This is a genomic window from uncultured Marivirga sp. (genome assembly GCF_963974845.1).
GTDB classification, from domain to species: domain Bacteria; phylum Bacteroidota; class Bacteroidia; order Cytophagales; family Cyclobacteriaceae; genus Marivirga; species Marivirga harenae.
In genome coordinates this window covers 805,526-920,868 of sequence record NZ_CAXBEQ010000001.1, presented here as the reverse complement: position 1 = coordinate 920,868, position 115,343 = coordinate 805,526, and the positions used below count along the sequence as shown (strand labels likewise).

96 protein-coding genes (2 of these 96 running past the window's edge) are annotated in these 115,343 nt (G+C 35.5%); 39 read left to right on the top strand and 57 right to left on the bottom strand.

The genetic code is table 11. The features are described 5' to 3' along the window. Nucleotides 1–596 carry the 3' portion of a glycine C-acetyltransferase gene (gene kbl / locus AAC601_RS04105; RefSeq protein WP_303268374.1) on the top strand. It extends 592 nt beyond the left edge of the window, so only the last 596 of its 1,188 coding nucleotides appear in the window; its start codon lies beyond the left edge, outside the window; it ends in the stop codon at nucleotides 594–596. A 50-nt stretch (nucleotides 597–646) separates the two neighbouring features. Here the strand turns inward: kbl and AAC601_RS04100 are convergent, their stop codons facing one another. Next, nucleotides 647–1,720, bottom strand: coding sequence for a hypothetical protein (locus AAC601_RS04100; RefSeq protein WP_303268373.1), 1,074 nt, complete (start codon nucleotides 1,718–1,720; stop codon nucleotides 647–649). 645 nt (nucleotides 1,721–2,365) lie between these two features. Here AAC601_RS04100 and AAC601_RS04095 point away from each other — a divergent pair. The 3 genes from AAC601_RS04095 to fmt all read left to right on the top strand — a co-directional run bounded on the left by AAC601_RS04095 (nucleotide 2,366) and on the right by fmt (nucleotide 5,409). Next, nucleotides 2,366–2,512, top strand: a complete 147-nt coding sequence (locus AAC601_RS04095; protein WP_303268372.1) for a hypothetical protein — start codon at nucleotides 2,366–2,368, stop codon at nucleotides 2,510–2,512. 43 nt (nucleotides 2,513–2,555) lie between these two features. Next, complete coding sequence (locus tag AAC601_RS04090; protein WP_303268370.1) at nucleotides 2,556–4,385, top strand: tetratricopeptide repeat protein; 1,830 nt, start codon at nucleotides 2,556–2,558, stop codon at nucleotides 4,383–4,385. Between the two features lie 106 nt (nucleotides 4,386–4,491). Then, the gene (gene fmt, locus AAC601_RS04085) at nucleotides 4,492–5,409 is read left to right on the top strand and encodes a methionyl-tRNA formyltransferase (protein ID WP_303268369.1); all 918 of its coding nucleotides are present in this window, start codon (nucleotides 4,492–4,494) and stop codon (nucleotides 5,407–5,409) included. On the opposite strand, the gene lpxB is transcribed toward fmt, so the two are convergent. From lpxB to AAC601_RS04055, 6 genes are all read right to left on the bottom strand, one after another. Further along, entirely contained in the window at nucleotides 5,404–6,510 is a 1,107-nt protein-coding gene (gene lpxB / locus AAC601_RS04080) for a lipid-A-disaccharide synthase (RefSeq protein ID WP_340152542.1), read from the bottom strand. The genes fmt and lpxB overlap by 6 nt on opposite strands. Before the next feature lie 16 nt (nucleotides 6,511–6,526). Continuing rightward, nucleotides 6,527–7,177: a response regulator transcription factor gene (locus AAC601_RS04075; protein WP_303268366.1), complete on the bottom strand. Its 651-nt coding sequence runs from the start codon at nucleotides 7,175–7,177 to the stop codon at nucleotides 6,527–6,529. 166 nt (nucleotides 7,178–7,343) lie between these two features. After that, nucleotides 7,344–8,063: an ABC transporter ATP-binding protein gene (locus AAC601_RS04070; RefSeq protein WP_303268365.1), complete on the bottom strand. Its 720-nt coding sequence runs from the start codon at nucleotides 8,061–8,063 to the stop codon at nucleotides 7,344–7,346. A gap of 84 nt (nucleotides 8,064–8,147) precedes the next feature. Beyond that, on the bottom strand, nucleotides 8,148–11,150 hold the full coding sequence (locus AAC601_RS04065; protein ID WP_340152541.1) for a hypothetical protein: 3,003 nt from the start codon (nucleotides 11,148–11,150) through the stop codon (nucleotides 8,148–8,150). Nucleotides 11,151–11,157: 7 nt separating this feature from the next. Further along, entirely contained in the window at nucleotides 11,158–11,445 is a 288-nt protein-coding gene (gene gatC, locus AAC601_RS04060; protein ID WP_303268363.1) for an Asp-tRNA(Asn)/Glu-tRNA(Gln) amidotransferase subunit GatC, read from the bottom strand. Then, a complete protein-coding gene (locus tag AAC601_RS04055; RefSeq protein WP_340152540.1) occupies nucleotides 11,432–12,175 on the bottom strand; it encodes a lysophospholipid acyltransferase family protein in 744 nt (247 codons plus the stop codon). The genes gatC and AAC601_RS04055 overlap by 14 nt, the downstream gene beginning before the upstream one ends. 23 nt (nucleotides 12,176–12,198) lie before the next feature. On the opposite strand from AAC601_RS04055, the gene AAC601_RS04050 reads away from it, so the two are divergent. Beyond that, entirely contained in the window at nucleotides 12,199–12,981 is a 783-nt protein-coding gene (locus tag AAC601_RS04050) for a hypothetical protein (RefSeq protein ID WP_340152539.1), read from the top strand. Here AAC601_RS04050 and AAC601_RS04045 read toward each other — a convergent pair. Next, the gene (locus tag AAC601_RS04045; RefSeq protein ID WP_340152538.1) at nucleotides 12,963–14,327 is read right to left on the bottom strand and encodes an MATE family efflux transporter; all 1,365 of its coding nucleotides are present in this window, start codon (nucleotides 14,325–14,327) and stop codon (nucleotides 12,963–12,965) included. The two genes, AAC601_RS04050 and AAC601_RS04045, sit on opposite strands and share 19 nt — an antisense overlap. Nucleotides 14,328–14,580: 253 nt before the next feature. Between AAC601_RS04045 and AAC601_RS04040 the strand changes: the two genes are divergently transcribed. After that, on the top strand, nucleotides 14,581–18,807 hold the full coding sequence (locus AAC601_RS04040) for a CHAT domain-containing protein (protein WP_340152537.1): 4,227 nt from the start codon (nucleotides 14,581–14,583) through the stop codon (nucleotides 18,805–18,807). Nucleotides 18,808–19,159: 352 nt separating this feature from the next. On the opposite strand, the gene AAC601_RS04035 is transcribed toward AAC601_RS04040, so the two are convergent. The 6 genes from AAC601_RS04035 to AAC601_RS04010 all read right to left on the bottom strand — a co-directional run bounded on the left by AAC601_RS04035 (nucleotide 19,160) and on the right by AAC601_RS04010 (nucleotide 23,773). Further along, nucleotides 19,160–19,627 carry a hypothetical protein gene (locus tag AAC601_RS04035; protein WP_303268358.1) on the bottom strand — a complete coding sequence of 156 codons (468 nt, stop codon included), beginning with the start codon at nucleotides 19,625–19,627 and terminating at the stop codon, nucleotides 19,160–19,162. Nucleotides 19,628–19,842: 215 nt separating this feature from the next. Further along, nucleotides 19,843–20,235: a hypothetical protein gene (locus AAC601_RS04030; protein WP_340152536.1), complete on the bottom strand. Its 393-nt coding sequence runs from the start codon at nucleotides 20,233–20,235 to the stop codon at nucleotides 19,843–19,845. A 265-nt stretch (nucleotides 20,236–20,500) separates the two neighbouring features. Further along, entirely contained in the window at nucleotides 20,501–20,878 is a 378-nt protein-coding gene (locus AAC601_RS04025; protein ID WP_303268356.1) for a hypothetical protein, read from the bottom strand. Nucleotides 20,879–21,454: 576 nt separating this feature from the next. Then, nucleotides 21,455–22,060, bottom strand: coding sequence for a carboxypeptidase-like regulatory domain-containing protein (locus tag AAC601_RS04020; protein ID WP_303268355.1), 606 nt, complete (start codon nucleotides 22,058–22,060; stop codon nucleotides 21,455–21,457). Nucleotides 22,061–22,071: 11 nt separating this feature from the next. Continuing rightward, entirely contained in the window at nucleotides 22,072–23,127 is a 1,056-nt protein-coding gene (locus AAC601_RS04015) for a M42 family metallopeptidase (RefSeq protein WP_340152534.1), read from the bottom strand. Between the two features lie 454 nt (nucleotides 23,128–23,581). After that, entirely contained in the window at nucleotides 23,582–23,773 is a 192-nt protein-coding gene (locus AAC601_RS04010) for a cold shock domain-containing protein (protein WP_013453300.1), read from the bottom strand. Between the two features lie 95 nt (nucleotides 23,774–23,868). Between AAC601_RS04010 and AAC601_RS04005 the strand changes: the two genes are divergently transcribed. Continuing rightward, nucleotides 23,869–24,351, top strand: a complete 483-nt coding sequence (locus AAC601_RS04005; protein WP_340152533.1) for a histidine phosphatase family protein — start codon at nucleotides 23,869–23,871, stop codon at nucleotides 24,349–24,351. On the opposite strand, the gene AAC601_RS04000 is transcribed toward AAC601_RS04005, so the two are convergent. From AAC601_RS04000 to AAC601_RS03985, 4 genes are all read right to left on the bottom strand, one after another. Further along, on the bottom strand, nucleotides 24,352–27,114 hold the full coding sequence (locus AAC601_RS04000) for a glycosyl hydrolase (protein ID WP_340152532.1): 2,763 nt from the start codon (nucleotides 27,112–27,114) through the stop codon (nucleotides 24,352–24,354). Nucleotides 27,115–27,209: 95 nt separating this feature from the next. Further along, nucleotides 27,210–27,932, bottom strand: a complete 723-nt coding sequence (locus AAC601_RS03995) for a hypothetical protein (RefSeq protein ID WP_340152531.1) — start codon at nucleotides 27,930–27,932, stop codon at nucleotides 27,210–27,212. A gap of 264 nt (nucleotides 27,933–28,196) precedes the next feature. Continuing rightward, nucleotides 28,197–30,269 (bottom strand): helix-hairpin-helix domain-containing protein, encoded by a 2,073-nt coding sequence (locus tag AAC601_RS03990; RefSeq protein ID WP_340152530.1) that lies wholly within the window; start codon nucleotides 30,267–30,269, stop codon nucleotides 28,197–28,199. Then, a complete protein-coding gene (locus AAC601_RS03985) occupies nucleotides 30,266–31,081 on the bottom strand; it encodes a hypothetical protein (protein ID WP_303268345.1) in 816 nt (271 codons plus the stop codon). The genes AAC601_RS03990 and AAC601_RS03985 overlap by 4 nt, the downstream gene beginning before the upstream one ends. A 64-nt stretch (nucleotides 31,082–31,145) precedes the next feature. Between AAC601_RS03985 and AAC601_RS03980 the strand changes: the two genes are divergently transcribed. Beyond that, nucleotides 31,146–31,784: a toxin-antitoxin system YwqK family antitoxin gene (locus tag AAC601_RS03980; RefSeq protein WP_303268344.1), complete on the top strand. Its 639-nt coding sequence runs from the start codon at nucleotides 31,146–31,148 to the stop codon at nucleotides 31,782–31,784. Between the two features lie 91 nt (nucleotides 31,785–31,875). Here the strand turns inward: AAC601_RS03980 and AAC601_RS03975 are convergent, their stop codons facing one another. Next, the gene (locus AAC601_RS03975; RefSeq protein ID WP_303268343.1) at nucleotides 31,876–33,390 is read right to left on the bottom strand and encodes a BamA/TamA family outer membrane protein; all 1,515 of its coding nucleotides are present in this window, start codon (nucleotides 33,388–33,390) and stop codon (nucleotides 31,876–31,878) included. Between the two features lie 77 nt (nucleotides 33,391–33,467). Here AAC601_RS03975 and yidD point away from each other — a divergent pair, with 77 nt between their 5' ends. Next, a complete protein-coding gene (gene yidD, locus AAC601_RS03970) occupies nucleotides 33,468–33,713 on the top strand; it encodes a membrane protein insertion efficiency factor YidD (RefSeq protein WP_303268342.1) in 246 nt (81 codons plus the stop codon). Here the strand turns inward: yidD and lgt are convergent. From lgt to AAC601_RS03945, 5 genes are read right to left on the bottom strand one after another with little or no spacing between them, the layout of a single operon-like run. Then, entirely contained in the window at nucleotides 33,710–34,792 is a 1,083-nt protein-coding gene (lgt, locus tag AAC601_RS03965; protein WP_303268340.1) for a prolipoprotein diacylglyceryl transferase, read from the bottom strand. The two genes, yidD and lgt, sit on opposite strands and share 4 nt — an antisense overlap. 52 nt (nucleotides 34,793–34,844) lie before the next feature. Next, on the bottom strand, nucleotides 34,845–36,695 hold the full coding sequence (nadE, locus tag AAC601_RS03960) for an NAD(+) synthase (RefSeq protein ID WP_340152529.1): 1,851 nt from the start codon (nucleotides 36,693–36,695) through the stop codon (nucleotides 34,845–34,847). Nucleotides 36,696–36,733: 38 nt separating this feature from the next. Further along, nucleotides 36,734–37,465 carry a ribonuclease III gene (rnc, locus tag AAC601_RS03955; RefSeq protein WP_303268337.1) on the bottom strand — a complete coding sequence of 244 codons (732 nt, stop codon included), beginning with the start codon at nucleotides 37,463–37,465 and terminating at the stop codon, nucleotides 36,734–36,736. A gap of 9 nt (nucleotides 37,466–37,474) precedes the next feature. Further along, nucleotides 37,475–38,725 (bottom strand): beta-ketoacyl-ACP synthase II, encoded by a 1,251-nt coding sequence (gene fabF / locus AAC601_RS03950; protein WP_340152528.1) that lies wholly within the window; start codon nucleotides 38,723–38,725, stop codon nucleotides 37,475–37,477. Between the two features lie 22 nt (nucleotides 38,726–38,747). Beyond that, entirely contained in the window at nucleotides 38,748–38,984 is a 237-nt protein-coding gene (locus AAC601_RS03945; RefSeq protein ID WP_013453317.1) for an acyl carrier protein, read from the bottom strand. Nucleotides 38,985–39,139: 155 nt separating this feature from the next. Here AAC601_RS03945 and AAC601_RS03940 point away from each other — a divergent pair, with 155 nt between their 5' ends. Continuing rightward, nucleotides 39,140–39,565 carry an IPExxxVDY family protein gene (locus AAC601_RS03940; RefSeq protein ID WP_303268330.1) on the top strand — a complete coding sequence of 142 codons (426 nt, stop codon included), beginning with the start codon at nucleotides 39,140–39,142 and terminating at the stop codon, nucleotides 39,563–39,565. 11 nt (nucleotides 39,566–39,576) lie between these two features. Continuing rightward, complete coding sequence (gene pyk, locus AAC601_RS03935) at nucleotides 39,577–41,013, top strand: pyruvate kinase (protein WP_303268329.1); 1,437 nt, start codon at nucleotides 39,577–39,579, stop codon at nucleotides 41,011–41,013. Nucleotides 41,014–41,081: 68 nt separating this feature from the next. On the opposite strand, the gene AAC601_RS03930 is transcribed toward pyk, so the two are convergent. Further along, on the bottom strand, nucleotides 41,082–41,378 hold the full coding sequence (locus AAC601_RS03930) for a hypothetical protein (RefSeq protein WP_303268327.1): 297 nt from the start codon (nucleotides 41,376–41,378) through the stop codon (nucleotides 41,082–41,084). A 67-nt stretch (nucleotides 41,379–41,445) separates the two neighbouring features. Further along, nucleotides 41,446–42,894, bottom strand: a complete 1,449-nt coding sequence (locus AAC601_RS03925) for a response regulator (protein ID WP_303268325.1) — start codon at nucleotides 42,892–42,894, stop codon at nucleotides 41,446–41,448. A gap of 44 nt (nucleotides 42,895–42,938) precedes the next feature. Here AAC601_RS03925 and AAC601_RS03920 point away from each other — a divergent pair, with 44 nt between their 5' ends. Together AAC601_RS03920 and AAC601_RS03915 are read left to right on the top strand one after the other, a co-directional pair. Next, nucleotides 42,939–43,586 (top strand): response regulator transcription factor, encoded by a 648-nt coding sequence (locus AAC601_RS03920; protein WP_303268323.1) that lies wholly within the window; start codon nucleotides 42,939–42,941, stop codon nucleotides 43,584–43,586. Between the two features lie 31 nt (nucleotides 43,587–43,617). Further along, nucleotides 43,618–45,882 carry a patatin-like phospholipase family protein gene (locus AAC601_RS03915; protein ID WP_340152527.1) on the top strand — a complete coding sequence of 755 codons (2,265 nt, stop codon included), beginning with the start codon at nucleotides 43,618–43,620 and terminating at the stop codon, nucleotides 45,880–45,882. A gap of 2 nt (nucleotides 45,883–45,884) precedes the next feature. Here AAC601_RS03915 and AAC601_RS03910 read toward each other — a convergent pair whose 3' ends face one another. The 4 genes from AAC601_RS03910 to AAC601_RS03895 form a co-directional block, all read right to left on the bottom strand. Beyond that, complete coding sequence (locus tag AAC601_RS03910) at nucleotides 45,885–46,943, bottom strand: mechanosensitive ion channel family protein (RefSeq protein WP_303268320.1); 1,059 nt, start codon at nucleotides 46,941–46,943, stop codon at nucleotides 45,885–45,887. Continuing rightward, entirely contained in the window at nucleotides 46,936–48,273 is a 1,338-nt protein-coding gene (locus tag AAC601_RS03905) for a serine hydrolase domain-containing protein (RefSeq protein ID WP_340152526.1), read from the bottom strand. The genes AAC601_RS03910 and AAC601_RS03905 overlap by 8 nt, the downstream gene beginning before the upstream one ends. Nucleotides 48,274–48,372: 99 nt before the next feature. Further along, nucleotides 48,373–48,660, bottom strand: a complete 288-nt coding sequence (locus tag AAC601_RS03900) for a hypothetical protein (protein WP_340152525.1) — start codon at nucleotides 48,658–48,660, stop codon at nucleotides 48,373–48,375. 26 nt (nucleotides 48,661–48,686) lie between these two features. Continuing rightward, the gene (locus tag AAC601_RS03895) at nucleotides 48,687–49,874 is read right to left on the bottom strand and encodes an acyl-CoA dehydrogenase family protein (RefSeq protein WP_340152524.1); all 1,188 of its coding nucleotides are present in this window, start codon (nucleotides 49,872–49,874) and stop codon (nucleotides 48,687–48,689) included. Nucleotides 49,875–49,996: 122 nt separating this feature from the next. Between AAC601_RS03895 and AAC601_RS03890 the strand changes: the two genes are divergently transcribed. Genes AAC601_RS03890 through AAC601_RS03875 form a run of 4 tightly spaced genes read left to right on the top strand, consistent with a single transcriptional unit; the run spans nucleotide 49,997 to nucleotide 54,791 of the window. Next, nucleotides 49,997–50,989: a tryptophan 2,3-dioxygenase family protein gene (locus tag AAC601_RS03890; protein ID WP_303268312.1), complete on the top strand. Its 993-nt coding sequence runs from the start codon at nucleotides 49,997–49,999 to the stop codon at nucleotides 50,987–50,989. Between the two features lie 7 nt (nucleotides 50,990–50,996). Next, nucleotides 50,997–52,832 (top strand): toxin-antitoxin system YwqK family antitoxin, encoded by a 1,836-nt coding sequence (locus tag AAC601_RS03885; protein WP_303268310.1) that lies wholly within the window; start codon nucleotides 50,997–50,999, stop codon nucleotides 52,830–52,832. Between the two features lie 19 nt (nucleotides 52,833–52,851). Further along, nucleotides 52,852–54,426 carry an FAD-dependent oxidoreductase gene (locus AAC601_RS03880; RefSeq protein ID WP_303268309.1) on the top strand — a complete coding sequence of 525 codons (1,575 nt, stop codon included), beginning with the start codon at nucleotides 52,852–52,854 and terminating at the stop codon, nucleotides 54,424–54,426. Further along, a complete protein-coding gene (locus tag AAC601_RS03875) occupies nucleotides 54,423–54,791 on the top strand; it encodes a CoA-binding protein (RefSeq protein WP_303268308.1) in 369 nt (122 codons plus the stop codon). Before AAC601_RS03880 ends, AAC601_RS03875 begins: the two co-directional genes overlap by 4 nt. 151 nt (nucleotides 54,792–54,942) lie before the next feature. Here AAC601_RS03875 and hisB read toward each other — a convergent pair whose 3' ends face one another. The 3 genes from hisB to AAC601_RS03860 all read right to left on the bottom strand — a co-directional run bounded on the left by hisB (nucleotide 54,943) and on the right by AAC601_RS03860 (nucleotide 59,093). Continuing rightward, entirely contained in the window at nucleotides 54,943–56,040 is a 1,098-nt protein-coding gene (hisB, locus tag AAC601_RS03870; protein ID WP_340152523.1) for a bifunctional histidinol-phosphatase/imidazoleglycerol-phosphate dehydratase HisB, read from the bottom strand. A 119-nt stretch (nucleotides 56,041–56,159) separates the two neighbouring features. After that, nucleotides 56,160–58,331 (bottom strand): ribonuclease R, encoded by a 2,172-nt coding sequence (rnr, locus tag AAC601_RS03865; protein WP_340152522.1) that lies wholly within the window; start codon nucleotides 58,329–58,331, stop codon nucleotides 56,160–56,162. A 60-nt stretch (nucleotides 58,332–58,391) separates the two neighbouring features. Beyond that, nucleotides 58,392–59,093, bottom strand: coding sequence for a 3'-5' exonuclease (locus AAC601_RS03860; protein WP_340152521.1), 702 nt, complete (start codon nucleotides 59,091–59,093; stop codon nucleotides 58,392–58,394). Nucleotides 59,094–59,300: 207 nt separating this feature from the next. Here AAC601_RS03860 and pgi point away from each other — a divergent pair, with 207 nt between their 5' ends. Continuing rightward, complete coding sequence (gene pgi, locus AAC601_RS03855) at nucleotides 59,301–60,959, top strand: glucose-6-phosphate isomerase (RefSeq protein ID WP_340152520.1); 1,659 nt, start codon at nucleotides 59,301–59,303, stop codon at nucleotides 60,957–60,959. Beyond that, a complete protein-coding gene (locus tag AAC601_RS03850; RefSeq protein ID WP_340152519.1) occupies nucleotides 60,956–62,194 on the top strand; it encodes an NAD(P)/FAD-dependent oxidoreductase in 1,239 nt (412 codons plus the stop codon). Before pgi ends, AAC601_RS03850 begins: the two co-directional genes overlap by 4 nt. A 41-nt stretch (nucleotides 62,195–62,235) precedes the next feature. On the opposite strand, the gene AAC601_RS03845 is transcribed toward AAC601_RS03850, so the two are convergent. Then, on the bottom strand, nucleotides 62,236–63,741 hold the full coding sequence (locus tag AAC601_RS03845; RefSeq protein ID WP_340152518.1) for a DUF4301 family protein: 1,506 nt from the start codon (nucleotides 63,739–63,741) through the stop codon (nucleotides 62,236–62,238). An 18-nt stretch (nucleotides 63,742–63,759) separates the two neighbouring features. Beyond that, nucleotides 63,760–65,583 carry a glycosyltransferase gene (locus AAC601_RS03840; protein WP_340152517.1) on the bottom strand — a complete coding sequence of 608 codons (1,824 nt, stop codon included), beginning with the start codon at nucleotides 65,581–65,583 and terminating at the stop codon, nucleotides 63,760–63,762. A 226-nt stretch (nucleotides 65,584–65,809) separates the two neighbouring features. Here AAC601_RS03840 and AAC601_RS03835 point away from each other — a divergent pair, with 226 nt between their 5' ends. The 3 genes from AAC601_RS03835 to AAC601_RS03825 are packed head-to-tail and all read left to right on the top strand — an operon-like array spanning nucleotide 65,810 to nucleotide 70,456. Further along, nucleotides 65,810–68,230: a glycoside hydrolase family 31 protein gene (locus tag AAC601_RS03835; protein WP_340152516.1), complete on the top strand. Its 2,421-nt coding sequence runs from the start codon at nucleotides 65,810–65,812 to the stop codon at nucleotides 68,228–68,230. Nucleotides 68,231–68,251: 21 nt separating this feature from the next. Then, nucleotides 68,252–69,457 (top strand): glycosyltransferase family 4 protein, encoded by a 1,206-nt coding sequence (locus tag AAC601_RS03830; protein WP_340152515.1) that lies wholly within the window; start codon nucleotides 68,252–68,254, stop codon nucleotides 69,455–69,457. A gap of 3 nt (nucleotides 69,458–69,460) precedes the next feature. Continuing rightward, a complete protein-coding gene (locus AAC601_RS03825; RefSeq protein ID WP_340152514.1) occupies nucleotides 69,461–70,456 on the top strand; it encodes a hypothetical protein in 996 nt (331 codons plus the stop codon). A gap of 249 nt (nucleotides 70,457–70,705) precedes the next feature. On the opposite strand, the gene AAC601_RS03820 is transcribed toward AAC601_RS03825, so the two are convergent. Then, nucleotides 70,706–71,842: a glycosyltransferase family 1 protein gene (locus AAC601_RS03820; protein ID WP_340152513.1), complete on the bottom strand. Its 1,137-nt coding sequence runs from the start codon at nucleotides 71,840–71,842 to the stop codon at nucleotides 70,706–70,708. A 120-nt stretch (nucleotides 71,843–71,962) separates the two neighbouring features. Here AAC601_RS03820 and AAC601_RS03815 point away from each other — a divergent pair, with 120 nt between their 5' ends. From AAC601_RS03815 to AAC601_RS03795, 5 genes are all read left to right on the top strand, one after another. Further along, nucleotides 71,963–73,201 (top strand): pitrilysin family protein, encoded by a 1,239-nt coding sequence (locus AAC601_RS03815; RefSeq protein ID WP_303268296.1) that lies wholly within the window; start codon nucleotides 71,963–71,965, stop codon nucleotides 73,199–73,201. 2 nt (nucleotides 73,202–73,203) lie between these two features. Next, nucleotides 73,204–73,848, top strand: a complete 645-nt coding sequence (locus tag AAC601_RS03810) for an O-methyltransferase (protein WP_340152512.1) — start codon at nucleotides 73,204–73,206, stop codon at nucleotides 73,846–73,848. Next, entirely contained in the window at nucleotides 73,845–75,881 is a 2,037-nt protein-coding gene (locus tag AAC601_RS03805) for a LysM peptidoglycan-binding domain-containing protein (RefSeq protein WP_340152511.1), read from the top strand. The genes AAC601_RS03810 and AAC601_RS03805 overlap by 4 nt, the downstream gene beginning before the upstream one ends. A gap of 168 nt (nucleotides 75,882–76,049) precedes the next feature. Continuing rightward, complete coding sequence (locus tag AAC601_RS03800) at nucleotides 76,050–76,466, top strand: response regulator (protein WP_303268291.1); 417 nt, start codon at nucleotides 76,050–76,052, stop codon at nucleotides 76,464–76,466. Between the two features lie 33 nt (nucleotides 76,467–76,499). Then, nucleotides 76,500–77,396: a DUF3078 domain-containing protein gene (locus AAC601_RS03795; protein ID WP_340152510.1), complete on the top strand. Its 897-nt coding sequence runs from the start codon at nucleotides 76,500–76,502 to the stop codon at nucleotides 77,394–77,396. Nucleotides 77,397–77,444: 48 nt separating this feature from the next. Here the strand turns inward: AAC601_RS03795 and AAC601_RS03790 are convergent, their stop codons facing one another. The 3 genes from AAC601_RS03790 to AAC601_RS03780 form a co-directional block, all read right to left on the bottom strand. Then, on the bottom strand, nucleotides 77,445–77,732 hold the full coding sequence (locus tag AAC601_RS03790; protein WP_340152509.1) for a hypothetical protein: 288 nt from the start codon (nucleotides 77,730–77,732) through the stop codon (nucleotides 77,445–77,447). A 296-nt stretch (nucleotides 77,733–78,028) separates the two neighbouring features. Then, complete coding sequence (gene dnaX, locus AAC601_RS03785) at nucleotides 78,029–79,138, bottom strand: DNA polymerase III subunit gamma/tau (protein ID WP_303268286.1); 1,110 nt, start codon at nucleotides 79,136–79,138, stop codon at nucleotides 78,029–78,031. 90 nt (nucleotides 79,139–79,228) lie between these two features. Continuing rightward, a complete protein-coding gene (locus tag AAC601_RS03780) occupies nucleotides 79,229–79,645 on the bottom strand; it encodes a 6-carboxytetrahydropterin synthase (RefSeq protein WP_340152508.1) in 417 nt (138 codons plus the stop codon). Nucleotides 79,646–79,736: 91 nt separating this feature from the next. On the opposite strand from AAC601_RS03780, the gene rfaD reads away from it, so the two are divergent. The 3 genes from rfaD (at nucleotide 79,737) to AAC601_RS03765 (ending at nucleotide 82,885) form a co-directional block, all read left to right on the top strand. Then, nucleotides 79,737–80,690: an ADP-glyceromanno-heptose 6-epimerase gene (rfaD, locus tag AAC601_RS03775; protein ID WP_340152507.1), complete on the top strand. Its 954-nt coding sequence runs from the start codon at nucleotides 79,737–79,739 to the stop codon at nucleotides 80,688–80,690. Between the two features lie 78 nt (nucleotides 80,691–80,768). Then, a complete protein-coding gene (locus tag AAC601_RS03770; RefSeq protein ID WP_303268283.1) occupies nucleotides 80,769–81,590 on the top strand; it encodes a mechanosensitive ion channel domain-containing protein in 822 nt (273 codons plus the stop codon). 143 nt (nucleotides 81,591–81,733) lie between these two features. Next, nucleotides 81,734–82,885, top strand: coding sequence for a BamA/TamA family outer membrane protein (locus AAC601_RS03765; protein WP_340152506.1), 1,152 nt, complete (start codon nucleotides 81,734–81,736; stop codon nucleotides 82,883–82,885). Here AAC601_RS03765 and AAC601_RS03760 read toward each other — a convergent pair. The 10 genes from AAC601_RS03760 to AAC601_RS03715 all read right to left on the bottom strand — a co-directional run bounded on the left by AAC601_RS03760 (nucleotide 82,866) and on the right by AAC601_RS03715 (nucleotide 96,556). Continuing rightward, nucleotides 82,866–84,470 carry a DNA mismatch repair protein MutS gene (locus AAC601_RS03760; RefSeq protein WP_340152505.1) on the bottom strand — a complete coding sequence of 535 codons (1,605 nt, stop codon included), beginning with the start codon at nucleotides 84,468–84,470 and terminating at the stop codon, nucleotides 82,866–82,868. The two genes, AAC601_RS03765 and AAC601_RS03760, sit on opposite strands and share 20 nt — an antisense overlap. A 54-nt stretch (nucleotides 84,471–84,524) precedes the next feature. After that, nucleotides 84,525–85,712: a hypothetical protein gene (locus AAC601_RS03755; protein ID WP_303268281.1), complete on the bottom strand. Its 1,188-nt coding sequence runs from the start codon at nucleotides 85,710–85,712 to the stop codon at nucleotides 84,525–84,527. Beyond that, the gene (locus tag AAC601_RS03750; RefSeq protein ID WP_340152504.1) at nucleotides 85,709–86,578 is read right to left on the bottom strand and encodes a hypothetical protein; all 870 of its coding nucleotides are present in this window, start codon (nucleotides 86,576–86,578) and stop codon (nucleotides 85,709–85,711) included. Before AAC601_RS03750 ends, AAC601_RS03755 begins: the two co-directional genes overlap by 4 nt. Before the next feature lie 4 nt (nucleotides 86,579–86,582). After that, nucleotides 86,583–88,283 (bottom strand): DUF1501 domain-containing protein, encoded by a 1,701-nt coding sequence (locus AAC601_RS03745; protein WP_340152503.1) that lies wholly within the window; start codon nucleotides 88,281–88,283, stop codon nucleotides 86,583–86,585. Nucleotides 88,284–88,285: 2 nt separating this feature from the next. Beyond that, nucleotides 88,286–90,049: a DUF1800 domain-containing protein gene (locus tag AAC601_RS03740; RefSeq protein WP_303268278.1), complete on the bottom strand. Its 1,764-nt coding sequence runs from the start codon at nucleotides 90,047–90,049 to the stop codon at nucleotides 88,286–88,288. Between the two features lie 201 nt (nucleotides 90,050–90,250). Further along, nucleotides 90,251–92,482 carry an NADP-dependent isocitrate dehydrogenase gene (locus AAC601_RS03735; protein WP_303268277.1) on the bottom strand — a complete coding sequence of 744 codons (2,232 nt, stop codon included), beginning with the start codon at nucleotides 92,480–92,482 and terminating at the stop codon, nucleotides 90,251–90,253. A 325-nt stretch (nucleotides 92,483–92,807) separates the two neighbouring features. Next, a complete protein-coding gene (gene panB / locus AAC601_RS03730; RefSeq protein WP_303268276.1) occupies nucleotides 92,808–93,626 on the bottom strand; it encodes a 3-methyl-2-oxobutanoate hydroxymethyltransferase in 819 nt (272 codons plus the stop codon). A 13-nt stretch (nucleotides 93,627–93,639) separates the two neighbouring features. Continuing rightward, nucleotides 93,640–95,133 carry an ATP-binding protein gene (locus AAC601_RS03725; RefSeq protein ID WP_340152502.1) on the bottom strand — a complete coding sequence of 498 codons (1,494 nt, stop codon included), beginning with the start codon at nucleotides 95,131–95,133 and terminating at the stop codon, nucleotides 93,640–93,642. Nucleotides 95,134–95,317: 184 nt separating this feature from the next. Then, nucleotides 95,318–96,172: a DMT family transporter gene (locus tag AAC601_RS03720; protein WP_340152501.1), complete on the bottom strand. Its 855-nt coding sequence runs from the start codon at nucleotides 96,170–96,172 to the stop codon at nucleotides 95,318–95,320. Nucleotides 96,173–96,256: 84 nt separating this feature from the next. After that, nucleotides 96,257–96,556, bottom strand: coding sequence for a hypothetical protein (locus tag AAC601_RS03715; protein ID WP_340152500.1), 300 nt, complete (start codon nucleotides 96,554–96,556; stop codon nucleotides 96,257–96,259). Nucleotides 96,557–96,694: 138 nt separating this feature from the next. On the opposite strand from AAC601_RS03715, the gene AAC601_RS03710 reads away from it, so the two are divergent. Further along, on the top strand, nucleotides 96,695–96,982 hold the full coding sequence (locus AAC601_RS03710; RefSeq protein ID WP_303268272.1) for a GNAT family N-acetyltransferase: 288 nt from the start codon (nucleotides 96,695–96,697) through the stop codon (nucleotides 96,980–96,982). Nucleotides 96,983–97,009: 27 nt separating this feature from the next. Here the strand turns inward: AAC601_RS03710 and topA are convergent, their stop codons facing one another. Further along, a complete protein-coding gene (gene topA / locus AAC601_RS03705) occupies nucleotides 97,010–99,367 on the bottom strand; it encodes a type I DNA topoisomerase (RefSeq protein ID WP_340152499.1) in 2,358 nt (785 codons plus the stop codon). A 94-nt stretch (nucleotides 99,368–99,461) separates the two neighbouring features. Between topA and AAC601_RS03700 the strand changes: the two genes are divergently transcribed. Both AAC601_RS03700 and AAC601_RS03695 read left to right on the top strand, forming a co-directional pair. Continuing rightward, complete coding sequence (locus AAC601_RS03700; RefSeq protein WP_303268270.1) at nucleotides 99,462–100,001, top strand: histidine phosphatase family protein; 540 nt, start codon at nucleotides 99,462–99,464, stop codon at nucleotides 99,999–100,001. A 6-nt stretch (nucleotides 100,002–100,007) separates the two neighbouring features. Continuing rightward, the gene (locus AAC601_RS03695) at nucleotides 100,008–101,081 is read left to right on the top strand and encodes an agmatinase family protein (protein ID WP_303268269.1); all 1,074 of its coding nucleotides are present in this window, start codon (nucleotides 100,008–100,010) and stop codon (nucleotides 101,079–101,081) included. A 19-nt stretch (nucleotides 101,082–101,100) separates the two neighbouring features. On the opposite strand, the gene AAC601_RS03690 is transcribed toward AAC601_RS03695, so the two are convergent. Then, complete coding sequence (locus AAC601_RS03690) at nucleotides 101,101–103,080, bottom strand: tetratricopeptide repeat protein (protein ID WP_340152498.1); 1,980 nt, start codon at nucleotides 103,078–103,080, stop codon at nucleotides 101,101–101,103. 179 nt (nucleotides 103,081–103,259) lie between these two features. Here AAC601_RS03690 and AAC601_RS03685 point away from each other — a divergent pair, with 179 nt between their 5' ends. From AAC601_RS03685 to AAC601_RS03675, 3 genes are read left to right on the top strand one after another with little or no spacing between them, the layout of a single operon-like run. Next, nucleotides 103,260–103,802 (top strand): hypothetical protein, encoded by a 543-nt coding sequence (locus AAC601_RS03685; RefSeq protein ID WP_303268267.1) that lies wholly within the window; start codon nucleotides 103,260–103,262, stop codon nucleotides 103,800–103,802. A 23-nt stretch (nucleotides 103,803–103,825) separates the two neighbouring features. Further along, nucleotides 103,826–104,599 (top strand): hypothetical protein, encoded by a 774-nt coding sequence (locus tag AAC601_RS03680; RefSeq protein WP_340152497.1) that lies wholly within the window; start codon nucleotides 103,826–103,828, stop codon nucleotides 104,597–104,599. Next, nucleotides 104,592–105,296, top strand: a complete 705-nt coding sequence (locus AAC601_RS03675) for a hypothetical protein (protein WP_340152496.1) — start codon at nucleotides 104,592–104,594, stop codon at nucleotides 105,294–105,296. Before AAC601_RS03680 ends, AAC601_RS03675 begins: the two co-directional genes overlap by 8 nt. 67 nt (nucleotides 105,297–105,363) lie before the next feature. Here AAC601_RS03675 and AAC601_RS03670 read toward each other — a convergent pair whose 3' ends face one another. The 6 genes from AAC601_RS03670 to AAC601_RS03645 form a co-directional block, all read right to left on the bottom strand. Further along, nucleotides 105,364–106,563 (bottom strand): glutamate-5-semialdehyde dehydrogenase, encoded by a 1,200-nt coding sequence (locus tag AAC601_RS03670; RefSeq protein WP_340152495.1) that lies wholly within the window; start codon nucleotides 106,561–106,563, stop codon nucleotides 105,364–105,366. 50 nt (nucleotides 106,564–106,613) lie between these two features. Next, a complete protein-coding gene (gene proB, locus AAC601_RS03665; RefSeq protein ID WP_303268261.1) occupies nucleotides 106,614–107,405 on the bottom strand; it encodes a glutamate 5-kinase in 792 nt (263 codons plus the stop codon). A gap of 11 nt (nucleotides 107,406–107,416) precedes the next feature. Beyond that, nucleotides 107,417–108,223, bottom strand: coding sequence for a pyrroline-5-carboxylate reductase (gene proC, locus AAC601_RS03660; RefSeq protein ID WP_303268259.1), 807 nt, complete (start codon nucleotides 108,221–108,223; stop codon nucleotides 107,417–107,419). Nucleotides 108,224–108,640: 417 nt separating this feature from the next. Further along, entirely contained in the window at nucleotides 108,641–109,870 is a 1,230-nt protein-coding gene (locus AAC601_RS03655; RefSeq protein ID WP_303268258.1) for an alanine dehydrogenase, read from the bottom strand. Next, nucleotides 109,863–110,312 carry a tRNA (adenosine(37)-N6)-threonylcarbamoyltransferase complex ATPase subunit type 1 TsaE gene (tsaE, locus tag AAC601_RS03650; protein ID WP_303268256.1) on the bottom strand — a complete coding sequence of 150 codons (450 nt, stop codon included), beginning with the start codon at nucleotides 110,310–110,312 and terminating at the stop codon, nucleotides 109,863–109,865. The genes AAC601_RS03655 and tsaE overlap by 8 nt, the downstream gene beginning before the upstream one ends. Next, entirely contained in the window at nucleotides 110,302–111,864 is a 1,563-nt protein-coding gene (locus tag AAC601_RS03645; RefSeq protein ID WP_340152494.1) for a bifunctional response regulator/alkaline phosphatase family protein, read from the bottom strand. The genes tsaE and AAC601_RS03645 overlap by 11 nt, the downstream gene beginning before the upstream one ends. Before the next feature lie 31 nt (nucleotides 111,865–111,895). On the opposite strand from AAC601_RS03645, the gene AAC601_RS03640 reads away from it, so the two are divergent. The 3 genes in view from AAC601_RS03640 to AAC601_RS03630 are tightly spaced (at most 25 nt apart) and all read left to right on the top strand, a layout consistent with a single transcriptional unit that may run on beyond the window. After that, complete coding sequence (locus tag AAC601_RS03640) at nucleotides 111,896–113,116, top strand: HD domain-containing protein (protein WP_303268254.1); 1,221 nt, start codon at nucleotides 111,896–111,898, stop codon at nucleotides 113,114–113,116. A gap of 25 nt (nucleotides 113,117–113,141) precedes the next feature. After that, entirely contained in the window at nucleotides 113,142–114,191 is a 1,050-nt protein-coding gene (gene lpxD, locus AAC601_RS03635; RefSeq protein ID WP_303268252.1) for a UDP-3-O-(3-hydroxymyristoyl)glucosamine N-acyltransferase, read from the top strand. Then, a protein-coding gene (locus tag AAC601_RS03630) for a bifunctional UDP-3-O-[3-hydroxymyristoyl] N-acetylglucosamine deacetylase/3-hydroxyacyl-ACP dehydratase (RefSeq protein WP_303268250.1) crosses the window boundary here: on the top strand, nucleotides 114,192–115,343 show its 5' portion. 243 nt of this gene lie beyond the right edge of the window; the window shows 1,152 of its 1,395 coding nt (coding positions 1–1,152); the start codon lies at nucleotides 114,192–114,194; its stop codon lies off the right edge, out of view.

Sequence of the window (115,343 nt, the reverse complement as noted above, 5' to 3'; positions counted from 1 at the left end):
CCGAGCAATATGATGCCTTAGTCATGGTAGATGATTGTCATGCAACAGGTTTCATAGGAAAGACTGGAAGAGGAACACATGAGCTCAATAATGTGATGGGAAGAGTGGATATTATTACAGGCACACTTGGAAAAGCTTTAGGTGGTGCCATGGGTGGATTTACTTCCGGCAGAAAGGAAATTATTGATATGCTGCGACAAAAATCAAGGCCTTATTTGTTTTCCAACTCATTGGCTCCATCGATTGTTGGAGCATCAATAGCTGTTTTTGACTTGTTGAGCAGTTCGACTGAGTTGAGGGATAAACTTGAAAATAATATCAATTACTTTAAAGAAAACATTAAGAAAGCAGGCTTTGATATAAAAGATGGTGATTCTGCTATAGTACCTATTATGGTTTACGATGCATCTCTTTCTCAAAAATTTGCAGACAGACTATTAGAAGAGGGGATTTATGTAATCGGATTCTTTTATCCTGTGGTACCTAAAGAACAAGCAAGAATAAGGGTGCAGTTATCTGCGGCTCATGATACAGAGCATTTGGATAAAGCTATTCAAGCTTTCACGAAAGTGGGGAAAGAACTAAATATTATCTAAAAAACAAAAAACCGAGGCTTTTTAAGGCCTCGGTTTAATTAATTCACAAATCACAAATGATATATAGCATCCTGTTTAGCTTCATATATCTTAAACATTGCCCCAATATATTCTTCCATTTCCTCTGAAACAGTTTTTATTTTTCTAGTGATTTCAGTCAGTTCTTGTTTATCAAAAATATCCATATCAATTAAGTTAGTCAGCCCCTTCATGGTCACAACAGGTCTTCTCATAACGTGAGAAATATCAAAAATCATTTGATCAAGTACACTACTATATGCTTTCTGAACCGTAAAATCTTCTAAAACGCCTAAAAATCGATACCCCTTTGAACTAATCTCAGAAATATGCAATTTGATCAAAAAGTATTTCTTTACTCCTTCCTGGTTAGAGCAGGAATACACATATTCCATATTCTGTTTATCCTTGATTTTATTAATAAGCGCATAAAAGTCAGCCAAAGTCATGCTTAACAGCTCGCTCATCCTTTTTTCAGCAGAGCATTCGATTGCAAATGTCGGATGCTTTCGCATCAATGTTTTGCTGAAATTGCTAAAAACCAATTCCTGCTTCTGATTAATTTCTGCTTCAAAAAATGATGATGGCAGATCTTCTAAATTTATATGATTAAGTAAACTACTTTTTTGGTGATCAAGATAATCTTGAAATAATTGATTTATATAGGAACCGACTGATTCCATTTGTTTGAAAAGGAAATCGAAAGCTAGATTTTCAGATTTTGGTAAAATTACACCCACTATACCCTTAGCATGTTGATGACCATCCACAAGGGGATAAATCAATAGCTGTTCTTCATCAACAAATGATTTAAAGAAATCAATATTTTGGAAAAGAGTATGGTATCTAACATTTGGGACATAAATCACTTCAGGGTTGAGCTTTGAAAATCTGGATTTAAAAAGTTTGAAATCAATATTTAACTGGACATAAGTTTCAGTTTCTAAATTATATTGCTGCTGATAATCCTCATCCCATAAAGCTAAAAAAGATTGAGGCGCTTGCGTAAGGCCAGACAGCATTTTTAGAACCGGACTTAATTTCTGATGAAGTAGTTGATGCTGCGGATGAAAATAAGGATTGCTGAAATATTTTGGTAAGCTCATAGTCCAAAGATTTTAAATTAATCCCTATATTTTTACACCATTTATAAACTTCTTTTTATTAGCACCTATTGCAACTAAAAAAACCCTCAAAGACGGGACAAATGACATCTTAACAACAATAGGGGAGAAGTTAACCATCATCTTGTATGCCCCGTCTCTTCGGGTGATGCCGCTCTATATAAAAGATCTTGGTTGAATGCACAATGCATTAATTCATAAGCGACAATTCAAAGGTAGAACAATCAGACTTTCTAGAAAACACCAGAAAAGGGGTATTTAAAAATAAAAAAGGGGTATTTTTCATACCCTTTTGGGGGTAAATATTATACATTTTGGGTAGTTTCAGGTGGTATTTTCGATTTTGTCACTTCGTCAATAAAAACAAGAAAATAACCAATTAACCTCTGTTTATCAATACTTTATATGATTTATAATAGCAGATTAATACACTTTCGAAAATGGGGCAGAAAAACCCCTTTTCTTGTACTCAAACACCTTACTTCTAGGATAGCCCCACCCCTTCTGTCATATCATAAACACCTCGAAAATAGTTTAACAAACCCCTAATTAGGTGTTTTACAGAATGTTAAATAAGCCTAATATTGTGATATAATTAAATAGTAGGGAACACTTAACAACAACAACATGAAAACTTTAAAAACAATTAAGTACGCATTAGTAATAGTAGCCATGTTTACCTTTTCAGCTTGTGAATTAATTGACGAGCCTAATATGGATACAGAAACTTGTACTGGATGTAGTGAAGGTTCTGCAGGAGAAATTGAAGAATAGAATAATATTTTTATTTAAGGCCTCATTATTGTAATTTTATACAATGATGAGGTTTCTTTTTGTTTTCACAGTCTTAAACTTACTCACTTTTTCCATTCATTTCTCACAAGAAATAGAAAATCAGTATTTTATTAAAGCTAAGGAATTAAGATATGAAAATAAATTAGACTCTTCCTTTCAATATTTCCAAAAAGCCATAGAGCAATATGGCCAGCATGACGACTCTGTTGGGATTGCACTATCATATAACTACTTAGGCCTAATTTCAAGTAGTTTTAATAATAGAAAAGATGCATTAAATTATTTTTACAAAGCAATTAAAATAAACAATAAGGTCAGTAACTACGAGGCTTTAGTAGGAAACTATAATAATCTTGCTAATTATTATCTTAAAGAAGACGTAAAACTAGCACTCAAATATTACAAGGAGGCCCAAAGACTACTGCCAAAAAATCAAAGTGATAGAAAGTCCGCTATTATTAATATGAATATTGGATTGATCTTTTCATCCACGGATCCGGAATTTTTCAATTATGATTCCGCGGTCCATTACTATCTAAACTCATTAGAATCATTTAAGGCAATTAATGATTCAATTAATCTTTCTAATTTGTATAATAATTTAGGTGTTCTGTATGAAACCAAAGATAACATGGAGGCTGCTCTCGATAATTATCAAAATTCCATAAGCCTTAGTACTGCTTTAGATGATAAACATGATATCGCTAAAACAAAAATGAACATCGGCAACGTTCTCCTCAAACAAAAGAAATACAAAGAAAGCTTAGAGTACTACGAAAAAAGTCTAGAATTAGCAGAGTATTTAGGAGATCCCAATCGAAAAATGAATCTCTATTCCAATATGGTAAAGGCCAAAATGGGAATCGGACAAGTGGAAGAAGCTTCTGTTCTATTTCAAGAATTCAACCATTTAAGAGATTCTCTATATGACAGAGAAAAAATGCAGGAAGTAAAAAACCTCGAAACAAAATATGAGACCGAGCTAAAGGAAGCCGAAATAAAGGAACAACAGTTGGCCATAGCTGAAAAAAACTTTCAGAAAAATCTATTTCTAGGGCTCAGTATTACTTTGGTGGTGTTAATCATATCTACCATCTGGTTCTTTATTCAAAAGCAAGAGTATTTAAAAAGGCTCAAGAATGAAGAAATCTCCAATATGAAAACTGAGCAGGAGTTGAAAGAACTCAATGCCATGATGCACGGACAGGAAGAAGAGAGAAATCGAATAGCCAGCGATTTGCATGATCGACTGGGGGCAAGATTATCTTCTATCAAACTATTATTTCAGTCTGAGCAAAATGAGACTACCTCCAACCTTAAAAATAAGCTACTGAACAATATTAATGAGGCTATTAAGGAAACAAGGGAAATATCGCACAATCTATCCACTGATATGCTGACTCGATTTGGATTGGAAACGGCCTTAAAAGATATGGTCAGAACCATTAATGAGGCCGAAAAAATTCGGGCGGAAATTGCTATTTACGGACTGCAAAAAAGACTACCCTTGGAGGTAGAACGTAATATTTATCACATCACACTGGAATTGATCAACAATACCATAAAACACGCTGAAGCTGAAAATATCACCCTACAAATAAGTCAGTCGGATGGAGAAATCAATGTTTTCTACGAAGATGATGGAAAGGGTTTTGATGTCCAGAATGTAGTGGATTCAGGCATGGGTATGCGTAGTATTTATGCTAGAGTTAATACTATTAGTGGGGCGGTTTACTTTAATTCCAAACCCGGAAAAGGCATTAACGTGGTCATGACAATTCCTGTTGAAGAAAGTAAACTAGAGGAAGATTCGGAAGCAGACGATAACGCCTACAAATCGAAAATGGCTTAATTCCTTGCGGTTTGAAGGTTAAAACCGTCCGACCGAATGCTAGCCAAAAACTATTTGCTTAGCATTTTGCCCTGAAATTCATCCTATATTTTTATCTTTGCTGCCTATGAATAAATTACGAATCGTCTATATGGGCACTCCTGATTTTGCAGTGCCTTCACTGAAAATATTAGTAGAAAATAATTATGATATTGCAGCCGTCATTACTGCCCCCGATAAACCCAAAGGACGAGGCCAAAAACTATCTCAATCTCCCGTAAAGGAATATGCAGAGTCTGTAGGTCTTAACGTCATGCAACCTACTAATTTAAAAGATCCAGAATTTCAAACAGAATTAGCTTCTTTGAAAGCCCACTTACAAATTGTGGTGGCTTTTAGAATGTTGCCGGAAGCTGTATGGTCTATGCCTGAAATAGGGACTTTCAACTTACATGCCTCCCTCCTTCCGCAATACCGAGGGGCCGCTCCGATCCATTGGGCGGTAATGAACGGAGAAACCGAAACAGGGCTGACCACTTTCTTTCTAAAACATGAAATAGATACAGGCAGTATTATCATGCAGGAAAAAGAGTCCATTTCTATCACTGATACAACCGGTGAAGTCTATAACAGGCTCATGGAAAAAGGAGCTGCCTTGGTTTTAAAAACAGTAAAATCCATAGAAAATGAAAATTACGAGCTAAGGCCACAAGATGAAAATCAAACTTTAAAACATGCGCCAAAGCTTTTCAAAGAAAATACAGAATTGCAATGGACAGAACCAGTGGAAAAGCTTTACAATTATGTGCGAGGCTTAAATCCATTCCCCACCGCTTGGGCAGTTATTAACGGTAAAAAATACAAAATCCATGAATCTTCTATTATTGACTATGATTCAAAAGGAGACGCTGGTAAACTCATTACAGACCATAAAAACTACCTTCATATACAATGCAATCCAGGAATTCTCTCATTAGAAATCATCCAGCCAGAGGGTAAAAAAAGAATGGAAATTGCTGATTTTTTTAGAGGTAATCAGTTATAAATCGACTAAAATAGTACGTTCCAAGATCATTCCAGCTGTTTTTTGGGACGTATTCTCATCTCCCATCAAGGCTTTTAAATTCTTGTAATCGTTTAAAATTTGAGCTCTTTTTTGACCCTTAGGGAGTATGTGCTTCAATTCATCCGCAATATTTTTTACAGTGAATTTCTCTTGAATCAATTCTTTTACCGCTTCTTTTTGAAGAATTAAATTGACCAATGATATAAATTCTACTTTCACCACTTTCTTAGCTATGGCATAGGATATTGTACCCGTTTTATAGACTACCACTTCTGGGACATTGAATAAGGCAGTTTCTAAAGTTGCAGTTCCTGAGGTAACTAGAGCGGCTTTGGAATTTGATAATAAATCGTAGGTTTGATCAAATATCAAGCTGACATTCGACTGATTCTCGATTTTCGAATATAGCGTCTTATCCAAACTTTTAACACCTGCTACCACAAAATGCTCCTGTGAAAACTCTACAGTCACTTTTTGGAGATTTTCCATCATCTGCTCTACTTCCTGTTGTCGACTACCTGGCAGTACCGCTATTACGTTTTTATCTTTAAAAGCAAAATTTTGACTTGGTTTAAAATCTCTGATGGCATCCAATAAGGGATTACCTACATAATCTACTTCAAAGTCATAACGCTTATAAAACTCCTTTTCAAATGGCAGGATCACATACATATAATCCACATTTTTCTTGATTTTAAAGGCCCTTTTCTGGTTCCAAGCCCAAATCTTCGGAGAAATATAATAATGAACGGGGATATTATTAGCTTTAGCAAATTTGGCAATTCTCATATTGAAACCGGCATAATCTATTAAGATGATGGCATCCGGTTTATAGCTTAGAATATCTTCTTTACAAAAGTTGATTTTTTTACGAATCGTCCCAAGGTGTTTTACTACCTCAAAAAAACCCATAAAAGCCATTTCTCGGTAATGCGTAACCAACTCTCCTCCTGCTTCTTCCATTGCGTCACCTCCCCAACAGCGGATTTCAGCATTGGGCCGTTGCTGCTTCAGTGCCTTAATTAAATTGCTACCATGTAGATCTCCGGAGCGCTCACCTGCAATGATGTAAAATTTCATTATTAGAATTGGGATTTTATCCTAAATAGCCTTTCTCATAAGCCATTTTCACCATATGAGAAACATTTTTAGCTTCAAATTTTTGTAATAAAAGTTTACGATATGAAGAAATAGTATTTGATGCTAAGTCCAATTTTTCCGATATTTCACCAGAAGTGTCTCCCTCACTTAAATATTGTAATATTTTACGTTCTGTGTCGGTTAATTTTATTCCACCTTCAGATTCGCCATAGACTCTCATTTTCATAGCCATTTTAGCCATAACATCCTGCGAGAAATAGGTTTTTCCTTCCATAATTCTTCGCACGGCAGATACAATTTCTTCCTCACTTACATTCTTCAAAACATATCCGTCCACTCCAACGTCTAAGGCATTTTGAATATAGCCTTCTCTATCAAACATGGAAAGGATCAAAACCTTCGTTTTTGGAAAGTTCTTTTTTATAATTTCTGTAGCCTCAATGCCATTCAAAACAGGCATATTCAAATCCATTATCACTACATCGACCTCATTTTTGGCTAAGTAATCAAGCACTTCTTGACCGTTTGAAACAGTTCCCAATATTTCTAATTCTTCTTTTTTGGAAAGAATAGATGACATCCCACTGGCCAAAATTTCATGGTCATCAGCAATCAACAACTTTATTGGGTAGGAAATTTCGTTCATATTCAAATCTAAAATTATTCAATCTGACTTACAACAGATAGTTGGAATAAAATTGAATAATTTTAAGAATTTTAAGCGGTAATATAAAAGCCGAACTATATAATTAGATTTTAAAAGATTTTAACCGTTGATAATTCCACTAAAATATGACAAATCTAAGAACCCCTTAAACGGTCTCAGCTCCAGCTCTGGTAATATCTTTATTTATATTATCGCTTTCCACCAATCCATCGCGCATCCTGATAATCCTGTGGGCATATTGCGCGATATCATCCTCATGCGTTACCATTACAATTGTATTTCCCTGATCATGTAGATATTGAAATAATTCCATGATTTCATAAGAGGTCTTACTATCCAAATTACCTGTTGGCTCATCAGCTAAAATAATACTAGGATTATTTACTAAAGCCCTGGCAATTGCTACCCTTTGGCGCTGACCACCTGAAAGCTCATTTGGCTTATGATAGGCTCTTTCTCCTAATCCTACACTAGTCAAAACTTCGAGTGCTCGTTCTTCTCTTTCTGATTTACTAAAACCAGCATAAACCAATGGAAGCGCCACATTTTCAAGAGATGATTGCCGCGGCAATAGATTAAATGTCTGGAATACGAAGCCAATTTCTTTATTTCTTATCTCGGCCAGGTCATTTTCAGAAGTTTCACTTACGTCTTGTCCTGCTAATTGATATCTGCCGCGAGTAGGCGTATCTAAACATCCAATGATATTCATTAAAGTCGATTTACCGGATCCTGAAGGCCCCATAAAAGCAACATATTCTCCTTTATCTATATTGATAGAAACTGATTTCAGTGCCTCCACCGTTTCGGTTCCCATTCTATATATTTTAGCTATATCCTCTGTTTGAATAACTGATTGTCCCATTTATTATAATTAATTATTGATAGTTTCAACGCAAAATTTAATTCAGAAGTATGGTATCTACAATTGATTTGTGATAAACGGAAATTACCATGGTGATTGTTCCACTTCCTCTTTAATAGTTTCATATTTTTGTGCAAATTCCTCCCACTCTTTTTCTGTCAATTGCTGAGCCAAATCATTGTATGCCTTTTCAGCATAAGAACTTAAATTCATACTCACAGCTTGCCATGCATAAGCCTTTAGTAGGTCTGTACTGTTTGAATTTAGTCGGCTAGACTCAACTAATATTTCATAAGCCTTATCAGGATTATCCTGTGTATTAAAGTACTCTGCACTTAGTAAAACTGCTGATTCAAAATAAGGATTTTCAGTTCCCAGTCTTTCCATAAGAGCACTTAAAGCTGCTGAATCTTGTTTTTCTTGAGATGATTCCCATACCAATTGGTAATTATAAGGATATTCAGACAAGATTGATTTGTTCACTTCCTTAGCCACTTCCTGATCCCCCGTAATGGTTGCCAATAATGCCAAAAGATTGTTTTTATATATAATCAAACCTGTTTCTTCATCAGGCAGATCAATATTCATCAATAGCCCTTTTGCCTTAACCTCACTCCCCTTCTTGATCCAACGCTCCGCCCGATTCAATTTCAACAAAGAAAGGAAGGGTGATTTTTCTAAATCCATTTCCAGAGAATCTTTTTCAGCTTCCTGCAAGGAGGAATTGGTTTTCACCCAAAGATACTTAAAGCTATCTGGTAATTGAGCAGGATTAGCTTGAAGAAATTGATATAATGGATCATTTTTCAATAAATCTGGAGAAATTGATTGAGTTTCTAATTGTTTATTGTACACCTGTGCTGCTTCAAATAATCTTTCATCCAAAATTAAGGCAATAGTTCGATACGTACTCGCTTTGCTCATTTTTAAATCTGCTGCCTTTGCAAAATGTTCAGCTGCCTCTGCATATGCTTTTTGTTCCATTAACCACATCCCATGCAACAAATAATAATAGCCTGCATCAGAAATATTATCGTTCTCTAATTCATAGACATAACTATACGAATCCTTAATTTTTCCCGAATAGTTTAATCGATAAGCGGAGGCATATTTAAGCGATTTCTCAAAAGCCTCGTTTTCGGAAAACCTGGCTAACCAACCAATGGTATCGGAATTGAAGGCTTGGTGGTCCAATGACCTATTCATATTGTAATTAAAGATAAACGAAAAGTCATTATAAGTTAATAATTCCGGAATCTTTTTTGCTTCTAGTTGAATGCTGTCAATAAAATCACGCTTTCTATTGGCCAAGGCCAAGTAATTAGCTTGATATGCCACTGATCCTTCACTCAATGTTGCTTGCGTAGGCAAATCCTCATCTATCCCTTTTTTGGCAAACAAAGCAAGTCTATTGACTTTAGCCACATCTGCCGCCAATCCCCTTTTAGCGGCTCGGTTTGCTGCATCAAAATAAATAAAAGAAGAGTCTGATTTATTTAACTTTTCATAAACCAAGCCTTTCAAATTGAGGACATAAGGATTATCTGGAAAATCCTGTTGCGCATCTTCCAAGGTAAAGAGTGCCTCAAATACGAGATTTGCATTTAATTGTGCTTGCACTTTGTTGAGGTAGGCCTGAACACTTGGACGCTTGAAATTGGCTTGAGAAAAATAGGTAGAAGCTTCCGCCCAGTTTTTAGCCTCGTACTCACGCTTTCCAATTTCAAAATTATGCTTATGGGAAGTGACTGCATATTGTCGTGCAATTTTATAGGTGGTAGTGGCCTTTTCTTCCTCACCGATATATTGATAATAATCAGCTAGACTCACATAGTAACCTGATACTGCTTGATAATAAGGTAGGTAAGAAACCCTTAATACTAATACCACCACAATACCAAAACCGACAGCCCTAACTAAATTGTAAGGAATATTAACAGGCCTAAATACCACTGGGTAAATTCCGTGGCCTGCCTTAAGTAGAGCTACAAAATTATAGAGGACGTAAAAGAAGAAAAGAACACCAAAACCAAGATGAGAAAATACAATCATGTCCTCAAATGTATCCATCAATGGGTCATTTCCATTTCTGAAAACCCAGGTCAAAACGGAAAAAGCCATGATCCCCATTACCAAATATACATATCCGCCTAAAGGTCTAAATATCAACTGTTTATTTATCAATTCGCTTCTTTTTCTAAAGCCCCAAATGCCCAAGACTGCTGAGACACCAAATAGCAAAAATTCATCTAGGTAAATAATCTCAATATTGATCAGGTTATCATTTTTAGCAAATGTCAACCCAACATAGATTAAATAAAGCAAGGAAATGATCAAAAAGTGCATGAGGTTTGAGCTGCCATCATTATTTTTCCTAGCTGCCAGCAAATAGAGAATATGAAGAATGATATCGTAGGCAACATTAAAAATAAAAATAATCGCTAAAATAACAGGAATTATAATTCCATGATGAGCCATAAACACAACAGGTGCCTCTACTTTTGATCCAATGATAACTAATGACAGCAAGGCAATCAGAATCAATGCAAAAATTAGCCATCTTTGGAAAAGTCCTGCATCGTCTTTAAAGGCATGGAAATAATAACCTGCTACTAAGACTAGTCCGACAAAAACAAAAGTAAATAACTGGTTATCAATACCGAAAATATTCAAAAACTGAAGTTTCAGTGTAATAATCCAAATCACAAATACGGATTGAAAAATGATAAACCACCATCTGCTTAAATAAGTAGATGCGGTCATTAAGAAGCTAAAACAACAAAAAATTATGGCTAGTAACAGGTAAGTATTTCCTAATTCAAATCCGGAATCAAGGGAAAGAAAAGACTGAAATACAATATAACTACGCGCAGGAACCTGTAAATCAAAAACAAAATCTTGAACATTATGCAGACTGAGCTCCACGCTTTGAGTTTTTCTGACCGTGTCTTTGGGGAAGGCTAAATCATAACTATTATATTGCGAGTAAAAACTATAAAGAATTGAGATAAAGAAAACAAAAAGGAGCACTTGATAAATGCCCCTATATTTCCTACGCCAATCTTTCCAAAAAATCAAATTATTCATCCTTCCTTTATTCAATTACTTTGGGTACCCGAAAAAAGTCCTTGTCATTATTTGGAGCATTTTTCAAACCATCTTGATGATCCAATTGGTCTTGGACCTTATCTTCACGAAATTGATTCATTTCAAATGTCATAGACTGCAAGGGCTCAACATGGTCCGTATCCAGTTCCTTCAATTTCTCCACAAAAGAAAGCATATTATTCATATCTTTCAGCATTTTTTCCTCGGATTTTTCATCAAACTCCAAGCGAGCCAAATGTGCAATTTTTTCTAATGTCTGTTTATCTATGCTCATTTTTCAGTCGCGTTTTTAATTCATTTTCTATTACCTGATAAATCTTTTCCTTTAACGCAGATACGTCCTCCATATTGAGTCCTTCTGTAGGTATAGGCTTATGATAAATCATACGCATTTTGCGTCTTGTAATTAGTGGGATTTTTTCGTCTGGCAAAATTATCCAATTATCCGGAAGGGACACAGGGACCAGCGGAATTTGTTTGGTGATAGCAGCACGAAAAGCGCCATCTTTAAATCTGGCCATGTGAGGTATATTTTTGGAAACTATGCCGCCTTCAGGGTACATTACCAATGAGCGCTCCTCACCCATTTTTTCAATTGCAGACTGTAGAGCTTCATAACGATTTTTTAAACTTGACCTATTCACTGTCACATGTAATTTCTTGAACATATAGCCAAACAAAGGAATTTTAGCTAACGAACTTTTACCAATATAAACCACCGGATTGGGCGCAAAACCAAAACATACAATATCTAGTAAGGAAAAGTGATTGGAGCAATAAACATATTGTTTTTTTGAATCCAAATATTGAAGTCCTTCAATTTGTGTTTTAATTCCGACTAAAAACAAAGCAACATTTGCCCAAATTTTATTGAGGTAAAAACAGTGTTTATGCCATGAATTATTAGATATTATTATCAAGTAAAAAGGAAATAACAGCAAAAAAAGGCCAATGAAAACAATTGCGCACCAAGCTGTGTATATCTGTTTGAAAAAATATTGCATACCTTAAGACCTAAAAATAGCGAATGAAAAAAGAACTAAAAAATAAAGAAATTTCCATCGGATGGGATGTTGGAGGGTGGAGCGGGAAAAATCATGGTTTGTGCATTTTGGAAATTATTGATGATGAAATTAAGCTTTTAATGGCGACAAATGTAAATATATACCATTTAAAAGAAAAAATTGAAACTACAATACATGATTATCAAGATAGCCACAGCATTACTTTAGGTATAGATGCACCATTGCAATTCCCTCAGCTTTTCAAAGAAATAATCAATCATAATCCCATCAATATATTTTCTTCCATTAAAAGTAAACATAAGGAGAATCCAATAGCATGGCGAGCAACAGATTTGTATATCAAGAATTATTTTGGAAAAGCTCCTCTAAGTGCTTCATTTAGTTTTTTAACTAGCAATGCAACTGTGGCTATATCATTAATAGGTGAATTGAGATCAAAATTTGAAAACTTTTCTGTACTACCTTTTGACGAACATAATCATATCAATGCTGTAGAAGTATATCCTGGTTTGCTGAAAAGCATCAATTTACGAAAGCATTCTATTTTTCACGATTTCAAAAAAATCCTAGATCGTAAAATCTTTCAGGGCATTAAAGGATTTGATTACTACTTTCGTGACTCGAAAGAAAAAACAGATGTTGCTGATGCTGTAATATGTTCCATTTTTGTACTAGGACTTAACAGAAAAATAAAATCAATACCTGGGATTATGTCTGAAATTCCACAGCGGTTTATTGAGATTTCTCAGGAAGAGGGGTGGATTTATCATCCTGACTTAGCATGATTCATATTGACAGCCAATTTTTTGGTCTTGTTATTGAACCTTATAAATAAAATAGCAGCTGTAACACTTAAACCAATTAGCAATCCATACCAAACCCCTTGTTCTTGGAATCCTAGAACAAATGCCAACAAATACCCTGACGGTAAACCAATCACCCAATATGCTATAAAAGTTACTGCTGTTGGTAGTTTTACATCTCCCATTCCTCTTAATGCACCTAAGCCAACTACTTGAATTCCATCGGAAAGCTGAAAAAGTGCTGCTATGATCAACAATGAAGAAGCAATTGGAATTACTTGCTGGTCAGAAGTATACAGCATAGGCAAATAATCATTTAAACCCATGAAAATTAAGCCTGTAAAGCTCATGAAAATTATAGCCATTAAGAAACAAGTGAATGCTGCTATTCGCATCGTTGGGATATCTCTCTGCCCTAGTTGATTCCCTACCCTCACCGTGGCTGCTGCTGAAATCCCAGTGGCCATCATATAACTAATGGAAGCCAAATTCATGGCAACCTGATGAGATGCTAGTGGAACCGCACCCATCCATCCGATCATAATAGCAGCCGAGGCAAAAGCACCTACTTCAAAAATATACTGAAAACCTGTAGGGACACCTAAATTTAGCAATTGTTTGAATGAGACGGCATTCCAAACAGTAACTTTGAAGTACTTCCAGTAGACTTGAAATTTTTTGTAATGCCTGACGAAGTACACCATTCCTACGGCCATGATAATCCTAGAAATCAAAGTGGCCCAACCAGCTCCCAACAAGCCCATTGGTTCAAAGCCCAATTTCCCAAAAATCAACACATAATTTAAGGCGATATTAATAACATTGGCACCCAAGGTGATATACATAGCCTGTTTTGTAAGTGATAAACCCTCAGCAAATTGCTTGAAAGTCTGAAATATCATAAAAGGCAATAAAGAAAAACCTATTACGGCCAAATAGGGCTTAGCCAGGACTACCACTTCTTTTGGTTGGTCTAGAACATCAAGGATATAGCCTCCAAACAATAAGAATGAAAAGAGAATGATCCCAAATATGACATTAATTACAAAGCTATGCTTCATAAAACGCATTGAAGACCTATGATTTCCTTCCCCATCAGACTGCGCTACTAGAGGCGTTAATCCAAATGAAACCCCAATTCCAAACATCATGGTAACACTGAAAACTGCATTCGCTACCGATACAGCAGCCAATTCTACCGTGCCTACCCTACCTACCATGACAGAATCTGCTGTTCCTACCAACACATGTCCCAACTGACTTAGGACCACCGGATAAGCAAGAAGATAATTCCGCTTGAAATGTTCTTTAAAATCTTGTGACTTCATTGATATTAATTCAGTTTGCAAAACTAACAATATTATAAGTGGAATTCCTCAAAGTGGGGATTTAGAATATTTGATTAAAACCAAATACGTGAAGTCAATCATTGGGAATCGATTTTTATATAAGCATGAGATCTATTATTGCTGAATACGAACTATTTATAATTTAAATGATTAACAAATGATATTCATAAGATAAAATTCAATATATTTTTATTATCTTTATCTTATAATAAATTGCAATAATCTAATCGTTATGAAAGCTGCAAAAAAACTTTTCCAAATATCAATTCTTGGGGTATTTTTAGTGACATTAAACCCAGGTCATTCTTATTCTCAAAGCGTAAAAAAATATAATAAATACATTGAAAAAGCAGATAAAAATTTTGACAAGGGAAAATATGAAAAGGCGGTAAAGTTTGCCAATAAATTAGAAAGCAAGAGTGTAGATAAATTCGGTCTTGAAAACCAATTTGTTGCAGTTGCGAAGCTCAAAAAGGCAAAATTTAACTGGGCAATGGGTGAGTTTAATGATTATTACACTCTTAATGAAAATGCGATTCAAATAAGCCAAAAGGTAAATGGAGAAAACTCTATTAGCCATGGAATAAACCTGACCGATGCCACCCAAAACATGATTAATTATGGCAATTATGTTAGAGCTTATGAATATTTAGAAAAAGCCCTTGATATATTTGGAAATTCTTCAGTGGCCGATGACGTTTATTTGAGTGAACTAAAACTAAAAAAAGCAGAAATATTAATAGCGTTAGGTGATTACAATCAAGCCTTAAGCTTAATAAATTCCGAAGAATCATTGTTCTTACAAAGGACTTTAAACAAAGACAAAAAACTTAAAAGCAACGAACTAGACAAGAGATATGAGGACGCTGCCCGCATGATTACATTAAAAAGTAATGCATTGCGACATAAAGGAGAAATCCGAAGAGCAGATTCAGCTTTTTCGACTGGTGAGAATTGGATCAAAGACAAGCTCAATAAAAGAAATAAATATTTTGTTGATCATTTATTCCATTTTGCTCAATTTTTGGAGGAGAACGGAACCAGAGATTTACCATACAGCTATTATACCGATGCTTACATCTATTCCATTTCCGCTAACGGGACTAGTCATCCGACTACGCTTAAGTATCTAGAAAGTTTAATACTTAATACCGTAAAGGAAAACAACATAAGTCGTGCAATGGCATTTTACAAAGACTTGGAAAAGATCCTTAAATCCAATTTTGATAAAACTAGTTCTCATTTTGTCAAACTTGCCAATGTGTCTTTTGAATCAAACCTGAAAAAAGGTGAAATTAAAAAAGTGGAAAAAGCGGCAGCAAAGCTAGAAGCGGACAAAAACCTCCTCCCAACAGATCACCCCATCAGAATAGATTTACTAAATACGTTAGTAGAGGTGGCATCCGCTAAAAATCAATACCAAGATGCTGAAAAGTATCTTACTGAAATTATCAATATAAAATCAAAACTATATGGAGATACAAGTATAACAACCGCCTACAGCAGATTAGATCTAGCTCATCACTGGGTAGATTATACTGATAAATTTGAAGAAGCAGTTAAAATCTACGATAGGGAATTTTCTGCTAAGATCGAACCACAGATCACTGATAAGCATTATAAGTATGTAAATCTGCTCAACCACCTAGCCTCTACCTATCAAAGTGATGATGAATATGGAAAAGCTTCTGCTTTGCTGGATGAAGCATTGCTGGTTACTAGACAAAAGTATGACAACCAAGATATTGACTTTGGAAAAGAGTTGAATTTAATTGCCGATTTGCAAATTAAGATAGGAGAATACGAAAAAGCGCAGGTTAATATTACCGAGTCACTTCGGATTTTAGAAAATTTTAACAGTGATTTTAATGTGGTCTATTACATTATGGCGTTGGAGACTTATGCCAAGCTGATGTCAATCAAGGGTTTCTTTGATGAAGCTGAGGATGCCTTGGAGTTATCACAAAAGCTCTATGCCAATACGGTACCAAGTCCTGAATATAACCCTTTAATCGCTTCTCAGGAATTGGCTTCTGTTTACATGAAGGTCGGTAAATACCAAGAAACTGACGAAATCCTTTCAAAAGCATTGGACAGGAATGTAAATCTTTATGGTAGTGATAGTAGGAAGTTAATTCTGCCGATGGTTGATTTTGGAAGGCTTCAGCTTATTAAAGGAGATTATACCAAAACAGAAGAATTGGGCAGACGTGCTCTGGAAATCTCCGAAAGCGTATTTGGTGAAAGCTCCACAAAAAATGCTCCCGCCATTTTACTCCTAGGTGAATTGTATGAGACTTTAGGAGACTATAATAAATCGGAAGAATTTTATAAAAGAGCTATTACTATTTTGGAAAAACAATTTGGCAGGGAACATGTAGATGTTGCGACCTCTATTTCCAAGTTGGCAATAGTTATGTTCTATGAAGGAGAAGAAGATAATCAAAAAATAGAAAGTCTATTGTTTGAAGCAAAAGATATTATCGGTAAAAGATTTTCGTATAAAAGCCCTCTATATGCAGATCTTCTGAAAGATATGGCGCGATTCTTTATTTCCGAAAACAAACTGCAAGATGCTTTAAGCTTCCTAGAACAATCAGAAGACATATGGAAAGAAAAAGCTGGAAGAAGAAACAATATTAAAGCAGCAGATATACATATCTTACGAGGTGATATCTTCTACAAACAAAGAAAATGGAACGAAGCAGAAAACGAATATAAAGAAAGCCAAAAGCTAAATGAGAAGTTTTTTAATGATCAACATCCAGAATATGTAAAAGCCACCTCTCGCATGAGTAAGGTTTATTATATGGATGGAAACCAAAGAAAAGCTAAAAGCTACATTGAGGAAGTAATGTCCAATTATAATCGCTTCATAAAAGATTATTTTCCTGCCTTAAGTGAGCGTGAGAAAACCAAATACTGGAATACGATCAAAACTGACTACGATTACTTTAATACCATGGCATTAACCATGAATGATCGATTTCCCGAAATGATCGAGACCGTTTATAACAATGCCCTAAAAACCAAAGGTTTGTTACTTAGCAGTTCTATCAAAATGAGGGAAAGAATTTTGAGTAGCAATGACTCCACCCTGAAGGCACAATATTTTAATTGGCTTGATAAAAAAGAAGTGCTATCCAAAGCAATCTCAATGAGTCAGGAGCAGCTCGAAAATGAAGAAATAGATCTTGGCGACTTGGCGAGAGAAGTAGAACTGATAGAAAAATCCTTAAGCCAGCAATCAGAACTGTTCAGCGAAGGTATTATTCAACAAGAATTCAATTGGGAACAGATTAAAGAGACATTGCAACCTAATGAAGTTGCTATTGAAATGGTCAGGTTTAGATACTTTGATCATTACATTACTGATTCAGTAGTCTATTTAATGCTCATTTTAAAAAATGAGAAAAAGAGTAAACCAGAATTTGTCGTTATGGAAAATGGCAAAGATATGGAATCCAAATTCTTTAATAATTACCGAAACGCCATCAAATTTAGGGTTGCAGATAATTTTTCATTTAAAAATTTTTGGGAGCCAATTGAAAATAATATTGGTGAAAATAAAACTATATACCTTTCACCAGATGGCGTATACAACCAGATCAACTTAGAAGCTATTCCGGTAGGTAATGGACAGTACCTTCTCGATAAATCAAATATAATCCTAGTTAGCAATACTAAAGACCTATACTTAAAGAAGAATAATAGCATGGCTTCGCAGGGGGATAAAACTGCACTTCTGTTTGGAGATCCGAAGTTCTATTTGGCATCTAGAGACGAGTACACGAGTGAATTTAGGTCAGGTGCCACCCAAATTAGTGACTTACCTGGGACTCAAAAAGAAATAAATGCACTTACCAAACTATTTAACGAGCACGGCTGGTCCACTTCAAACTATATGGATGTGCAAGCGGCCGAAGGTACAGTAAAGGAAATGAAAAGTCCTAAAGTATTTCATATTGCTACCCATGGATTCTTTACAGAAAAAGAGGATAGGAATACAAGCAATACATTTGAAAATAAACAGATGAGCGAAAATCCTTTACTAAACACAGGCTTGATGTTAAAAGGATCTGGGGATCTATTAGCCAAAACACGCTATAATTATAATATAGAACCCGGTATTTTAACAGCTTATGAGGCTATGAACCTTAATTTAGATCAAACTGACTTAGTAGTGCTTTCTGCTTGTGAAACCGGCTTGGGAGAGGTGCATGAAGGAGAGGGAGTATTTGGTTTGCAAAGGTCTTTCCTAGTGGCAGGAGCGAAAACATTGGTAATGAGCCTTTTCAAAGTTTCAGATGAAGCCACTGAAAAGCTAATGGTTACCTTTTATGAAAAATGGCTGGAAACCGGAGACAAAAGACAAGCTTTTATAGATGCTAAAAAAGAAATCCGGAACGAATATAAAGACCCCATTTATTGGGGTGCTTTTGTGATGATAGGGATTTAGTTGTTGAAGTGAGTAAGTTTTGAAGTTTTTATGTTTCGATTTAGGTCAGTACCGAAGGTCAAACCGGAAATAGCTTTATATTATAGCGGGCAACTAGAAGACAGAAGTGGCAAGTAATGGTATGGGAAATTGTAAAAGACCTTCCAGGTTTTAAAAACATAGGAGGTCTTATTGAAAGTAGAGAATTTTACTTCTTGTTGTCCTTCTTCCAATCCCTAATAGAATTAGGTAAAAGGTGGATTATCGGACTTAGGCAATTTTATTTTCCAAAGCTTATTGCTTTAAAATCTTAGCAATTTGTTGTTTGTCTTCAATTAATTTGAATAGTTGGGTTTCTTGAGCATTTGTAATTTTACATACCAAAAGCAGTCGTGTTTACCACTACCCCATCAGTATTGGGTCGAACTTCAAACATATCTGGAAACTGAGCATATCCAAGTAAACCAGCCTGAAGATTACAAACCCATATATTTAAATACCTGTCAGTCGGCCAGGCAGGAATGCCTGTTGGGGCAAATTTAATACCGGTAGCTACCTCATTTGTTGACCCGTCAGAATTTCTAATACGGGTATAATCACTTTCACTAGTCTGAGCCCTTACAATACCATTGGTAGGATTACCATTTGGGTCTGTACAAGCAAGCACAAATTCAAATTCTGTATCGATCGCTACTCCTTCGAATATTGAAGGTGTATTGGATGCATCTGCATTAAGCCTTCTGAAATCTTTATTCAAAACATCAATTTGTGATTGAATTTGAGTGTTGCTTATTTTAAGGCCGGAGCCTACTGCCTCTCCATTATGCAAAACGTGTATCACTACTGGAATAGTAATTAGTGGGTGATTGGAAGATCTCCCAAGTAACTTTTGATTTACATAATCAGATGTTTGCCTTTCAATTTGAGTAATTCTTTTGTATCGATCAGGATTATATTTTTAAATTGCTTCGAGGTTCAATTCCGAGCCACAAATATTTTGTGCTGATGTATTAGTAATAATCAAAAAAGTTAACGGTAAGGCTGATAATATTCGTTTCATTTTTTATTATTTAAATCTTCAATGGAAGTGATTTCGAATTTACAGCCGAAACCACCCCATACATATGGATCTATTATTAGATTGCAACAACTCTTTTTATTACCACTTATCAAAACAATTGTATTATGTTTATAGGTAAAATCCCAATTGCAAGGAACTAAAATATATTCATTACTTGCAGCAAATGGTTCTCTGGTAAAATCCGATGGATTAGTGCTAAGAATAAAACCAAATTCATCCTCTTCAATTACATGAGCTTTTTGACCTGAAATATGTTCTATAACTGATTCATTGTCACAACTAGATTCACATAATGAATCATTCTCTTGAGCGCAGCTATTATTTAATAGGTAAAAAATCAGAATAAAAATATAGGTTGATTTTTTCATGATTTCTTATAATTACCTAAGAACATAATAAATGTAGGACGAAAAAATAATATATACAAAAGTTTAAATAAACCAACGGCATTTGTTGTTTATGAATAATTGTGAATGAATTACTTAATTATGCTATCAGGTTTTGATTTCATGATTTAAACTAACCTTTTGATCATACTATTTAAAGACAGGGTTCTCCCCTTGTCTTATCAAAAATCAAAATCCGTCAGCTACATGTCAACGGTTTGGTATTCTACAAGCATATCATATCTCACTATTGCTTTTCGATTTCTAATATTTCAATTTCCCTGTAGCCGGAGTCTCTCCAGCCACAAAATCTATTTGATTCCAAAAAACTATAGGTCAATACAACCTTAAGACTATCTATCATAAAAACCGAATCCAAATTAACAGTTGCGTGAAAATTTTGGTCATGAAGAATTAACCAACCACAGCCATCTACACCAGGATTCCCATCATAGAAAACCAAAGCTTCCACATCTCTTTGCCCCTCAGGGATTTTGTCAATTTGCTCTTCAGGAACTTTGTCAACTGGAGATTGACTTTCGCAACCAAAAGCATAAAGGCCAAATAAAGAAAGGGCCAAAATATGACATATAGTTTTATGTTTTGTAACAACTAGATTATTCATATTTTTTAATATTTTAGTTAAAACTACATTAAAGGCACAAAATAAACTCTATATATACAAATGTTTGTATTATAACTTTTAGATTATACTAATTCATTTCAATTCAACCCACACTATTCATAAAAAGGCTATGAAAAATGAAAACAGTAAGTTTAAACTAATTGATTATCCATATAGAAAACTAGATAAGCCCGATAATTTATAAAACCTAATAGTCCAAATTTTGGTGTTTGAAAATTCATGTTTTAACATGAAACTCGTAGTTTACCTATCTAATTATTGGGTTTTCATAAATTGCCTGTCCTTCGGAACAAAAATTTATATGAATTTCTCGGGTTAAGATTCTTCTAATTTTTTTCAATCAATTTCAACTATAGAATTCTTATCCGAAGAAAGGGTAAAGCCTTTAATCAAGTTATAAAAGATAACTTGCTTCCTCATATCTGGGAAAAAGAAGAAATAAAAACGCGTCAATAATCATCACTTCAGAGGAAAGTTAAAGAAGTCAATTGTAATATTTTTACTACTAAAATATATTTTAGCCTACCCGAACTGATGATTTAGCAAGAAATAATCTTACCTCTTATTCTCCTTTTTCCAATCCCTAATAAAATTACTCCAGGTCATAGGGTTTAGGAAGTTATTAGGTGGGACTATGCCAGTCATTTCATATAACCTTGCATACCTCCACTGATCGTAATAGGGGCTATTTTGATTATATTGTTCTTCTAAAAGTCTATTTAAATCCCTTTTAAAATCGTCTAACTGTCTCTTCTGAATCTCTGTCAATTCGGTTTTAACGATGGTATTGGTAAAATAATCCGCATCAGGCAATGGATACACTGTCACCTCGTCTAAAAGTACATTTTCCCGTACCATTAATTCGATTAAAGAATAGGTCTTCCCTTCTAATAACTTTGGAATAATGAATGTGGAAGTTTGATAACCAACACTCCTAAAAGTTATAGTATCACCTGGATACGCTAAAAATGAGAAGTATCCCGAATTATCCGCTACTGTACCACTTTTTCCTTCTCCAATTAATACTGTAGTGAAAGGAACTGGCTCCATATTCTCTGCATCTAATATTACCCCGGTAATATTGATAGGGTCTTCTTCTTGCGAAAAAGCAGAAAAACTGAATAAAAACACAGACAAGAATACTAATAGGCTATTTCTCATAATATATTTTTTTAGTGGTCCCAATTATATTTATCCAAGGTCTCAAGACAAGCATTTAATAGATTAACGGAATCCAATATATCTTGTTTATGAGCCATTTCAATTACTTGATGTAAATTTCTTGTCGGGATAGAAATCGCTCCTGCTATCGCCCCATTTTTTCCCATTCGCTGCAAGCCAGCAGTATCTGTTCCGCCCGCTGTTAAAATTTCAGGTTGCCATTTAATATTGTTTCGGTCAGCGGTTTGCTTCATGAATTCTACCATTCGGTAATCACAAATGGTCATGGCATCCAAAACCTTAATGGCCGTCCCTGCTCCTAAGGAAGTCACTTTTTCATGTGCTTGAGCTCCTGGTAAATCAAAAGCAATAGTCGTATCCAAAGCAATTCCGAAATCAGGATTGATTTTGTGCGAAGCTACATTGGCACCTCTGAGCCCAACTTCCTCTTGGACTGTAAATACCGCATAAACATCATAAGGATGATTCTTTAAAGTCTTTAAAGCCTCTATCAATACGAAAACCGAAACTCTGTTATCTATTGACTTACAGTTCACACAATCTCCCATTTCAATCAGGCCTCTTTCTCGGGTCACTGCATCACCCACTGAAACGATCTTCTCAACCTCCTCTTTATTCATCCCCAGATCAATAAAATAATCAGTTGTCTTGGATACTTTATTTCTTTCTTCAGTAGTCATGACGTGTATTGGCTTAGATCCCATTACCCCAATCACATCCTTTTTTCCATGAACAATCACACGCTGAGCAGTAAGCGTTTTAGGATCAAATCCACCTAATGTGGTAAATCTTAAAAACCCATTTTCATCAATGTGGGTCACCATAAAACCGATCTCATCCATATGGGCCGCCACCATTACCTTTTTTCCTTCCGGATTGCTATTGGCTCTTTTTATGGCGTGAACATTGCCCAAGTTATCGACTTCCACTTCATCAACCAGTGATTTCACTTCATTGATCACTAAATCTCGAATTCTCTTTTCATGCCCCGGTGCTCCAGGCGTCTCACAAATTTTTGAAAGTAGTTCTATGTTAAAGTTTTTCATTTTAGCTTATTTAATTTTTCCAAAATTAATCGAATTCGGTAGTTATCAATAATTGTGAAGGAAAAGAATTGTTTTGAAAGCTGTAAAAATGATTTCAGCAAAGCTGAAAAACACTTTACCACAAAAGAATAGCTTTTACTCTTGTAGATATAAATTAGACTCCTTCTACCAAACCGTAAGGCCGTTCCTATGGAACTGATACTGGTTTTAGCGTCTCTCTAAGAATCCTAGTTCAAACAATAACAAAGCCGTTAATTTTAGATGCCTAAGCGAGATGATTTGACTTCGGTGGTGTTCCTTGAACAGGAATGAGAAATTTGTAATTATTTTTTCGCTTTAGCGAAAAGCCTTTTGTTATCTTTTGGCTCTTTTGTGGTTAAAATCAATACTGTGTAGGCACAAAAAAAGCCGATTGGCGACCAATCAGCTTTACATTCAGAATCTATAAATAGAATTATACTCTTCTGACACCAATGGCATTTAAGCCTTTTTTACCATCTGTAGTTTCGAAAGTAACTTTATCGTTTTTCTCGATATCGTCTTCTAAACCACTTACGTGAACGAAAATTTCGTTCTCTGTTTCGTCTTCAATGATAAATCCAAATCCTTTGTCTTCATTGAAGAACTTTACTGTTCCAGTACTCATAAAATAAATTGTTATTAATTATAAATTTGAGGCAATATACATTTTTTGATTTATTCTGTTACTATTGTGGCTAATTATTTTTAAGCGAAGCTAATATGAAAAAATTAATACTAATCCGTCATGCCAAGTCAAGTTGGGATTTCCCTCACCTCAAAGATTATGATCGCCCTTTAAATGATAGAGGAAAAAGAGATGCACCTAAAATGGCTCAGTGGCTATCTTCACAAGAAATCAAGGCAGATTTGATTATCAGTAGTGGTGCTGAAAGAACTAAAAATACAGCTATTGCATTTCAAGCCGTATTAAATATCCTTATGGAAATTGATGACCAATTGTATCATGCGAGCAGATCAAAATTATTGAATATCATAAAGCAAGCTAATGATGAAATCAATTGCTTGCTATTGGTCAGTCATAATCCGGGATTGAATGATTTGGCCGATTATCTGCTCTCTGGTTTCACGGATAATATTCCTACGACCGGGATTGTAAGTTTGAAATTGAATATACAAAAATGGAGCGAAGCTTCTCCTCAAAGTGCCTCACTCCATTTTTTTCAGTTCCCTAAAAATTTGTGATTACTTCACTTCAAATCCTTCCTTATGCTCTTCATTTCCTAAGGTGAATTTCAATTCATATTTTCCTTTGGAAATGAAATCATCTACTATTTTACAATTCCAGTCGAAGCTTTGGTAGCCATTGAATAATTCTTCTTCCCAAGAGCTTAGGCTTTCACCTTCTTCATTCAACACTTCAATCTTAACTTTTCCATTTTTATCGGAATCATAAAACAATGCTATTTCCATTTTTGGTAAATACGCTTTTGAATAGGGATGTGATTTTTCGCCCCAGTTTTTGCTAAAGCGAATATTATTTAAAGCGAAAGTTACTAATTTATTAACCTCATTTTGGGCTATCTTATGCAAAGGCTTCACATCCATCACATATATACTTCTGCCATGGGTACCTACAATCAAATCCAAATCCCTCGGATGAACAATTAAATCATAAGTAGCCACATTAGGAATAGCCCCCATATGCTGCCAATTTTCTCCATCATTGAAGCTGGTGTATAACCCATGATCAGTTCCTATGTAAAGCAAGCCAACCACTTTAGGATCTTCATAAATTACATTAACAGACTCTAGCGGTAAATCTCCTGCAATAGACTTCCAGTTTTTACCAAAATCAGAGCTTTTAAAAACATAATTATCAAAATTATCATTTCTATAGCCTGTCATCGAAAGATAAACGGTAGCTTCATCATGTTCTGAAGCATGAATACTACTCACCCATAAATCTGCCGGAAGGTTGTTATTGATTCTTTTAATGTTCTGGCCTTCTTTCATTAACCAAACATTTCCGTCATCAGTGCCTATGTAAACAATCCCGAACTTCAGTGGTGATTCTGCAATTTCAGTAATGGTAGCAAATGGAACATTACCTTCTTTGGCACCATTGGTCAAATCACCAGTCAATGCAGTCCATCTATCACCTTGATTTAAACTTCTGTAAACTTTTTGAGCTCCCATATAAATGATATCAGGATTATGCTTACTCATGACTACAGGTGTTCTCCAGTTGAACCTCAACCGATCTTCGCCAATGTTATGTTTAGGTGTGATATAATTTCTTTCTCCACTTTCTCTATTGATTCTGAAATAATTCCCGAATTGATAGCCAACATAAACAATGTCAGAATTTCGAGGATCAGCGCTTACAAACATTCCATCACCACCGAATATGCTTTCCCATCTACCTCTTACATTGGGAACAGTGCGAGAACTGCCAACCATGGTTCCGTTATCCTGCAATCCGCCATAAATATTGTATGGCTTTTCCATATCCACATTTACTGTATAAAATTGCCCAACTGACATGCTATTTTTATGATCCCAAGTGGCTCCTCCATCATAAGTAATGTAAAGTCCGCCATCATTCCCCAACATGATATGCTCTTCATCTTTTGGATTAATCCACATAGCATGATGATCTACATGCACATCCCCCACTGAATCTGTTCGGTTAAAAGTTTTTCCGCCATCTCTTGAAACCACTATTGGTACTCCCATGGCATAAATGATATCAGGATTTTGAGTGGCTACTCTGATCTCCCCAAAGTAGTAACCATAAGTGTAATAAACTCCAGACAAATCATAATCATGTGTTTTTTGCCATGTAGCTCCCCTGTCAGTAGATTTATAAATCACTGCCCCTTTCAAATCCGTTTCAAATAAAGCTTGATTAGCATCTCCCAAATATTCGCTCAAAGCTTTGGGCTTATAGCTTCCTGATTCTATGTCTTTTTTGACATTTACCGCATTATATCTTTCAGGAAAATTATTGTCTTTTAGATATTCATCTAGGTCCTCGTTACTCAATCTAAGGAAATCCTTAACGGGCATCTCCAAGAAATCGGCTGGACTCAAACTTTCTGAATCTTCCTTTTCTTTTTTGGTCTCTTTCTGATAATCCACTAAGGCGTATAAAATATCAGGATTGGACAGTGAAATATCCAAACCAATTCTTCCAGTAAACTCATCATCTTCCATTCCCTGCATAGAAAGATTCCAGTTTTCGCCACCATCGGCTGAGCTATAAATCCCAGAACCTTCACCATTCCCTACGAAGTCCCAGGCATATCTTTTGCGTTCCCACATACTAGCCCAGAGCAAATCTGGGTTCTCAGGATGGATTATTAAATCAATGGCACCAGTTTTATCATCTATAAACAAGACCTTTTTCCAGTTATCTCCGCCATCAGTGGTTTTATAAATACCTCTTTCTTCATTATCAGAATATAAACCGCCCATAGAAGCTACCCAAACCGTATTCGGATCTTTAGGGTGAACCACAATTCTACCTATGTGCTGACTGCCTGGTAAGCCAATGTGCTTCCAGTTTTTGCCTTTATCAATAGATTTATAGACACCAGAACCGGCATAACTACTTCTACTGGAATTGTTTTCTCCAGTCCCCACATATAGAATATTTTCATCACTTGGAGCTAATGCAATATCCCCTATGGTCAATGCACCAACATTGTCGAAAATAGGATCAAAACTCACTCCATTATTTTTCGTCTGAAACAGTCCGCCAGAGGCGTAGGCAATGTAAAATTCTTTTATATTTTTTTGATTAACGGCTATATCCACTATCCTAGCACCTTGAATTACAGGGCCAACATTTCGTGCTGGAAAGGATTTCAAACTTGATGATTCTGCTAATTTTTTTCTACCTTCAATGCCTTGTAATATTGAATTGGCATCGGTTGGTTGAACCTGAGCAATCAGAAAGGAAGGCACAAGTAAAACAAGAAGAACGGCTAATATTCGCTTCATAGTAATTGAATTTTGTATTTGACGAATATCGAAAATTCCTATCAATTATCAGGTTTAAAGTTTATGATCGGAGATTATCTTGGATGATTTGAATTTTAGTCATTTTTTTTAAAATACACTCTTACCTGCGGCTGGTCGTAATTATCAGTTTCCTTTTCATACCAAAGCGTATTATTAGCTATATTAAACGAAATAAAAGATTCATCTTGATCCTTTTGTGCAAAAAAGTCAACCTTTGTCAATGAACTATTCGCTTCCCAATAACCAACATTTTGATCACCTTTTTCACTACCATTATAGAATTTACCATTATCAGAAAGAAGAATCCAACGGTTTGGAAAGGCATACTTATCAGTATTATTATAACCATTTACGGTTACTTTGTCAAGAACCCATTTCCCCACTAACGCATTTGGGTCAGCTATTTCAATTTTGGGTAATTTGGCTTTTCTATTTAAAGTAATACGGAAATGATTGCGCTTGTCAGTCAAATAAACCAATTCATCTGATGCCTTAACACTCCAGGTCTTTATATCATCAAAAGGGCTTCCATTCATCATTACTAGTTCATTTTTATCTGGCTTTATCATCCAGCTTTTTTCCCTTGTGGTATCTAATAGCCCTACTTGATAAGAGCCTTCTTCTTTAAAAATCAGATAGCGCGTATTGGCATCCAAGTAATCATTGATCATTTCGTGCCCATTTGCTTTTACCGAAGCCACGTACCAATTACCCATCAGCATTTCCGGAGGCGTGCTGTATTTGCAGGCTGAAAGCATGAAAATCATAAAGACTACAATTAATAAGGATTTTTTCATTCACCTAAGAGTTCAAAAACATATAATAGAGTACAATTTATTCAAGAAAAAAGTTTTGCGGAAATTAAATGGGATTTTATTTGACCAATCGCTAATCAGATGCTTAAGAAGTAAATGACATTTTTATCAATAAATTTCATAGCATCTAAGTTCCAAAAGAATGAACTTTTGGTAACAGCTACAGAAATACAACACAAAAATTCCAAAGGAATGCGGATTATATTTAGGTTTAGAAATCCATTTTTAACTGATTTTAACTAACCTCTAAAACCTCATCATCATCTGCACTTTTACCTCCGACCTGGTATCCCCCTCTATTTCTTCATTACCAGTTCCTACAGTAAACTGATCCACAAATCGAAACTGGGCATATCGAGCCCACATTTGCAGTTTCTTTGAAAATTTATACTGCAAAAGAGCATAAGATCGACTTCCCACATTTTGATAGGCCGGGATTGAGAACGCATATAAAACATCCTTCTCATAAACATATTGCCTATTTTCGAAATCGTCAGTGTCAAAAATAGAATATCGTGTACTTAACCGAAACCTTCCGAAGTCAAAATTAACATCCTGAATTAAGGCCATCCCAGTTGAATATTCCCCTTGAAGCAAAAATTCACTAAACTGTGCTCTGGTTTTTAGTGAAATAATACCTTTTGGTCTGACATCTAAATTTAAGATGTAATTTCTTTTCTCAGCTGTAGACAATCCATATAGGTTGGGATTATCCTCTAGATCTACATTCCGCTCTTTATTTTCAACTCTCGCTTGAGCATATAATTTTATTTCTCTACTAAACCGATAAGTAACTCGACCTAAGAACTCATTTCCTATGGATGGTCCATCAGCACGAAATCTAAGCCATGGGAAATTAAAACGATCATAATATCCGGAAAAAGTCAGTCGTTTGAAGGGTTGAAATTTTATTCCCCAGTAAACGCCTTGCTCATTTATATTCCTAGTACTTTCGCCAAAAGCGGTCCCATAAAATGTATGAAAATCTCTATCATAATTCCTTACGATAAAGCTGGTCTGCAGACTTGGAGTGATCGAAGCGATAAAACCACCTATGGCCCCAATTCCTCCAGAACTACTGATGGCGCTTTCCCCAAATAAATGAAAATTACGCCAATAATAATTAGCAAAAAGGCCATAATTCTGATTTTCAGTTCCACCAAATTCAAATTGATTATATTTATTAGGCTGGCGAAAAAATGGTCGATCATAAATAGTATGTATATAATTTAAACCAATATTCAAGTTTTCCCTTTCGGTATTAAATAGTAGATTACCTCCAAAATTCTGCGTGTTGATAGCATTTTTTCCGGCTAACTCATCTTCAGTCCGATGAAAACCAGTCAATCTGATGGAGGTGAAAAACTCTTCAGCACTTCTTGCTGAATCTGAATCTAAATTTCCATTGATCGGATTATAGCTATAGAAGGTGGTCAAATCCAAGAAATCATTCAACTCAATTGTGGTGGCAATCCCTCTAAAGAAATTAGTCTCCAGCACGGAGGTGTAAGGTAAAACACCAAGATTACTTCTACGTGCTGTTGCTACCGTTTGACTCCCCTTGCCTATTGCGAAGCCAGCACCAAACAATAAAGACTGCCCAAATTGCAACTGATAGTCACCAACAACGATATTCTTTAACCTTCCCTGATTTTCCAACTGTGCATGAAAAGACCAATAATCCATCCCGTATTGACTATGACTGGGATCCCATTTAAATTGTTCTCCTGCATCTTTTTCAGTTGTAAACCCTAGACTAAAATCATCTGTGTGCTTTACTCTGAAGCGGGTGTAAACTCTATATGGATCACCTAAATATTCTCTATCCCGTTCTTTTGTAGAAATATATCCTCGCCTCTTTTCTAGCGTTCTGTCAGATCTAATAATTAAATAATTATTCTCTTCATTTAATATTCTTTGTAATAATGGTCTATTATCAGCTTGTAAGCCAGTTTCTCGTACGCTTACAAAAGGAAGAATTTCGTCTATAGTTTCCAGATCAAATTCAGGAATGGACTGAAGTTCATAAATACTTAGCAATTTTCCGTTTTTTGCTCTGTGCGTCAAAAACTCATTTATTTGAATATTGGAAAGCAATAATATTGATTGTAAATCTTGACGCGAGGCAATATTTAGGTTGATTGGCGATTGGTAAAGTTGAAACAAAGCTTCATAAATATCTTCATAATTGGTATTCTCGTCTTGCACTGAAAAATTACGCTCAATAAAATCTTCTAAGTCAAACTCTTGGGCTTGCGAATTAAAAGGATTGGCTAGTGCTGAAATGAAAAGTATTATAGTAAAAAATGAAATCTTCATTTCGCATTCAATTTATAGTGCATAGAAACACTATGTGAAAATCCCATTTCCGCATGATTACTAAGGGCATAATCCCACTGAAAACTCAGATACTGAAAGCCTAGCCCATAGAAGGACTGAAATGAATTACTATTTAGTCCTGTCCGTAAATAGAATTTGTCTAAGAAATTATATTCTGCACCAAGCTTTAGTAAAGTTGTTTTTAAAATATCCTTTTCAGCTTCCGCATTTATCATGAAATAATCTCTTGGTCTGTAGGATATTCCCAATTTCAATAAAGTGGGAACTCGTTCTTCAGTTTTGGCATTTAAGCTAGACTGAGTAATATTCAAGGCTTGAGCACCAATTGCCAACTGTGGAGTTAACATAGCGATTCCACCAAAATCAACAGAATAGCTGCTTCTAGTACCTAAATCCTGTACCACATACTGAAGATAATTGGTCCTTCCTCCAATTCTAATTATTCCAATTTCAGTAGCATATCCTAGCGAGACTTTATGCTCATTATAAATATCATCCCCAAAGCGGAAAACATTGAGAGATGCATGACCGAAAGGCAGTTTGCTGGTGATACCGACTGCCATAAAATCCATGCCCGGCATGCTAAATCTGTTTGCATAAGTGGCTCCAACTTCAAAACTATTAGTAGAAGTAATTCCTGCAGTATTTTGAAAAGAGGCCCAGTAACCGTCTACAGTGACAGAGGCATCCCCCATGCCAATCCCTCGACTTGATACTGGGGCGTATATAGATTGCGCATGAGTTTTAAGAGATATAATCAATAAAATGGGTATGAGGTTGAAAATTTTCATGCACTTAATACAAATTATAAGCTCAAAGTGATTAAATTAGCTAGGAGCCTAAATGAAAAATAAGTTGAAAAATTATAAAAAATATTGTGCATACGCAATTTTTGTTCTAAGCTTTCCGACTGAAATCTTCGCTCAGCTTGATTCAATATATTACGATTCTGGAGAGCTAAAAGCCTTTGGTGAACTTCAAAACAACGCAAAACATGGACATTGGAAGTACTTCTATCCCAATGGCGAAATAAATGCAATAGAAAAATATCAAGATGGCAAACTAAATGGCGAGATTATCAATTACTATCCGAACGGACAGATTTCCTCCGAAGAAAATTGGCTGCATGGAGAATTGGAAGGTAGATCAGTTTATTTTTTTGAAAATGGTCAGGTTGAAAAACAGGGGGAATATTTAGATAGTAACTATCACGGACAGTGGGATTTTTTCTATGAAAACGGCAGATTACGACAAATTGGAAATTATCAGAAAGGACTACCAGATGGTCCGTGGCAATTCTTCAATAAATCAGGTCAAATTATTCAAACAGGCGACTATCAAAATGGGAAAGAAGATGGGCTATGGCAATACTTTGATGATAAGGGAAGAAAAACCTACGAAGGATATTATAGTAAAGGTGAAAAAATAGGGAATTGGTATTATTTCAACAGGTTTGGGAAAAAGAAAAAGGTTGATAAATCAGATATTAAATAGAGTCTACGCTTTAAATAGGATTCTGATTTGTATTTCTTCGTTTTACTTTTTTAGTAACCAGTGCTTTTGAGTAAATAAAATTTTCTTAAACTTAAATACCAGATTTCACATTAATGAAAAATCCTCCTTCATTTAAAGCATTGATAGAATATTCAAACCTCACAACTGCATCATAATAAGTTACAATATCTAATCCGGCACCATAACTATATATATACCTATTGGATAAGAGTGGGCTCACAGTAGTTTTGCTGCTTTGGGGCAAATTATTTTGAACGTAAGCATGATCATAAAATACTTTAAAATAAGCTGCAATCGGAACTTTTCTAAATTGTTTTAATGGCATCAATCTTCCTAAATTAGCTTCAATTGAAAATAGCCTTTTCTTAAACTCAGTTTTATTCATTGCGTAATGCTGACCTTGAATAACATATAGCTCATAGCCTTTCAAGAGATTATTAGCAAAACCCAATCCCTGCATAGAATTATAAGGTTGAAAGCGCGGGAAACTAGTATAGCCAGTGAATGAAGAAGCTATATTAAAGTTATATTTTAGGGGCTTAAAATAAGCCAAGTGTGCTTGTATATTGCCTTGGTTGATATCATTAAAAATTCCTAAGCCCATTTTGGTAAATCTCCCGTCAATCAAAAAGCCTTTAAGGGGGTAATTATTACGATCCCTAAAATCTCTCCTAAAAATATAGGATAAACCAATATAGTTTTGCTCTACCTCACCATTTCTCCCCAAATAGTCCTCATTGAATTGAAGAACTTCCTCGAGGATCGTAGTTCGCGAGTAGGTTAACCGCATGGTGTGCGTATTGTAGTACGATTCTCTGTAGTTGAAAACCAAATTGCTAGTAAGTGTATTTGAGATGATTTGCCTTTCACCATCGTCTCCGAATATACTGTCCGCATCAATAAACAGGCGTTTATTAGCAATATTTGTATAATCAATTTGATCTAATTCACTGAATGAAAAGCTTAAACCCATACCAAAAGTTTGATCTTTATTTAAGTAGGGAATGTTATAACCAAAATAAAAACGCCTTTTAAAACCGAACTGTGCCATTGCTGACAAACGCTCATTTAACCCCCGAACATTGAACTGATCAAACTTAAAACCATATTCAAATCGATCAGTGGCTGCATTCTGATTGAATAGCCAGTCACTAAAGTTCCTATCCGCTAGTTTAAAGATGACGCTCGGCCATATATACCACCTCTCCTCTACGAAGAATACAACTTTAATATTATTTTCGCTTCCTTCTACAAATTCCAGCTCAGCTCTGACACTATTGAACAAACCAGTATTGAAAATCTTATTTTCATCAAGCTTAATCAAGTCTTTCAACTCCCTAAAAGGATAGCTGACGTTAGCTTGGATATCTATTTCTCGGGTAATAATCCTTCGTTTTGTTTTCTTATTCCCCCTAATTTCGATTTTTTCTAAAAAAAGAATTTGATTTTGGAGGCTATCTTTGGTTCTGTTAACTACTTCAAGTCTTCCTAAATCAGTTTCAACCGTCACTTGACTTTTTGCGTTATGAGAACTTAGTACTGGGAAAATGACACATAGCAGACTAAGCTTGAATATAAATTTCAAGGAAAGCTTAAGATTTGACTCGATATTTAAAGATATTATTTTAATTTCTTACTAATTTTAATTCATAAAATTTGAACTTGGGACAAAACAAAAAGTATCAATTAACAAAAATCGTACGAAAAATTGCTGTGTGGCCAGTATTGTTTTATCAGTATGGTATATCACCTTTATTTCCTTCTTCCTGTCGTTTTACACCCACCTGTTCAGAATATACTAAACAGGCTATATTAAAACATGGTTTATTTAAAGGTTCGAAATTATCAGCAAAACGGATTTCGAAGTGCCATCCATGGGGTGGATCTGGTTTTGACCCTGTTCCCTAAATTCCTTTCTCAGCTTTAAAAGATTGAAAAATAAAATAAAATCCAGCCAATACCAATGGAATACTTAACCACTGCCCCATGTTAAGGACTAGTCCATCCTCAAAAGCTACCTGGTTTTCCTTAATAAATTCATAAAGAAATCTCAAACCAAAACAAGCAATCAGGAAGATACCAAAAAGTCGGCCGTCTGCCAATCCACTTCTGTTTTTATTCCATAAATAAAACAATAACAAGAAAATCAGTAAACATGAAATGGCTTCATACAATTGGGATGCATGTCTAGGGACTCCATCTCCGTAGGTTGTCACGTAAATAAAACCACCTTTTTGATTATAGTCAAATTCAGTATTTTTTGAAAATTTTACATGCTGCCGAATATTATCTTCTTGAAGTTTATTTAACAATTGGGTCTCAGAAAATCTTTTCACATCCTCCAATTTATTTTTATCATTATAGGCCACAATCAACTTCACAGGATGTTCAAACTCGCTTTCAAGAGAACCTTCAATCAATTTCGATTTACTAACACTTTCAATTTCAACATCCTCTATGGCAGAAGCAAGATAACTTAATCTTAATTCAACTTCTCGCCCAAAAACAACTCCAAACGATTTGTCAGTAGGACTACCTATGATTTCAGAATTCATGAAGTTGCCTGTTCTAATTAAGGCACCCGTAATTGCTACTACTATCACGATTCTATCCAGAATCCATAAATAGCTTATGTCTTGATATTTTCTTGAGAATAAATAGAGTGCTATTAAAATGCCTGCGGCACCACCATGACTTGCTAAACCACCTTCCCATATCTTCAAAATGTCTAGGGGATTACTTAAATATCTCACTGGTTCATAGAAAAGGACATGTCCTAATCTAGCTCCAATTATAGTAGCCACAACCATATAAAGGGTTAAAACTTCAACTTGCCTCTCTTTTTTCCCTTCTTTTTTAAAGATGTAAAACATTATTTGTTGAGATATAATGAATCCCAGGGCAAAAAGTAAACCATACCATCTTAATTCAGTAAATCCCAAATCAAGAATGTAAGGCTTCGGTGACCATACTATGTAGCTAAGCATATTCTATTTTCGTTTAACACAAAATTAGGGTAAAATGAGAAATCTCAATGATTTATTCTGCTTTTTCCAGATCTTCAAGTTCCTCTTTGAATGAAGATGACAAAATAGGAAATCTACACCAAGTTTTAGGATCTACATTATAGTCGTCCAAATGAAAGGAAACAGCAATTCTTTCTCTCTTCCATTGATTTTTTGTCCATAACTTAAAAAACTTTTGAACGGAAGATTTTAGACTACTCAGGTCTCCGCTCCAAGACGATTTGATTTCTTTATAGACACCTAATGGTGACAACCTCTCCCGTATCGCCAATTCTTCTATCCTTTGCAATAATGGATATGGCATTAAATCTGTTTCATCGGATTGAGATTGATCCTCAGGTCTTAGTTCAGCAGTAGGCTGTAAGCTGTTAACATAGCTTAAACTTTTATAAGATAAAGTCTTCTCAGCCCACTTTAGCCATTGAATAATAAAAGGCTTATCAATAGCCGCGATAGGCGCTATACTTCCACTAGTATCTCCATCCATCGTGGTATAACCAACACTTCCTTCACTCCTGTTTGAAGTAGTTAGTAAAAGCGCATTGTTAATATTTGCTAAAATCCATATAATGGGTGATCTAGCTCTGGCTTGAATATTTTGAAGTGCAATATCATCTTCGCTCCAGTTCAATTTTCTTCCAATTTTCTCGGATATTTTCTCGGTATAACTTTTTACTTCTTCATCGATTCCCCAATGATAGAAAACTGCACCAATTTCTTCTGCAAGTTTTTGAGCAGACTCCAATGTAGCGCTACCTGAATTTTCTGTGCTTTGATAGGCAGTGGCGAATATCCGATTAGCGATTTCCTTTCTAGCATTCTGTTTGTTTTCCAATTCCGAAAACCACACTGCCTTATGAATCTTCTGTAGAAATAGTTCTAATCCCAATTCCTCTATCCCTGAACGGATCATTTCTGCAACCAAAACTGCTGAAGTGGATGAGTCAGCTCCCCCACTCAAAGATAAGACAAAACCATTACTATGACTTTTTCTTAAATAATCGAATAATGCCAAACTCACCGCCTTTGTGAATTCTTGATTTGGATTTGATTCAAAGTTTGCAGCAATCTTTGAGTGCTCTTTTTCTGTATCCCAAATTCCTAGCTGATAATTTTTAAAAGACAGTAATTCATTTCTGAACTTTAGCTCTCCATCCTTAGCAATCATTAGTTCACCATCATAGATCATCCTGCCGGCTTCATTTCCTAATAAGTTTGCATAGATATAAGTACAATTATAATCTTTAGAACTGCTCACAACCAATTCCTGTCTACTTAAAGATTTATCAATAGCAAAATGACTTGCAGAGGGATTTAAAATTAAATTAACTCCTCTTTTTCTTAGCCTATTGGCAGGTCTATCAACTCTCCAAGCATCTTCACAAATCTCAAATCCAATAGTATAATGTTCAAAATCAATCGTATAATCACCGATTGGGATTTCTTCTCCATTTAAGTTTAAAGTATCCTTCCTGTTGACCTCCCATTCGGTAAACCACCTGGGTTCATAATGAACACCATCCTTCGCTAAATTTTGTTTTGGAATGATGGATTGTATAGTTCCATCTTTGCAAAAAGCAATGCAATTATATAATTTACCCTCATGTTTTATTGGTAATCCCGCAGTAAAAGCCAAAGCCGGAGCAAGTGGCAGGATTTTTTCAGTTAAGGTTCTTAAAGCTTTCTCCCACATCCAATCACTCAGAAAAACATCCTCGCAACCATAGCCACAAATACTTAATTCAGGAAAGCACAATAACTTTACCCCCTGTTTTTCAGCATCCATCAATGCCTCTAAGATGTTTTGAGTATTACCTTTCCAATCTAATGGGATTTGATTAAGAGTTGCGCCTGCAATTTTCATAATTATGGTTTTATAACAACAAATTAAACTATCTGTTCCTAAGACAGTTTTAATTTCTGACAAGCTTTAAAAGCAGCATTCTGCTCCGCTTTCTTCTTATTGAGTCCAGCCCCTTTAGCAAACTTATCACCATTGATTATAATAACAGCTCTAAATTCCTTTTTCATCCCTTCTTGTTTATAATCTTCAATATCGAATCTTATAGATTTATTTTCCTTTTGTGACCATTCAATTAGAATACTTTTATAATTGGTATTATTTTCAATTATTTCATCTAAATCAAAATGCGGGATCAGTAATTTATTGATTATAAACGTCTTGCAGAACTGGTATCCTCTATCGATATATACTGCACCAATAAAGGCCTCCATCATATCGCCATAGATTGACTTAAAATGGTATCGGTTTTTGGAAAAATCAGATTCCAACATTTGGCTGATACCAATTTTTTTAGCCAATAAGCTCAATGATTCTCGGTTTACTAATCTAGAACGTATCTCGGTAAGAAAGCCTTCATCCTTAAAGGGATATTTTTTGAAAAGATAGTCCGCCACTACAGCTCCTAATATTGCATCCCCTAGATATTCAAGTCTTTCGTTTGAAGCCCTAAAGCCATTGGGAAGAGTTTTAGCTACACTGGAATGCTGTGTCACCAACTGAAATAACTCTAAACGAAAAGGCTTGTAGCCAACAATTGATTTAACTGTAGCGACAAGCCTTTTGTCTTTTTTTGATAATTTTTTGAATGAAGTTAAAAATCGCCTAATCAAGGTCGGAAATTAATCTAACTTCTTAAGTAAGATAGAAGTATTATGCCCACCAAAACCAAAGGTATTGCTTAATACTGTTTTTACTTTTCGTTCTTGCGCTTTATTAAATGTGAAATTCAATTTTGGATCGAATTCCTCATCATCTGTAAAATGGTTTATAGTAGGTGGAACCATTTGCTTCTCTAAAGCAAAGATACAAGCTAATGCTTCAACTGCCCCAGCAGCACCTAATAAATGCCCAGTCATGGACTTGGTCGAGCTAATATTTAAATTATAAGCATGATCCCCAAACACATTTTTTATAGCACTGGACTCACTTAAATCTCCTAATGGAGTAGAGGTTCCATGCACATTTATATAGTCCACCTCAGAAGCATCAATTTGAGCATCATCCAAGGCATATTTCATTACGTTTGTAGCTCCTAATCCTTCTGGGTGTGGTGCAGTCATATGGTGGGCATCAGCAGACATTCCACCTCCAATAACTTCTGCATAAATTTTAGCTCCTCTGGCCACAGCATGCTCATATTCTTCAAGAATCAAAGCCGCACTACCTTCGCCTAAAACAAATCCGTCTCTGTCTTTGTCAAATGGACGAGATGCCGTACTCGGATCATCATTTCTTTCTGACAATGCTTTCATGGCATTAAAGCCACCGATCCCTGCTTCGGTTACAGAAGCCTCAGAGCCACCAGATATGAATATATCAGCTTTTCCAAGACGGATATAATTGTAGGCATCAATTAAGGCATTCGTTGCCGATGCACATGCAGATACTGTCACAAAATTTGGACCTCTAAATCCATATTTTATGGAGATAAGTCCTGCACAGATATCAGAAATCATTTTGGGAATAAAAAATGGATTGAAGCGCGGATTTCTATCGTTTGATACAAAGTTATCTACTTCATCTTGAAACGTTTTTAACCCCCCGATTCCTGAGCCCCAAATCACTCCTGCCCTGTCTAAATCTATTTTTGATAAGTCGAGTTTAGAATCTTGAATTGCTTGCTCTGCCGTAATCATTCCGTACTGAGTGAATGGATCCATCTTTCTAGCCTCTTTTCGGTCTAGATAATCCTCAGCTTGGAAATTTTTTACCTCGCAGGCAAATTGCGTTTTAAATTTGGACGCATCAAATTTAGTAATGGGACCGGCTCCACTTTTTCCCAAAGCAAGATTCTCCCAGTATTCTTCGACAGAATTACCAATAGGTGTTAATGCACCCAGTCCCGTTACAACTACCCTTTTTAAATTCATAAAAGAATTTTGAGCTATTAAATTATTTTACGTTTTCTTCTAAGTAAGAAATGGCCTGTCCAACAGTACCAATGTTTTCGGCTTGATCATCAGGAATAGAAATATTAAATTCCTTTTCAAACTCCATGATCAACTCCACTGTATCCAGTGAATCTGCTCCCAAATCATTGGTGAAACTTGCTTCTGCAGTCACTTCTGACTCTTCTACTCCTAGTTTGTCAATGATAATTGCCTTTACTTTCTGTGCTATTTCAGACATTATTTTAGAATTTTAGTTTTAAATACTCCGCAAAGAAATGTATTTCCCCCATTAATGTCAAACAATTTTTTTCCTTTCGTCCAAGTATTTTGCTTTTTGTTGCAACTTTATTAATCAAGTTTTAGATTAAATTGAAATATTCATAACTTGATCACATGAACAATAAATTGTTACAAGATACCTTCAAGGTTGATTTTCAACTTCTGGCCATCTCCTCTGCATTGACCGATTTTCAAATGGCCTGGCATATAAATCAACATACTCATTTTACTCTAAAAAGAACAAAGGACCATTTTATTGAACTTAAAAAAGGGCTTCACCTCAACACTTCTTGTTTTCGACATCAAACAGAGAACATTTCCATAAAATTACTGAAAAATAAATTAAATGAAAGTGAGGCTCAGCAAGCTTTCCTAATTCCAGAAATGAAAAATATTGATTATTTCCTCATTATACAAGATGATACTGAAGAATTGGAAATACTTAATGTAAAAAGTACACTAAGTAAAATAAAAAATGTAATTTTGATTCAAATATTGGATGCCAACCGGCTGAAATCGGTTGTGAACCTAATGACATAAATCTATTTACAATGAAAAAAGAAAGCATCAAATTTAACAAATCAAAAATAGTAGCAACAGTTGGCCCAGCTTCCAACACTAAAGAAATGTTACAAAAGTTAGTAAAAGCAGGTGCGGATGTTTTTAGACTCAACTTCTCACATGGCGACCATAAAGTCCATCAGCAAACTTTGCAATATATTGAAGAAATCAATAGAGAATGGGGCACTAACGTCAGCATACTTCAAGATTTACAAGGCCCAAAAATTAGACTTGGGGAGATTAAAGGTGGCTGTGTCAACATTAAGGCTGGAGACGAATTTATCATAACAACTCAAGAAATGGAAGGAGATGCTAAGAAAGCATCTACTACTTATCAAGGCCTCCCCTCTGATGTCAAAAAAGGCGATCTTATTCTAATTGATGACGGTAACATTCAGTTGGAAGTTCTGTCATCTGATAAAACGGAAGTAAAAACTAAAATTATTTATGGAAATGAATTGAAATCAAAAAAAGGTATCAATCTCCCTTTTACAAAAGTTTCAGCCCCTAGTTTAACAGACAAAGATTTAGAAGATCTAAAATTTGGCCTTAAAAATGAAGTAGACTGGATTGCTTTATCATTCGTACGTTCTGCTGCAGATGTTCTTGATTTAAAAAACAGAATTAAATACAACGGAAAAGATTGCAAAGTAGTAGCGAAAATAGAAAAACCGGAGGCATTGAAAGATATTGACAATATTATTGAAGCCACAGATGCAGTTATGGTGGCTCGTGGAGATTTAGGAGTAGAAATCCCGATGGAAGATGTTCCTTTAGCTCAAAAAATGATCATCAAAAAATGTAATGATGCATGTAAACCTGTGATTGTAGCTACACAGATGATGGAAAGTATGATCGAAAACCCTAGGCCTACTAGGGCAGAAACAAATGATGTGGCCAATGCAATTTTAGATGGTGGGGATGCAGTTATGCTATCTGCCGAATCAGCAGCGGGACAATATCCTGTTGAGTCTGTCTTGAGCATGTCTAATACTATTGCAAGCATTGAAAAACATGATTCTATCTACCACAAATACGGCCATGTATCGCGAAATTCCGCGACTTTTAACAGCGATAATTTAGTGCAAACAGCTTGTAAGCTAGCTGAGGAAACCAATGCAAAAGCTATTGTTGGAATGACCAAATCTGGATATACTGCTTACAGATTAGCAAGTCACCGTCCAAAAGCGGGAATCTTCATTTTCACTGGAAATCATGATTTGCTAGAAACCATTAATCTGGTATGGGGTGTAAGGGGCTACATTTATGAAAATTATGAAAGTACCGATAAGACCTTTGCTGACATTGAGAAAACTTTGAAAAGAGATAATCATGTTCAAAGCGGTGATATCATCATTTTAATGGCGAGTATGCCAATCAAAGAAAAGAATAGAACTAATATGTTGAAAGTAACTGAGGTAAAATAGTAAGGGATTATGCAAAATATAAGCTATCTAAATAGATCGATAGCTTATATTTTTTAAAATTTAAAAATTTATCTAGTCGTATTAAATTTATCCTTTAAGTTCTGCCAGGCACTTTTTAGTCCGTCTAATTGACCATCTGCTTTAGATTTTAATTCTTGAACGTCTTCTTCATTGGCATTTTCCAGCTTATCAATAAAAGCTTCTATTTTATCCATATTAGATTCCAATTCTTTTGCTTCCTTACTGCCTTCTAACTGGCCTTCAGCATAAGCTCCTTTGGTTTCTGCCTTCAACTTATTAAAATCGGCTTTCCATTCCTCGTATTGTGAAACAAGTTTTTGCTTTAAAGCATCTTTCGTATCCATAATTTGATTATTTACATTAAAAAGTACTTTAATATTAACCCTTTAGAATAAATATTGTTACATCAAGCTAATTTTCAATCTCCTTAGAATTGTTATTTATTTTCTTTCTTAGAGGTATTTCTACAAAAACTAAGGTGCCGTCTTTTGATTCAATGGTCATTTTTCCAGACAAACTTTCCGCTCTTTTATTCATATTAAACAACCCAAAACTGAAGTCTGAATTGAGCTTTTTCTCTACGTCAAATCCTTTCCCATTATCTTCGATGGTCAATTGTAAAATATTGTCATATCGTGTTAATTGTACAAAAACTTCAGTTGCATTAGCATATTTAATTATATTATTCAATGATTCTTGAGTTATTCTGAAAAGATTATATTCAATGTTCAAATCTTCAATTCTTTTATCAAGATTGGTGTAGAAATTGAATTCAGTATCATCTAAAGTGTTATTAAATTCTCCAATAAGCTCTTTTATAGTATCAACAAATCCGAAATCCTCTACGGACTTAGGAATCAACTCGTACGCAATACTTCTCGTCTCCTGCAATCCTTTTCTTAAGAATTTAACACCCTGTTTGAATTTTTCAAGTTCATTTTCTGAAATCTGAATTGATTGTTCATCCAAAGATTCAAAATTCAAAAGTGCTATAGTCAGGGTCTGTTGAAGTCCGTCATGAATATCTCTAGCTATTTTACTTTTTTGTCGATCCTCAGCCTCAATTACGGCAGACATGATTTTTTCTTCATGATTAATCCGATCTGTTATATCCTGACTTACCATAAGAAATCCACTTAGCTCATTCTTGGAATGTAAAGGACCAATAACTGTCGAAAACCATTGGAAATTTTCATAAAAATTAAAGGCTCGCGTAATAATATTATGACTTTTTTTGGTTCTAACCACTCTAGCCATTGTTTGAAAAAGCTTTTTTAATTCATCATCAGGTAAATAGTCAGAAATATTTTTTCCAATGCTAGCCTTCGTCAGGGCAGTAGTTTCTTGATTTATTTCCAAAATATTTCCATCCAAATCGGTATGTATAATCTGGGCAGGAACATTATCTGAGATTATTTTCAGCTTTTCAGATGTCTCAATCAACTGTTTGTAATAATAGTCTTTCTGTCTTAATGCAACTACCATCTGGAATGCATTATCAATATCAAATTTTAAGCCGTCAAAATTGTCCGACTTTTCGTGAAACCTATAAATATTTACTTTATTAATAGCTTGCAGCATCACCTCGTGATTCACTACACCTGTTAATAATATCCTACCAACATTTGGCTGAATGTTTTGAATGGCCTGTAAGAATTCAATTCCGTCCATCAATGGCATGATTTGATCCGTTAAGATCACATCAACCTCATTTTTTTTGAGGAATTTTATGGATTTGTTAGGATCACTAAAGCCTATAATTTCATAATAATCTTCTAAATTAGCTTCCAGTATGGCTAGATTGATTTCGTCATCATCAAGATAAAATACTCTTGGTTTTTTATTTTTACTATCTTCCATAGTTTAATTTTTACAGTTGTATAAAGTTATTATTATATTTCGGAATGATAAAAGTTTTGTTAGTTGATGACCACCGTTTAATCCGGGACGGGATAAGGTTTTATCTGGAAAAAGAAGAAAATGAGATCACTATTGCCGGTGAAGCTAGCGACGGAAAACAAGCTTTGATTTTTTTAGAAAAAAATCCTGAAGCAGTTGATGTAATGCTGACCGACATCAGTATGCCTGAAATGAATGGTGTCGAATTAGCAGCAGAAGTACATAAAGCATTTCCCGAAGTGAAAATTATCGCACTTACAATGATAAAAGACAGCCAGTATGTAAAGCAAATGTTACAAGCTGGGGCCTCAGGATACCTATTAAAAAACGCAAGGGAGAAAGAGATTGTAGATGCGGTGAAGACTGTATTTCAAGGGGATACTTATTATGCTCAGGAAGCTACCAAAGCCATTATGGACTTCATGAGCAAGAAGAAACAAGACGCTGATGTAGTTGCCATCTCCAAAAGAGAAAAAGAAGTATTGAGACTAATTATTGATGAATTAAGCAATCAAGAAATTGCAGATAAATTATTTATTAGCATAAGGACTGTGGAAGCGCATAAGAGGAATTTAATGGAGAAAACGGGCTCAAAAACTTTGGCAGGTTTAGTAAAATATGCCATCAACAACTTCCTATTTGAAGATTTATAGAAGTGCCTTGTTATAAGGAAATGATATATTTATGAAAAAACGTATCCATTCAATAGTCTATTCATTTCCATTTCAATTGATTCTAAATCATTTTAAGAAGAATCAATTATTGTTACTTTGTTGGGTGCTGCTATTTTCAATTATTAATGGCGGCTTTGCAAAAGGGTTAGGCATCCCGTATCTTTTTCTTTCTCCTGAATATTTAAATGAAGTTAGTTTTCAAAGCTATCTGATTGTCGGTTTAACCCTAGGTGGATTAATAGTGGCCTTTAATATTGCCTCCTACATTTTAGACGGTTATAAATTTCATTTTATCGGCACCATAACCAAACCTTTTTCTAAATTCTCATTAAATAATTCACTTATTCCAATCGCTTTTATAATCAACTATGTTATTCAGGTAATCAATTATCAAATGCTCTATGAATTCATGGGCTTTTGGCAAGCATCTATTCTTGCCTCTGCTGTTCCCTTGGGTATTTTTATATCTATTTTTATTTTACAGCTTTACTTTTGGTTCACCAATAAAGATTTTAGGGAAGTATTAGCCGAACGTGTAGAGAAAAGAATAAAGAAACTTACGATTGGAAGGATTGCAGCAGTTAAATATCACAAAGATCTTAAAAAACAGCAAACTGAAGTAGTAGGTTTTTTCGATTTGAAATTCAAATGGGTAAAAGTTAATCAACAAGATGATAAAAAAATATTTGGGGTCATTAACAGTATCTTTGATCAAAATCATCTTAATACGGTAATAGCAGAGCTTTTTATTTTTGTTATTATCCTAATTTTAGGGGCCTTTAGGGATTACCCATACTTTCAAATTCCTGCAGCTGCAAGTGCAGTTCTTTTTATTAGCATCATATTAATGGCAGTTGGAGCTATCACCTTTTGGTTTCGATCCTGGGCAATTACGGGGGCAATTACCATCTTCTTTCTTATCAATTATCTATCTACAGTTGACTTCATAAGTAAAACGCATTATGCCCACGGACTTGATTATGAAACCGAAGCAACTCTTTATAGTCAAAATGCTATTGACAAATTGAGTAATGATACCGTAATAAACGAGGATAAAAACACTACTTTAAAAATTCTAAATAATTGGAGACAGCGATTTGAACAAAAACCTAAAATGATTTTGCTAACTGCCAGTGGTGGCGGACAGCGGGCAGCATATTGGACAATGAATGCACTGCAAAAGGCAGACAGTATCACTAACGGAAACCTCTTTAAACATACCGTTAGTATTTCAGGTGCATCAGGAGGGTTAATAGGAGCCGCCTACTTCCGAGAGCTTAAATATTTAGAGAAAAAAAATAATGACATTAACATTTACGACTCTCAATATCTATCAAACATTGGAAAAGAAGCTCTCAACCCTATAATATTTAGTTTACTGACCAATGACATTTTCTTTCGATATCAGTCTTTTGACTATGGCGGATATAGCTACCCGAAAGATAGAGGATATGCGTTTGAGCAGAAGCTAAATAGAAACTTAGGGGGGATTTTAAATAAGAGAATCATTGATTATAAAGAACCTGAATTGAAAGCTGAAATCCCTATGTTACTGTTAGCGCCAACCAGCGTTAATGACGGTAGGAAATTATACATTACCCCAAATAGTACTAGCTATATGTCTAGCAAATCCATTACTGATGATTCATTGAATACATTGATGGATAATAGAAGTATTGATTTTTTAAGGATGTTCAAAGATCAGGGTTCGGAAAATCTTAGCTTTTTGACTGCGCTGAGAATGAGTGCTTCGTTTCCATATATAACTCCCAACGTAAACCTTCCTAGCAATCCTAGTCTTGAAATTATGGATGCAGGTTTAGCAGATAATTTTGGGGTAAGTGATGCCGTTTTATTTTTGTACAACTTTAAAGATTGGATTGCAGAAAACACTTCTGGTGTCATTATTTTAACCATCAGAGATTCTAAAAAAGCAGCAATAATTGATAAAAAACAGAACTTATCGATTTTAGAAAAACTCTTTACTCCTATCAGTAACATATATAATAACTGGTCCAATGTGCAAGATACACGTAATGATTTACTAATAGAATATGCCTCAGAATGGTTTGACGGTAACTTAAGTCATGCCATGCTAACTTATGATGCAGGACAAACTATTTCTGACGATAGCATTAAAAAGATGACCCATATACAAGAAAGGGCATCCTTAAACTGGCGTTTGACTGGTCGCGAAAAGTATAATATAAGAAATGCAATCAACAGTAGTGAAAATCAAAAAACTTTATACTGGTTACATCAAACATTGAAATAGCTTCATTGAGTCATCTCCAATCTGGTTTTTGGTAATGCCGTAGGATAATTTTCCTGTATAAATACTAACATCTTTTCTCTAACGAAACATTTTAAGTCCCAAGCTGTTGGGGAGTCCTTTGCTGACATTAACATTCGGATCTGCATTGTTTTTTCAGTGCAGTCTGTAACCTGAAGGACTTGAACATTTTTATTCCATAAATCAGTATTTGCCAAAATTGACTCAAATTCATTCCTTAATTCATCAATTGGAATTGTGTAATCGGTAAATAAAAAGACACTACCTATGATATCTGCAGAATTTCTAGTCCAGTTTTGAAAGGTTTGTTCGGTGAAATAAGTAATTGGAAGCACCAACCGTCTTTGATCCCAAATCTTTACTACAACATAGGTCAAGTTTATTTCTTCTATCCATCCCCATTCCTTTTCGACAAATACAGCGTCTCCAATTTTAATTGGCTGAGTAAAAGCAATTTGTATTCCTGCCAATAAATTCCCAATAGTTTTTTGCGCAGCCAAACCTATAATTATACCAGCTACACCGGCAGATGTCAAAAAAGTTGCTCCATATTTTCTTACTCCTTCAAATTGTAATAAGAATAAACTCAATCCAATCATGGTAATTAAGAAAATGACAATTTTTCGAACAAAGATAACTTGCGTAATTACTTGCCGCTGTTTCAGGTTATCAGCATGAGAAATATTAAACCTTTGATTGAGAACATCTTGAAAAAAATAAATTAGTCGGATAGCCACTATAGTGAAAGAAGCGATAATCAGTGATTCTGTTATCAATAGCAACCAGTCGTTAATGTTTACCCCTAATTCTAAACTCGGAATTAGACTATGCATAATCAGCATTGGAATGAACAGAAAAATACTTCCTTTAAAACGGTTTTCCAGAATTCCTATCAGTTCTCTGTCATCCTTTTTATTAAGGACAAGTAAAGTTTTGAAGAATAAATATCGGATGATAATCCCAATAATAATTGAGACACACGTACAAACAAATAAGCGTAAAAAAGGCGTTTCTATTCCAATAGAATCAAAATATTCAATCATCAGTGCTTTCTACTTCTTTCTTTAATTTAAACTTCATTCCATTTTGTTCCAAAGTAAGCAAGCTATTTTCAGAATCAAAAACTATTTTGATTCCAGCAGGATCAAACTTAAAACTATAGGGATTAATAGCTGTCAATGGAAAAGCTGATTGCCCTGTTGCTTGAGCCATCAATTGACTATTATCTGCAATTGAAATTGTTATTTTTAACGGGAAGGTTTCTGAGCTGTAAACACCTTCAAAATCAATAAGTTCTTCTCGCTGCAGTGCAACACCTGCTTTGAAATCAGGTATTTCAAATTCTTTCCCGAAATAGGCTGCTAAAAGCCCAAGTAATATATCATTCCTTTTATAACTAACTGCATTGCATAAAATCACGACAGTTAAATTTTCGGACTCTAGGTGGACAGCCACCGACTGAAATCCATCGATACCTCCTGTATGGCCCAATATTTTTTGATCATAGTAGGGCATTTGGAATAATCCGTAACCAAAACCATCTTTAATCTCTTTCATTTTACTCAAGGATGACTCTTCTAATATTTCACCATTAAACAAAGCTTCGTAAAATATCGCAACCTCTTTTGCTGTTGCTGAAATTCCTCCTGCCCCCATTGTAATCATCATATTAGTTTCGGGAGAAACCTCCCATTGGGCTGTCCTGAAATATGAGACAGATGCATTTGCCGATTGATCTATTGCTTTCGCAAAATATGTATTTTCAAGTTTTAGGGGAACCAAAATCTTTTCCTTTAGGATATCTCCGTATTTCAACCCGTAAACATCCTCCAAAATATAAGACAATAAAACATAGGCTGTATTGGAGTATTCATGTCCTTCATCAGGTCTAAAGTTATTTTTTGTAGATAATAAAATCTCCAACATTTCAGACTTTGTCTTTGCCTGTGTCATATACTGGACATAGAAAGGTGAATTTGTAAAATTATATAAGCCGCTTCTGTGCTGTAGCATATGGCTTATTGATATTTGATCAGAATTTTCAAATTCAGGATAAAACTTGGATAGTTTATCATCTAGTTTTAACAGCCCCTCCTCTACTGCCTTCATTACAAGCGTTGCAGTGTAAGTTTTGGATATAGAACCTATTCGGAATAAAGTGATAGGATTATTCTTCTGCTTAGATTTGATTTCAGCAAAACCGTAGGCTTTTTGATACAATAGTTGGCCATCTTTCAGAACAGCAACGGAACCCATTCCTTCATCGTGCTCTTCAATGGCATTTAGTAAACTGTCTGCTTTTGAGCTACCATAATCTTGCGCAGATGCAAGTTGGCAGGAAAGGAATAGTAAGGTTGATATTAATATCTTCATAATTATTGTTTTCAGCTATGAAGATAAACAAAATAACTTCCAGTGGAAATGCACAATAAAATTTCATAAAAAAGGCCAGGAAAACCCTGGCTCTTAGTTCTATTTTAATTTATCCTTGGTTTGGTTAATTATGTCCTTAAAAGCTTCTGTGGACGAAAAAAAAGCGTCACTCAATTCCTGAGCTGCTATATCTCCAAAATTTTCGACTCTAGAGTATTTCTCTTCTAGCTCATTTTGCAGTTTTTCCAACCTTGTCAGATTCTCCGCAATCTCATCCTTGCGCTCAGACTGAGCATTTCGCGCTTCTGCTTTTAATACCTCAAATTCCGTTTTTAATTCTTTTATTTTCTTTGTAGATGAGTTCTTAAATTCTTCAAATTTTTCCATTAATCCATTTGATTTATGTTAAAAAATTATTCAAATGCTGCAATTCCAGTAATTTCTTTCCCTAAGATCAACAAATGAATATCGTGTGTTCCTTCATACGTTATTACAGACTCGAGGTTTGCCATATGTCGCATCATTGGATAATCTCCAGTAATTCCCATTCCCCCGTGAATTTGTCTTGCTTCTCTAGCAATATTTAATGCTATTTCCACCGCATTACGCTTTGCAAGTGAAATTTGAGGCGTTGAGGCTTTGCCCTCATCCATTAATTGTGCCAGTCTATAATTTAACAATTGCGACTTGGTGATTTCCGTCAACATCTCTGATAACTTCTTCTGAGTCAACTGGAAAGAAGCAATTGGCTTACCGAACTGGATACGTTCTAAGGAATACCTTCTTGCTGAATCATAGCAATCCATTGCAGCTCCAATAGCACCCCAGGCTATTCCGAATCTGGCAGAATCTAAGCATTTCATGGGAGCACCTAATCCTGATTTTCCTTCTAATAAATTTTCCTTTGGTACTTTCACATTATCAAAAACTAATTCACCGGTAGTGCTCGCCCGTAAAGACCATTTGCCGTGAGTTTCCGGAGTGGTAAACCCTTCCATGCCTCTTTCTACAATCAATCCGTGGATTCTTCCTGATTCATCTTTAGCCCATACAACAGCAACATCACACTTAGGGGAATTGGAAATCCACATTTTTGCACCATTAAGAAGATAATGGTCTCCTTTATCCTTAAAATTAGTTGTCATGCCTCCTGGATTAGAACCATGATCAGGCTCTGTTAATCCAAAACTTCCCAGCCATTCACCTGATGCTAATTTCGGTAAATACTTCTTTCTTTGGGCTTCATTTCCAAAAGCATAAATCGGATACATCACCAATGAACCCTGAACCGAGGCTGTTGATCGCATCCCTGAATCTCCCCTTTCAATCTCTTGCATGATGAGTCCATAAGAAACATAATCTAAACCTCCACCGCCATACTCTTGTGGAATAGTTGGACCAAAGGCTCCTACATCACCAAACTTTTTTACTATTTCATATGGAAAATGTGCATTTTGTGCCCATTCCTCAATATTGGGACTGATTTCTTTTTTCACAAAATCTCTGACTGATTGTCTGATTAATTTGTGTTCTTCTGTTAGCAACCCATCTAAATCGTAAAAATCCGGTGACTCAAATTGGTCGGTTGATTGATTAGTCATAAATATTTAGTCGTTTTTATTTTTGTAACTTTGTTAGCTCAATTGAATAGTGCAAATTTAAAAGTATTTTCAAGAAACCTTCAAAAAAGGGGAAATTTGCACTAATACTTATTTTTTAACCTATGAACACAGAACAGATCAATAAAAGTTTAGAAAAACTGAATCTTAAGTATCAGTCAATGGGACAGGACTTATCAGCTTATCTTGACGGATTACTTTTATCAAACTACACTACTTATTGGGACTACATAAGTGTTGATACACTATTAACTCTTCAAAGACCAAAGACGGACTTCCCCGATGAAGAAATTTTCATCATGTATCATCAAATTACGGAGCTCTATTTCAAAATGTGCCTCAATGAAATGGAACAAATTGCTAATAATGGTCAGATTATTGGCGAAAACGGAGAAGATTTAGGTTGGAATGAGAAATTAGACGTTGGCTTTTTCCTTAGAAGAATAAACAGAATGAATAAATACTTTGAGACTTTAACTCATTCATTCGATATTATGGTCCAAGGAATGGAAAAAGAACAGTTCCAAAGATTTCGAATGGCTCTTTTACCAGCAAGTGGATTTCAATCCGCGCAATATAGGTTAATTGAATTTGCATCCACTCCGCTAATTCATTTGGTTAGAAAAGAGAAAAAAGAGGCCTGCGAAAATGCATCTCTTGAAGAAAAATATGAGCATATTTATTGGAAAGAAGGGGCAACAGAAGTGGAAACAGGCCAAAAAACACTGACCCTAGAGCAATTTGAAAAAAAATACAAAGAGGAATTTCTTGAATGGATTAAACGTTTTCAGGATAAAAATATTTATTTAAAATATTTGTCACTTGACCAAGACTCTAAAAACAATGAAAAACTAAAGGAAGCTTTGCGAAACTTTGATTTGAATGTAAATGTTTTTTGGCCTCTGGTTCACTACAAATCTGCGGTCAGGTATTTACAACAAGAGAATAAGGATGTGCCTGCAACAGGTGGTACAAATTGGCAGCAATATTTACCCCCTAGGTTCCAAAAACGTATCTTTTTCCCTGAACTATGGTCAAAGAAAGAGATAGAAGAATGGGGAAAGGGATGGGTCATTAAAGAGATTTTTGGAGAGTAAAAAAAGTATGAAGATAGTTTTCAGCATCATATTGACATTAGTTCCATACCTACTTTCAGCGCAAAGCAAGGAGGTTAAAGTCTATTACGATGACGAAAGAGAGCATTTAAAAGAACGCTATTTTGTTAAAGATTTGGATCCCAGCATTCTATATGGAACCTATGAATCCTATTATATCTCTGGAGAATTAAAAAGTAAGGGTCAGTATATTAATGACGAGACCTACGGCCAATGGAAATATTACTATGAAAATGGAAAGCTGAAAATGCAAGGCCAGCTTAAAAATAATTCCAATCATGGGCTGTGGTCTTATTACTTTGAAAACGGGGAACTGAGAATGGAGGGAAGAATTTATGATGGACAGCGCCAGAGCCTCTGGAAATATTATTATGAGACAGGGATCATTAAAAGTGAAGGAGAGTACAAGGACGACCAAAAAAATGGACTTTGGACAAATTACTCTGAAAATGGCAATTTAAAGGCTAAGGCAATTTATAAAAACGGAAATGGAATTTACAAAGAGTTTTATCCAAGTGGGAACCTAAAATCAGAGGGATTCATTAAAGATGAACAAAGTGATAGCCTGTGGAAAAATTATTACAAAACCGGTAATTTAAAGTCTAAGGGAAACTATAAGGAAGGTGCTAAGGAAGGAAGATGGGTATATTTCTATGAGGATGGAAAACTATCAGGAGAAGGGAGTTATGTTGATAATTTGAGTCATGGAAAATGGGTGTATTACCATTCTAATGGCCAAGTAAGCGCTGAAGGAGCTGAGAGAGAGGGTAAAAAAGAAGGATACTGGAAACTTTACTTTGAGGATGGTAGATTAAAAGGAGAAGGGATTTACGATGCGGGCAGTGGTGAATACAAAGAATTTTATGAAAGCGGAAAACTAAAATTAAAGGGCTCAGTGGTTGATGGGAAAAGCGAAGGGAAATGGGAGTATTTTTACGAATCTGGCGAAAAAGAAGGAAAAGCGGAGTTTGAAAATGGTAAAGGAGAATTTATTGGATATTATCTCAATGGTGATATCAAAATGAAAGGCTTAATTGAAGATGGAGTAAAAATTGGGACATGGGAATTGTATGACGACAATGGCAAATTAGCAGGCTATTATAAGCCTATTTATGAAGATTATGAACCGCTATTAAGAACCGCTAAAAGTCCAAATGAATTATCAGATGAAAACCCACAGTACAATAAGCCAGATTATAGATATAAATCAAAAAGCACCTCTTATTTCAAATCAAGAAACAATGATTTTCCTACATTAATTCTTCAGGCCAATCCATTTAATATGCTTTTTGGTGACTTGCAAGTTGCTTTGGAGTACAATATCCAGCAAAGGATAGGATACGAATTACTTTATCATACTTTTAGAAATCCTTTTTTTGCAAACTCTCTAAATTTACGGGCGGGTGATAACTTTTTTCAAGGGTTCGGATTTAGTTTTAGGCAAAGGTTTTACCATAAAGACACTAAATTCGGAATGCCCTACTTCGGCCATTCCATCTCGTACACTAATGTAGATAGATTCAAATATTACGAAGATGATTCAGGTACCGATGTGCTTTCTGCTGAAATGAATTCACAAGGTATCCGTTATGGTCTACTGGTGGGAAGTAGGATTTTACAAAACCTTAATGATAATGGGTTTACATTTGATATTAACCTTGGCATCAACTTCAATTACTATTTCTTCGGAGAAGTTATAAACGAAGGTGAAAAAGTAGGGATCTTTGAAGATATAAAAAGTTCAAGTTTTAAGTTGCAGCCAATAGTTGGCCTTTCCTTTGGTTATGTTTTTAAACTTAAGAATGTAAAGACCTTAAATCCGTAGCCAGCATACAAGAAATAAAATGATAGAAAAAGAAGTAGTTCTAAAGCCAGAAGAGGCTTTCAACGAGGAAGAGGTTTTAGCGGTAATTCAAAAAAAGTTAGGATTAAAATCAACCCAAGATTTTAGAATTTCCAAGCGGTCGATTGATGCTCGTTCAAAGGAAGTAAAAGTACGGATTAAAGTTGACATAAGTCAAAATGAGCCTTTTCCAGCTAGAATAAACTATAAAATTGAGGACTTGCCCGAGGTTCATAATGCGCGACAATCAGCCATTATTATTGGAGCAGGACCAGCTGGTTTATTTTCAGCATTACGACTAATTGAACTCGGATGGAAACCCATTATTTTAGAACGAGGGAAAGACGTTAGATCTCGAAGGAGAGATTTGGCTGACATCAATAAAAAGCATATTGTAAATTCCGAAAGTAATTATTGCTTTGGTGAAGGCGGTGCTGGCACCTATTCTGACGGAAAGCTCTACACCCGTTCCAAAAAAAGAGGAGATATCTATAGAATTTTGGAAATTTTAGTGGCTCATGGTGCTAAAGAAGATATCATGATCGATGCTCACCCTCATATTGGAACTAACAAACTTCCGAAAATCATCCAAAACATCAGAGAAACCATATTGGCACATGGAGGAGAAGTCCATTTTGACACCAAGGTCACAGGATTTAAGGTGGAAAAACATGAGCTTAAATCTGTAAGCACCGCAAGTGGACACGAATTCAAAGCAGATGCTTTCATTTTGGCAACTGGCCATTCCGCCAGAGATATATTTTACTTATTGCACGAAAATAAAATTCTCATTGAAGCCAAGCCCTTTGCCTTGGGGGTTAGAGTTGAGCATCCTCAACAAATTATTGATAAAATTCAATATAAATGTGAAGAGCGAGGACCATATTTACCTGCTTCTTCCTACTCTCTAGTACATCAAACTTACTTTGAAAATAAGCAAAGAGGTGTATTCTCATTTTGCATGTGTCCAGGTGGTTTTATAGTTCCTGCAGCAACAGAAAGTGGAGAAATAGTAGTTAATGGAATGAGTCCATCAAGGAGGGATTCAAGATTCGCCAATTCTGGGATTGTAGCCGCTATTGAATTAGAAGATATGGTAGATTTTGAAAAGTTTGGTTCATTGAAAGGCTTAGAATTACAAAAATCTATTGAACAAAATGCTTGTAAAATAGGAGGAAATAACCAAACTGCCCCCGCTCAAAGATTAGTAGATTTTACTCAGGGGAAGATTAGTCGTGATTTACCAGACACTTCCTACCAGCCCGGTCTATTTTCAGCTCGTATGGATGAAGTCCTTCCTCCCTTTATAACTGAAAGACTGAAGACTGCCTTTAAAGCATATGGTGAAAAAATGAAAGGTTATTTTACAAATGATGCTGTTGTTGTTGGAGTTGAAAGCCGAACGTCCTCTCCCGTTCGAATCCCTAGAGACAAAGAGACGTTAGAACATACCGAAACTAAAAGACTTTTTCCATGTGGAGAAGGTGCTGGATATGCAGGTGGAATTGTTTCTGCCGCCATGGATGGAGAAAGATGTGCGGAAAAAGTCGTTGAAATTTATCAAAATAAGAAATGAGTAAGAAAACTGTCATTATAGGAGCCACTACCAATCCATCAAGATATGCCTATTTCGCAGCGGATAGATTGACTAATGCAGGACATGAAATCGTTCCTGTGGGTATTAAGAAAGGAGAAGTTTTTGGCGAAGAAATTTTAGATATTCGGAAATCCCCCAAAGTTGATAATGTAGATACTGTCACCCTCTACTTGGGAGCCAGACATCAGCCAGAGTACTACAACTATTTACTCAGTCTCAATCCAAAACGAATCATATTCAATCCCGGAACTGAAAACCCTGAATTGGTAAATTTAGCTAAGGACAAGGGAATCGAAACAGAATATGCATGTACATTGGTCATGTTGGGTAGTGGGGTTTACTAAACCTTCTGAGCAATAAACTCACTGAAATTTAAGACTTCTATGTCACTAAAGTAGAAGTCTTCTTTATTTTCCGTTAGTATCACTTTACAACCCGCTCTTTCAGCAGCACAATATTCAAAACCATCTTTCAAATCATTAATTTTCTACTTGATCACAAAGCCCCTTTAGTGCTAGGCAGATCACTTAATCTACTTTCATCTCTGCTCACTGCCATTTTTATCGCGCGAGCCCATCCTTTGAAAATTGCCTCTATTTTATGATGTTCATTGTCTCCAGACACTTTAACATCTAAATTACACTGTGAAGCATCAGAAAACGATTTGAAGAAATGAAAGAACATTTCCGTAGGCATATCTCCTACCATTTCTCTCTTAAACTCAGCTTTCCAGTTAATCCAGGGTCTTCCACCAAAATCAATAGCTACTTGTGCTAATGCATCGTCCATAGGCAAAAGAAAGCCATAACGATAGATTCCTTTCTTATTCCCAATTGCTAGTTTAAATGCTTCCCCAAGTGCCAAAGCCGTATCTTCAATGGTGTGATGTTCATCCACCTCCAGGTCGCCATCTACCTGAATGGACAAATCCAAGCCCCCATGTTTCCCGAGCTGGTCTAGCATATGATCAAAAAACTTTAGACCAGTAGCATTCGATACTTTTCCACTTCCATCTAAATTCAACTCAATTTTAATATCAGTCTCATTCGTTTTGCGAGTTATAGAAGCTGTCCTTGCTGGCAAAACTAAATATCGTGCTATTTCTCTCCAATCTTTCGATGAAATAGTAGCTTCTGGCAATTCTTCCCCTATGAAAATCGATTTCGCTCCTAGATTTTCAGCTAGCTGAACATCCGTTTTTCTGTCGCCAATCACATAACTGCTAGCTAAATCATATTCATCAGTTAAATATTTATTCAGCATACCTATCCCAGGCTTACGAGTATCTTTTCCCTCTTTTTCAAAACTTCTATCAATATGCTGTTCAACAAAAGTTACCCCCTCAATCTCAAGTTGTTTCAACATCTTATTATGAGCAGGCCAAAAAGTATCTTCCGGGTAAGAATCAGTGCCTAGCCCATCCTGATTTGTGACAATGACCAATTCATAATCTGAATTTTGTGCAATAAATTGCAAGGCACTAATGGCGTAGGGCAAAAACTCCAATTTTTCTAAAGAATCAACTTGGAAATCAGATGGTGGCTCTTGAATGATAGTACCATCTCTATCTATAAACAAAACTTTCTTTTTCATTATTCAGTAATTACAAATTCAAAATTAGTGAAATGAAATTGATTTAAAACAAAAAAAGAAACATCTGAATTCTTCAAATATTTCTTTTCCAAAAACATGAATTAATTCTAGTTCAGAAATCATCCATCAACTTCTTCTTTCTCGCAAAATTCCAAATCAATAGTCCTTTTATCAATATCAGTAGCTTTCACTCTGACTGTAACAGGATCCCCTAAGGTGATCATACGCTTATTGTTTTGACCAATGATTCTATAATTCTTTTCATCAAATTCATAGTAGTCATCAGTCATATCGACTAATCGAACCATGCCTTCGCATTTGGTTTCTATGATTTCTACAAAAATCCCCCATTCTGTCACACCTGTAACCAAGCCATCGAATGCTTTATCTTCTACTGATGCCATAAACTCAACTTGTTTGTATTTAATGGAAGCTCTTTCTGCATCTGAAGCTCTTTTTTCCATTTCAGAGGAATGAAGACATTTGGATTCGAATTCTTCTGCATTAACCGACTTTCCTTGATCTAAGTAATGTTGTAGCAACCTGTGCACCATTACGTCCGGATATCTTCTAATTGGAGATGTGAAATGGGTGTAATACTGGAAAGCCAGTCCAAAGTGAAAGGAGCTCTTAGTAGTATATTTCGCCTTCGCCATGGATCGAATTGCCAGGCTCTCCAAAACATTCTGTTCAGGCTTTCCTTGGATTTCATTCATTAAGGAATTCAAAGATTTTGCCACAGCTTTTTCCTCAATTTCTAATTCATGACCAAATCTTTTAGCAAAAATAGAGAAGGTACTCAATTTCTCTGGATCAGGATAATCATGTTGACGATATACGAAAGTCAGTTTTTGGTCACCTTTCTTTTTGGTTGCAATGAATTCGGCTACTTTTCGATTGGCCAACAACATATATTCCTCCACTAATTTGTGGGCATCTTTTCTCACCTTTGGAATAACTCCAAGAGGTTTACCGTTTTCATCCAACTTAAACTTCACTTCCACCGATTCAAAAGCAATAGCTCCATGCCTAAAGCGAGTTGCTTTCAAATTCTTAGCGATTGCATTAAGCGTGGTAAGTTCTTCGGCATGATCTCCAATTCCTGTTTCCAAAACAGCCTGAGCTTCCTCATAAGCAAACCTTCTATCCGAATGTGTTACAGTTCTACCAAACCATTCATTATGAATTGTTCCTTTATCATCTAATTCAAAAACAGCTGAGAAAGTGAATTTATCTTCATTGGGCCTGAGTGAGCATAAGCCATTTGACAATCTTTCAGGCAACATTGGAATGGTCCTGTCCACTAAATAAACAGAAGTTGCTCTAAAATACGCTTCTTCTTCTAGAAGAGTGCCTGGCTGCACATAATAGGTTACATCTGCGATATGAATTCCGATCTCATAATGACCGTTATCTATTTTTTTGAAAGAAATAGCATCATCAAAATCTTTGGCATCCTCAGGATCGATCGTGAAAGTTGTGGTGCCACGCATATCCCTTCGCTTAGAAATTTCCTTTTCAGGTAATCGGTCACTGATCTTTTCAGACTCTCTAACCACAGCTTCGGGAAATTCCATAGGCAATTCAAATTCCGCCATGATGGAATGGATTTCCGCTTCATTCTCCCCAGCTGGTCCTAAGACTTTAATAACCTTAGCTTCTGGTTTTCGGTCTGTATCTCCCCAACTCTTGATTTCAGCAATTACCTTATCTTGATGCTGAGCTCCTCCCAATTTATCATTATTGATAAAGAAATCAGTATGGATATATCGGCTGTCAGGAATCATAAATGCGTAGCGAACAGATTTATCGATTCGTCCTACAAATTGGGTTTTAGCTCGTTCAACGATCTCAATTACCTTTCCTTCTTCCCTGCCGTCTTTATTTTTCTTGGTGATAACTACTTTTACGGTATCTTTATGAAAAGCGCCTTTCAGCTTATCGGTTTTGACAATGATATCCGTTTCCCTGTCTTCGGAAATGATATAGGCTAATCTTGGATTGACGTGGTCAACTTTTCCGATGATAAATTCAGGTTCTCTAGATGAGACATAGGTAGCTCTGGAAGCTTTTTCAATTTTGCCCTCATTCAATAATTCAACCAGTACTTTATCAATTAGTCGCTTCGCTTCGGCAGTGTTGCTACCCATTGCTTTTGCAATATTTCTAACTGTAAAGGACTTGTGCAGATTAAAATCTAGAATTTGAAGAACTTCTTGTTTAAGTTCTGGTATGCTTTTAATTATTCTTTTGGCCTTTTTTGGGCCTTTTTTATTTCGTTTTTTACTCATGTTTAAAATTAAAATGTTTTGTAAAGGATATGATTAAGTGAATATGAAGAAATCAATAAATCATTCATCCTTAACTTTAATGATTTGCTCTTCTTGCAAGATGGGTTGACCTTTCAATTTGAGGTACAATTGGCAAGTGAGCACTACATCTTTTTCACAATATTCGGCAATTCTTTTTAAATCACCTTCTTTATAATATACTTCATATACTTGGCTTCCGTCAATATCGTCCTTACTAGTGGGTAAATCAAATATGTGGGCCAATAAATCTAATTTGGTATAATGTTTTCTATCACCGAACTTCCACATTTCCAAAGTGTCCGTATATGGTGTTTGCCATGGCTTCATAGCTGAAACGTCCAATATCGAAGGAAGTTTTAAGCCATTGACCAATATTCGTCTGCAAATATAGGGAATATCAAACTCTTTGATATTATGTCCGCAGATAACTGCATTTGTACCGTCAACCTTTTGTAAAATCTCCACTAACTCTTCCAAGAGTTTGGCTTCATTTTTATTAGCTATTGTAGTCAGCCGAAGCTTTCTATTTTTCTCATCTCCAAACATCCAACCTAATGAAGCGACCACAATTTTCCCGAATTCGGCATAAATTCCTGCTCTAGTGTAAATATCTTCTGCTGTTTCTTCATTTTTTGCGAGAAAAGATGCTTTATGTTGCCAAAGCATCTTCTCTTTTTCGGTTAAGTCGTTGTAATATTCGGTTTGTGGGACAGTTTCTATATCGATAAAAAGTATTGCCATCTTAGGTTGGAGTTTAAGTTGAAAGTCGGCTTAAATTATATAAAATATTTTTCAGAGGAAAATTTTACAATAATAACTAATGGAAGGGCGATGATCGGATGTGCAATCCCAGAATCTTAAATTTCAACAAAAAACTTACTAAAACTATCTTTTTACAGGATAGGCTTTAACTTTGCATCGATTTTTAAGCATAGACTTTAAATAACAATGGCATATATTTCACCGATCGAGACCAAAAGTTGGAAAAAGCTGGAGGAGCATTATCAAAACACCAAAGGTATCCATCTCAAAAAACTATTTGAAGACGATAAAGGGAGATTCGAAAAATTCACCCTCAATACTGAATCCCTTTTTATAGATTTCTCCAAAAATAAAATCACAGAAAAAACGCTCAGTTTATTATTGGATTTAGCAGTGGAGATGGAAATTCCTGAAGCCATTGAATCGATGTTTACGGGTAATAAAATCAACCAAACGGAAGATCGTGCGGTACTGCATACTGCCTTGAGAGATTTTTCCAACAATCCTGTTATGGAATCAGGCCAGGATGTAATGCCTTTAGTGAAAAAGGTGAGAAAGCAAATGGAGACCTTCAGCCAAAAGGTGCATTCAGGAGGATGGAAAGGCTATTCTGGCAAAGAGATTAAGCATATTGTCAATATCGGAATTGGCGGCTCTGACTTAGGGCCTGTTATGGTTACCGAGGCTTTAAAACCTTATAAAGTAAAAGGAATCGAGAGTCATTTTGTATCCAATGTTGATGCTACTCATATAGCAGAAGTTTTGCAAAAAATTGATCCTGAAACAACATTGTTTTTAATAGCCTCCAAAACATTTACTACCCAAGAAACCATGACCAATGCCCATACAGCTAGAAGATGGTTTTTGGAGAATGGAGGCAGTGAAGATACAATCAAAAAACATTTCGTAGCGCTAAGTACTAATAAAGCAGGCGTTGAAAATTTTGGGATAGACCCAGCCAATATGTTCGAATTTTGGGATTGGGTTGGTGGTAGATATTCGCTTTGGTCTGCAATCGGATTATCGATTGCCTTAAACATAGGGTATGAAAATTTTGAAGCGCTATTAAAAGGAGCACATGAAATGGATGTTCATTTCAAGGAAGCTCCATTATCTGATAATGCGCCTGTAGTCTTAGCTTTGATTGGCATATGGTACAATAATTTTTACAAAGCCGAAACGGAAGCTATTTTACCCTATGACCAATATTTGCACCGATTTGCTGCATACTTTCAGCAAGGGAATATGGAAAGCAATGGGAAATCAGTTGATAGAAATGGTAAGCCTGCAACTTATCAAACAGGACCAATCGTCTGGGGTGAACCAGGTACGAATGGACAACATGCCTTTTACCAATTAATTCATCAAGGGACAAAAATGATTCCATGTGATTTCATTGCTCCAGCAGTTTCCCATAATCCTATCGGGGACCATCATCAGAAATTGTTAGCTAATTTCTTTGCACAAACTGAGGCTTTAATGAATGGAAAGACAGAAAAAGAAGCTAGACGGGAATTAGAACAAAAAGGCTTAAAGTCAGAAGAAATCGAGAAATTATTGCCTTTTAAAATATTTAAAGGTGATAATCCCACCAACTCCATATTGATAAAGAAAATAACCCCTAAAAGCTTGGGTAGTTTGATTGCACTTTATGAACATAAAATATTTGTGCAAGGCATCATCTGGAATATTTTTAGTTTTGACCAATGGGGAGTGGAGCTAGGAAAGCAATTGGCGGGTTTAATTTTGCCTGAATTAGAGCATGACAATCCTGTTATTGGACATGATGCTTCCACTAATGGCTTAATTAATGAATATAAGCGGTTGAGAAAGGGTAAAAATTGACTAAATTCATCATTATAGGAGCTGGTGCAGCAGGCATTTTTGGAGCTATTAATATAGCAATTAAGAATCCTGATGCGAAGGTGATGGTATTGGAAAAATCAAGCAAGCTACTATCCAAAGTTAAAATCTCTGGTGGTGGGCGGTGCAATGTGACAAATGTCTGTCAGGAACCCCAAGAGCTTATCAAACACTATCCGAGAGGCCATAAAAAACTTAGAAAAGCATTTGAGCAGTTCGGTTCTAAAGAAACTATAGCGTGGTTTGAAAATAGAGGTGTTCAGCTGAAAGCGGAAGCCGATGGGAGAATGTTTCCCATTACAGATGATTCACAAACCATAATTGATTGCTTATTGAATGAATGCAAAAAACACAAGGTAGAAATACTTACCAAAGTTGCGGTAGAATCAGTATCCAAAACAGAAAATGGTTATTCATTAACCATAAAAGGACAGGAAAAAATTGAGTGCGATAAAGTATTAGTGGCTACTGGCGGACATAATAAACTAGAATCCTTTCAGTGGTTGGCTGATTTGGGGCATAGTATTTCCGAGCCTATCCCCTCTTTATTTACTTTTAACTTGCCAAATTCTCATATCACAACATTATCAGGAGTTTCAGTTTCTGATGTTGAAGTAAAAATTGCCGGAACAAAACTATCTCATCACGGCCCCTTATTGATTACTCATTGGGGCATGAGTGGGCCAGCAGTGCTGAAACTTTCCGCTTGGGGAGCTAGGATTCTGTATGATAAGAATTATAAATATTCAGTGCTTGTTAACTGGCTGGCGACTTCCAATGAGGAAGAAGCTAGAATGAGACTCATTGAATTTCAATCAGAAAATCCTAAAAAGATGTTATTCAACAGCAATCCTTATCAATTGCCAAAAAGGCTGTGGGAATATCTTCTCACTAAATGTGATATTGATGAAGGCTTACGCTGGAATAATTTTTCAGGTAAAAAATTCAATAAGCTTGTCAACCACTTAGTAGCGGATTTATACGAGGCGTCAGGAAAGACTACTTTCAAGGAAGAGTTTGTAACAGCAGGAGGAGTAAAATTAGGCGATGTTAATATGCAAACTATGGAAAGCAGAAACTGCCCAGGCTTGTTTTTTGCAGGTGAAGTTTTGGATATTGATGGCGTCACTGGGGGTTTTAACTTTCAAGCCGCTTGGACTACAGCTTGGTTGGCTTCGCAGGGAATTTCAGAAAATGAAAAAGCCCTTCAAAATTAACTAAAAGGCTTTCCGTTTTTATTAAGGTTTGGTTTTACAAATTACCCTGCTTGATGTTCTTCCCTTAGTAAATCATTAACTGTTTTTACAGGATTAAAGGTTGATAATGGCACTTCTACAAAAAGCGTAATCCAATCAGACATTGCACCATTCCACAAGCCTGGAAGCTCCAATGCTTTTAACTCCTTACCATCTTTGGATTTAGCCGTAATAAATCCTGTTTCTGGATTTCTATATTTTATTAAATCAAACTTTCGACCATGTAAATCCTTAATTCCACAAACCAAATCAACTGGATTGAAATGAGTGGAATTTTGCAATGCTTCCTGCGCCCTTTTATCATCAGGATCAATTTGGGATGTTTCTGCTATTTGCAAGTTTAATGAGCCATCCTCTTCTTTTACCCAGAAAGGACCACCTCCTGGCTCTCCAGTATTTTTCACCATGCCACATACCCTTATTGGTCGGTGCAATAAATACTGCAGATAACCTACTTTCTCTGAAAAATCCAATTGAGCATAATCGTCCTTAAATACTAAAAACAGATCCTTTCTGGCAAAATTCTCAATTTCTAATAATTCCAACTCACTGATATTTCTTTCCAATTGATTTTGATAACCAAACAATCTACTTTGGACACTCATTAACAATCCGGCTAAAGCTTTCTTATAGTGAATAGTATTCAATTTTAAATGATCAGGTACTACATTATCGATATTTTTGATAAAAACTATATCACTATCTAAATCATTCAAGTTTTCAATTAAAGCGCCATGACCAGCAGGCCGAAATAGAATACTTCCATCTTCATTGTAGAAAGGAGTATTATCAGGGTTGACTGCAATGGTATCAGTTTCAGGCTTTTGTTGAGAAAAGGTAATATCAAATTCACTGAAACCCTTCCTTATATGGTCCGCATGCTCTTCGAATAGTTTTTGATGCTCAGGTGAACAAGTAAAATGCAATCTAACTTTTCCTTCAGTCCCTCTTGCATAATTTTCACCTTCTGTAAAATGCTCGGCTACCGGTGTTTTAATTCCTGATTTATAATCATGAAATTCCAAGAGTCCTTTGGGCAAATTCCCGTAATTTAATCCATCTTCGAAAAGCAGAGTTTGTACGATCTTATGATACTCTCCATTCTTTAAAGCTTGATCGATCCCACTTCCATTCTCTTGCATTTCCTTATCTAATGCTTGAGAAAACGCGAAATTATGAATATTGTCAAAGAATTTTTTCAAAAATTGATCATGCTCTGCTTTAGATTCATCTTCCTCCAGAAAAGCATACAAATTCTTAAACATCCGACTAGCAGCTCCACTTGCAGGTACAAATTTTATCAAGTTATAATCATTTGACTGCTTCTCATAAAAGGAAATAAATTCATCTATACTTTTTTCAGATAATTGAATCAATCCATCTCCAATAGTAGCGGGTCTATCAATAGGCAAATAAGGAAACCCATTTTTAAATCTATTTAACTGTTCCTCTACCAGATCAATTGACTTTGCTGCTTTTTGAATATCTTCTTGTAATTTACTATCCATAATTTTAGGTTGTTAGGTTTAAAAATATGTCTCTAAAGCCATTTTGTAGCTACTTTCATAAGCGCTATACAAATTCTTCCAATCAAAAACTTCTGATAAATCTTCTGACTTATTCCGCATATCAATTCTTTCTCTACTAGTGATTTGAGTGAAATCCCACATCACATTCGTCAATTCCTCAGCTGCCTCATCAAAGCTTTTATTGGCTCTTTTTACTATGAACATTCCATGCTTTCTATCTCCGATACTCACATTCTTCATGTAGTCTCCGAATCCTGACAAATCTGAAGTCACTGAAGCTACACCTCTTGCCAAAGATTCTAAAGGCGTATATCCCCAAGGTTCATAATAGCTTGGAAAAACTCCAAGATGGCAAGCCCTTACAAAATCATCATACTCCATTCCAAATAACGGATTCGTGGACGATATAAAATCAGGATGATACACTACTTTAACTTTATCGGATTCGTGGTTGACAAGGTTGGCGGTTCTCAAGAAATTTAAAATATCGTCTTTATCATCGTTCACTAAATTATGCGTTACCACGGGCGGCAAACCACCTGACTTCCATGCCTGTATAGTTCTTCTGTGCCGCAATTTCCAATAGTCATCCACCATATCATTTAAATTCGGAAGCTTATGATCTCCTTTACTTGAGGCGGCCTGACGATATAATCGATTCTTAATCTGTTCTACTATTGCATTTGAATTGGTATTAATTTTATCCAACATCGCCCTTGCATTCAAAACATCAGGATTGATGGACTGAACAGGTTGACGTGTAATAAAAAACATGACCACAGTTAATGGGGAGTTAGCTTCCTTCAATCTATGGTTTAAGCGAGCCAACGCTTCTAGGGTTAAATCGTAACCTTTATTGGAATATTCAAATCTCCCAGAGGTAAAAAAGTAAAGTGTTTTATTTAAGTTAAATGAATAACTTTTAAAAAAATGCCCCATAATAAACTGCTCAAGTAGAAGCTTATATTTATGATGCAAATTCTGTACTTCATGCAATACTGAGAACCTTTCTATATTTAAGCCATTAGGTAATATTTTATCTGGGCTCCTACCCAGCAAATGAAAACATTCTTTTCCTGTCACTTCACTGACGGTTGTAAAAACATGTGCACCATGAACACAAGCTCGCTCTAATTTAACATTTGCCTCTACATTAAAATGAACTGCTTCTTTATGCCAATCCATAAATGGAAGGTGATCATAAAATTGGGGGTCGTTCATAGCCAAATATCTACCTAAAAGTGTGGCATGAGTTGTAAATATTGTTTGCAGAGGAACTTGATCTCTACGCAAGTTTGGAATTGCAGAACCAGCCATCCATTCATGGAAATGGGCTATTGGCTTCAATTTTTTATCAATGGCCACTCGAGTCAATTCAGAAAGAAAAATATGCACCATGTATCCAAAAGCCAATACCTCATCCATCAGTGGATCATGATTTTTAAAATCTATTCCGTGATTTTGCCAATAATAGTATTTAATATCACCTAATTCGTGAAAGGAAGACTTATGGTCAAACAGTAAGGTTTGAGGTCTACCCGATACTAACCAATATCCACTCTTTATATTTAAACCTTTCTCTCTACATATTCTTAAAGTTTCATCAATTACATCGTGACCAAACTGTGCCTCTTCAAAATCAGTGGCTGCTTCTTTGGGCGCATAAGGACCTAGAAGAACATAGTTTTTTCCCCAGTTTTTCACCATAGTAGGTACCTTGGATCGTATAACCGTGTAAATTCCGCCTACTTGATTGCAGACCTCCCAAGCCACTTCGGTTAAAATATGTGCTTCATTATCAATCGAATTAGTTTCCTTCATACTTGTTCGTTTCTCAATATCTGGAATAGAATACTTAATTTATAAGAATAATCTGTAAATAAGACCAAATGGAGTGAAAATCAATCCAGTTTTGTTAAATTAAAATAGCTTTTAGTCTTAGAACCTTAATTTAAAAAAAATAAGCAAATACTTAGTGTATTAACTACAATAAGTAGTTAATTTGTATTGGAATTGGCGATAAATCGCTAAATAGTAATACTTTAATATGGAAGAAAATAAGGATAAAGCTGAAGAGTCTGCGAAGGATTTTGAAGGCAATTATATAGAAAAATTTAAAGAGCATAAGGAAGAGGAATTTTATCCTGGTGGAATCATCAGCTGGAAACAGAAAAAAGGCAAAATAAAAATTTATGCCCAACACTCTACCTTGGAACTCAGTATTATTAGTGAGAAAATCCTAAAATTTCGTTACGCCAATGATGGATATTTTGAAAATGACTTTTCTTACGCAATTGACCCAGAATTCGAATTTAAAAATACGAATTATCATTTCGAGACATCTCAAGATGCATTAATTGTCAGTACTGATTTGCTCAAGTGCATCATTAAAAAATCAGATGCAACAATCAAAATCCTTGATAAGGATGGAAAAATGTTAGTTGAAGATGAAAAAGGCTATCATTGGAAAGATGAAAAAAGATTTGGTGGACATGTAGTTATTTCTACCTTAAAATCTTCGAAAAATAATAAATATTACGGCTTAGGCGATAAAACAGGCAGTCTAAATTTGAATGGAACTCGTAGAGAATTATGGGGCACCGATTGCTATGGATATGGCAATGAAACAGACCCTGTGTATAAAAACATTCCATTCTTTATGGGTTTGAATGATGGAGAAGGCTATGGTATCTTCTTAGACAATTCTTTTCGGACATTCTTTGATTTTGGGCATGAGAGAAAAGAGGCCTTAAGTTTTTGGGCACAAGGAGGGGAAATGCGATATTACTTCATCTATGGTCCTAAGTTAGAAAATGTAGTGCAAGATTACACCGAGCTGACAGGAAGATCCCCTCTCCCACCAAAATGGGCATTAGGTTACCATCAGAGTAAATGGAGCTATTATCCTGAGCAAACAGTTCGTGAATTGGCTAATAACTTCCGCGACAAGAAAATTCCATGCGATGTGATCCATTTAGATATTGATTACATGGATGGCTATAGAATCTTTACCTGGAATAATGAAAGGTTCCCAAATCCAAAGCAGATGATTGCCGATTTGAAGGAAGATGGATTTAAGACCATCGTAATTGTTGACCCCGGAATTAAAATTGATCCGCTCTATACAGTTTTTCAACAAGGTGTTCACCATAATTATTTCTGCCAAAGAATGGATGGTGCCAGATTTAAAGGCAGTGTTTGGCCTGGCCCTTGCCATTTCCCTGACTTCACAAATCCTGCAGCAAGGAAATGGTGGTCAGGATTATTCGGAGGACTAGTACAAGATGGAGTGGCTGGCGTTTGGAATGATATGAACGAGCCTGCAGTATTTGAAGAAGGCACATTTCCACGTGATGTAAGACATGATTATGACGGTCATCCGTGTAGCCATCGAAAAGGACATAATGTTTACGGAATGCAAATGGCCAGAGCAACCTACGAAGGCTTAGAGCAATTTTCAGGAAATAACAGAAGCTTTACCATCACCCGCTCAGCATATGCAGGAATTCAAAGATTCAGCTCTGTTTGGACAGGAGATAATATGGCCTCATGGGAGCATTTGAAAATTGCCAATATTCAGTGCCAAAGATTAAGTGCTTCGGGTGTTTCTTTCTCTGGCTCTGACGTAGGGGGATTCATCGGAGCCCCTGATGGAGAACTGTATACTCGTTGGATTCAAATGGCTACTTTCCATCCATTTTTCCGAACGCATTCATCAGGAGACCATGGCGACAAAGAGCCTTGGCAGTTTGAAGAAAAATATTTGAACATTGTAAGAAGATTTATCGAAATGAGGTATGAAATCATGCCATACCTCTATACGACCTATTGGCAATATGCAGAAAATGCTAAACCTATGTTGCGGTCGATATCTTTAGTATATCAAAACGATACTGAGACTTTGGACAGAGAAGAAGAATTTCTGTTAGGCCAGTATTTACTGATTTGCCCGGTTTCCGCTCCTAAAGTAACTGAAAGAATGATGTATTTGCCTGAGGGCAAATGGTATAATTTCTGGACTGATGAGATATTATTGGGAAAAAGGGAAATTACTGTCCAAACTCCTTTGGATCAAATTCCAATGTTTGTAAAAGCGGGAGCAATTCTCCCTATGCAGGATAAAATGCAGTATGTGGATGAATTCATTCCCGAAAACATCAAACTTCACGTTTATAAAGCTTTAGAAGAAACGGAAAGCGAATTATATGAAGATGATGGACTGACCAAAGATTTTGAAATGGGTATCAGTACTTTGCACACTTTTATTCAAAAGCCCGTTGATAATGGTGTAATCATTCATCATAATCTGGACAAAGAATTTGAAAGTGGAAATAAAGGATTTGAAGTGATTCTACATGGATTTGAAAATATTGAAAAAGTAATAGTAGATGGTCATACAATTAGTACCATCGCTAATTCAACATTTATCGTTAGTAAAGAATTTACTACAATTGAAATCATAAAATAGTAACCTTATAAAAAATCGCCCATGGAAGTTTTGATGATCGGACCAGGAAAACCAAGCCCGCAGAACAGCGGACTGGGAATCGCATGCTATCATATTGCTCAGCATTTAGCTGAAAAGGTGCATCTGAAATTATTTTCGGTCGAGAGTGCAGATGAATTAGCGGAGCAAGAAACTGAGCAAAGTAGAATTGAAACAGTCAATAGACAAAAGCTCACTAACAAACAGCAATTGAATGCCGATTTAGTTCACCTGTCTGTTAAAAGTGAACTCAATCCCTATTTTTATGCTGGAAGTGTTGAAATTGAAGAGCAATACAATGATAATATTGAAATTTCTGTACAAGAAGCATTAGAGGATTTCAGCCAAAAAATCATTTCCAAAAGCAGGAATCTAGATTTTGATATTATTTATGCGCATGATTGGACCGCCATTCCTGCATCCAAGCAATTAAAAGAGTTGAGTAAAAAACCTTTTGTTTTGCATATTCATGCCTTGGATTACGATCGTAGTGGAAAAAAAAGCAATTCATGGTTATTTGACTTGGAAAGGGAAGGCATGCAGAAAGCTGATTTAGTAATAGCCGTGAGCAAGTACCATAAAAATATAATGGTAAAAGAATACGGTATTTCAGCTTCCAAGATCAAGGTAATCCATCATGGAATTAATGAATTAAAACCATCTGCTTATAAGGCCCCATTCAAAGAGGATATTGTTCTTTTTTGTGGAAGATTAAGTTTACAAAAGGGTGCTACGACCTTTATAGATATTGCAGAAGCACTAATACAAAAGGAGAATAAACTTCGATTTGTTGTCGTTGGGCAAGGTGAATTGATGGAAGAAATGATTTCGTCTGCTACTGAAAAAGGACTAATGGATAAAATTCATTTCACAGGTTTTTTACCGCAGGAGGATGTTTTTGCTGTCATGAAAGCTTCTCAAGCGATGGTGATGCCGTCATTATCAGAGCCCTTTGGTCTATCTGCTTTGGAGGCTGTGAGTTTGGAAGTGCCACTAGTTTTATCAAAAAATTGTGGCGTGGCTGAAGTTTTAAGTAATGTAAACACAGTGACTACAAAAGATGCAGCTGCATATGCAACAGCTGTTCGAGCACTACTGGCTGACAAAAAGCAATCTTTAAAAGTCGCCAAAGAAAACGCAGCGTCTGTTAAGAAAAGAAACTGGAAAGATGTTTCATCTGAAATTTTATCAGCACTAAAGCAAGTATAAAAAATGGATAATTACCAAATCATACATTTCAATCACCCGCTGGAGGTAAAAAGATTATCATTTTTAGATATTGGAAAAAATCGTTCAGCCATAAATGAACTTAATAGTCAGCAAGATTTTGTCAATGATTTCGCTGATTTGGTTCATTCAAAATTGAAAACTGTATTAAAAATGGCGGATGAAAGAAAAATGCCATTAGTGTTTTTCAGTTTACCATTTTTGAAATTTCTCAAACAGCATGACACAAATTTGATGTTGGAGATCAAAAAACAAGTTGATACTGGAAAAATACAATTGGTAGGTTCATGTGCCTATCATTCATTCAGTTACTTATGTTCTCCACTTTTATTCAAAAAAGAGGTCGAATTATATCTGGATGGATTAAATGAATATTTTGAAAAGAAGCCTGGGATTTTCATTAATACAGCTTGCTTGTACGATGATCAAGTCGCTGAAATAGTAAATGCGCTAGGTTATCAAGGAATTATTGCCACCGCAAACCCCTGGCATTTGGCGGGGAAGCATTCTGGTCAAGTTTATAAATCGAATACCGCACAGCCCTTCAATATATTACTTTCTAATGGTGACGGTCCAGACAATTTTCAAATTAGCCTGGTGAATGGTTATGGAAGTGCCTACAACTCTGATTTTATAGACAAAGGCGTGTCAAATAATAAGCAAATTCAAGAGTTGTTCATGCTAGACAGTTCTGATGAGCACTCTGTTTATGCAGTAAGTTTGCCATTAAGTTCTCCTTCATGGGAGCATAAAATACCTGATTACACGAATAATCCATTGCAAAAAGCATTATTGAAACAAGCTGCTAATTTGGTTAACCAATTTCATGAAAAATTATCAGATGAAGATTATAAGCTTTTAATGCTGTTATGCCAACCCGACCACCTGTTGCAAATCAATCAAACTAGCAAAGAAGAAGGATACGATCATTTTATTAGCAGCATGAATTGGTTGACGGATATTAGTTTGCGGTATAAGTGAAAACGGAATTACTAGTGGGTTAATATTTTCGGTGATAGGTCTTAGGTTGCAAATTATCTCTAGTTCAGATGATAGTATTTTAACAGCAGTCGTTAATTTTTCCGTCTATTATATTTCATTTCCCTAATAAAAATGTTTATCTCAGCTTTATTCACATTTCTTATCTAATTAGTACCACCTACTTTCAGACCGAACTGCAGTTACCAACCTACTCATGAAGTGAGTTCCGTGTCTTTCCCCAATTGGGGCTTAGGGGGCTTTATAAATGCCCATCAAATCTCCAGCTATTTTTTCGGCCGAAAACTGCACTAAGTGTCCCTCTACGCCAACAAGCAACTGCTCATTAAACGCATTATCATCTGCTAGTTTCACCATTTGCGAAGCTAATTCTTCATGATTTTTTGGATTCGCATAAAGTGCATACTTCCCTCCTGCTTCTTTCATAGCGGATTGATTGCCCGTCACCACAGAAGTACCGACAGAAAGGGATTCTAACACAGGGATTCCAAAACCTTCAAAACTCGATGGATACACAGAAGCTACCGCTCCTTTATAGAGATAAGGCAATTCAGTGAATGGGATATTATTGTAAATCCGAACATTTTGATCAAGCCTCAAATCATTAATTTCCTTTTCCACTTCTTTTTGATAATCCGTTCTCTTTCCTACAATCAACAGCAGTAAATCATGATTTACTTGATCCAAAACCAATTTAAAAGCTTGTACCAAATCCTTAGCATTTTTCCTGTCTTCGATTGAACCTACATACAAAAAATAAGGCTGATGTAAGCTGTATTGATCCAATAGGTACAACAACCTTCTGGTTTTCAATTCCTGCTTATAGATGGGGTGAACACCCTGATAAACCACATGGATCTTAGACGAATCAATGTCAAAAAATTCTATGATATCTTTTTTAGTTTGTTCGCTGATCGCAATAATTTCATCTGCCTTTTTACATGCAGACTTAAATTTCTTTTTATAAATCCTCCTATCTATGAAAGGATAAAAATCAGGATATCTCAAAAATATTAAATCGTGAATAGTGACAATTTTCTTCGACCTATTTTTTAAGCCCGAGGGCAATTCATTGCTGAGTCCATGAAATACATCCACATCTTCCCTCTCTGCCAATTTGCCGATTCTTTTAGAGCGCCAAGCACTTTTGAGAGCGCCTGCTTTCCATAAGCCTGAAGGTAAGACAGTAATTTCTTTATTTTCCTTCAAAAAATGGGCGGCTTCATCACGTGTAGACACTTGAGGTGTGAAAAGTGAATACTGCTCCTTGGGATACTGTTCTTTCAAGGCAGAAATTACAAACCGACTATAATTGCCTAATCCCGTAAAATTATTGAAAGCACGCTTGGCTTCGAAAGCTATATGCATATTAAAAAATTAAATCTTCATTTTGTCACAACTCAAAACTAAATAAATTTCTTTTGTGGTACTCATTACTTCTTTAAAAAGAAAGATAATTTGTAGTTTTGCATTGAAGCGGGGGAATGAATGAATCAATATAAAGTAAAGACATTAGAAAACGGGATCCGCGTGATCCACCAACCAGTAAGTAACTCTAAAATAGTCCATTGCGGATTCGCTTTGGACATTGGAAGCCGTGATGAAAAACCACATCAGGTGGGTATTGCCCATTTTTGGGAACATATGGCTTTTAAAGGCACCAAAAAACGTAAGACCTTTCACATTCTCAACAGATTGGACTCTGTCGGTGGTGAGTTGAATGCCTACACTACCAAAGAGAAAATATTTTTCCATGCATCTGTTTTGGAGCAATATCTCGATAAAGCCATGGATTTATTGGTGGATATCACCTTCCAATCCATTTTCCCTGAAAGACAAATTGAAAAAGAACGGCAGGTCATTTTAGAAGAAATGGCGATGTACAAAGATTCACCTGAAGATGATATTCAAGATCAATTCGATGAAGTCATTTTTTCAGGACACCCACTTGGAAACAATATTTTAGGAACTGAAGAAAGCCTCAAAAGCTTTACTCGAAATCATTTCTTAGAATTTTTAGAAGAAAATTTAGATACAGAGCGAACGGTTTTTTCGATCGTAGGTGATATTCCTGAGAGAAAATTGGAACGCTATGTTAAGAAATACTTAGAGCCCATTGCACATCATAAAAGGAAAAGAGAAAGAATTCCTTTTGAAGTTTATCAACCTAACACCTTGAATTTCGATAAAGAAATTTCTCAATCTCAATGTGCGATTGGTACCACCGCCTACCCTATTCATCATCCCAAAAGACTTGCATTTTTTATGTTGGTCAATATTTTAGGTGGGCCTGGAATGAATAGTCGCTTAAATATGGCCCTACGCGAAAAATACGGATTTGTGTATGCTATTGATGCTGGCTATCATCCATTCACTGATACTGCTCTTTTCAGCATATTTTTCGGGACAGACCCTGGTCAGCTTCCGAAAAGCATAAAACTGGTAAAAAAGGAACTCAAAAAATTGAAAGATCAGCCTCTAGGCAGTTTGCAATTGCATGTTGCCAAACAACAACTTATGGGACAATTGGCAATGGCAGAAGAAAATAATATGAGCTATATGTTGATGTTGGGCAGGAGTTTATTAGATAAAGATAAAATCGAATCTTTAGATGAGCTTTTTGAACAAATAAAGCAAATTTCAGCTAAGGATTTACAAAATACCGCCCATGAGATATTCGAAGATGATCGATTGAGCATCTTAACTTATAAAGCTAAAAGAAGATAAATATGGAATTCCTAGATCCTGACTTAGACAAATATATTGAAGCTCATACCGAGCCTGAGAATGAGTTACTCCATAAAATCAACAGGGAAACACATACCGAAGTTTTAAAACCCCGTATGTTAAGCGGACATTTGCAAGGCAGGGTATTATCGATGCTATCTCATATGATTCAGCCTGAAAACATCTTGGAAATCGGCACTTACACGGGCTACTCGGCTCTTTGTATGGCAGAAGGATTAAAAAAAAATGGAAAACTGATTACCCTAGATGTAAACGAAGAATTAGCAGATCGGGTAAAATCTTATTTTCAGGCGTCACTTTTCTCAGAGCAAATAGAAGTGAAAATTGGAAAGGCATTGGACATCATACCAACTCTCAATAAAACTTGGGATATGGTGTTTATAGATGCAGATAAATCAAATTATTTAAACTACTACCAACTTTGTATTGAACAAGTGAGAAAAGGCGGATATATTTTGGTCGACAATGTATTGTGGAGCGGAAAAGTATTAGAAAAAAACAGAAAAAAACTAGACAAGGATACTGAAAGTATGCTGAATTTCAACGAATTTGTGCATCAAGATGATAGAGTTCAAAATGTGTTATTTCCCATCCGAGATGGATTAATGATTTTAAGAAAAAAATGAATATAAAACTTTCTCTTTTCACATCAGCAATATTTGTACTTACAGTTGTAAAGCTTTGTGCTCAGCAAGTTCCTTCTAGAATGGAATTTGCAAACATGGAACTTCGACTTACCACAGGAGCTATAAAGGACATTCAAGCTGATGTGGACGCTCTCACCAGAAGTGAAACTTATTTCCAAAAGAAACTGGAGCGCGTGGATATGTATATGCCGATCATTGAAAGAATTTTCAGAGAGGAAGGCTTACCTGAAGATTTCAAATATTTGGTCATACAAGAAAGCGCTTTGGTATCCGATGCTGTGTCTAGTAGCAATGCGGTAGGTTTTTGGCAATTTAAGGAAATATCTGGACTTGAAAACGATTTAAGAATTGATCGTCATGTAGATGAAAGGATGAATATAGTTTCATCTAGCCGTGCAGCAGCAAACTATCTAAAAGATCATAATAAATATTTCGATAATTGGGCTTATTCTTTAATTGCTTACCAAAGAGGTCGAGGTGGTGCCGCTGACGTAATTGATGAAAGTAATTTTGGCAAAAGTAGTTTAAAAATAACCAGTGATACTTATTGGTATTTGAAAAAATTCCTTGCTCATAAGGTAGCATTTGAACATACTATTGGAACCTCAAAGCCTCCTTTTTATCTGAAGGAAATTGAAAATGTAAAAGGAACATCTCTAAAAACGATTGCAAAAGAAGAAAATGTGTCGCTTGAGCAAATAGAAGAATATAATAAATGGATTAAGAGAGGAGCTATACCAGAAGACAAAAATTACACTGTCATTGTACCTCTAACCAATTTAGAGAAGATTGAAAAATTGCAGAGCCAGCGGCAAACCACATCTAAAGACTTACCTGGCAATATTGATGATCAGCAGCAACAAAATTTCCCTTTAGTAGGTAATTATCCTAGCAGGGCTGACAGAACAATCCCACATAAAGTAGAGGTAAATGGATTAGACGGAATCTATGCTCCAGCAGGATATACAGTTGAAAAATTAGCAAAAACTGCAGAGGTTGATCAATTCAAATTTAGAAAATGGAACGATCTTAAAATTAGAGAAGAATTAGAAACAGGTAAGATATATTATTTAAGACGAAAAAGGAACAGGGCAAAATTCTATTATCACACAGTAGCGCAAAATGAAAACATGTGGGAAATAAGTCAGAAATATGGACTTAAGCTTAAAAAATTATACCGAAAAAACAGGATGGAACCACCACAGCAACCTAAAGTTGGCAGGGTACTATGGTTGCGTCATAACCGACCAGCAAGTCTCCCTGTAGAATATAGAGAACCACCTAAACAAGAAAGCGAAGCTCATGATCTAAATGAAACAAAAGCGATCGTGGAAAGTCAAGCTGAACAAGCAAAAGTCCCAGTAGTCGAAAAAACTGAAGTAGAAAAATCTTCTCAAATGGAGAAGCAGGCAGCGGATAGTCTTAAAATAGAAGATCCTAAAAGTATAAGTATTGATAGCACCCAATATAACATTAAGGATACTTTATCTACTAAGGCTAACGATATGGGACAAATGGATTCGGTAGCAATTTCCGAGGCTCAAAAACCTGTAGACGATTCCGTTGCTCAGGAAATTACTTCTGAAGAAAATGAAAACTTGGAAACAGAAATTGAGTATGACGAGAACGACTTCACTGATTATTCCATAAAGAAAGGAGATACTTTTTTTTCAATTGCCAATAGATTTAATATGAAAATTTCAACATTATTGAATGCAAACGACTTGGGGATAAGAGACACATTATCGATTGGTCAAATTATAAAAGTAAATACTGATGGTTATGTTACTCAAAATGATATAGTTGAAGATAAACAACCTGCTACAAATGAGACTTCTAAGGAAAACATAGAGATAAAAGAAAACAATATAGAGCACAGGGTTACCTCAGGAGACACTATGTACGCGTTGGCCAAGAAATACAATGTCACCTTAAAAGAAATCATGGAGTGGAACAATAAAGAAGACTACAATTTGAGAGAAGGCGAATTAATTATGATTAAGCAGAAATAAATATGCTCTAAGCATAAATTCCTGCCTACAATATCTTACATTTGTGTCATCTATCGAAAAAATATCGCATTTCGAAAGATTTATGTTTTAATTAAAAAAAACTTTACTTATGTTTAGAACTAACTCTAAACAGGGTATATTGATCAATAGATTACAAGGGTAAATTACATGGTAACAGCTACAAAAACTGTTGATTTAGTGATGCTTGTTGATGATAATGATACTGATAATTTCATTAGCAAACGAATCATAGAAATAACTGAGTTCGCAAAATACGTGGAAATCAAAAATTCGGGCAAGAGTGCCTTGGAGTATTTGGAAGAGCACAAGGATGATCCTGACAAGCTTCCAAATATTATATTTTTGGATATTAATATGCCCATTGTGGATGGGTTCGTATTTTTATATGAATTTGAGAAATTCTCTGATATCGTAAAAGATAAATGCAAGGTTATCATTTTATCAAGCTCTGATAATAAGAGAGATATTGATAAGATCGTCAATAATGATCATGTAATTAAATTTATCACGAAGCCCCTAACAGAGAATGCTCTTAACGAGATTAGGTCTCTCGATCTATATTAATTAGATTTTCCATCCATCAATTTTATCTTTATCATGAAGATTATCAAGACTAGTTTTATCTTGTTTTTCCTAAGTTCTTTAGCTTATTCCCAAACTGATAGTATTAAATCTGATACCACATATTGGGAGAAAGGAGCTGTTTTAAACCTTAATTTTTCACAAGTAGATCTGACCAATTGGAATGGAGGTGGTAAAAGTTCAATTTCCATTGGTGGTTTAACAAATTTCAATGCCAATTATACCAAAGGAAAAAACGTTTGGGACAATCGTTTAGATATGGCCTATGGCTTATTAAGACAGGGAGAAAGCGAAGCTCCGTTTGTTAAAACTGATGACAATATCATATTAACATCACGATATAGCCGACAATTAAAAAAACGAATGTTCCTGTCTGCCATTGTGGATTTCAGAACGCAATTTGATGAAGGCTTGAATGATGAGAGCGTTGTAATTTCACGATTCATGGCACCGGGCTTTTTGCTAGCAAATATTGGTGTTACTTACAAATACAAAAAGCTTTTTACCGCAACTCTTTCGCCATTATCTTCTAAAAGCACATTTGTTATGGATGACAGTCTTTCAACAGCGGGAGCCTATGGGGTTGAGGCAGGCGAAAATTTTAGATTTCAGGGTGGTATAAACTTTTCCTCATCCTTTCAAAAGGATATCTGGGAAAACGTCAATCTATCAACTAATTTGAACCTCTTTGCTGATTATGAAAAATTAGGCAACGTTGATGTAAACTGGGAAACTGCACTCAATTTTAAAATCAACAAATTTCTTTCCGCTAGTTACAGTACCCAGTTCATTTATGATGATGATATCAAATCAAAGGAAATAATTGTGAATGATGCTACAGGAGAGTCTAGAAATGTTGCTGGAGTGCAGTTCAAGAGCGTAATGAATATAGGTCTCAATATCAAAATATAAAATACAACATCTACTCCGAGTTCAATCATCCTTAAAGTCGACCAAATTTTAGTAATCTGTGTCTAAGCCAAAAGTGTCTTTCAGCTTGCTTAGTAGTGGATTCTCTTTTAACATGGCTTCAAACTTTTCCTTTGGTGTATAAGGACGCTCTGCGGCCTTCTCTATATTGACCTTATGTTGTAATTGAATTGCACTATTTTGAAATTTATTTCGTAAAAAGGTTAAAAAATCTGATTTGATCCTTTCAATTCCATCCACTTCTATCGGATTGGTCAATTCTACAGTGATCAATTCATTTTCAAGTCTGATTGAATTTTTTAAGGAGTTCTCCGCCACTGGCCCTACTTTATTCTTATCAATAAACTCTAAGATTGCAGCCTTAAGGGAAGATTCATTAAAATCAGCCTTTCCTTCACTATGATTTGCTAAATCTACAACCTCCTCTTCAGGCTCATTTTCGAATTCCTTTTTAGAGATAGTTTCCTTTTCTAGCGTTTTAATTCTATCACCAGGCTTTGGTATAGATGGTGAAGACTTTAAAGGCTTAGCTTCAGTAGCTTTTGCAGCAATTTGATCAGCTAGCGACTTCTGACTTGCTTTATTTCGATCAGTTTCCTCATCTTCAGACTGACTTAACTCACTTTTTTTTTTAAAACTGCGTCATGTTGCTTTGCTAAATCTACTGCACTGTTGATTTTTGCTAACTTCATTAAAGCCAATTCAACGGCCAGTCTCTGATTCTTGCTTGCCTTATAGGATTGATCTGTTTGATTAAGTATCTGTAATCCAGAAAGTATAAATGAAGGAGAAACGTCCTTAGCTTGTTGTTGGTATTGAGCTTTTACTTGTTCAGAAACTTCCAACAGCTGCAAGGTAGATGTATCTTTACATACTAGCAAATCTCTGAAATGAGCAGCCAGACCATTTACAAAATTATGACCATCAAATCCGTTTTTTAAGATCTCATCAAACAATAAAAGTGCCTCAGGAATTTTTTCCTGATGTAAAGCATCTGTCACTTTAAAGTAATAATCATAATCCAGAATATGAAGATTATCAATTGTTGCCTGATAGGTGATCTTATTATTAGGAGAGAATGTAACAATTAAATCAAATATGGAAAGTGCATCACGCAGCGCCCCATCTGCTTTTTGTGCAATTAAATGCAATGCAGCTTCTTCAGCCTCAATACCCTCCCTCTCAGCTATCTCTTTGAGATGTTCTGAAATATCAGAAACTTTGATCCTATTGAAATCATAAATCTGACATCTTGAAAGAATAGTTGGAATTACTTTATGCTTTTCCGTTGTGGCTAAAATAAATATCGCATAGGAAGGCGGTTCCTCCAATGTTTTCAAAAAGGCATTGAAAGCCGCATTGGAAAGCATGTGAACCTCATCAATTATATAAACTTTATATTTCCCATGCTGAGGAGGAACTCTAACTTTATCAATCAGATTCCGAACATCATCTACAGAATTATTCGAGGCAGCATCTAATTCATAGATATTTAGGGAAGATGACCCTTCCATATTATCCACTTCAAAATCGTTGATCAGTCTTGCTAAAATTCTAGCACAAGTAGTTTTCCCAACCCCCCGTGGTCCACAAAATAGTAATGACTGCGCCAAATGATCATTATCAATTGCATTCTTTAAGGTGGTAGTGATATGCTTCTGCCCTACTACTTCATCAAAACCTTTTGGTCTATATTTCCTTGCTGATACAACAAAATTTTCCATTAGTGCAATTTATAAATACCCTTTTGATTTTAAGATATGATTAGAAGATAATTACAAAATTTTTTCAACAATCGCGACCACTTCTAACATCTACCCATAATACTCTACAAAATTTCTTGGAGTTTCATATAATGTTAATTTGTGCAGACTAGAACCTACTTGGAGCTCTTTAACCTTTGGTTCCAAAATATTCCAAAACTCTGCAATAATTATTTCACAACTCGCCATTTTCCCTACTAAAAATGGGACATCAAGATTCAAATTTTTATGATCAACCTTATCAATCACTTCTTTCTTGATGAGGTTGCTCAATTTTTTTAAATCAACTACAAATCCTGTATCAGGATCTGGATCGCCCTTTACTGTCACGATTAACTCGAAATTATGACCATGCCAGTTTTCATTGGCACAAGGACCAAAAACTTCTTCGTTCTTTTCCCTGCTCCAGTTAGGATTAAAAAGCTTGTGCGCTGCGTTAAAGTGTTCTTTACGATTAACGTAAACCATGTCAATCTTAATTTTTAGGGTGCAAATATACGTTTATTCATTTATAATAAATAGTTTTGCTTAAAGAGCTTAATTCAAAAACATACATCTTATGATAATAGTTACAGGGGCCGCTGGATTTATTGCTTCAAATCTCATCAAAAAACTCAATGCAGATGGTTTTAAACATATTATTGCTGTTGATAAGTTTGATCGTCCTGACAAAAATAAAAATTTGGAAGACTTAATTATTCAAGAAAAAATTGAACGAGACGTTTTCTTTGAATGGTTAGAAGGGCAAAATGAGAAAGAAGTAGAATTTATATTCCATTTGGGAGCCAGAACAGATACATCAGAATTTGATACTGAACTTTTAACTGAACTTAATACAGATTATACTAAAAGGATTTGGCAGAAATGTATTGAAATGCAAATTCCCCTTGTATATGCCAGCTCTGCAGCGACATACGGTTTAGGTGAATTAGGTTATGAAGATGATGAAAGTAAAATACCAGATTTGAAGCCGCTTAACCCGTATGGTGTTTCAAAAAATGAATTTGACAAATGGGCTCTTCAACAGGAAAAGAAGCCCTTCTTTTGGGCCGGATTAAAATTCTTTAACGTATATGGTCCGAGAGAGTATCATAAAGGAAGAATGGCAAGCGTAATTCTGCATGCTTACAAACAAATCTCTGAAACGGGCAAGATGAAATTATTCCGATCTCATAATCCAGATTACAAAGACGGAGAACAGATGAGAGATTTTGTATTTGTAGATGACGTTGTCAATGTAATGATTTGGTTAATGCATCACCGTAAAAATTCAGGTGTTTACAATCTGGGAAGCGGAAAAGCTCGTACTTTCTTGGACTTGGTGAAAGCAGTTTTTAAATCTATGAACAAAAAAGAAGATATCAGTTTTATTGATACTCCAGAAGATATACGAGATAAATATCAGTACTTCACTGAAGCAAAAATGGAGAAATTAAAATCTATAGGATATCTGCATGAGTTTACAGATTTGGAATCTGGAGTAGAAGCCTATATCAAAGAAATGAAACTATAAGTGATATAATACGATAAAATAACCTATGTTATTACATTAAAATTAATCCTGAACTAAAACTTACCAAACCATACGATTATGTTTGAACAATTAGACCCGGAATTATTAGATAAAATTTATACCTACGCTATTGAAATTGGAATAGCTTTAATAAAGGTAATTCTCATATTTATTGTAGGTAGAATTACTATTAGTTACCTTATGAAAGGGATAAAAAAAGCCTTCAAAAAATCTGAATTGGACGTATCCTTGGCTTCCTTCTTAGGTTCATTTTTTCGTTTTGTATTCTATATTGCACTGGTCTTAGTAATAGCCCAAAGCATTGATATCAAAATTGCTGCTTTACTAGGAGTGTTAGGTGCTGCTGGTCTGGCAATTGGATTAGCATTGCAAGGAAGTTTATCCAATTTTGCTGGTGGTATCTTGATTTTGGTTACTAAACCTTTTAAAGTAGATGATATAATTGAAGCTCAAGGATATTTTGGCGTGGTGGAAAAGATTGATATCCTGCACACCCATATTAGAACTTTCGATAATCAATTAATCGTCATGCCTAATGGTGGGTTAGCAAACTCAAGCGTTACAAATACAACGGCAAAGGAAACGAGAAGAGCAGAGCTTAAAGTTGGAGTTGCCTATGGCTCAGATCTACAGAAAGTTCGAGAATTGATCTTAGATGTTGTTAATAAAGATGAGAGAATTCATGCTGATCCAGCTCCTGTCGTAAAATTTACCAATTTTGGAGATAGTTCTCTTGATTTAAGTGTTAGGCTGTGGACGGACACTGATAATCTATGGCCAGTGTATTGGGACAATATGGAATCCATCAATAATGCTTTTGTAAAAGAAGGAATTGAAGTTCCATTCCCACAACGAGATGTACATATGAAATCAAAATAAAATTTAAATATTGATCTTTTTCACATAGCCTTTGAGAATCTCAAAGGCTATTTTTTTGTTTCAATTGCAAAAAATAATTGCTGGAATTAAACAACTAATCGATCTAAAATCGTTCTTTTACAAATTGTAATAAATTTAAGTTAGTGAAGCAAACCAAATCAATTTTTCTCAGTCTAGCGATTATTGTTCTTATTTTATTAAATGATCATAAGATTTACTCTCAAAATTTTGTAAGTAAGTACATCAACAGTATTATTAATGATACTAGCGACATTTCGAAGCCTCAGTTTCTCATTTATCCGACTCTAGCCTATGCACCTGAAACAAGCTGGGAAATTGGTTTAAGTTCCTTATTGGTATTTTACGCAAAACAAGATACAGCAAACCGACTAAGTGAAATTAATGGCTTTACATTTTTCACTTTAGAGAATCAATACGGATTGTGGTTTGACCATGCCATCTATTCAGATGCGGATAAATGGTTTTTTTTAGGCAGGTTAAGATTCCAAAGTTTTCCGCTTTTCTACCATGGCATAGGTAGTAATTCGCCAGAAGATTACATAGCCAGAGTTGATGCAAATCAAATATTTATAAAAGAAAGAGTATTAAGAAAAGTTAAAAAGAATTTATTTATAGGGTTAGAAATGGACTTTCAGCGTTTGAGTGCTGTTGAATTTATTCCTGCAGAAGGTAATAATGGAATTCAAGAATTACCTCTAGGGAGTGAGGGGTCCACTAATTTAGGTTTTGGAATTGGCTTAGTGCATGACAATCGACATAATGTTCTAAATGTTAGAAAAGGCTTTTTCTCAGAGCTGGCTTTGCTTCATTATAATGAAGTATGGGGAAGCAGCTACGATTTCACCTCCATAATATCAGACACAAGGATTTACAGACCCATAGGGAACAACAATGTTTTAGCCACACAGATTTTAGGTCAGTTTAATTCTGGAAATGTACCTTTTAATCAATTGGCATTAATGGGCGGTGAAAGTATCATGAGAGGCTATTATTATGGAAGATATAGAGATCGAAACCAAATTGCTGCGCAAATGGAATATAGATTTCTGCCCATTCCTTTTGGTTTTACAGATAGAATTGGGGCAGCGGTTTTTGCTGGTGCTGGAAAAGTCTTTCCCGACCTCAATAACTTTGACCTCAATAACATTGCGGTTTCAGGAGGAGCTGGGGTGAGATTTCTGCTATTTCCCAAAAAAGATATTTACACAAGATTTGATGTTGCCTTTACACAAGAAGGCCCGGGTTTTTATTTGTTTATCGGTGAGGCTTTTTAACATCAAACTTTTCTGCTATCGATTCCGCTTCCTTAATTACGACTTTGGGATACTGATTTATCTCTAATATTCTGATTGCATTACGTGTCTTTAGCTTTCCTTCTTTAAGCTTATAATCAAAATCCACTCTGTCATTAGTTATGACTTCACTGAAATGATACAAATTATATTCTTCTCTTAAAAAATCTGTCAGTTCTATATCGTGTGTAGATACAAATATCAAATTACTATTAGCTGCTAAATAAGATAATACCGCTTTCCCTGCTGATACTCTCTCAATAGTGTTGGTGCCTTTAAAGATTTCATCAAGTAGGAAAATGTATTTATACTCCTGCTCAGAACTATCAATGATTTCCTTTAGTCTAGAAACCTCCTCAAAATAGTAACTTTTTTCGTCCATAAGGTCATCACTTATTCTGATAGCGGACATTAACCTCATTTTTGGCAACTGAATAGAATCAGCAAAACAGGTATTTAGAGAATTTGCTGTAATTATATTAACTCCGATAGTTCTAATAAAAGTTGTCTTACCTGACATATTGGAACCAGTTAATAAAACTGATTTATCTAAGGTTCTGATTTCATTCTCTACACAATCCTCAATAAGGGGATGATAAATACTTTTCGCGGTCAATCCTTCTTCATCTTTTAATAAATCTGGAATGCAAAATACATCAAGGCCCTTTCTCAAGGAGCTTATGGAATAAAGCATATCAATTCTACCCAATGCATGATACAAACTTGCAATTTCATTTTGATTATCATTGATTCTCCGTAATGCTTTAAAAAACATTATTGGCTCTAGAATCAAAAGTATTTTAATAATTTCCACAAGCCCCCAAGATAAATTACTGATGTCGCCTTGCAATCTGTTCTCCATTTGAAATAAATAGAAATGCTTTTTGATTTTCTCTATCGATCTTAATGAGTTTCTAATTTCAGAAGCATTAAAAATTCGTGGGTCAAATTCACTTATGAATTTTGCAACTGCATGCATTTTCACTAATTCCGGCAAAGAGGAAATATAATGATCAAGGTTATTTTTATTTTTATAATGAATACCCATATTAATTATGACTAATACGGGAACCACATAAACCATCACGGTGCTAAACGGCAAACTTAGAATAGATACTAGCGAAAAAATTGATAAAAAAGGCAAAAACCTGTACCATGACGGGGCGCTTATGAACTTATCTTGAAATAATTTAGCAATGTAAAATGACTCGGTACTACTGAGCTTAGATAGCTGTTTTTCTAACATTTCTCTAAGCTTTTCATCACTATTAATTCTTTTGATTATTTTTTCATCTTCAGCAGTAATCTTTAGCTTTTCATCTACCGTCCTCATGCTAAAATATAGGTATTGTTGACCTATACTAGAATTAGTTCTGTCAAGAAACATAAACAACTCTTCAAAGTCGAGGTCACTACAGACTTGATCTGTTATAACGTGTGCTGATTCGGAGATCTGAAGCTTTTGAAAATATTCTGAAATCCAACTGAATAGGAATACCTCTTTCTTTAATTTTCCAAACTCTTTGGTTTTGTTTGATCGCTTAGACTTCTTGGTAAAAAATTGCAATAGTTAATGGTCTATAGTCAGCCTGCTAATTTGGTATAATTTATATAAAAGGCACTACAAAATCTCACCTAATTGGTCTTTGCTAATCTTCTGCAAATAGATTCGTTCAAATCTTCCAGCCAGAAATGTGGTACCAGCAATAGCTATCCCCCCATCTTCTAAAGAAGTAATGCTAGATAAGGTAAACGGATTCAGTGTCCCTAAATAATACGTAGCCTCCAGCTGGCCTGAATTGACATCATAAAAATACAATACTACTTGTCTTCCCTCAGTTTCACTCGCTATGATCACTAATTCACGATTGATGCCATTAAATGGAATAATCCGACAAACCGCTTTCTCAGCTATTTCGGGGATATTTCTATCAAATAAATTTACAGAAGAACTTATATTGTTTAGAGGTAATGCCGTTTTTGCACTCATAAAATGATCAGAAAACTGATAGCCAACAATAGCGAAATCAGCTGAAGCAGTAGAATAGGCAGCTTTCATTCCTGCATCGGTCCCTTGGCCTTGTAAAACCCCTGTTGGATTATCTCCGAAATTAGTAAACACCATAGACAAGGTGTAATTATAAAATCCATTGAAATAATAACGGTTACCTGCTGATTGTCCACAAAAGAAAGGGATCCTAGCACTCCTTTTTGTAAAATGATTGACGATAGCATCTTGCACATCACTTCCAGGCCCAATGGAATAACCTACTTGCTGCAATACCTCCCCTTCCCTGCTTATTTCAGTCAAAATAGAATTTAAGCCGTTAGGGTCGTATGATAACAATAGTAAATTATTTCCGGCCGTTACATTTGCCGCCAAGGGATATGAAGCTGTTGTATTTAAGGCGGTTGTGGTTACAGTCCCATCTGTAGAGACAGTTCCTAAATATGGGCGTAACGAATTTCGGTCCATGCAAAAGAAATAAAGTAAACTTCCGACTTTAAGTAAAGATTTGGTCGGTGCTACGAAATTTTCATCTAGTTGATACTCAGTCGTAAAATCCCCTAATGAATCTGTTACCACCAAATTGATTCCCGAAAAGTCACTTGATGTTATGCTCCTTTCAGATAGAATAAAATATTTATTTTCACTGTACTGCAAGCCTACCGGTTGATATGATGCATTATAATCTGCGTCATCATATATTTTCAAGAACGATAATTGCTCAGGAGCCAATTCTTCATTTTCACAAGATAACGTGAGAATGGAAAAGATTAACAAAAAAAATAATAGTCTGTTTTTCATAGTGCTTTAAACTGGCTGTCAATATATCGTAGTGGGAATACAAAACTTAATGAGGCACTGTAATTTTGTAGACTATAATCATCTTGGACTTCACCAAAGGAAGAAAATGTGTTTTCATCAAATCTAGTTTCTTTATTTACTATAGACTGAAAACTATGCCTGTACTGAATATCAATAATTGATCGAATATTCCAAAAATCAAAGCTCACTCCTATTCCACCCAAGACTCCCCAATTATTATTAATCTCCTCTTTATTATTAAGTTTGATGTTTGCTCTTTCAAATTCCACAGGCTCTCCTGAAGCATAATCTGTTTCAAAAATTTGAACCTCTTTGTTTGCATCAAAAGCTATGGAATAAAATGCACCTGCCATCACAAAAGGCCTGACTCTGTCTCCAATAATATCATATTTCACAGCCAATGGCAATTCTAGAAAAGTGATGCTTTGCTGGACATCATAGCTAGTTTCATACTGATCCCGTTCCGATTCACCAGACCAACTTAACTGGCTACTATAATTTATATTATTCCTGAAAAATGTCGGGAAACTCATAATGGAAAAACCCTTATGATAAAAGGTAACATCAAGTCCAATGTGAAAAGCCGGATTGACGAAGTTCTCATACTCTTTATCCAAATTATCAGCACTATAATTAATAGGATTTAATCCAGAAAAGCTCTCTAATAAAGCGGTCTGTGTAAAATTTGTACCTCCTCTAATCCCTAACCACCATTGGGTATTTAAAAACTCCTTTGCCTGCGAAGCCGGTGTACTTGGTTTTTTTCGCTTTTGAGCTATCCCTTCACAAACGGAAAACAACAACATAAAAGACAGCAACACTGTTAACAATCTTAGTCTTGGCATAGCATCATTTTTTGATTAGTTTTTTGGTATCATTAATGTTTTTCGCATTGACTCTAATGTTATAGATTCCTGCTTTCAAACCAGAAAGATCAAGTTTAATATCATTGGTACCTTGCTGGAGCGAGTTATGCTGAACACCTATTGATTGGCCATTAACAGTAACGATTTCTATTCTTACTTTCCCTGCTTCATTACTTTGGATTTTTAGAATAGTGGCATCGCCAGCAGGATTAGGAAATGGATTATCTACATTAAAATGCTTCCCAAGCCAGGAATTTGTCCCGGTAATACTATTGGAAATCATTTGCACATCTGGTAGTGGATTCCCATTTTCATCAGTAGCATTGAAAAAGTCTCTAAAGAAAATATCATTATTAATACTTGCTTTATCAACACCAAGCCATTCGTGCAAAATGCTGGCATATAGTTGGCGATAGTCAAATTGCAAATCTACATTACTTTTATTCAAATCTGGATTTGTACCAAAAACACCAGGATTAACCCGGTCACCAAAGACCATTACAGCTCCTCCCTTTCCATGATCAGTACCGTAGCTTCCGTTGGATGGGATTCTTCTACCAAATTCGCTCATACTGATAGTCAACACCTTATCCTGTAGTCCTCTTGCTTTCATGTCTGCATGGAAGGCTTTCATTGCTGCCGAAATATGGTACATTTTGGTAGCATGCACGCCCATGGTAGTATTGGTGCTCTCCACTTGTCCAGCATGATTATCAAAACCTCCCATCTTCACCAGAAAAACCTTGGTCTTAATTCCTCCTCCTAAGAGTCTTGAAACCAATTTCAATTGCCCACTTAACGGATTTCTTAAACTGCCCGAAGGCGCATTGAAGGGATAAATTTCAGGGTATTCAATTGAACTTTCGCTGGAGGATTGATAAATATCTTGTAGTCTTTTGATGTAGGTTTCAGACTTATCTTCCAAGCCTAATATCCAGTCCATTTCCTTTTTATAAGGGGAACCATTAAGGTGTTCAGGTGGAAGCCCTCTTGGATCTATTCCTTCATCAGCAAATCCTTCAAGATTTTCTATTTGATTAAGTAATGCACCGGGACTATTTCCTAATGAAATGGAGGTTGGAATATTACCTTCCTGATGAAACAAAAGAGAGGTATCATTCCCCATCTCCAAAGCCAAGGGGTCTGGCATTCCAGCATTAGGGAAATCATCAGGATAATCTGAGGGCGCATAAACTTGATTGAGATATCTCCCAATCCAGCCGGAAGAGTAGTAGTCATCATAATCACCTCCCATAAACCAGATATCTCGGCCACGGAAATGAGACCCATTATTTTTCGGATAGGAAACCCCTTGATATACTGCCGCTTGCCCTCGATCGTACATGCTCTTGTAATCAATCATGTCAGGATGAACTCCCACTTGATCAGGTGCATCTAGCGTGCTATCTAAAGGAATTAAAGTTCTATTCCCGCTCTTATAAGGAATGGCAATATTAGCTCTTCTGTTATAATATAGATCATAATTCTCTATCGGTATGAAGCTATTTAAGCTATCATTTCCTCCATGCAGTTGCAATATGACCAAAACCTTTTCATTATCACTTTTGTGTAAAAGATTTTTGAGTGGTTGATGAGAAGATAATAAGCGCATCGGAACCCCTTGAAAGGCAATTGATCCACCTGCAGCAAAACCTAATCGTTTTAAAAATTTTCTTCTATCCATAGCTACATCAATTGATATTCAGGTGATTGCAAAATAGCATTAAAAAGGTCTTGTAATTGTCTTTCCACAGTTTCTCTATCGACACCTTGTGTCCATCTGAATGTCCAAGCCTCCTCAGGATTTTCATCTATTTGAAAAGTTTTCAAGAAAGCATCCAAGAAGTAGTTCAGTCTTTCTTCCGTAATGGGGCTAGTGTCTGGATTTCCAAATCCCAAATTATCGGTTAATGCTAGGAATTGATTGGAAATTTCTACCACCAATTCTTTAGCGTTGGATGCTGTATTGTTATCAACGTATTGCTCCACATATTCAATGGGAGTTTTAAACTCCACATCCATACCCTCCATATTGGCATTGCTCACCGTTTGAACATAAGCATAACGCTGCGTTAAATAGGATGTGGTGATCCAGCCTCTGTGATATATCGGGAACTGATGATAAGCTAAATAGCCAGCTACCTCAAATGGCTCATAGAAATTTAAGCCCATATCCCCCATCTTTCTTAGCCAATCATTGGTAATTTCATAAAACTGTTCCGCTTGCAATACATAATCTGGCAATTCTAAATCAATACTTCTTGCATGACCAATAATCAGGTCCAAAGGGCTCTTAATTATACTACCGAAATTATCATCTGAAACGCCATCTGCTCCCTCATAAAACTCTTGGCTTGTAAATAATGCTTGCAAAACTGCTTGTAAACTAAAGTTCTGTTCTGTAAAAACAGTAGCCATATCTTTGATAATCCCATTTTGGATATCCTCAGAAATCTCATGATAGACAAAGAATCTATATAACTTTCTGCAAATATGAATGGCCGTTTCCTCTTGTTCAAAAATGGCATCAATTAATTGCTTAATTTCATCTACAGCACTTTCATAAGTTGCTTGACCGTTCAACAATAATTCAGGATCAGGAGAAATTGAAGCATTGTTAAATCTGAAACTTAGTTGTTTACTATCATTATCATGCTGATTTGCAGTTAAGCCGTTTCCTTTTGCTACCCCGGTTGGTAATCCTGTTTGTTCATCTAAAAAAGCAAAATCGGTATCAACATTGAATCCAGACAAGATCCTTGCTCCTTCTTGGACATCCTGCTCAGTAAAGGTGCCGTAGTCCCCTGTTTCATTATCTCCTTTGTCAATTCCTTCAAGCCCTCTTCCTACAGAATACAACTCTAATAACTCGCGAGCAAAATTCTCATTTGGACTTCCTTTAACATTTAAGCGGCCATCTAAGAACTGTAACATGGCATTATCCAGAGAAATCTTCTTAACAAGATCTTTAAAATTCAATTGTTCTTCTGTCTCGTCAAGGACAAGGTACTGATCAAATGCAAACTGACGAAACAGCAAATTTTGATAATACAAGGCTCGACTATTCCCTACCACCGACCTTTTAGTCGTGAAATGAGTATGTAAAAAATAGACAAGACGCTCTCTAAAAATGAAGGATAACTTCTGATCTTCTGTCGTGTTAGGACCTAAAAACTGTCCAAGTTGCCAACTTAAAAAGTATTGCTCTAATTCAAATCCTTCACTATTAGCATTAGTGGTTCCGGTTGACATCCACTCTCCACCTGTTGCAGGATCAATAGGGGGTTCCGGAAAAGGTATTTCATCAATAAAAAGCCTATCCACTGCTTGCTGCGGATTCAATTGAGCAAATTCTTCCACTAGATTTGGCGAAGCACCAAAGATTGTCCTCCGTAGAAGATGGGAAGCTCTTTGTCTTCCTAAGGATTCGTTTAAGGGAGTAAGTGGCATATATTTAAACTACTTTAACTCCAAAAATAAAAAATAAATTCTTGAATTGTAATTTAATCGAATAAAAATTATGATTCACCGATATATTTTACGTTCCTATAGAATAAGTAAAAGAGGAGGAAAATCATAAAAAAAGCTTCTTAACAAGAAGTATTATCTTGCTAAGAAGCTTAAGTCGAAATCAGTTAGGTAGAGGCTAGTTTATTGCACTATGGAATCCAATATTTCGTTCAAAGTATTACTTGGCCTCATTTGTTTAATTAATACACTTTCATCAGGCTTGTAGTATCCGCCCATATCAACGGATTTACCCTGAGCATTAATCAACTCTTCATTGATTTGTGCCTCTTTCAAACTCATCGTTTCAGCAACTCTACTGAAAATCTTTTTCAAATCAGCATCTTCATCTTGTTTGGCTAGTGCTTCAGCCCAATACATGGCTAAGTAAAAATGACTTCCTCTATTGTCAATCTCATTTACTTTTCTTGATGGTGATTTATTTTCATCCAAAAATTTAGAGGTAGCATTATCTAAGGCAGCCCCTAAAATTTTTGCCTTCTCATTGCCAAAGGTTTTACCTAAATGATCTAAAGAAACAGCCAAAGCTAAAAATTCACCTAATGAATCCCATCTTAAATGTCCTTCTTCCATGAATTGCTGAACATGCTTAGGAGCAGATCCACCCGCACCCGTTTCAAATAATCCGCCACCATTCATCAATGGCACTATCGATAACATTTTCGCACTAGTACCCACTTCTAAAATTGGGAAAAGATCAGTTAAATAATCCCTTAAGACATTTCCTGTAACAGAAATGGTATCTTTTCCTTCTACAATTCTTTCAAATGAAAAACGTGTAGCCTCAACCGGATTCATAATTCTAATATCTAATCCTGCTGTGTCATGGTCCTTTAAATATTCGTTAACCTTTTTGATCAGTTCGGTATCATGAGATCGATTACTGTCCAACCAAAAAATTGCTGGATTCCCAGTATCTTTTGCTCTGTTCACTCCCAGCTTTACCCAATCTCTAATCGGTGCATCTTTCACTTGGCACATTCTCCAAATATCTCCTTCTGACACTTCGTGGCTCAACAATACATTCCCGTTCGAATCAATCACCTCAACAATTCCCTCTTCCGAAATTTCAAAAGTTTTGTCGTGTGAACCATATTCCTCAGCTTTTTGAGCCATCAAACCAACATTAGAAACACTTCCCATAGTTGATGGATCTAAAGCACCATTTCGTTTACAAAAATCAATGGTCTCTTGATAAACACCAGCGTAACTTCTGTCTGGAATAATGGCCTTGGTATCTTGCGTTTTATTATTTTTATTCCACATCTGCCCAGAGGTTCTAATCATTGCCGGCATGGAAGCATCAATAATTACATCACTTGGCACATGAAGATTGGTAATCCCTTTATCGGAATTAACCATAGCTAAGTCGGGTCCTTCATTATAGCAAGCCTCAATATCTGCTTCAATTTCCTTTCTTTTATCTTCTGATAATTGTTCAATCTGTGAAAGTAAAGAGGCAAATCCGTTATTGGCATCTACCCCAAGTTCATCTAAAGTCGATTGATGCTTTTTAAAAACCGGCTCGAAAAATGATTTCACTGCATGACCAAAAATAATAGGGTCTGACACTTTCATCATTGTCGCTTTCATATGGATAGAATACAAAACTCCAGCTTTTTTTGCTTCCTCTTTCTGAGCCTTTAAAAATGCTCTTAGTGAAGAAGCACTCATTACAGCCGCATCTACTATTTCACCTGCTTGAAGTTTTAAGCCACTCTTAAGATTCCTAATGTCTCCCGATTTAGTCTTTAATACAATTTTAACTTCAGTTGCATCACGAAGAGTAAGAGATTTTTCACTACCGTAGAAATCTCCTTCGCTCATGCTGGCTACATGAGACTTAGAGTCTTTGCTCCACTCACCCATGCTGTGCGGATGCTTTTTAGCAAACTCTTTCACTGCCTTTGGGGCTCTTCTATCAGAATTACCTTCTCGAAGAACAGGATTAACGGCACTACCTTTAACAACATCATATTTAGCCTGCACTTTCTTTTCTTCATCACTACTTGGCTCATCTGGATAATCAGGTAAATCATAGCCTAGGCTTTGCAATTCTCTTATAGCAGCTTTTAACTGTGGGACAGAAGCACTGATATTGGGTAATTTCACAATATTTGCTTCAGCTGATTTAGCAATTTCACCTAATTCAGCTAGGTCATCATTAATCTGTTGTTCAGGTTTTAATCTTTCAGGGAATTGTGAAATGATTCTTCCTGCCAGGGAAATATCTCTAGTTTCAACAGCAACTCCCGCAGAATCCGTGAAAGCTTTGACAATCGGTAAAAATGAATAGGTGGCCAAAGCTGGAGCTTCGTCCGTTTTGGTATATAAAATCTTTGCAGTATTAGACATGGTTAATGTATTTGATTTACAAGTTTAACAATCATTTTAAAGTAACGGTCATTCAGAAGCCTTGTTCCAAATTTTAGGATGTGAAATTAAATAAAAGTAATAGTAGATAAAATTATTTTAAGGCATTCCATCGGCATAGGCCAAACAAAATCATAAACAAGCTGTTTTAGACCAAAAAAATTATGGAATTTGTAATAGCAGGCGGTACGGTATTAATTGCAATAGGAGTCGTATATTTCTCTTTGAAAAGGGTATTTAGAGATCAATAAATACTTCAGACATGTACAAAATATTCTACTTGAAAGATGATTAGAACTATTAAAGACTAGTACATCTCTTCCTCATTAGGAAAGTCAACATTCTTCACGTCACCAACATATTGGCCAATGGCTTCTGTAATTATCGTGTCCAGGCGAGCATAATGTCTTAAAAACCGTGGTTTAAATTCAGTAGTAATTCCTAAGAGGTCATGTAAAACCAATACTTGTCCGTCAACATAGGGGCCAGCTCCAATTCCTATTATTGGGATATTTACTTCCTTCGCTACTCTTTTTGCCAGTTCTGCAGGAATCTTTTCCAAAACAATACTAAAACAACCACATTCCTCCAATATTTTAGCATCTGTAATTAGTTTTTCAGCTTCTTCTTCCTCTTTTGCTCGAACTGAATAGGTACCAAACTTATAAATAGACTGAGGTGTCAATCCGAGATGCCCCATTACGGGAATACCCGCACTTAAAATTCTTTTAATCGACTCTTGTATTTCTGCTCCCCCTTCCATTTTTACGGCATGACCACCCGATTCTTTCATAATTCTGATAGAAGACCTTAAAGCTTCAGAAGAATTTCCCTGATAAGAACCAAATGGAATATCTACAACAACCAATGCTCTTTCTACAGCCCTTACCACTGCAGAAGCATGGTAAATCATTTGGTCAAGTGTAATAGGTAAAGTGGTTTCATGTCCGGCCATGACATTTGAAGCTGAGTCACCTACCAAAATAACGTCAACTCCAGAAGCATCAACCAACTTTGCCATTGAAAAATCATATGCAGTTAACATTGAAATTTTTTCACCACGATTCTTCATCTCCTGCAACTGGTGGGTAGTGATTTTTTTGATAGCTTTTTTATGAACTGACATGAATAAAATATTTTTAAACTTCTCTTTTATAATTATTTGGAATATGAATTGTAAACTTAGTCCCTGAACCCTCTTCTGATTTAACTTGAATTTCGGCTTTCAGTTTTTTTATGACATTTTTAACAATATACATACCTAATCCGCTGCCCTCGCTATTTTCAGAAGCACGATAAAACATATCAAATATTTTATCCATTTTATCAGTAGGTATTCCTTCTCCGTTATCTTCAATAATGATTGAAGCTTCCTTGGGCGAGGTTTCAATATCAATATTAATATAAGAAAATTCGTCCTCTAAATTTTTTCTGTACTTAATTGAATTTGATATCAAATTATTAAGGATAATACGGATTTTAGTTAAATCAGAATGAAATGGGTACGATTGGATAACTTTTGTTCTGGTCTCAAGATTCTTGGTGGTATAAACATGGTGAAAATTGGTTATACTATTATTTACCTCCACCATAAAGTTTACAGGTACTGCCTCGGGTTCATCTGAGCGATTATTCCTAGACATCGCCAATAAATCGACAACAAACTTATCTAATCTATTGATACTGCCAGTCATCATTTCAATGACCTTCCTAATTTCAGAAGTTCGGGTTTCTGTTTTAAGAATTTCAATCAAACCCATGAGCGAGCGCAGAGGAGAACGAATGTCATGAGAAGCATGATAAACAAAATTATCAAGTTCAAAATTCAGTCTTTGGAGTTCCTTTAAGTTTTCTTTAAACTCGCTGATATCCCTAAAAATAATATCATAAAACATAGAGTCATTTGCTTCAATCTGAATTGCTGAAATTGAAACCCAAGTTTCAGATTCATCCCAACGTTCAAATTTTGCTTCAAACTCCTCAATCGAGTTTTTACTTTCTAAGGCACTTAGGAAATCAGCCGATTCATTTTCGTCTAAGAATGGATCTGTTATTTTCATATGGCGGGGAATCTCCGGCAATGCTAAAATATTCAGTCCTTTATGATTAATTTCTAATACCTTTTGATTAGATTTTTGCACTCTCATAATCCCGATAAGAGAGTTTTGGAAGAAATTTTTATACTTTTCTTCACTAGATTTGATTAGTTCCTCACTGCTCTTTTTGTCTGTAATATCACGGTGTGAACCAGAAACCCTTATTGGTTTGCCATTTTCATCAAGGGTGAGCTGCGCTGTAGATTGTACCCAAATGTAATGCCCATTTTTGTGCTTTAATCTAAATTGTATATTGTATTCTTTTCTTTCGCCTTTTATAAATTCATTAAATGCAGTTACTGCAAAGGGTTTGTCATCGGGATGCATTAATTTCTCCCACAATTCAAAATAGTCTTGGATTTCATTCGGTTTGTAGCCTAACATAGTAATCCACGGAGGTGATATAAAGACCTCACCTGAAATCAGATTATGATCCCACAGGCCTTCATTTGCTCCAGCTGCGGCATACTGATATTGAGCCAGTTTTTTCTTTACTGCCTCTAATTCACTACTTATTTGAAGATTTTCCTTTTCCAAAGATATATTTCCTTTACTCGCAGTCACTCAAAACACACCGCTACCAGCAATAATAATTTTAAAGATATAACAATCTTACGTGAAGCTCATTATTTTCCAACTCATAAATTGTGAAAAACCTTCAAAAGGTACAACGAAAAACTCATCATTTCGATAATATGGGTAATTCGTTCGAGAAAACTCATCATATTCCTCTTTGATTTTTCTCTAATCTGTTTTTATACCACACATTTAAGATCACTCCCGCTAAAATCAGTCCAATTCCAGAGAATACAATCCCGTTGTATGTTTCATCAAAGAATACATACCCAAAGCCTAAGGCATAAACTATAGTTAAATATTTTAAACTGGCCACTTTTGATAGATCTTCAGCTTGATAGGACATCGTCATAAAATATTGAGCAAACTGAGTCAATACCCCTATTGCTAATAAAATCAGCCATTCATGGCCAACAGGCATGGTCCAGTTGAAAGCAGAATAAACTCCAGTTAAAGGGGCTGTGACTAAAGGGAAATAAAAAACGATAACAAGTGGATGCTCTGTCATCTTTATTTTCCTGATAATATTATATGCTAATCCTGCAAAAATAGAGGAACTAATTCCTATCATAAACATCTGGAGTGAGACCCTCGGGTCGAATCCTTGAATAATAATCAAACCCGCAAAAGCCATTAAATAGAAAATCCACTGCTTAGGATGCACTTTCTCCTTGACTATAAAAATACCCAAAATGGAAGTAAATATAGGTGAAAGAAATTGCATTGTGACAGCACTACCTAATGGTATATTTTGAAGTGTGTAGAAGTACATAGTTAATGCAATGGCTCCCACTGCTCCACGCGCTATCAATAGTTTCTTATTGTTCCCAAATACAGGGACTTTTATCACTTTCAAATACGCAAAACTCATTACAAATGAAATGAGTGAACGAAAAAATACAATTTCTACCGCAGGAATATTGGGCAACATTTTTACAAAAACATTCATGCTTGCAAAAAGAAAGCCTGCAATAAGCATATAGAGGACACCTTTATTCATTCACAGATTATTAAGATTGGCAAAGCTATAATCTAATTGTGAAAACTGTAAGGATGTTTGAGTTAATTATTGAATTTAAACTAACTAAGGACATTGAAACCAGTAAAACAAAACTTCATTAAAAAAAGATATAAGTCCAGTAGCAGATCTTAATTTTAAGTTACTTGCTTTCTCTTTTTCTTTAGAATCTTCAGTAACTGGTTTTGAATAATGTGCAGAATCAATTACTTGAACCTTGATTTCGTTCTTGTGTTTAACCTCCTCATCAGCTTTAAGAATTACTTTATCATTTTTAATATCGTCAATCGATTGCGAATGAATTATCAAGAAGTTTGATAATAAAATGCTAAGTATCAAAAATAATTTCTTGGAGCGAACTGCCATTAAAGATCTTTATGTTCTAAATCTGCAAACATAAGATGATCTTAAATTACTAAAAGTTGCATTCAGAAAATAAAATTTGGAATTTACTGGAGTTTAAAAGTATTTAACTATTTTAAATTAATACAAACAAAGTGCATTATGAATAAAGAAATAAAATTTCAGAACTCAGGTAACAAGGGAAAAGCATATCTAGGAGAATTGGATTCTCCACTTGCTCAGATGACCATCTCTATAACGCCTAATTCTTTATGGATTATTGACCATACTGAAGTAGATGAAAGGCTGAAAGGTCAAGGAATAGGGAAGAATCTTCTTATTAAAGTGGTTCAGCAGGCTAGAGAATTGAATATAAAAATATTGCCTTTGTGTCCATATGCAAAACATGCCTTTGAAAAATACGAAAGTATTCAGGACGTTCTAAAATAAAAAAGCCTGATTTCTCAGGCTTCACGTTTATTTCTTCTTTGTTGCTTTCTTTTTAGGAGCCGCTTTACGACCTCCCTTTTTATCTGGAGTTTTTTCCGCTAGCTCTACACATTCCTGATAAGATAATTCTGTTGGTTCCTTATCTTTAGGAATCTTTACATTTTTCTTTCCGAATTTAATATACGGCCCCCATCTTCCGTTTAGAACCTGCACTTCAGGGTCTTCCTCAAAGCTTTTAATAAATTTCTCCCTGTCCGCTTTTCGCTTTTCTTCTATTAATTCAATGGCTCTCTCAGCCGTAATCTCTAAAGGATCCTCTCCTTTCGGAATACTCACAAATTTACTATCATGCCGTACATATGGGCCAAACCGTCCAATGGCAGCAACCATTTTTTTGTCTTCATAGTCACCCAAATCTCTTGGTAGTTTGAATAATTCCAAAGCATCCTCAATAGTAATGCTTTCAATGAATTGTCCTTTTCTTAAGCTTGCAAATTGTGGTTTTTCTGCTTCCTCATCTTCCTTATCCGGAGTTTCCCCTAATTGAACCAAAGGACCATATTTCCCTAAACGGACAATGACTTTTTTACCTGTTTTCGGGTCAATACCCAATTCACGTCCAGTATTAACATCTTTTCTTTCAATACTTTCCGCTTCATCAACCTTCTCATGGAATTCCCCATAGAATTTATTGATCATATTGTTCCAAATCTTTTCCCCTTTGGCAATCTCATCAAATTCTTGCTCTACCTTAGCCGTAAAATTATAATCTGTCACATTTGGGAAGTGCTCGACTAAGAAGTCATTTACCACCATAGCTAAATTGCTGGGATATAATTTATTTTTCTCTGCTCCGGTTATTTCAGTTTTTTCCAATCGGTTTATTTTTCCGTTTTCTAAAACCATCTCAACATATTTACGATCTCTTCCGTCACGGAATTCCTTGTTGACATAACCCCTTTTCTGAATTGTTGAAATGGTTGGTGCATATGTAGATGGTCGACCTATTCCCATTTCTTCTAATTTCTTCACTAAAGTAGCTTCATTATATCGCGCAGGTGGTCGAGTAAATCCTTCTCTCGACTGCATTTTTTTCAGATCTAATGTTTGCCCAACTTGTAATGGAGGAAGCATGCCTTTAGTTACATTACTTTCTCCTTCCTCCTCTTCATCCGTGGATTCTATATACACTTTTAAGAAGCCTTCAAATTTCACAACTTCACCGCTAGCACTTAAGGTTTGATCTGTATTGGAAATATCAATACTGACATTGGTTTTTTCTATCTGTGCATCAGACATTTGAGAAGCAATTGCTCGTTTCCAAATGAGATCATAAAGCCTCTGTTCATTATAATCGCTACTTGCTTCTTTAGTAGAAAAATTCGTAGGTCTGATAGCTTCGTGAGCCTCTTGCGCTCCCGCTGATTTGGTCTTAAAAGTCCTAGTATGTGCATATTCCGCTCCGTACTCTGACTTAATTTCTTTGGCAGCTCCATCCTTAGCCTCATCTGATAAATTTAAGGAATCAGTTCTCATATAAGAGATTTTACCAGCTTCATATAGCCTTTGGGCTAATGTCATGGTCTGAGAAACAGAGAATCCTAGTTTTCTGGACGCTTCCTGTTGCAATGTGGATGTCGTAAAAGGTGGCGCTGGGGTTTTCTTAGCTGGTTTTTTCTCTAATTTTCCTATTGAAAATTCAGCATCTAAGCACTTTTCTAAAAAGGCCATTGCTTCTTTCTCCGTCTTAAACCTTCCTGGAAGCTCTGCCTTTAATTCACTACCTTCTACATTGAAAAATGCTTGAACCTTATAAAATGATTCGGCTTTAAATTTATCGATTTCTCTTTCTCTCTCTACTACAATTCTTACCGCTACAGACTGCACCCTTCCGGCAGAAAGTCCAGTTTTTATCTTTTTCCACAAAATTGGAGAAAGCTCAAAGCCAACTAATCTATCTAAAATTCTTCTGGCCTGTTGCGCATTTACTAAATCTATATCGATTCCTTTTGGAGAATTGATGGCATTTTGGATAGCAGACTTTGTGATTTCCCTAAAAACAATCCTTTTAGTTCTACTATCGTCTAATTTTAAAGCCTCTTTCAAATGCCAAGAAATTGCTTCTCCCTCACGGTCATCATCAGTAGCGAGGTATATCATCTCCGCCAACTTTGCTTCTTTTGTTAATGCCTTAATGACTTCCTTCTTATCTTTAGAGATTTCATAAGTAGGTTTAAAACCATTTTCAATGTCGATGGCATTGTTTCCTTTTGGTAAATCACGAACATGGCCATAACTGGAAAGCACTTTATAATCCTTTCCTAAATAACCTTCAATAGTTTTGGCTTTGGCTGGTGACTCCACTATCACTAAATTTTTCGACATATCTATTGGCTTATTTTAAATTGAAATTCAAATATCATTAAATTTTTTTAGAAAAAAAGAATTTAGGTTTTTACTCGTTTACTAAGATAGTTAAATGAATAATCCTAATTTTACTTACAAACAGCTAATCAATCAAATGGTTAAAGATCTTTATTTAATTCGCCATGGCGAGGCAGAAGAACCAAATGTCGGCTTAAAAGATGTGGAACGCCAATTAACTTCAAAGGGTTTGCAGGACGCCTCAAAAGTCGGAATGTATTTAAAACAAAAGGAATTTCATCCTGATATCATTTTACATAGTGTTGCTCAAAGGACAACTGATACTATGCAAAGAATAAATGAGCAATTAGGCGTAAAATCAGACCATATTGAGGCTTCAGAAGATGTTTATGAAGCTTCCGCTCGAATTATGTTAAAAGTGATTTCGGAAATTCCTGCAGAAATGCGTTCAGCTATCATTATATGTCATAATCCATCAATCACCTACATTTCTGAGTATATAACTGGTGCAGAATTAGGTTATATTGAACCAGCAGGTATTGTTCATATTCAAATTCCTTATTCCTCTTGGTCGGAGGTATCGGAAAAAAACTGTGATTTAATAGAATATATTAGACCAGAAGACATTCAATAATTATTTATGAGTAAAAAACAAGATTTAATAAATGCCTTTGATCCAAATGGCTTGGGCAATACGGAAAATATTTTTGGATTACCCTTTGATGAAAAAACAGCAGATTTAATTTTATTACCTGTTCCTTGGGAGGTCACCGTTTCATATGCTGCTGGCACAGCTCAAGGTCCGCAACATATTTTAGAAGCCTCCACTCAAGTGGATTTATATCAAAAAGATATAATTGATGCTTGGCAATTGGGGATTCAAATGCTTCCAATTGATCAAGGATTATTGACTAAAAGCAATAAAAACCGAATATTAGCAGAGGAATATATTGGCTTATTGGAGGCTGGTGAAGAAAACAGTGAAAAAGGAATAAGTCTTTTGAAGGATGTCAATTCGGTTTGTGCAGAAATGGTGGATTGGGTTAAATCCAAATCTTTAATGCAATTAGAAAAACGTAAGCTTTTAGGCTTAGTAGGTGGAGATCATAGCACGCCTTTGGGTGCGGTCCAAGCCTTGGCTACTCAGCATGAGTCATTTGGTGTGCTACAAATTGATGCCCATATGGATTTCCGGAAGGCCTATGAAAACTTCGATTATTCGCATGCATCTATCTCCTATAATATGTTACAAACTGTTCCTCAGATTGAAAAAATGGTGCAAGTAGGCATTAGAGATTTCTGTGAAGAGGAAATTAGATTTGCAGAGAAGCAGGGTGATAGAGTTAATGTTTTTTATGATGATGATATTAAAGTCGGAATGTTCGAAGGAGAATCATGGACCATTATCTGCGATAGAATAATTAAGGAATTACCCAATGAGGTATATATCACCTTTGATATAGATGGTTTAAGACCTGAACTTTGCCCAAATACTGGCACGCCAGTGCCAGGAGGTATTAGCTATTCCGAAATCATTTATTTATTGACAAGGTTAGTTAAAAACGGCAAGAAAATCATTGGCTTTGACTTGAATGAAGTAGCTCCAGGAGAAAATACTGACTGGAATGGAAACGTGGGTGCTAGAATTTTATATCGATTGTGCAATTTAATGGGTGTTTCTCAGGGTAAGTTGGATTGGGATGAGAGTTTTTAACTCGATCCCTATTCTTGTTTTATACCCTAAACCCAATCACCAACATATCATCGGTTTGTTCCATTTCACCTTGCCATCTTTTCATTTCTTTTTCGAGGCTTTTGCCTTGCTCTGGTAGACTTTTATTTGATATGCTTTCTAAAAGTGTCTTAAATCTTTTTCTTAAATATTTCTTCTGGGTGTTGATACCAAACTGATCTGCATAACCATCGGAACTCAAATAAAAGGTTTGTTTAGGTTCTATATCTATTTCTTGATAGGTGAATTTCTTGTGAGGGGAATTAAAGTACTCACCTACTGTGAAATTATTACCTTTGAATTCAGTTAATCTATTATTTTCTACCACATAAAGTGGTCTTTTTGCTCCTGAAAAAGTAACTACTTTCTTTTCATAATCAATTTTGCATAATGCCACATCCATACTGTGGTTACTTGTGGTCACTTCCTTTTGCTTCAAAATCTCCATCACTTTAACATCTAACTTAGCGAGGATTTTATGAGGTTCAATTTCTTTCTCCTCATTTACAATTTGGTTCATGGTAGCATTAGCAATGACGGTCATAAAGGCTCCTGCTACCCCGTGCCCGGTGCAATCGATCAAAGCTAAAATATCACAACCTTCCTGTCTGGAATACCAATAAAAATCACCGCTTACAATATCTTTCGGCTTATAGTACACAAACGAGGAGGGAATATTTTCTTTAAAATTATTCTTATTCATAATCCCTTCCTGAATACTCTTGGCATACTCAATGGAATCAGTAATATTTTGATTCCAGCTTTCCAGCTTCATCTTTTGAATTTCAATAGCTTGCTTACTTTTTAGTATTTGATAGTTTTGGTATTCCAGTAATGATTTGGCTTTACGATTTTGCTTAAATTTTAAAAAAGAAAGGATAGCCAAAGCTAGAAGTAAAACAGAAAAAGTGACCGATCCAAAGATATATAACTGACTATTTTGATATTGCAAATCTTTAATCTCAGATTCCTTTTTCAACAACGCTATTTCCTTTTCTTTCTGTTCCAATTCTATACTTTTTTCCAGTTCCGCTATTGCCCTTCGAGATGTCTCATTGAAAATACTATCATTCATGATGTGAAATTGATTCATATAAACATAAGAATTTTCCAAATCCTCCAAATGCAGATATACTTCAGCAAGCGTGCTGTAGGCGTCTAGTAAAATGGGCTTAGCATTTATTTCATTAGCTATATCTACGGCATCTAAAGCAGCATTTTTGGCTGCCAAAAGACTTCCTCGTGCATTGTGAAGGCGCGCTATTTTCACCAGGGCTGAAGAAATGCCAAATTTATTATCAGCAGACTCTTCCTTTTTAAGAGACTTATTAAAATAATAAAGTGCGCTATCAAATTCTTGCCTATTAAAATATATCTTTCCAATATTACTGTAAGGATCAAATAAGGATGATTTTTCGGGATCGCTTTCATAAATACTCAGCACCTGACGATAGTAATTTTCTGCTTCAAGCTCCTGCCCTTGATCAAGATATATATTCCCTATGTTATTTAAAATCCTTAACAATTTAGGGTCATCATCTAGCTCCGTAAATATCTTCTTTGCATCAGTATAGTAGTCCAGAGCCCGCTCAAAATCTTCATTAATCGAATAAATGTTGCCGATATTACTAACTGATTTCCCAAGCCCTTCCTTATCTCTTATGGAATCATATATATTAAAAGAAAGCTTGAAATTCTGCAACGCTTTATCATAATCGCCTTTTTGCTTATAATAAACCCCTAGGTTATTTAAGGCATTTGCTTCGCCTTGAAGGAAATTTATCCTTTTGGCTATCTCGAGGGCTGTACTGGCATATTCAAAACTTTTGGCCGGTTGACTTCGATATTGAATCTTAAAGAGATTGTTAAGTCTATTAACTTCCGTACTATCTTTTGTATTAGCTTTTCTTTGGGAATACAAATTAAAGCTCAAGCAAAAAACAAATAGTGTTAAAGAAAAGAGTATTTGATTACGATTCATATTTATTTCTCTCTTGCTAAGATGCTATAAATATTTGAAAAAGTAATATTTAAAAGATGTATATTTACTTTAACCCTATAAGCTTTCCAACATCAAATATATTCTTACTGAAGGAATTGTTTTACAACCATTCTAACAGTACATGTGTCATTAAATCGAACTTTAACTTTAAGGAAGTAATGAAAACAAAATTACTAAAACTATTAACATTTAGCCTTCTACCTATTTTTATATCCTCTTGCGATAGATGGGAAAATGTTCCTAATTTTGATGTAGAAGAAGTGGAGGGATATAGACCTATCTACGCTACAGAGAGCGAAACTGAAATAAAAACACTAGCCGCTAGAGAAATTGAAGATCCAGGTAAAATTTATGTGATTAATGAATATCTTCTATTAGTAGATCGCTTGAAAGGAATTCATGTATTCGATAACCAAGACCCACAAAATCCCCAAAATATTGGTTTCATTCAGATTGCAGGGAGCAATGATGTTGCAGTTAGAAACAATATCCTATATGCGGACCAAGCATCAGATTTACTTGCAATTGATATCAGCAATCCAGAAAATGTAAAAGTAGCTTCACGAGTAAAGGATGTTTTTCCATTTGGATCTCAATATCCTCAACAAGAAGGAGTATATTTTGAATGTCCAGAACCAGAAAAAGGCTTGGTCATCGGTTGGGAATATACCACTCTCCAATCTCCAAAATGTTATCGTTAATCTCCTAAAACTATCTTTACGTCATGAAAAATTTTAAACTATTTTCTTTATTAAAAACATTTCTTTTAGTTATTGTAGTGGTTTTCTCATCATGTATGAGTGAATCAGAATTTGATGCTTCTGGTGAAGGTAAAGGTGGCTCAATGGCCAGGTTTACATTCCTAAAAGGTTATCTTTACATAGTTGATGAAAGTACACTAAAGACCTTTGATATTAGTAATCCTGATAGCCCTAGACTGCTAGGTGCTGAAAATGTGGGAGATGGAGTAGAAACTATTTTTCCATACGAAAACTATCTGTTTTTGGGGACTCAATGGGGGATGAAAATCTATTCTGTTGAAAATGATCCTGTCCCAAATTACCTGTCTGATTTTGAACATTCCTTTGCTTGTGATCCGGTTGTCGTTTCAAATAGTATAGCCTATGTGACCCTACGAAGCGGAACAACCTGCCAGACCGGAAATGATAGAATGGAGGTTGTGGATGTGTCAGATTTGAGAAATCCTCAATTATTGAATACAATTCCAATGCAAAACCCACATGGGCTTTCGGTTAGCGATACAGTCCTCTTTGTTTGTGAAGGAGATTTTGGATTTAAAGTTTTTAACATTAAAGACAGAGCCAATCCCCAGTTAGTTTCCCATTATGACAGCATCCCTAGCTATGATGTAATCACTAATTATGGACGGAAGGAATTAATTATTACGGGAAAAAATGGTATTTTTCAATATGACTATGAAGACCCACATCATTTAAAAGAATTAAGTCAAATAATGAGTGTCCAGACAAATGAATAAGTTCCTTATTGTCATACTATTGTTAGGCTTCTCAAGTTCGATTTGTTTTGCACAAAACGATTCAATTGATGCTGATAGTAGACCTAAAAATACTTCGCTAACTCTTTCCTATTTGTCTCTTAGTTCCTCCTTTGAGAATTATAATTCAATAGATATTGGATTAATGAAAACTTTAAGCAAAAACAGGGCAATTGGCGGGGAGATAGGATACATATATAACATTGAAGGGCTTAAACAACAAAATGAGCAAAGTTGGTATACTGATGTTTACGGTATAAAGGCTTACTTCTATTATCGTTTTTTCCTAGATCTAAAAGAAAGTTACCCCCAGAATTCTCTAACATTTCTTGATATTGAACCACAATTTTATTGGACCAGTTTTAAATCGGAAAGGATAGCCGGCTATAGTTGCAATGACCAGTTTGGCGATTGTGAATATTACAGATTTTATGACTCAAGAGTAGACCGAATTGTGCCTGGGCTAAATTTGAAACTAGGAAAGATATATAATTATGATCCGTTCTACTTCACGCTATTCGTGGGTGTGGGATACCGATATGTACTAGAATACTCAGAAATAGATAAGAGTCTTGCAAAGCCTGACAAATTTTTTACTAAAAATGGTCAAATGAGCGACTTGCAAACTGGAGGAATGATAAGGTTAAGACTTGGCCTTCAGCTAGCTTATCGCCTTTAGTATATGACAAAAAAAAGGTTTACTAATTCATAGTAAACCTTTTTTGTAAATAGTCGAACCTTTACAACTATTTCCTTACTTGTCCATTTCCTAAAACATAGTATTTGTTAGTGACTAGTTGTTTTAATCCTAATGGTCCTCTGTGGTGCAATTTATCTGTACTAATTGCCAATTCAGCTCCAACTCCCATTTGACCACCGTCAGTAAATCGAGTGGAAGCATTATGATAAACAGCAGCACTGTCAATTTGCTCCAAAAATTTTTCAGCGTCCTCTTGAGTTTCCGTTAAAATTATATTAGAGTGTCCTCCAGAATATTTATTGATAAACTCAATCGCATCATCTAAACCATTTACTGAAGACATTGCAGCTTTCATTGCCAAGAACTCCTCATACCAAACCTCTTCGCTATCGATTTTTTCATTAGTCTCCAGCTGACCAATAACTTTGTCGCTAGCAACGATTTGAACACCTTTATCAGATAAAGCTTTTTCAATAGCTTTCAATGTCTCTTCAAATTTAGGATGATTTTCATCCACCAAAATTTTATCTAAGGCATTACATCCCGAAATTTTATCTGTTTTTGCGTTAACTAATACTGGAATGACTTTTTCCATATCAGCATCAGCAGCGATATAAGCAAAGTTGTTTCCTCTCCCGCTTACCAATACCGCACATGTTGCATGTTCTTTTACAAAATCAATCAATCGCTCTCCACCTCTCGGAACTATCAAATCTAACGGCTGATCTGGATTTCTCAAAAATTCCTGAGTAGTAGGCCTATCCATTTTAAGATACTGAATCCAGCTCTCAGCTAAACCGTTATCTTTCAATGACTGATGCCAACATTTAACTAATTCTTCATTACTATGGTGGGCTTCTTTACCACCTTTCAGTAATATTTTGTTGTTAGCCTTAAATGCTAAAACAGCTGCTTCAATTGTAACATCTGGTCTAGATTCATAAATTATCATGATCGTGCCAAAAGGCGCTGCTTTATTGGTAATTTTTAATCCATTCTCCAGCGTATCTTGACTTATAACAGTACCAACCGGATCATCTTGATCTTTCACCTCACGAACCGCACGGATCATATCGTCAACTTTCGCTGAATCTACTACCAATCGATCGTAAAGTGCTTGATCATCTCTATCGAAAGCATCTAAATCTTTTTTGTTTGCAGCAATGATTGCTTCTCTTTCTTTATCAAGATTATCAATCATCGACTGTAAAACTGCGTTTTTTAATTCTGTATTTAAGAGCTTCATAAAAGCATTAAAATTTAGTTCAAAATAATATTAGAAGAAGTTAAAGAGTATTAATCTTCTTTATAAATCCTTGTCCCTACATCTTTTCCATGAACAATATCAATGATAACATCTTCACGTTTACCATTTGCGATGTAAGTAACAATATCCTTGGAGGCAGCACCCTTAGCCACATTTATCTTGGATTCCATTCCTCCTCGTCCTTCTCCTTCTTTTTTATCGGATTCCTGGATAAATTGTTCCACTTCCTGATCAGTACTTACACTTTTAATGACGTTTGAATCATCATGATCTGGGTGTCCATCAAAAATACCATCTGTATCAGTCAGCAAAATTAAAGCATCAGCATCGATCAGTTCAGCTACTAAACTAGCTAATTCATCATTATCCGAGAACATTGACATTGATAAAGAAACAGCGTCATCTTCATTAGCAATAGGAATGATTCCCTGCGACAGTAAGCCTTCGTAGCAGTTAATCATATTGTCTCTATGTCTTCCGAAATCGAAATCTCTTTTGGTAGCCAAGACTTGTGCACATCTCATTCCATAATCATGAAAGATGCTGTAATAATGACGCATCATCCTCGGCTGACCTACAGCAGAGTATACCTGTCTTCTTTGGGCTGCATTATCAATCGTATCTATTTCATTATCATCAAGCACTTCTTTACCTGCTATTACTGAACCCGATGAAATAAGTACTGTCATCACATCTTCCTCATAAAGTCGCGCCACTTGGTCAACAATTCTCTTTAAAATAGGAACCACAATCCGATTATCCTTATTGGTCATCACATTGGTTCCTATTTTAACTACTATTCTTTTACTATGTGTTTTCACAATTCAAAAATTTATGATTCTTTACCTAATTCAACAGCTCTATTAAAGGCCGCATAAGCTGCTTCTTCAATCAATTGCTTAATATTATTATCTTCCATTGAATCTAGAGCTGCACGTGTAGTACCCCCTTTGGAAGCTACCCTTTTCATCCAGCCTTCTGGCGTTAAATCTGATTTATTGAATAGTTCCACAGCACCTTCAAAAGTAGTTCCTACTAAAACTTTAGAATCATGATCGGAAAATCCCATCTTTTTCGCTGCTTCCATCATGGACTGCATGAAGTAAAAAACGTATGCAGGTCCGCTACCTGAAATACCTGTAGAAGCATCTACATCATTTTCGGTATCAAGTCTTACTGAACGACCTGTTGTATCTAATAGACTTTCTACTGTTGATAACTCTAATCTAGATACTTCATCGGAAGCAGTAAACGAGGTTAATCCTTTACCTACCTGAGCCGGAAGGTTTGGCATTGCTCTAACTACCTTTCTGATTCCCAAGCCATCTTGCATACTTTTGATGGTAACACCGGCCATAATCGATATAGCAATTTGATCTGGAGTCATCATTGGTTTTAATTCCGCAAATAATTCTTCCGAGTGATAAGGCTTAACCGCAATAAATATTATATCTGATTTTGGAAGGCAGTCAGATAGATTAGTGTAAACATCAAAACGACTGATTTTTTTCAATTCCTCAGTTTTTTCAGGGCTGGTATCAGAAATCATTAGATTGTGATTTGAAAGGAATTCTGATTTCACAAGGGCTTTTGCATAAGCCAACCCCATATTACCGGCTCCTATTACTAGTACTTTCATAAGTAAATTTTTCGTTTATTAAATATAAAGAATTTATTCTAAATCGACTTTTGACTAAGCAATCATTATGCATCTAAACACAGTTTCGCCAGAAAATCATAGGACTTTAGAAAAAAAAAATATTTTAAAACTCTTACTATCAGTCATTTACATCAATACTGCAAAGAAATTGAAATTATTTTAAAATGAATTTCAACTTTTTGATTCGATGCGCCATATAGTCAAAAAGCTGCAATAATGACAGGCTGTTTCCTGAAAATCACGATATGGCATAAGCAAAAATAATCTAGTATTAATCAGATACGTACTCTAAAAAAATACTATTCCTTGTTCTTTCAATTTACTAATAATGAAATCAAAGACGCAGTGAAATACTGATTGAATTTAGTAATTTGAATTTAATTACGGTTTTACAGATTAGAAACGAGCAGCCATCAGGAGACTTAATTCTTTATATTTTAAGTTGAATTTTTTTGCTAAATGCATATTAGTCAAACTTCCTTTATAAGTGTAAACTCCTTTCATAAACCAGGAATGGCTGAATATCATTTCTTCAATACCTCCGACATCTCCTGCTTGTAGCAACATGGGCGTTAAGATATTACTAACTACATTGCTTGCCGTTCTAGAAACACGAGAAGCAATATTGGGAACGCAGTAGTGAATAACATCAAATTTTTTGAAAGTAGGATTATCATGTGAAGTAACTTCTGATGTTTCCACACAACCACCTTGATCAATGCTCACGTCAATAATTACAGCATTTTTACGCATATTCATAACCATTTCCTCTGTAATAATGCAGCGATTTCTACCTTTTTCAGCCCTGATAGCACAAATCAAAACATCAGCTTCCATTAATGAGTCACTGAGCATAACAGTGTCCAAAGTACTAGTATGAACAGGTTGCCCGATTGCATGTTTGATTCTTCTTAATTTATAGATGTGATTATCATAAATTTCAATGTTAGCGCCAAGACCTAAAGCAGCTCTTGCCGCATACTCACCCACGGTTCCTGCACCCAGAATCACAACTTTCGTTGGTCTTACTCCTGTAATTCCCCCTAAGATTATCCCTTTGCCGTCATTTAAATTACTTAATAATTCAGTGGCTATCTGAATTGCGGAAATTCCTGCAATTTCGCTCATGGCGCGCACTACAGGCATTCCACCTACTTTATCTTCTATTAATTCAATACCAATAGCATTGATTCTTTTCTGATTCAATAATTCAAAGTATTCCTTATTTAGCTGTCCAAATTGAAGAGCAGAAATTAAGAAACTACCAGGTTTGAACATCTCGATTTCTCTTTTGATTGGGGGCTCGATTTTAACCACCAATTGAGCTTCGAATGCTTCCTTGGCAGAATAAACAATCTTTGCTCCAGCATCACTGTATTCATTATCGGGAAAGTTACTACTTAGGCCCATTCCACTCTCGACTATTACTTCATGGCCATTATTGGTTAATAAAGCAACAGCGCCAGGGGTTAAGGGCACTCTTTTTTCTTGAAGTGAAATCTCATTGGGAACCCCAATCTGCATAGCATTTTTACCTCGTTCAACTTCCAGCAATTCTTCTTGCGGATAGAGCGCACTTTTCCGCGCCAGAACATCAAAGCCTTTTCTAGAAACTTCTTTAGCCATGTTTACTTATTTTAAAATTCCTTTTGGATCTATCATTGGAAAGACCAATCTCAATCAATAAAAATCGATCAGGAATAAAAGAAGGGATCATTTCCGGCCATTCAATTAAACAAAGCTTCCCAGAGTAAAAATAATCTTCTACCCCAATTTCGAATGCTTCTTGTTCATTTTTAATTCTGTAAAAATCAAAATGAAATATCTCCTGTGCCTTTTCCGACCTGTATTCATTTACTAGGGCAAATGTAGGACTGCTCACATGATCATCCACTTCTAGAAACTCACATAATTTGCTTATGAATGTAGTTTTTCCCCCACCCATTTCTGCTTTGAAAAGCCAAATATTATAACTTTTACCAAAATCATAAATCTCAGCTACAGTTTTGCGTAAATCTTTTATTTCTACATCCGAAAATGATATAATTTCAGAGATTTCACTTTCCATCCTTCGAAGTTAATGAAATAATGGGAATTATCATTTCTTCCATTGAAACTCCTCCATGTTGAAAGGTATCTTTAAAGTAATTTACGTAGTAATTATAATTGTTTGGGTAAGCAAAAAAGCTTTCTCCTTTGGTGAATACGTAAGACGTGCTCACATTCAGCTTAGGTAAGTGAAATCTCTCTGGTTTAGCAGCCTCCAGAACATCATTGTTCTTTTTAAATCCTAGGTTCTTCCCTTGCTTATACCTTAAATTACTATTTACATTTCTGTCCCCAACAATTTTAAAAGGCTTCTTTACTCTGATGGTACCATGGTCTGTGGTGATAACGACCTTTGCCTTTTTGGAAGAAATTCTCTTCAATAATTCTAAGAGAGGTGAATGTAAAAACCAACTTTTAGTTAAAGATCGGTAAGCAGATTCATCAGGAGCCAGCTCGCGAATCATTTTCATATCAGTTCGAGCATGAGAAAGCATATCCACGAAATTATAGACCAGTACATTCAAATCATGATCCATCATGGCTGAAACCTGGTCTAAAACCTGCTTTCCTTGATTTACATTTACTATTTTGTTATATGTATATTTCCCAGAGATATTTTTTCGTTTGAGCTGTCTCTCCAGAAATTTGTCTTCAAAATTATTCTTCCCTTCATCGTCATCTTCAGTTACCCACAAATCAGGGTGCTTATTGGCCATTTCATCAGGTAATAAGCCTGAGAAAATTGAATTTCGAGCATAAGCAGTGGTAGTAGGTAGTATTGAATAGTAATTATCTTCTTCTTCGATGTTAAAATATTTCAGGATTTCGGGCTCCAGTAATTTCCACTGGTCAAATCTTAAATTATCTATGACGATGAAGAATACTGGTTCATCTCCTAACTTTGTAAATACCTTTTCCTCCATTAGTTTATGACTTAATAAAGGAGCTTCCTCTTGATAATCATTTAACCAGTCTTCATAATTATCATCTATAAACTTGGCGAAGTTAGAGTTGGCTTCCAGATGTTGCATAGAGAGGACTTCCGACATACTTTGATCATCAGTTTGGTCAATCTCTAAATCCCAAAAGACCAATTTTTTATACATGTCAGCCCATTCCTGATGATCCATATTATCACCAAATGCCATACTTATATTGCGAAAATCCTGTTGGTAGCTTTGGTTAGTTTTTTCGGTGACCAATCTTTGATTATCTAATAACTTTTTTACCGACAATAAGATTTGATTTGGATTCAATGGCTTAATCAAGTAGTCTGCGATTTTAGACCCGATTGCTTCTTCCATTATATATTCTTCCTCACTTTTGGTAATCATAACTACCGGTAAGTTGGGTTTAAAGCCTTTTATTATACTAAGAGTCTCCAAACCCGTCATGCCAGGCATATTTTCATCAAGAAAAACAATATCAAATTTTTGTTCTTTACATAAATCTACTGCCTCCGAACCATTATTTACCGGAGTAATTTGATAACCTTTGTTTTCTAAAAATATAATATGTGGTTTTAGCAGATCAATTTCGTCATCTGCCCACAAGATTTGGTAATTTTGCATAGTGTATATTTGAGCTTTAAAATTATTTGATTTGAAGAAGTTAAAAAAGGTAAACGATCCGATTTATGGATTCATTACAATAAAAAGTGAATTACTTTTCAGTATTTTCAATCATTCGTATTTTCAACGTCTACGCAGAATTCGACAATTGGGTTTGAGTGAGCTTGTTTATCCTGGAGCAACGCATACCCGTTTTCACCACGCATTGGGCGCCACCCATTTGATGGGCTTAGCTTTGGACCATTTAAAGGAAAAAGAAGTGGCGATAAATGATGTGGAATATGAATCTGCACAAATTGCCATTTTACTGCACGACATAGGACATGGCCCTTTTTCACATGCTCTGGAATATAGCCTCATAAAAGGAATTACTCATGAGAATATTTCGCTGCAATTTATGAAAATGCTCAATCAAGAATTTGAAGGACGATTGGATACTGCAGTAGCCATGTTTAAGAATACATATAAAAGGAAATTCTTTCACCAGTTAATCTCTAGTCAGTTGGATGTTGACCGCTTGGATTATCTCAACCGAGATTCGTTTTATACGGGCGTTTCTGAAGGTAATATTAGCGTAGATAGAATCATCAGTCATCTAAATGTCATTGAAGATGAAATAGTGGTAGAAGAAAAAGCAATTTATAGTATTGAGAATTTTTTGAATGCCAGAAGATTGATGTATTGGCAAGTCTACCTTCACAAAACCGCTTTAAGCGCAGAACGAATGCTTGTTCATTTAATTAGCAGAGCAAAAGAAGTACATAGTTTAGACCAAATTTCTCCCGCTTTAAAGTATTTTTTAGAAAATGACTTCTCACTTGAGGAATTCCAAGATAACCCTGAAATTGTGCATCAATTTTCTAAACTTGATGATTCTGACATCTGGCATGCAATCAAAATTTGGGAAAATAATACGGATAAAGTATTAAGCAGCTTGAGTAAACGTATTTTACAAAGAGATCTATTTAAAATAAAATTAGGAAATGATCCACTAAAAAAAGCAGACATAAATATTTTAAAAGGAAAAATCACACAAGAATACAAGCTACTGAACCGAGAAGCTGCTTACTTTATTTCCCATGGAGAGGTAACAAATTCTGCATATATATTAGGTGGAAAAAGTATTAAAATCATAAATAAGAGGGGACAATTGATGGATATTGCCCAAGCTGCTGATCTACCGAATATCAAAGCTATGAGTAAAATAGTTAAAAAATATTACCTATGCCTGCCTAAAAACGTATCTTTGTAAATTATTACAACCATAATTATATAATATGGAATTTAGCGTAAATCAAATAGCTCAAATTATTGGAGGAAAAGTAGAGGGAGATGGTGAGAGAATGGTGGATAATTTGGGTAAAATAGAAGAAGGCAAGGCAAAAACAATCAGCTTTTTATCTAATGATAAATATGAGAATTATATCTATGAATCTGATGCAGCTGCTATTATTGTTAAAAACAAATTCAATCCGAAAAAAACTATCAAGCCAGCCTTAATAAGAGTGGATGACCCATATTCGGCCTTTACCCAACTTTTGGAAGAGTATAACAAAATAATGACTTATGCAAAATCAGGTGTAGAAGAACCTTCTTTTATGGGGGAAAATAGTGTTGTTGGTGAAGGCCATTACAGAGGTGCCTTTTCTTATATAGGACACAATGTTAAAATTGGGAAAAATGTAAAAATTTATCCTCAGGCTCATATCGGTGACAATGTTGTGATTGGTGATAACACAGTGATTTTCCAAGGGGTAAAAATTTATCCTGATTCTAAAATTGGTAGTAATTGTAATATTCAAGCGGGTTCAGTTATAGGGAGTGACGGCTTTGGTTTTGCGCCTCAAGAAGACGGAACATACAAAACGATCCCTCAACTTGGTAATGTCGTTTTGGAAGACAATGTGAGCATAGGAGCCAACACCACCATTGATTGCGCTACTTTAGGGTCTACCATTATCAGAAAAGGGGCGAAAATTGATAATCTTGTTCAAATAGCTCATAATGTTGAAATAGGAGAGAATACGGTAATTGCCTCCCAAGCTGGTATCTCGGGATCAACAAAAATTGGTAAAAACTGCGTTCTAGCTGGTCAAGTTGGGATTGTGGGTCATATAGATGTAGCCGATTACACCACAATAAGTGCAAAATCAGGCGTGTCAAAATCAGTAAGACAGTCAAACACCGTAATCTCAGGAACTGTTGGTTTTGAACACAAGCAATATTTAAAAGCAGCAACCTTATTTAAAAGATTACCGGAATTACACCTACAAGTTCAGCAATTGGAAAAAATAGTTTTAAATTTGCCGACTGAAAAAAAGAGCTAAATGTATAATAAACAGCATACAATTAAAAAAGCGGTAAGCGTATCTGGTGTGGGTCTTCATACTGGTCATAAGGTTACCTTAACTTTCAAACCAGCTGAAATTGATTCGGGAATTAGATTTCAAAGAATTGATTTACCTGAAAAACCTGTTATTGAAGCTGATGCAGACTTAGTAGTAGATACCTCCAGAGGAACTACAATTGCAAAGGGAGAAGCAAAAGTATCAACTGTTGAACATGTCCTATCTGCTCTAGTAGGATTACAAATTGATAATGTCTTAATAGAAGTTGACGGTCCTGAAACTCCTATAATGGATGGCAGTGCAAAATTGTTTTATGAAGCATTGGAATCAGTGGGATTAGAAGAACAAAATGCGCTAAGGAATTTCTTTGAGGTACCTGAAGGTCTTTTTCTTACTGATGAAGAAAAAAATGTAGAAATGGCGTTATTACCTGTGGATGACTACAGGGTAACGGTAATGATTGACTACAACTCAAAAGTTTTGGGTAGTCAACATGCCTCATTAAACAATATAGCCGATTTTAAGAAAGAGATATCCACCTGCAGGACTTTTGTATTCTTACATGAACTACAACAGTTGTACAATAACAATCTAATTAAAGGAGGGGATTTAAATAATGCTATTGTAGTAGTAGACAAATTGGTTTCTGATGATGAACTAAAAGAATTAGCTGAGATCTTTAATAAACCTAATATTGAGGTTAAAGAAGAAGGGATTTTAGATAATATTGAGTTGAGATTTAAAAATGAACCTGCTCGGCATAAATTACTTGATGTGGTAGGCGATTTAGCGCTAGTGGGCAGACCGATCAAAGGTCAAATCTTAGCTGCAAGGCCCGGACATTCCACGAATGTCGCTTTTGCACAAAAGATTAAAAAATACATCAAAAAAGCAGAAAAATCGGCACCAAAATACGATCCCAATGCTGAACCTGTAATGGACATAGAAGGGATTTCGTCCATGTTACGACATCGATACCCCTTCCAATTAGTTGATAAAATCATACATCAAGACCACAAAACAGTTATTGGATTAAAGAACATAACTATTAACGAGAATTTCTTTCAAGGACATTTTCCTGGAAATCCGGTGATGCCTGGTGTTTTGCAAATTGAAGCAATGGCACAAACT

What these genes read in the sequence shown, in the direction of transcription:
- AAC601_RS04100 (WP_303268373.1), bottom strand. Translation starts at nt 1,720, where the DNA reads ATGAGCTTACCAAAATATTTCAGCAATCCTTATTTTCATCCGCAGCAT.
- AAC601_RS04095 (WP_303268372.1), top strand. Translation starts at nt 2,366, where the DNA reads ATGAAAACTTTAAAAACAATTAAGTACGCATTAGTAATAGTAGCCATG.
- AAC601_RS04090 (WP_303268370.1), top strand. Translation starts at nt 2,556, where the DNA reads ATGATGAGGTTTCTTTTTGTTTTCACAGTCTTAAACTTACTCACTTTT.
- fmt (WP_303268369.1), top strand. Translation starts at nt 4,492, where the DNA reads ATGAATAAATTACGAATCGTCTATATGGGCACTCCTGATTTTGCAGTG.
- lpxB (WP_340152542.1), bottom strand. Translation starts at nt 6,510, where the DNA reads ATGAAATTTTACATCATTGCAGGTGAGCGCTCCGGAGATCTACATGGT.
- AAC601_RS04075 (WP_303268366.1), bottom strand. Translation starts at nt 7,177, where the DNA reads ATGAACGAAATTTCCTACCCAATAAAGTTGTTGATTGCTGATGACCAT.
- AAC601_RS04070 (WP_303268365.1), bottom strand. Translation starts at nt 8,063, where the DNA reads ATGGGACAATCAGTTATTCAAACAGAGGATATAGCTAAAATATATAGA.
- AAC601_RS04065 (WP_340152541.1), bottom strand. Translation starts at nt 11,150, where the DNA reads ATGAATAATTTGATTTTTTGGAAAGATTGGCGTAGGAAATATAGGGGC.
- gatC (WP_303268363.1), bottom strand. Translation starts at nt 11,445, where the DNA reads ATGAGCATAGATAAACAGACATTAGAAAAAATTGCACATTTGGCTCGC.
- AAC601_RS04055 (WP_340152540.1), bottom strand. Translation starts at nt 12,175, where the DNA reads ATGCAATATTTTTTCAAACAGATATACACAGCTTGGTGCGCAATTGTT.
- AAC601_RS04050 (WP_340152539.1), top strand. Translation starts at nt 12,199, where the DNA reads ATGAAAAAAGAACTAAAAAATAAAGAAATTTCCATCGGATGGGATGTT.
- AAC601_RS04045 (WP_340152538.1), bottom strand. Translation starts at nt 14,327, where the DNA reads ATGAAGTCACAAGATTTTAAAGAACATTTCAAGCGGAATTATCTTCTT.
- AAC601_RS04040 (WP_340152537.1), top strand. Translation starts at nt 14,581, where the DNA reads ATGAAAGCTGCAAAAAAACTTTTCCAAATATCAATTCTTGGGGTATTT.
- AAC601_RS04030 (WP_340152536.1), bottom strand. Translation starts at nt 20,235, where the DNA reads ATGAAAAAATCAACCTATATTTTTATTCTGATTTTTTACCTATTAAAT.
- AAC601_RS04025 (WP_303268356.1), bottom strand. Translation starts at nt 20,878, where the DNA reads ATGAATAATCTAGTTGTTACAAAACATAAAACTATATGTCATATTTTG.
- AAC601_RS04020 (WP_303268355.1), bottom strand. Translation starts at nt 22,060, where the DNA reads ATGAGAAATAGCCTATTAGTATTCTTGTCTGTGTTTTTATTCAGTTTT.
- AAC601_RS04015 (WP_340152534.1), bottom strand. Translation starts at nt 23,127, where the DNA reads ATGAAAAACTTTAACATAGAACTACTTTCAAAAATTTGTGAGACGCCT.
- AAC601_RS04010 (WP_013453300.1), bottom strand. Translation starts at nt 23,773, where the DNA reads ATGAGTACTGGAACAGTAAAGTTCTTCAATGAAGACAAAGGATTTGGA.
- AAC601_RS04005 (WP_340152533.1), top strand. Translation starts at nt 23,869, where the DNA reads ATGAAAAAATTAATACTAATCCGTCATGCCAAGTCAAGTTGGGATTTC.
- AAC601_RS04000 (WP_340152532.1), bottom strand. Translation starts at nt 27,114, where the DNA reads ATGAAGCGAATATTAGCCGTTCTTCTTGTTTTACTTGTGCCTTCCTTT.
- AAC601_RS03995 (WP_340152531.1), bottom strand. Translation starts at nt 27,932, where the DNA reads ATGAAAAAATCCTTATTAATTGTAGTCTTTATGATTTTCATGCTTTCA.
- AAC601_RS03990 (WP_340152530.1), bottom strand. Translation starts at nt 30,269, where the DNA reads ATGAAGATTTCATTTTTTACTATAATACTTTTCATTTCAGCACTAGCC.
- AAC601_RS03985 (WP_303268345.1), bottom strand. Translation starts at nt 31,081, where the DNA reads ATGAAAATTTTCAACCTCATACCCATTTTATTGATTATATCTCTTAAA.
- lgt (WP_303268340.1), bottom strand. Translation starts at nt 34,792, where the DNA reads ATGCTTAGCTACATAGTATGGTCACCGAAGCCTTACATTCTTGATTTG.
- nadE (WP_340152529.1), bottom strand. Translation starts at nt 36,695, where the DNA reads ATGAAAATTGCAGGCGCAACTCTTAATCAAATCCCATTAGATTGGAAA.
- fabF (WP_340152528.1), bottom strand. Translation starts at nt 38,725, where the DNA reads ATGAATTTAAAAAGGGTAGTTGTAACGGGACTGGGTGCATTAACACCT.
- AAC601_RS03945 (WP_013453317.1), bottom strand. Translation starts at nt 38,984, where the DNA reads ATGTCTGAAATAGCACAGAAAGTAAAGGCAATTATCATTGACAAACTA.
- AAC601_RS03940 (WP_303268330.1), top strand. Translation starts at nt 39,140, where the DNA reads ATGAACAATAAATTGTTACAAGATACCTTCAAGGTTGATTTTCAACTT.
- pyk (WP_303268329.1), top strand. Translation starts at nt 39,577, where the DNA reads ATGAAAAAAGAAAGCATCAAATTTAACAAATCAAAAATAGTAGCAACA.
- AAC601_RS03930 (WP_303268327.1), bottom strand. Translation starts at nt 41,378, where the DNA reads ATGGATACGAAAGATGCTTTAAAGCAAAAACTTGTTTCACAATACGAG.
- AAC601_RS03925 (WP_303268325.1), bottom strand. Translation starts at nt 42,894, where the DNA reads ATGGAAGATAGTAAAAATAAAAAACCAAGAGTATTTTATCTTGATGAT.
- AAC601_RS03920 (WP_303268323.1), top strand. Translation starts at nt 42,939, where the DNA reads ATGATAAAAGTTTTGTTAGTTGATGACCACCGTTTAATCCGGGACGGG.
- AAC601_RS03915 (WP_340152527.1), top strand. Translation starts at nt 43,618, where the DNA reads ATGAAAAAACGTATCCATTCAATAGTCTATTCATTTCCATTTCAATTG.
- AAC601_RS03910 (WP_303268320.1), bottom strand. Translation starts at nt 46,943, where the DNA reads ATGATTGAATATTTTGATTCTATTGGAATAGAAACGCCTTTTTTACGC.
- AAC601_RS03905 (WP_340152526.1), bottom strand. Translation starts at nt 48,273, where the DNA reads ATGAAGATATTAATATCAACCTTACTATTCCTTTCCTGCCAACTTGCA.
- AAC601_RS03900 (WP_340152525.1), bottom strand. Translation starts at nt 48,660, where the DNA reads ATGGAAAAATTTGAAGAATTTAAGAACTCATCTACAAAGAAAATAAAA.
- AAC601_RS03895 (WP_340152524.1), bottom strand. Translation starts at nt 49,874, where the DNA reads ATGACTAATCAATCAACCGACCAATTTGAGTCACCGGATTTTTACGAT.
- AAC601_RS03890 (WP_303268312.1), top strand. Translation starts at nt 49,997, where the DNA reads ATGAACACAGAACAGATCAATAAAAGTTTAGAAAAACTGAATCTTAAG.
- AAC601_RS03885 (WP_303268310.1), top strand. Translation starts at nt 50,997, where the DNA reads ATGAAGATAGTTTTCAGCATCATATTGACATTAGTTCCATACCTACTT.
- AAC601_RS03880 (WP_303268309.1), top strand. Translation starts at nt 52,852, where the DNA reads ATGATAGAAAAAGAAGTAGTTCTAAAGCCAGAAGAGGCTTTCAACGAG.
- AAC601_RS03875 (WP_303268308.1), top strand. Translation starts at nt 54,423, where the DNA reads ATGAGTAAGAAAACTGTCATTATAGGAGCCACTACCAATCCATCAAGA.
- hisB (WP_340152523.1), bottom strand. Translation starts at nt 56,040, where the DNA reads ATGAAAAAGAAAGTTTTGTTTATAGATAGAGATGGTACTATCATTCAA.
- rnr (WP_340152522.1), bottom strand. Translation starts at nt 58,331, where the DNA reads ATGAGTAAAAAACGAAATAAAAAAGGCCCAAAAAAGGCCAAAAGAATA.
- AAC601_RS03860 (WP_340152521.1), bottom strand. Translation starts at nt 59,093, where the DNA reads ATGGCAATACTTTTTATCGATATAGAAACTGTCCCACAAACCGAATAT.
- pgi (WP_340152520.1), top strand. Translation starts at nt 59,301, where the DNA reads ATGGCATATATTTCACCGATCGAGACCAAAAGTTGGAAAAAGCTGGAG.
- AAC601_RS03845 (WP_340152518.1), bottom strand. Translation starts at nt 63,741, where the DNA reads ATGGATAGTAAATTACAAGAAGATATTCAAAAAGCAGCAAAGTCAATT.
- AAC601_RS03840 (WP_340152517.1), bottom strand. Translation starts at nt 65,583, where the DNA reads ATGAAGGAAACTAATTCGATTGATAATGAAGCACATATTTTAACCGAA.
- AAC601_RS03835 (WP_340152516.1), top strand. Translation starts at nt 65,810, where the DNA reads ATGGAAGAAAATAAGGATAAAGCTGAAGAGTCTGCGAAGGATTTTGAA.
- AAC601_RS03830 (WP_340152515.1), top strand. Translation starts at nt 68,252, where the DNA reads ATGGAAGTTTTGATGATCGGACCAGGAAAACCAAGCCCGCAGAACAGC.
- AAC601_RS03825 (WP_340152514.1), top strand. Translation starts at nt 69,461, where the DNA reads ATGGATAATTACCAAATCATACATTTCAATCACCCGCTGGAGGTAAAA.
- AAC601_RS03820 (WP_340152513.1), bottom strand. Translation starts at nt 71,842, where the DNA reads ATGCATATAGCTTTCGAAGCCAAGCGTGCTTTCAATAATTTTACGGGA.
- AAC601_RS03815 (WP_303268296.1), top strand. Translation starts at nt 71,963, where the DNA reads ATGAATCAATATAAAGTAAAGACATTAGAAAACGGGATCCGCGTGATC.
- AAC601_RS03810 (WP_340152512.1), top strand. Translation starts at nt 73,204, where the DNA reads ATGGAATTCCTAGATCCTGACTTAGACAAATATATTGAAGCTCATACC.
- AAC601_RS03805 (WP_340152511.1), top strand. Translation starts at nt 73,845, where the DNA reads ATGAATATAAAACTTTCTCTTTTCACATCAGCAATATTTGTACTTACA.
- AAC601_RS03800 (WP_303268291.1), top strand. Translation starts at nt 76,050, where the DNA reads ATGGTAACAGCTACAAAAACTGTTGATTTAGTGATGCTTGTTGATGAT.
- AAC601_RS03795 (WP_340152510.1), top strand. Translation starts at nt 76,500, where the DNA reads ATGAAGATTATCAAGACTAGTTTTATCTTGTTTTTCCTAAGTTCTTTA.
- dnaX (WP_303268286.1), bottom strand. Translation starts at nt 79,138, where the DNA reads ATGGAAAATTTTGTTGTATCAGCAAGGAAATATAGACCAAAAGGTTTT.
- AAC601_RS03780 (WP_340152508.1), bottom strand. Translation starts at nt 79,645, where the DNA reads ATGGTTTACGTTAATCGTAAAGAACACTTTAACGCAGCGCACAAGCTT.
- rfaD (WP_340152507.1), top strand. Translation starts at nt 79,737, where the DNA reads ATGATAATAGTTACAGGGGCCGCTGGATTTATTGCTTCAAATCTCATC.
- AAC601_RS03770 (WP_303268283.1), top strand. Translation starts at nt 80,769, where the DNA reads ATGTTTGAACAATTAGACCCGGAATTATTAGATAAAATTTATACCTAC.
- AAC601_RS03755 (WP_303268281.1), bottom strand. Translation starts at nt 85,712, where the DNA reads ATGAAAAACAGACTATTATTTTTTTTGTTAATCTTTTCCATTCTCACG.
- AAC601_RS03750 (WP_340152504.1), bottom strand. Translation starts at nt 86,578, where the DNA reads ATGCCAAGACTAAGATTGTTAACAGTGTTGCTGTCTTTTATGTTGTTG.
- AAC601_RS03745 (WP_340152503.1), bottom strand. Translation starts at nt 88,283, where the DNA reads ATGGATAGAAGAAAATTTTTAAAACGATTAGGTTTTGCTGCAGGTGGA.
- AAC601_RS03740 (WP_303268278.1), bottom strand. Translation starts at nt 90,049, where the DNA reads ATGCCACTTACTCCCTTAAACGAATCCTTAGGAAGACAAAGAGCTTCC.
- AAC601_RS03735 (WP_303268277.1), bottom strand. Translation starts at nt 92,482, where the DNA reads ATGTCTAATACTGCAAAGATTTTATATACCAAAACGGACGAAGCTCCA.
- panB (WP_303268276.1), bottom strand. Translation starts at nt 93,626, where the DNA reads ATGTCAGTTCATAAAAAAGCTATCAAAAAAATCACTACCCACCAGTTG.
- AAC601_RS03720 (WP_340152501.1), bottom strand. Translation starts at nt 96,172, where the DNA reads ATGAATAAAGGTGTCCTCTATATGCTTATTGCAGGCTTTCTTTTTGCA.
- AAC601_RS03715 (WP_340152500.1), bottom strand. Translation starts at nt 96,556, where the DNA reads ATGGCAGTTCGCTCCAAGAAATTATTTTTGATACTTAGCATTTTATTA.
- AAC601_RS03710 (WP_303268272.1), top strand. Translation starts at nt 96,695, where the DNA reads ATGAATAAAGAAATAAAATTTCAGAACTCAGGTAACAAGGGAAAAGCA.
- topA (WP_340152499.1), bottom strand. Translation starts at nt 99,367, where the DNA reads ATGTCGAAAAATTTAGTGATAGTGGAGTCACCAGCCAAAGCCAAAACT.
- AAC601_RS03700 (WP_303268270.1), top strand. Translation starts at nt 99,462, where the DNA reads ATGAATAATCCTAATTTTACTTACAAACAGCTAATCAATCAAATGGTT.
- AAC601_RS03695 (WP_303268269.1), top strand. Translation starts at nt 100,008, where the DNA reads ATGAGTAAAAAACAAGATTTAATAAATGCCTTTGATCCAAATGGCTTG.
- AAC601_RS03690 (WP_340152498.1), bottom strand. Translation starts at nt 103,080, where the DNA reads ATGAATCGTAATCAAATACTCTTTTCTTTAACACTATTTGTTTTTTGC.
- AAC601_RS03685 (WP_303268267.1), top strand. Translation starts at nt 103,260, where the DNA reads ATGAAAACAAAATTACTAAAACTATTAACATTTAGCCTTCTACCTATT.
- AAC601_RS03680 (WP_340152497.1), top strand. Translation starts at nt 103,826, where the DNA reads ATGAAAAATTTTAAACTATTTTCTTTATTAAAAACATTTCTTTTAGTT.
- AAC601_RS03675 (WP_340152496.1), top strand. Translation starts at nt 104,592, where the DNA reads ATGAATAAGTTCCTTATTGTCATACTATTGTTAGGCTTCTCAAGTTCG.
- AAC601_RS03670 (WP_340152495.1), bottom strand. Translation starts at nt 106,563, where the DNA reads ATGAAGCTCTTAAATACAGAATTAAAAAACGCAGTTTTACAGTCGATG.
- proC (WP_303268259.1), bottom strand. Translation starts at nt 108,223, where the DNA reads ATGAAAGTACTAGTAATAGGAGCCGGTAATATGGGGTTGGCTTATGCA.
- AAC601_RS03655 (WP_303268258.1), bottom strand. Translation starts at nt 109,870, where the DNA reads ATGGCTAAAGAAGTTTCTAGAAAAGGCTTTGATGTTCTGGCGCGGAAA.
- tsaE (WP_303268256.1), bottom strand. Translation starts at nt 110,312, where the DNA reads ATGGAAAGTGAAATCTCTGAAATTATATCATTTTCGGATGTAGAAATA.
- AAC601_RS03645 (WP_340152494.1), bottom strand. Translation starts at nt 111,864, where the DNA reads ATGCAAAATTACCAAATCTTGTGGGCAGATGACGAAATTGATCTGCTA.
- lpxD (WP_303268252.1), top strand. Translation starts at nt 113,142, where the DNA reads ATGGAATTTAGCGTAAATCAAATAGCTCAAATTATTGGAGGAAAAGTA.